Consider the following 115023-nt stretch of genomic DNA (forward strand, 5'->3'; position numbering starts at 1 on the left):
CCGCCTGACGGGCGGTGCCGGTGCCGGTTCGGCTACTTCACTCCGAGCAGCTGCTCGATCGGGTCGATGGCGAAGTACACCGCGAACAGCACCGAGGTGCCCCACAGCAGCCAGTGCACCTCTCGCGCCTTGCCAAGGCATGCCTTGATGACGACATACGCGATGAAGCCGGCGCCGATGCCATTGGTGATGGAGTACGTGAACGGCATCACGGCGATGGTCAGGAAGGCCGGGATGGCCACCTCGAAACGGTCCCAGTCGATGTGCTTGACCTGGGTCATCATCAGGAAGCCGACCGCGACAAGCGCCGGCGCCGCGGCCTGCATCGGCACCATGGTCAGGACCGGGGTGAGGAAGAGGGCGAGCGCGAACAGGCCGCCGGTGACCAGGTTGGCGAATCCGGTGCGCGCGCCCTCGCCGACGCCCGCGGCCGACTCGATGTAGGTCGTGGCGGAAGAAGCGGAGGCTGCGCCGCCCGCGACGGCGGCCGCGCCGTCGATGAGCAGCACCCGACCCAGGCCCGGGACCTGGCCACGCTCGTCGAGCAGCCCGGCCTCGGCCGTGACGCCGACGACGGTGCCCATGGTGTCGAAGAAGTCCGACAGGATCAGGGTGAAGACCAGGAGCACCACGGTCAGCACGCTCACCTGCCCGAAGGAGCCGAACAGGTCGAAGTTGCCGAGGAGCCCGAAGTCCGGCGAGGCGACGATCTCGTCAGGTATCTGGGGCACAGTCAGACCCCAGGACTTGACCTCGGCGAACTCGTTGACCGCCACGGCGACCACGGTCATCAGGACGATGCTGATGAGGATCGCACCCTTGACCTTGCGCGCGAGCAGCACGATCGTCAGAAGCAACCCGGCGCAGAAGACCAGCATGGGCCAGCCGCTCAGCGTGCCGGTGCCGAGCTGGACCGGCACGGTGGTCTGAGCGACATCCGGGATGCGTGTGACGAATCCGGCGTCGACGAAGCCGATGAAGGCGATGAACAGGCCGATGCCGACGCTGATGGCTTGCTTGAGCGGCTGCGGAATGGCGTGCATCACCGCCTCTCGCAGACCCGTCAGGACGAGAACGCAGATCAGCAGGCCCTCAAGCACGATGAGGCCCATCGCGTCGTCCCAGCTCATGAGAGGCGCGATCTGGAAGGCGACGACGGCGTTGAGTCCGAGCCCGGCCGCCAGAGCCAACGGCAGATTGCCGCCCACACCCATGATCACTGTCATCACGGCGGCCACCAGAGCCGTGGCCGTGACGAGTTGGACCGCATCGAGCTGGTCGCCGAACTTGTCCTTGGCGCTGCCCAGGATGATCGGGTTGAGGACAAGGATGTACGCCATCGTGAAGAACGTGGCGAAGCCGCCGCGTATCTCCGTTGCGTACGTCGAACCGCGCTCCGTTATGCGGAAGTAGCGGTCCACCGCCGATCCGGATCCCCCCGCGGGCGGTCCGGCAGAATCCGCCTTGCCGGTCGCGCTGGTCTGCATGGTTTCTCCTGTGGTTACGGATGAGGTGCGAGGGCCCGCACCCCTGCGCCGTCGCACGGCACGGAGGAGTCGGCACCCCTTGTGGGATACGCCGATTGCCGCACGGCGGGCGTCGGAAACGAACACACACACGACAGGCGTGTGCGGATCATACGCGCGGAGGATTCGTAAATTCCCCTACAGGCGCGGTCGGTCAGGCGACCAGAGCGTTACGGGATGCCGCATTCCAGAGCCCCGGCTTGTCATTTCCTACAGAATCAAGCGAGCGAATTCCCAATAAATCCGGAAACTGACCATACGTACAATCGCACATATGACGTTCACCCCCTAGCCTGTGGCGGTGCATCATCCCTCCTCGGCCGAACCAGCACCCCCCTTCAACTCCCGCGCTGCCCGGGTGCTGCGCGAAAGCCTGGGAATGGCTCCCGGGCACGTGGCCCACGGCATGCGTGCCTCCTACGGGATGACCCACATCACCTCGGACCACATCAGCGCCTGGGAGCGCGGCACCGCCCTTCCCTCCGCTCCTGAGCTCGCTGCGCTGGCCGGCGCGTTGTGGTGTGCGCCGAGCGAGCTCATCGGGGCTCCACGAACCTTGCGGGAGCACCGCCTGGCGCGCGGGTTCGCCATCGAGGACGTGGCCCGCGCCACGGGCCTGGATGTTCACGCCTACCAGCACATGGAGTCGACCGGGGAGTGGACCGGCACCAGCCGCCAGTCCGCGGCACTTGCGGCAGTCCTTGCACTGAGTCCTCGGGACTTCATCACCGTGACCGGACTGGACGGGGAACTGGCGCAGTTGCTGCACGACGCTGTCGGCACTCGCTGGCAGGCCCACACCCGCTCGATCGCCCGACTGTTGTCCGCGGACCGCCGCGAACTGTCGGGCCCGTTGCGCGAGATGCACCAGGAGTACCAGGAGCTGATGACGGCGACCCTGAGCAGGGCCGGCGGTTCGTCCGCCTCGGGCGAGGCGGGTCTGCGCTACCTGGAAGAGATCCTGGACCACTTCTGGTCGAAATTCCCGCCCGCCCGTTGAGCGCAGCGGGTGCGGGTAGTTGACCTTGGTCCCCGGGGTTCATGTTTTCGCGGCGATACGCCTTACTGGGTAGTACGCCGGCGTCGAAGCGCTTCCGGCATGCGCTGGTACGCTCTCGCCCCGCCTGCTCCCCGCGGGGGCCGGGGAATGTACACAGGCGGACACCGGCAACGACAGGGATTCGACCGCAGAGAGAGGTACCCGTGGGCAGAGCCGTCGACGATGCCGCTGCCGCCGAGTTCCATGAGTTCTTCGAGGCCCACTACGCCGAACTGGCGCGGGTCGCCCATATGTTGACCGGTGAGGCCGATGCCGCCGATGATCTCGCGGCGGACGCGCTGATGGCGCTCTGGCACCGGTGGGACCGGGTGAGGGCCGCCGAGCATCCGGTGGCGTACGCGCGAGGCGTCGTCGCAAATCTGGCCCGTACCCGGATTCGCAGCGCGGTGCGGGAGCGTCGCAGGGTCGCACTGTTCTGGGCGCCGCGCGGGGGTGGCGACGGGTACGCCGTCGATGATCCCGATGTGTCGGCGGTCGTCGACGTCCAAGGAGCGCTGCGCAGGCTGCCGTTCCGCAAGCGGGCGTGTGTGGTGCTGCGCCACGCCTTCGATCTGTCCGAGCGGGACACCTCGCTGGTGCTCGGGATATCGGTCGGCACGGTGAAGAGCCAGACTTCGCGCGGCGTCGCGGAGCTGCAACGCCTGCTCGGGCCGCACGGGGGCGCCGCGCAGGTGCAGGTGGCCGCCGCGGCGCGGCGCAGCGAAGGAAGGCACTGATGGACGACGAGCTGCGACAGAGGCTTCAGGACGCGGCGCGGGCCCACCACCCGGACAGGGAGCGGATGCTGGCCCGGGTGGAGCGCGGGATGTCCCAGGGAGGCCCGGCGCGTGCCGGACGGGTCTTGCGGCCGTTGCGTGCCCCGATGCCGTGGCTGCGGGTCGTGGGCGCGACGGTGGCGGTGTGCGGGGTGCTGGCGGTGGGCACGCTCGCGGTCACCTCGGCGCTCCACGACGACGGGGGCGGGCAGCGGGTGGCGGGGGCGGCTTCTCCGTCCACGGCGGCTCCCGAGCAGGGCTCCGCACTGCCCACCGAGGACGGACCGTTGTGGTCGGACGGTTCGGTGAACTCGAACAGCAACCGGTACTGGGCGCAGAGCGAGGTCACGGTGAAGACCGGAAAGGCCCTCTCGGCGCTCACCGTCGAGCTGCGGATCGCATTGACGGGCGGGGTGAACACCACCGGGTCCTGGCGTTCCCTCCCGGTGGAGGACTTCACCGCATCGGCGCGGGAGGAGGGGGGCTTCCTCGTCTACCGCTGGACGCTGAAGCCGGGGCGGACCGTCCCCGTCGGTACGCACACGTTCGCGGGCCAGTACAACCACGCCGAGGGCGCCCGGGACGCCAAGGGCGACGATTACACGGCCCGCGCCCGCGCTTTTGGTCAACAGGCGGCGGTGGGCGGGGACTTCGGCCCCGCCCACTGACCTTGAAGTGTTACGCCGAGGGGGCGGCCCACCGCTTGACGGTGGCCGTCGCCTCGTCCCGCTCCTCGGGCGTCAGTTTGGAGATCAGCGCGCCGTGGTTGGAGTTGGGCGCCACGTAGAGGTGCGAGTCGTGCTTGCTCGGCTTGAACCGTTCGGCGCTCCACGGGTCGTTCTGGCCGTAGACGAACATCATCCGCTCGCCGCGCGTGGCCACCCAGCTGTCGACGTCGCGTATGGTCCGGCCGTCGTAGGAGGTCTCCATGTCCGAGGGCAGGACCGAGTTCGGCTGGTAGATGTCCGGGTAGTTGCGCACGTCCTTCAGATGCTTGAACTTCAGGTCGGCCCAGCCGAGTTGGGCGGCGGCCTGCCGGTAGTACGGTCCGCTCCCCTCTGCGCCCTGCCCCTGGTCGGAGTAGATCGACAGACCGTTGGCGAGCGACCAGGTGTACAGCTCGTCGTCGCCGGCCGTCTTCGCGTCGGGGATGGCCGGGCAGTTGGTGTAGCTGCCGCTCTGCCAGAAGTTCCACACCTGGTCGAGCACGGAGAATTCGAAGGCCCGGTCGGCACCGCCGAGGTAGTCGAAGGTGTACCCCTCCTCGCGGCTGGTGGCCTCGAACCTCGGCAGCATCGCCTCGCGCCGCACCAGCATCTCGCGCTGTACGGCGTTGAGCGCGGCCCGGCATTCCGGGGTGCCGACGGTGGCGAAGAAGTTCTCGTATCCGCTGTCGTCACGGTTGTTCGCGTCGTTGGGTGCGACGTACGCGACGACGGCATCCAGGTCCTGCGGGTAGTAACGCTCGTGGTACGTCTGGGTCATGCCGCCCTTGCTGGCGCCCGTGCCCAGCCACTTGGCCGGGTAGATCGGCTTCAGTGCCTCGACGATGGCGTGCTCGTCGCTGGCCTCCTGCCAGACGGTGACGTCGTCCCAGTCGTAGGTGGCCGGTCGCGAGACGTTGAAGTAGCGGTGCTCGACGCTGACCTGGTTGGCGTCGAGGATATTCGTGATCTCCCGCGTGCCGGAGGAGAGCCCGTAGCCGCCCGTGTAGTGGACCATCGGTCTGGCCGTGTCCTTGTGCCAGAGCGTGAAGCGCTGCTCGAAGGTGCCGCGGGCCAGGTCGGTGTGGTCGACGGGCTGCGTGATGGTGAGCGAGTAGAGGGGGTAACCGCCCTTGTCGGCGACCGAGGTGACGGTCAGCCCGGGGGTCCGCTCCAGCTGCTCCCGGATGTCGGTGCTCTGCACGGCGGAGGTGGCGGCGGCAGGCGCCGATGGGGAGTCGGTGCCGGGTGCGGCGGTGGCGGGCACGGCGGTGGCCGCGGATACGACACCGGCGAAGACAAGCGCGGTGGTAGCGATCTTGCGCACGAAGAGTCCCCCTCGTAACGGGTGTTGAGGTGACGGATGAGTCGCGCAGCACAGTACGCGGCCGGCGTTTCCCTGTGATCACCCGTAGCGAGGGGAACTCTTGGACTTTCGCGTGCGGTCCGGACCTCAGAGCTGCGGGTGCCAGTCGCCCAGGTACGCGGCACTGGTGTGCAACCTCGCTTGTTCCCGGGTGAGTTGGGGGCGGTTCTCGGGGACGAGGATGCGTGCTCCGGGTCCGGTGTTGGCGTACTCGGCGAAGCGCTGGTCCTGCCACGGGTAGCCGGACGCCATGTTGGTGTACGGAGCGGTGGCGTCCGTTCCGGGTCCGATGACCGAGTCGCGTACGACGAGGGACGGCCGGGCGGTGGTGTCGGAGCTCGGCACCCACGGCCTGGCCAGCTTGTAGGCCGCGTCCTCCGCGCCGCTGGTGAAGCGGGACCTCACCGCCAGGTAGCCGTACGGGGTGGCACGGGCGGTGGAGGGGGCGAAGACCATCCCCTTCGGTGTGAAGTCGACGTCCCGGGCCAGGGTGTGGAAGCGGCAGTGCTCGAAGACGCTGGTCGCGCGGCCGAAGACGAAGTCGACGTCGCCCTCGGCGTAGCAGTGCGAGAAGTAGTGCCGGGCGACCACGGACAGCGCGAGGGTGTCGGAGTACAGGGTGTCCTGGTGGCCGAGGAAGCGGCAGTGGTGGAAGGCCGAGCGGTCGCCCATGACCTTGATGGCCACGGCCTGGGTGCCGGTCGTCTCCGGGTGGTCGGCGCGCAGCCAGTCGTTGGCGAAGGTGACGCGGTGCGCGGTGAAGTCCGCGGCCCTGACGGTCGTGGTGGCCGATCCGCTGGTCCCGTAGGTGCCGGAGCCGTCGGGCTTGGGGGTGCCGGCAGCGTTGTCGTACACGATGACCGTGGCGCGCGGGTCCTCGCTCGCGCCGATCAGGGTCAGGCCGGTGCGGGCCTCGGTGACCGAGACGGTCTCGCGGTAGACGGCGGGGGCCAGGACGAGGATGTGGCCGGTGCCGGAGGCCGCGTCGACCGCGGCCTGGACGGTGGTGTGGTCGCCACGGCCGAGCGGATCGATGTACAGGGTCCGCTCGGTGAGCCGCCTGGACGGCGATCCGTACCGGCCGAAGGGGGCCGACCCCGTGGCGTACGCCCGGGGGGCGAGGGCGAGTCCGGCGGTGGCGAGTGCGCCCGCGAGGAGGGAGCGGCGGGCGAGGGGAACGTACGAGGTCATGCGGGAGGTACCTCCGTTGCGGCGCGGGAACAGGAGAGGCCGGGGCGAGAACGGGAGGGGCCGGGGCGGGCGTCGCGCGCACAATGGCGGGTCCGCCCCGGCGTGGAGGGGGCGGTCAGCAGACCTTGCCCGCGCCGGCCTTCCTGGTGACGAGGCCGGGCAGCGCGCGCGGGTCGTTGACCTTGGTGCGGAGCTCGGGGGTCCAGCCCGCCCCGGACGCCAGCTGCTCGGCCGGGTACTGCGCGTTGTGGACGGTGATCAGGTCGGTGGCGGCGCCGTTGACGTAGTTGCCGGAGGCCGTCAGGGGGGCCTCCTTCCACTTCTTGAGGACCGTGCCCGCCTGCACCGACGACGGCAGGGAGAAGGAGTTCTTCTCCGCCACGAGCTGGGACTCGATGCCGATACCGAAGGAGTAGCCGTACTTCTGGCCCTCGGTGACCGTGAAGTGGTTGTTGTACGCGTCGACCTTGCCGAAGCGGACGCGCGGGGCGCGCTCGACGACTCCGTCGAAGTGGTTGTGGTGAAGGGTGACGCGCAGTCTGCCCCGGTCGTCGGCGCCCGCGCTGTCGCTGTTGCCGATCATGAGGGTCTTGTCGTGGTCGGTGAGGACGTTCCAGGAGGCGGTGACCAGGTCGGCGCCGCGGACGATGTCCAGGAGACCGTCGTGCTGCTGGTAGATCTCGCCGAAGTACGAGGGGAGGGTGGAGTCCGGGTAGCGGCCGTCGGTCAGGGTGTTGTGGTCGACCCAGACGTGCTGGGAGCCGTAGACCACGACCGCGTCGTACTCGGAGTTCCAGGCGCCGGTGGCGCCGTCGGTCGGGTCCCACGCGGGGAAGCAGTCCAGCGGGGCCTCGATGGTGAGGTTACGGAGGATGACGTTCTGCACGCCCTTGATCTGGAGGCTGCCGCCCCTGATCCCGGCGTCCTCGCCCACGCCCACGATGGTCGTGTTCGCGGGGACGAACGCCATGATGCCCAGCTTCTGGCTGTCCGCCGAGGCGGCCCGCAGCTCCTCCTGCTCGCCGGTCAGCGGGTCGTCGAGACCCCAGACCGCCGGGTCGTAGTCGGCGAGGTACTGGTCGAAGTCGTAGCCGGGCGCCTCGAAGGACGCGCAGCCCTGGGAGGTGGCGTCGAGGGTGCCCTTGACCTTGATGATCGACGGGGCGTCCGCGGCGGCGGTGAGCGCGGCCTTGAACTCTGCCCAGGTGGTGACGGTGAAGACGTGGCCGTCGTCGGCGGCCGAACCGCCGGTGGTGCCGGCGCCCTCGGAGGCCCAGCCGTCCTGCGCGGCGAGGGTCTGGCGGGCGGGGTCGGGGTGACCCGCGGCCTGGGCGGTTCCGGTGGCGGCCAGGACGAGGGCGGTGCAGCCGACCAGCACAGTCATGACGCGCCCATGACATGTTGGGGTTCTCATTGTGCGGCTCTCCTTCGTGCGGTTCAGGCTTGGGGCCAGGTGATCCAGGACTCGGGGATCTCGTCGTCGAGACGGCGTACCTCGCGCGGGGCGAGCGCACGGTGGTCCAGCAGCCCGGTCGCGACGAGGCGGGCCACGGCGATCGCGCCCGGCGGATTGAAGTGGGTGTTGTCCTGCTCGGTCGCGGTCCAGTTGAAGTACGTCTTGGTCTCCTCGACGCCGAGCTTCTGCCACAGGGTGATCGACAGGGCCTGGATGTCGACCAGTGCCACGTCCTCCTCCTCGGCCAGCGCCCGCATCGCCGCCGGGTAATCGCCGTGGGTGGGCAGGGCCGTGCCGCTCGCGTCGAACTTCCTGCGTTCCACGGACGTCGCGAGGACGGGCAGCGCACCATGGGCCCGCGCACCGTCGATGTACTGCCGCAGATACTCCTGGTACGTCGACCAGGCCTCCGTATAACGGGTCGGGTCGGCGATCTTCGCGTCGTTGTGCCCGAACTGGATGAGCACGAGGTCGCCCTCGCGGACGCCCTCCAGAAGCACGGCGAGGCGGCCCTCGTCGATGAAACTCTTCGAACTGCGGCCGTTTACCGCATGGTTGGCGATGTCGACGCCATGGCCGAGGAAGAACGGCAGGGCCATGCCCCAGCCGGTCTCGGGTGCCGCGTCGGCGTACTTCTGGGCGGCGGTGGAGTCGCCCGCGACGTGCAGGGTCCGGGGCCTCGGCCGGCCGCCTCCGCTCTCGGCGAAGGCGGGGGTGGCGGCGAAGGCGATGGGCAGCGCGAGCAGCGCGGCTGCCGTCCTTCTGCGGGTGAGGGACACGGTGGGACTGCCTCTCTCTGGGGGGGTGATGGTCCTGCGTGGAGCGGGACCGGCGGCGGGGCGCGACCCGTACCGCCGCCGGTCCCGGTCAGGGGGAGGCGGAGCCGGCCGGATCAGCCGTTGCCCAGCTCCTTCCACTCCTTCTGCGCGGCGTTCAGCTCATCGGCGATCTTGTCGAGGAACTCCTTGGCCGTGACCTTGCCGAGGAGCAGCTTCTGGAACTCCGGCTCGTTGTCGGCCTTGCTGATGTTGTTCCAGTCGGGCAGGTAGTACGGCAGCTGCACGATCGAGGTGGAGCCGTCGGTCAGGGCCTTCGCGCCGAGCGCGGTCGGCTCGGAAGCGGCGATCCAGGGGTCCTTCGCCGCCTCGGTGTTGGCGGGGATGGCACCGGCCGACTCGTTCCACTTGCTGTTGGCCTCGTGCGAGGCCGCGAACTCGATGAACTTCCAGGCCGCCGTCTTGTTCTTGCTCGCCCGGAACAGGCCGAGCCCGTCGACGGGGTTGGAGACCTGGACCCGCCGGCCGCTGTCGCCCACCGGGTTGGGGATGCCGGCGAACTTGTCGGGACCCAGCGCCTTCAGGTGGTCCTGGTAGGAGCCGAGGTTGTGGCTGAGCATTCCGATGGTGCCGGTGTCCCACTGGGCGACCATCTTGGTGAAGTCGTTGTTGACGTCGGCGGACGGCGTCGTCTTCTTGAAGAGGGCGGCGTACTTCTCCAGCGCGGCGACGTTCTTCGGGTCGTTGAGCGTCGTCTTGTCGCCGTTCCAGAACTCCGTGATGCCGGACTGGCCGTACGAGGCGTCGATGGCCTGGGCGATGGAGCCCGCGCCGCCGCGGATGGTGTAGCCGAACTTGTTGTTCTTGGAGTCGGTCAGCGCCTCGGCTGCCTCGTAGAACTTCGCCCAGGTGGTGGGCGCTTCCAGGTTGGCGGCCTTGAACAGGTCGGTGCGGTACCAGAGCGCGCCGTTGTTCGCGGAGGTCGGCACGGTGTACATGTCCTCGCCCCGGCCGCCCGCGACCTTGACGCTGGCGACCATGGACTCGACGAGCTTGCCGTTCAGGGCGGATTCCTTGATCCGGTCCTGGACCGGCTCCAGCGCCTCCTGCGAGACGATGTTGGAGAGGTACGCGGTGCCGACGCCGCCGACGTCCGGCAGCCCGCCGCCCGCTATCGCCGTGTCGTACTTGGACTGCACGTCCGCGATCGGGATCGGGACGTACTTGACGTCGATGTCCGGGTTCTTCTTCTCGAAGTCCTTGATGATCTCGGTCCAGATGGCCGTGCGCGGACCGCCGTTGTTGTCCCAGAAGGTGATCTCGCCCTTGCCGCTGCCCTCGTTGCCCGAGCCGCTGCCGTCGTCACCGCAGGCGGTGGCCGTCAGCGCGAGCACTGCCGTGAGGGAGACCGCTGCCGCGGCACGCCCCCGGTACGTCTTCGAGATGTTCATGGTCGGCTCTTCTCTCTCGGTTCGGTCGCTGTGCTGTAGTGCGGGGGGATTTCGGGGAGGGAGTGTCAGTGCTGCATGCGGTGGGGGGTCCAACCGTCCTCGCCCGCGAGGTAGTCGGCCACGTCGTGGTGTGCGGCGTCCTGTGCCGGAAGCTGCGGCCGGTCCGCGGTGACGGCGGCGCCGGGGCCGTACGTCCGGTACTCGCTGAACCGCGCCTCCTGCCAGGGGAAGCCGCTCATATCGGTCCAGGGGCTCGCCTTGATCGCGGCCGGCAGCAGCGTCTCGCGGACGAGAACCTGGCCGATCGCGTCGGGGTTGCCGCCCGGGTGCCAGGGCCGGCCCAGGTGGAAGGAGTCCGCGGGGGCGTCGCTGATGATCCGGCTGCGGGTGATCAGGAAGCCGTACGGGTTGTCCTTCCAGGTCGAAGCGGCCGTGATGTACCCGTTGTTGGTTTCCGAGCCACGGCTGAGCGCCTTGATCACGGAGCGTTCGACGACGGTGGTGGCGCGTCCGTAGATGAAGTCGACGTCGCCCTCGATGTAGGAGTCCCGGATGTAGACACGGGACTTCTGGGTGAGGGTCGGGGTGTCGGTCATCAGGGTGTCCTGGTTGCCCAGGAAGCCGGTGTCCGTGAAGGTCAGCCGGTCGCCCGTGGTCTTCACGGCGAGGGCCTGCTCGCCGTTCAGCTCGACGGCCGCTTCGTCGAAGTCGTTGGAGAACGTCAGGTTGCGGGCACTGAAGTCGTGCCCTTCGACGACCAGGGTCGCGCTCCCCCAGGAGCCCTGGGTGGTGCCGTCGGGCTTGAGCTCACCGGCCGGGGTGCCGAAGACGACGAGGGTGTCGTCGCGGTGCGTGCCGGTGCCGACGAGGGAGACGTACGGCTGGTTCTTCCCGATCCTGACGTGCTCGCGGTAGGTGCCGGGGGCGAGGCGTACCGTGATCCGCCCGTCGTTGCCCGCGGGCACCGCGTCGACGGCCGCCTGCACGGTCGGGTAGTGGGCCGGGACCCGCAGGACGGTGTCGGTGCCGATGTTCATCTGCGGCCCGGAGTAGCGGGTGACCAGTTCCGGGACGTCTGCGGCGCGGTCCAGGGTGTACGGATAGAAGTCGCGCGGGGCGAAGGCGGCACCCCAGGCGTCGGTGCGGCCGGTGGTGTCCTTCAGAATCGAGCCGCGCTGGACCAGTTCGGCGGTGGCGTCGGCCTGGTAGGGGTGCTGTACGCCCTCGTAGTAGCTGTTCTCGATGACCATCTTCGTGGCGCCGCGTGCCCAGTTGCCGTACGTCCACAGCGGGTCCCCGTCCGCGACCTGTGCGGAGAGGTAGTTGTTGTAGAGGTGGGCGTAGGCGCAGTTGTCGGCGGACGGGTTGCGCTGCTTGGTGCCGCTGAACCAGTTGTGGTCGATCGTGATCTGCGTCTTGACGTTCGGGGTCCAGCCGATGCCGAGCGCCTTGTTGTGGTTGTCGAAGTGGTTGTAGGAGACGGTGATGTACTCGCTGTCCTTACGGATGTCGAGCAGACCGTCGCCCATGTGCGTAAGGCGGTTGTGGTCGATCCAGACGTGGTCGACGGAGTCCATCTGGATGGCGTCGAAGTCGGTCGTCTTGCCGTCCCAGTCGCCCTCGAAGATGGGGTATCCCCTGCTCGAACGCAGTTGAGAGCTTGGGGAAGAGTCGCGGATGGTCAGGTTGCGGATGATGACGTTGCTGGTGCCGGGGTTCAGATGCAGCTCGCCGTGGACGATCTCGGCCGTGTCGCCGACGCCGACGATGGTCTTGTCCGAGGTCACGTCGATGTCGCCGCCGAAGGGCTCGACGGCGATGGAGCCCGCGACCCGGATGATGTAGGGCCCCTCGGCCCCGGCGTACCTCTCCAGGTCCGACCGGGTGGAGACCGTGACGACCTTGCCGCCTAGTCCCCCGGTGGTCCCGCCGGCCAGTGAGGCGAAGCCGTGCGGGGTGTCGGACCAGGTGCGGTGGCCGGCGGAGTCCTGCGGAGCGGTACCGGCCGCGGCGGCCTGACCCGGTGCGCTCGGTACGAGGAGGGCGGCGGCCAGGGCGAAGGCCGTGGTGAGGGTTCTGGCGTGGGTGCGCTTGGTACGGAGGTGCATAGTTGCGGCTCCCATACAGGCGGTGGCGAAGGTGGGGGCGGAAGTTCAGTCCGCGGTGCGGAAAGCGGTGAAGTCGGCCGTTCCGGCGGGTCCCGGCCCGGCCGGTGCGGTGGCGAACAGTCCGAGGATGGCGCCGACCCAGCGCCAGGGCGTCGCCGCGAAGACCTGGCCCGAGGGGCGGAAGCCGTCGCCGGTGTCGGCGTAGAAGCGGCAGCGGGCGCCGGCCGTGACCTCGATACGGAGGCGGACGCGGCCCTCCTTGGCCGGGCGTGGGTGCTCGGCGTCCCGTTCGTGTTCGGCGACGGTCTCGGCGTACCGGTGCACGAGGCGCGGCACCCCGTCGTCCCCCGCTTCGAGACCGATCCAGCTGAACGCGTCGCCCAGTACGGCGAGTCCGGCCTTGGCGCCCGGCTCGTCGGTGTTCAGGGCGAGCCCCGTCTCGACGGTGAACGTCTCGGCGGGCAGTCGCTGCACCAGGATGTTGGGCAGGGCCCGCAGATCGTGGGCGTACGCGGTCCGTACGCAGCTGAGCCGCAAGCCGTCGTCCGCGTGCTCGACCGACCAGCCGGACCGGGGTGCGGCCGTCCACTGCCATTGCCGGCCGAAGCGCCCGCCGGGGAAGTCGTCGTCGAAGGCGGGCACTTCGGGGGGCTGCTCGGGGGCGAGGGGCTTGGTGTGTACGGAGACGGGTTCGCCCGCGTCACCGATGACGGGCCAGCCGTCCTCGTCCCAGCGCATCGGCTGGAGGTGGACGACGCGTCCGTACGCCCCCTTGGCCTGGAAGTGCAGGAACCAGTCCTCGCCCTGAGCCGTACGCACCCAGCCGCCCTGGTGCGGTCCGTTGACCTGCGTACGGCCCTGGGAGAGGACGACGCGTTCCTCGTACGGGCCGGAGAAGTCCCGGGACCTGAAGGCACCCTGCCAGCCGGTCTCCACCCCGCCGGCCGGGGCGAAGATCCAGAAGTGGCCGTCGTGGCGGTAGAGCTTGGGGCCTTCGAGGGTGAACCAGCCGGGTATCCGGTCGGCGTCGATCAACGTCCGGCCCTCGTCGAGCAGTTCGCGCCCGTCGGGGCTCATCCGGTGGCCGGTGAGCCGGTTCTTGATTCCGGAGCGGGATTTGGCCCAGGCGTGCACGAGGTACGCCTCGCCGGTCTCCTCGTCCCACAGCGGGCAGGCGTCGATCAGCCCCTTGCCGGCCTTGATGAGGTGCGGCGCGCTCCACGGGCCCCGGATGTCCTGGGCGTTGATCTGCTGGATGCCGTGGTCGGGGTCGCCCCAGAAGATCCAGAACCGTCCGTCGTGGTGGCGCAGCGAGGGCGCCCACACCCCGCAGTCGTGGCGGGGCACGGCGAAGTCGGCGGCCGGTTCGAGGCGGTCCAGGGCGTGCCCGATGAGGGACCAGTTGACCAGGTCCCGGGAGTGCAGCAGGGGCAGCCCGGGGGCCCTGCCGAAGCTGGACGCGGTCAGGTAGTAGTCGTCCCCGTGGCGCACGACGTCCGGGTCGGACCAGTCGGCGTCGAGCACCGGGTTGCGGTAGGTGCCGTCGCCGAGGTCGGCGGAGCGGAGGGTCGAGCGGCCGCTCATGCCGTCACGACCTTGCGGACGTATGCCTCCGCGGTGTCCCGGTCGAGTGTGCCGTCGGCGATGACGGTGACGACGCGGCGTACGACGGTGGCTCCGGCGGCGACGCTCAGCCGCCGGTCGGCGGCGAGGGAGGAGCCCACCCCGGGGTACTCGTTGCTGCGCACGAACCAGGGGTCGTGCCGGGTCTCCTCGGTCGCCCCGGCGAAGACGAGCGTCCAGCCGTCCCCGGCGAGGGCCACCCAGTCGGCGGTGCCGCCGTGCACGGCCTCTTCACCGTCCAGGTCTGCGCTGAACACGGCGGGGGCGGCAAACTCCTTGGGGGCGCGCCAGAAGAAGCCGCCGTATCCGGCGCCGGGGCGGCCGTTCGTGGCGGGACTGCCGATGGAGAGCTCGGTGGTCCCCCGGTTGGTGAGGGAGAACGAGAGGTCGAGCGCCCAGGCGGTGTCGGAGAGCCCTGTGACGGCGACCGTGCGGTGCTCGCGCAGCAGCTCGGTGCCGTCGGCCTCCCAGCTGAGCTCCTCCACGAAGCCGTCCGGGTCGCGGAGCTTCCAGCCGAGGTGGCGCTGCACCCCGTGGTTGTCGAGTTCGGTGGGGCCTTGGTCGCGGACGAAGGTGCGTCCGCCCCAGAAGTTGTATCCGGCCACGTCGGGTACGGCGACGGAGGCGCCGAGGTGGTGGATGTGGTCGGCGGGCCGTTCCTCGGTGACGGGGGTGCCGGCCAGGGTGGTGACGGGGTGGAGGAAGGGGCGGCCGTCGTGGGCGGCGGGGAGATAGCTGTAGCGGCCGACGGGGCGGCCCGCGCAGCTGAGGAGTGCGGTGGTCACGGTGTACTCACCTCGCTGGGGTGCGCCCAGGGGGCGCCGAGTTCGGAAAAGAGGCTGAGGGTGTCGGCGCCCGCGGCGACCAGGGCGTCGATGCCGCGCACGACGCGCCGTACGCCGGTGGTGGCCGTGGCCGGTTCGGTGTACCAGGCGTCGGCGGGCAGCGCGGCGGGTTCGGGGGCTGTGCGCACGGCCTCGACGACGCGCATGAACGCGCCGGTGCGATGCGGGGGTACGAGGAGTGCGGCGCCGTGCGTGAGGTGGCCGACCAGGTTCTCCAGGAGGTCGGTCCGCCCATGCACGACTTCCTCGGGACCCCGGCCCGCGCGCTGGACGAGGACGCGGTCCTGCTTGTACCAGAAGGTGATCCGGCCCCGGTCGCCGTGGACGATCACATACGGTTCGGCGGCCTGTTCGGCGCAGAGGGTGACGGCGACGGTGACCGGCGGCCCGCCCGCGGTGGTGATGCGGAGGCAGGAGGTGTCGTCGGCCTCGATGTCGTTGGCCCGGAACAGCTGCGTGTCGACGGCCACCACGTCGTCGGCCGTCCCACTGTCCGCGAGTTCGAGCGCGGTGGCGACGGCGTGGGCGAGGGGGTTGGTGAGGACCCCGTCGACGACGTCGGTCTCGCCGATCCTGCGCCGTCCGGCCCAGGGCGCCCGCCGGTAGTAGGCGTCGTCACGGACCCAGGCACCCGCGGCGCCGAAGCCCCGGACGGTGCCGATCGCTCCGGTGCGTACGAGCTCCCGGATGGCGGGGACGGCGTGCGAGCCGAAGGACTGGAAGCCGATCTGGCAGGCGACGCCCGCTTCCCGTACCCCGTCGGTCATACGTGTGTAGTCGGCGTACGTGGCGGCGGGTGGCTTCTCCAGGAGGAGGTGGACGCCACGGGCGGCGGCGGTGAGAGCCAGCTCGGTATGGGTCTGGATCGGGGTGCAGATGACGGCGACGCGGGCTCCGGTGGAGTCCAGGAGCGCCCCGAAGTCGGCGGACTGCTCCGGGAGTTCGCCGGCAAAGGCGTCGAGTTCGCCAGGACCGAGCGGTGCCAGTTCGCAGATTCCGGCGAGCCGGACGAGGCCCTGGTCCTGGAGGCGGCGGATGTTGGCGAGGTGCCAGCGGCCGTGGCCGCGGGCCCCTGCGAGGACGATCGGGAGGGGGGTGACGGAGGTGCTCATCCAGCCCTCCCCGCGCCCGCGTCGCGTGCCACGTCGGTGGCGGCACCGGCGGCACTGCCGACCGTTCCGTGCAGGGTGGGCGTCCAGCCGACGTCCGCGGTGAGATCGCGTTCGCTGCCGGAGTTGTACGCGTTGTAGATGGCGAGCAGATCGACGGGGAAGCCGTTGAACTCGTTGCCGCTCTGCGCCAGCGCGCTGCCGTTCCAGCTCTTCAGCAGGTCGGCGACCTCGATATGGCCGGGGGTGGTGAAGGAGTTGTTCTCGGCGACGATCCGGGACTCGGTGGAGACGCCGACGGAGTACCGGTAGGCGGCGTCCTCCGGGACGACGTACCGGTTGTTGTAGAGGTGGACCTGTCCGAAGCGGACGCGCGGTGCGCGCTGCACGACGGCGTCGAACTCGTTGTGGTGCAGGGTGACCCGGAGCTTGTCGCGGTCGGTGGTGACGGTGTCGCCGTTGCCGATGAGAATGGCCTTGTCGTGGTCCTGGAAGCGGCTCCAGGAGACGGTGACCAGGTCGGAGCCGTTGGTGATGTCCAGCAGACCGTCGTGGCGCAGGTAGTTGCGGCCGAAGTACGTGGGCTCCTTCTCGTCCGGGCGGCCCTTGTCGCTCGCGGTGACGTGGTCGACCCAGACATGGGTGGCGCCGCGCAGCCAGAGCGTGTCGTACGCGGTCTTCCAGTCGCCGAGGCCGCCGGTGTTGGGCTGCCAGACGGGGAAGCAGTCGTAGGCGTCGCGGAGTTCGACGTTGCGGACGATCACGTTGTCGGCGTCCCTGACCTGGAGGCTCGCGCCCTTGAGCACGGCGCTGCGGCCGAGGCCGACGAGCGTCGTGTTGGCGCCGATGCGCAGCTCGACGCGTTCGGCCTGCCGGGCGGCGGATGCCTTGCGGGCGTCCTCCTGCGGTCCGGAGGGCTTCGCGCCTCCCCAGGTGCGGGGGTCGTACGCGGCGAGGTAGGCCGGCAGGTCGTAGCCGTCGGTGGCGTAGTCGTCGCAGTCGAGCGCGCGGCCCTGGTCGTCGGTGTTGGCGTCGATGGTCCCCGCGATACGGATGATCTTCGGTACGGAGCTGCCGCCGTCCAGTGCGGCGACGAGCTGGGCCCGGTTCCGCACGGTGAAGACATGGGCGTCGTCGGCGGCCGAACCGCCCGTGGTCCCGGCGCCCTCGGCGGCCCAGCCGTCATCGGCTGCGAGGATCTCCCGGCCCAGGTCCGGAACGGCGGCCGCGGGCACGGCCTGGGTGGCGGCCGGGGTGGCGGCCTCGGCTCCGGGCTGGAGCGCCAGGCAGCCGACGAGCAGGACGAGCGCCGCGGCGGCGCGGCGGCCCGTCCGGGGCCGCGGCGTGGTCAGGGGGGAAGGTGCGGTCATGTGCGTCAGCCCTTCACTGCGCCGGCGCTGAAGCCGGTGATCAGCCACTTCTGGATGAAGGCGAAGACGATCACCACGGGCACGGCGGCGATGACGCCGCCCGCGGCGAGCGCCCCCAGGTCGACGCTGTCGGCGCCGATGAGGGTGTTCAGACCGACCGGGATCGTCTGCTTGTCCTGTTCGCTGAGGAACATCAGAGCGAACAGGAAGTGGTTCCAGCTGTGCACGAAGGCGAAGGAACCGACAGCGATCAGTCCGGGCCGCAACAGCGGGAGCACGACCGCGCAGAAGGCGCGGAAGCGCGAGCAGCCGTCCACCCAGGCGGCTTCCTCCAGCGTCATGGGCACGTTTTTGATGAAGCCGCTGATCAGGATGATCGACAGCGGCAGCTGGAAGACCGTCTCGGCGATGATGACGCTCCCGAGGGAGTTGATCATCTGGAGGTTCCTGAAGATCTCGAAGAGCGGTACGAGCATCAGCGCGCCGGGGATGAACTGCGAGCAGAGCAGCGCCAGCATGAACGCGTTCTTGATCTTGAAGTTGAAGCGGGCCAGGGCGTAGCCGCCGGCCAGGGCCACCAGGGTCGTGGTGAACAGGGTGGCGACGCCGACGATCATGCTGTTCTGGAAGAAGATCGCGAAGCTGCGCTCGTTCCAGACCTTGGAGAAGTGCTCGCCCGTCATCGGCCAGGGCACCAGCGAGGTGGAGCCCGCGGGCCGTACGGCGAAGAGGAACATCCAGTAGAACGGGATGAGGGTGAAGAGCAGATAGATGCCCAGGGGCACATAGATCTGCCAGCGCGGTACGTCGTCGAAGGCGCGCTCGCGTCCGCGGCGGCGCCGTGCGGGCGGCGGCGGGGGGTTCCGTACGGGCTCCGGGGCCGTGCCCGTGTGCTTCTCGGCGAGTGCGGCAGTCACTTGTGGTCGCCTCCGAACTTGCTCAGGCGCAGATAGACGATCGAGCAGAAGAGGAGGATCACGAAGGCGACGGTGGTGAGCGCGGAGGCGTAGCCGAAGTCGTGGCCCTCGATACCGGTGTTGGCGACGTAGAGCGGCAGGGTGGTGGTCTCGCCCGCCGGTCCGCCGCCGGTGAGGGTGTACAGCAGGTCGACGTTGTTGAACTCCCAGACCCCGCGGAGCAGGGTGGACAGGATGATCGCGTCGCGCAGGTGCGGCAGGGTGATGTGGAAGAACTGGCGCATCCGGCCGGCGCCGTCGACCGATGCCGCCTCGTACAGCTCCTTCGACACGGACTGGAGGTCGGCGAGGATGAGGATGGCGAAGAAGGGGACTCCGCGCCAGAGTTCGGCGACCGTGGCGGCCCAGAAGACGGTGCCGGTGTCCGAGAGCACCGAGGTGCCGTAGTCACCGATTCCGGCGTCCGCGAGGTAACGGCTGAAGCCGGTCGAGGAGTTGTAGAGCAGAATCCAGATGGTGCTGGTGAGGACGCCGGAGACGGCCCAGGGCGAGAAGACCATCGCGCGGGAGATGCCGCGGCCGATGAAGCTCTGGTTCACGATCAGCGCGAGGGCGAGGCCCAGCGTGAGCTGGAGCGAGACCTGGACGACGACCCACTGGGCGCTGAAGCCGAGTGTCGTCCAGAACTGGTCGTCCTCGGTGAAGATGCGGGTGAAGTTGTCGAACCCGGCGAAGCCGTTCCGCCACGGCTTGGTGACGTTGTAGTTCTGCAGGCTGTAGTAGAAGACGCTGATCACCGGGTAGGCGATGAAGCCCAGCATCAGCAGCCCGGCGGGCGCGATCAGCAGGTAGGGCAGTCGGCGCGGGCTCGCCGAGCGACGCCTGGTCACCTTGGGCGGTTTGGCCACGGCTGCGGCTTGGGCCATGACACGTCTCCGTTCTGTGCGGTCTGCGGGTGTGGTGCGTGCGGTGCATGTGGTGCGCGTGGTGCATGTTGTGCGCAAGCGCTTCCCGCATGTCGTTCGGCCTGCCGAACAACGCGGTGCGCAGGAATTCTCTGCGGCGGTTCAGCCGGCGTAGGGGTCGGGCACGTCTCCCTGCCGGGCCAGGAAGGCGAAGTCGCAGCCGGTGTCGGCCTGGGTGATCTGGTCCTGGTAGAGCGCCCCGTAACCGCGCCCGTACCGGTTGGGCGGCGGTGTCCACTCGGCGCGGCGGCGCGTCAGCTCCTCCTCTGACACATCGAGGTGGAGCAGGCGTGCCCCGACGTCCAGGGTGATCGCGTCACCGGTACGGACGAGGGCGAGTGGCCCGCCGACGTGCGACTCGGGTGCGATGTGCAGCACGCACGCCCCGTAACTGGTGCCGCTCATCCGGGCGTCGGAGATCCGCACCATGTCCCGCACACCCTGCTTCAGCAGGTAGTCGGGGATCGGCAGCATGCCGTACTCCGGCATCCCGGGACCGCCCTTGGGTCCGGCGTTGCGGAGCACCAGCACGTGGTCGGCCGTGAGGGCCAGGGCCGGGTCGTTGATGGTGCGCTGCATCTCCTTGTAGTCGTCGAAGACGACCGCCGGACCGGTGTGACGCAGCAGGTGCGGCTCGGCGGCGATGTGCTTGATGACCGCGCCGTCCGGGCAGAGGTTGCCACGCAGCACCGCCACGCCGCCCTCCTCGGCGAGCGGGTTGTCCCGCTCCCGGATGACGTCCGCGTCGTGCACGAGCGCCCCGTCGAGCTGCTCGCGCATCGAGGTGTGCGAGACGGTGGGACGGTCCAGATGCAGTACGTCGGTGAGGCGGGCCAGGAATCCGGGCAGCCCGCCGGCGAAGTGAAAGTCCTCCATCAGGTACTTCCCGCCGGGGCGGAGGTTGGCGAGCACCGGCACGGTACGGGCGATGCGGTCGAAGTCGTCCAGGGTGAGCTTCACCCCGGAGCGGCCCGCCATGGCGATCAGATGGATGACGGCGTTGGTGGAACCGCCGAGCGCGAGGACCGTGGCGACGGCGTCCTCGTACGCCTGCGCCGTGAGGATCTTCGACAAGGTCAGCTGCTGCCAGACCAGTTCGACGATCCGGATGCCCGACTGCGCCGCCATCCGGTCGTGACCGGAGTCGACGGCCGGGATGGACGAGGCACCCGGCACCGTGACGCCCAGCGCCTCGGCGGCGGCCGTCAGCGTCGACGCCGTGCCCATCGTCATGCAGTGGCCGGGCGAACGGGCCAGCCCGTTCTCCAGCTCGGCCATCTCGCAGTCACCGATGAGCCCGGCCCGCTTGTCGTCCCAGTACTTCCACATGTCCGTGCCGGAGCCCAGGACCTCGTTGCGCCAGTGGCCCGGCAGCATCGGACCCGCGGGGACGAACACGGTCGGCAGGTCGACGGACGCGGCGCCCATCAGCAGCGCGGGCGTCGACTTGTCGCAGCCCCCGAGCAGCACGGCACCGTCGACCGGATAGGAGCGCAGCAGCTCCTCGGTCTCCATCGCCAGCATGTTGCGGTAGAGCATGGGGGTCGGCTTCTGGAAGGTCTCCGAGAGGGTGGAGACCGGGAATTCGAGCGGGAAGCCGCCCGCCTGCCAGACCCCCCGCTTGACCGCCTGCGCGCGGTCGCGCAGATGGACGTGGCAGGGATTGATGTCGGACCAGGTGTTGAGGATCGCGATGACCGGCTTGCCCAGGTGCTCTTCCGGGAGGTAGCCGAGCTGACGGGTGCGGGCACGGTGGCTGAACGAGCGGAGCCCGTCCGTGCCGTACCACTGGTGGCTGCGCAGTTCCTCGGAGGTGAGGCGAGCGGTCATACGGACCACCCGGCGACCTGGTCGGCGACCTCGGCGCGCTGCGCCTCGGGCAGCACCCTGCTGGGTGCGCGGACATCGCGGCGGCAGAGCCCGAGCGAGGCCAGGGCCTCCTTGACGACCGTCACGTTGTTGGCGGACTGCCGGTCGGCGCGCAGTTCCTCGAAACGGCGGATCTGCTCCCAGACCTTCATCGCCGCCGCGTAGTCCCCGGCCCGCAGGGCCTCCAGCATCGTCAGCGAGACGCCGGGGGCGACGTTGACGAGGCCGGAGGTGAAGCCGGTGGCGCCGGTGGCGAAGTAGGAAGGGGCGTACAGCTCGGCGAGGCCCGCGACCCAGACGAAGCGTTCAAGGCCTGCGTCCCGGGCGAAGGCACCGAAGCGGGCCGCGTCCGGCACGGCGTACTTCACGCCGATGACGTTGGGGCAGCTGTCGGCGAGAGCGCTCAGCGCCTCGCCGCCGAGCAGCGGGTTGCGGATGTACGGGACGACGCCGAGTTCGGGTACGGCTTCGGCGATGGCCCGGTGGTAGTCGATCCAGCCGTCCTGCGAGACGTACGGGTGCACCGGCTGGTGCACCATCACCATCTCGGCGCCGGCGTCACTGGCGTGCCGCGCGGCGGCGACGGCGGTCGGCACGTCGTGTCCGACGCCCACCAGGACGGTGGCGCGGCCGCCCGTCTCGTCGATGGTCAGCTCGGTGACGGCCCGCCGCTCGTCGGGCGTGAGCGCATAGAACTCCCCGGTGTTGCCGTTCGGGGTGAGGATGCGGACGCCGCCGTCGAGCAGCCGTCGCAGCAGGGCGCGGTGCGCCGTCGTGTCGATGGTCCCGTCCTCGGCGAACGGGGTCACCGGGATGGCCACGACATCTGCGAGGGCCGCCTTCAGCGGAGTGAGGTCCATGCGGACACGCCTTTCGTCTGTGTGCTGGTGGTTCACGCCGCGTCACCCCCGTCTACGTCGTCGGGGAAGGCGCGGCGCACGAACGACGCGATGTGGTCGTGCAGAGCCCCGGCCGCCGCCGCGGCGTCGGCGGCGAGCGCGAGCCGCAGGATCTCCCGGTGCTCGGCCGCCTCCCGCTCCCAGGTCGGAATGGCCGACCAGGCGACGGTCGACACGAGGGCGGCCTGATCGCGGATCTCGTCGAGCATCCGCGCGAGCAGCGGGTTTCCACAGGGCAGGTAGAGCGCCCGGTGGAAGTCCCGGTTGGCCAGGGAGCGTTCGGCCTTGTCCTGCGCCGAGTCGGCCCGCTCCAGGGCCTCTTGGGCCTCGTCGAGCGAACCCTTGCGGGCGATCGAGCGGCGCAGCGCCTCGGGCTCCAGGAGGAGCCGTACGTCGTACACCTCGCGGGCCATGGTCGCGTCGACGAGCCGTACGGTGGCGCCCTTGTACTGACTCATGACGACGAGCCCGGTACCGGCCAGCGTCTTCAGGGCCTCCCGCACCGGGGTCTTGGACACCCCGAACTGTGCGGCGAGTTCGGTCTCCACCAGTGCCTGCCCTGGTCTCAGCTGCGCGGTGAGGATCGCGTGCTTGATCGCCTCCAGCACGTACTGGGTGCGGGACGGAATCGGGGTGGGCGCAAAGGTCATGGGTGAAGGGCTCTCACATCTCGCGTATCGCGTCTCATATATGACGTACGAAGTACGACGCGATGAAGCTAGAGCTGCCCCGAATGTTTCGTCAACGCTTCTGCCAAAAGAAAATCAGGCCCGTCCAGGGGCAGTTGAGGACGCAATGCGGCCGAAGGTACGCAACTAGGGCATCCGCCCGATGCCGCCGAGGCCCCTTAGAAGCCAGCGTCGGCACAGTGAAAGACGTACTGCGCGACCGCACAGCCGCCCTCTGCCTGGCCGGCGTCCTCGTCTCCGGCTTCGGGACCTCCGCGATGTGGCTCACCGCCGGCATCTGGGTCAAGTCCCTCACCGGCTCGGACAGTCTCGCGGCGCTGACGGTCTTCGCGATGTGGGCGCCGGTGCTCGTCGGACCGGCCCTCGGTGCGCTCGCCGACCGGATGCCCGGGAAACCGTTGCTGATCCGGGTCAATCTGGCCATGGCGGCATTGCTGGCCGCGCTGCCGCTGGCCGGCGCGGCGCACCGGGTCCCGCTGCTCTTCGCCGTGCTGGTCCTCTACGGAGTGAGCGGGGTGCTGCTCGACGCGGCCGAGTCCTCGCTGGTCGCGCAGACGGTCGACGCCCGGCTGCTCGGCGACTTCAACGGGCTGCGGACGACGGCGAACGAGGGCATGAAACTCCTCGCACCACTGGCGGGCGCGGGCCTGTTCGCACGTTTCGGCGGCGAGGTGGTGGTGCTGCTCGACGCGGTGACGTTCGCCCTGGCCGCGCTGCTCCTCACCCGGATCCGGGTACGGGCGTCCGCCCCGGCGGCGACAGCATGGCGGCGGGGTGATCTGGCGGCCGGCCTGCGCGTGCTGCGGGGCTCGGCCGTCCTGCGGCCCCTGGTGCTCGCCGGGGCCGTGACGATGCTGCTCGCCGGGCTCAACGGGGCAGTGATCTACGCGGTGGTGGACGAGGGACTGGGCCACTCCCCCACGTACACCGGGGTGTTGTATGCGGCCCAGGGCGCTGGTTCCGTGGCGGTCGGGCTGCTGGCGGGTCCGCTGCTGCGGCGGATGCCGGAGCGGGTGTTCGCGGCGGCCGGGATCGCCCTGTTCGCGGTGACGGTGGGGGCGAGGGCGCTGCCGTGCGACGCGGTGGCCCTGGCGGCGAGCGCGGCGATCGGGGTGGGGCTGCCGTGTGTGCTGATCGCCGCGATGACGGCGGTGCAGCGGGAGACACCCGCTCCGGTCCTGGGACGCACGGCGGCCACCGCGGGCTCCCTGATGACGGCGCCGAACGCGGTGTCGCTGGCGCTCGGCGCGGGACTGGTCGCGGTGGCCGATGTACGGGTCCTGCTGCCTCTGGCCGGAGCGGCGGGGCTACTGACCGCGGCCGTGCTGGTCACGGGTCGGTGGGGGTGGCTGACGGGCACCCCCACCGACCCGCTTCCGTCATCGCCCGACGCGTGAGAGCGCGTCGGCGACGGCTTCGAGGTCCGGGCCGGAGGCCAGCCCGGCGTGGTAGAGCCGCAGTTGGTTGGCACCGAGCGAGGCCGCGTGGGCGGCGTCCCTGGCGAGTGTGCCGGGGCTGCCGCCCATCCCGGAGACGACGCCGAAGTTGGCGGCCAGCACACCGGACCCGCCCGCGAACGGCCCGAGGACCGCCTCGCGCGCCGCGTCACCACCGGTGCAGGGCAGCACCACACCGTCGGCGACGGACAGGATGTGCCGCGCATCGACACCCACGTTGGCGCCCGTACGGTACGGGGCGGGGTCGGCATGCAGCAGCACCTGGAACCCGGCCCCTGCCGCCTCCCGCACGGCGGCGACCGCGGACTCCTGGAGCGTACGGGCGACCTGGCCGCGCCACTGGAGGGTGGCATCGGCGAGCTCGGTACCGAGAAGCTCACCGACTCCGGACCAGCCCGCTCCGGCGGTGGCGGAGCCGGCCCAGACCGGCTCCAGCGCGCTCCGCACGGATGCACTCAACTCCTCTGCGTCCAGGCCCTGTTCACCGTATCCGGCCCGGCAGTCCGGGCAGAAGCAGAGCGACATCAGATACTGCGCCGCCTCCCCCAGGCCGACACCCGCGGTCTTGTCGTGGGCGTGCAGATGGGCGAAGCCGTACCAGCCGCAGGACTCCAGCTCGGTGCCGAGCGTCCCCTCGCGGACCGCCGCCTCGGCGGCCAGGTCCACCAGGTAGGCACGGACGGCGGGCTGCGCGATGCAGGGCGCCCACGGGTAGCGGTCGCCGTAGGCGTTGACCACCGAGATGTCCGGATGTTCGGCGCCCAGCCGGGAGTTGTGCGCGAGGACGACCCAGCTGTGCACCTGGAGACCGACGTCGGTCAGCGCCCGCGCCGCCTCCGCGTACGGGTCGGCGCCCGGCACCCAGGACTGCTCGTAGGGCCGCAACGCGCGCCCCGACCAGCGCGCCGCGTCCGGCGGGTAGAGCACGGCCGCGTACTCGGCGGTGACGATCCGGCGGCCGGGATGGCGCGGGGTCAGGGCCCGGGTCGAGTGGTAGGCGGAGGCGAGGGTCACCTGCTGGACACCGAGGCCGGCGATGCGCGCAGCGGCGTCCGGGTCGCCGACGACGTCCCAGGGGTAGAGGAAGGCCGAGGTCTTCACCCGCGCGCCACCGCCTCGTGTGCCTCGGTCCCGGAGGCCTCGATCCCGGAGGCCTCGATCCCGCGCGCCTCGATCCCGCGCGCCTCGATCCCGCGCGTCTCGAGCAGGGCGCGTCCGCTCGCGATGATGCCGACGAGCTCCTCGATGTGGGCAGCAGGCGGCTCCGTGAGAGGGGTGCGTACCTCTCCGACGTCCAGTCCCCCGAGCCTGACGGCCGCCTTCACCAGCGAGACGGCGTAGCCGTGCCCCTTGCCGCGCAGTTCGACCAGCGGCCGGTAGAAGTGGTCGAGCAGGGCGTTGACCAGCTCGTCGTCGCCCGAATCGAGGGCCCTGTAGAAGGCGAGGGCGATATCGGGGGCGAAGGCGAAGACGGCCGAGGAGTAGAGCGCGACGCCGATGCCCCGGTACGCGAGGCCGGTGAGTTCGGCGGTCGGCAGCCCGTTGAAGTACAGGAAGTCCTGGCCGGGCGACTGGGTGCGTACGGCACTGACGATCCGCTGCATCAGGTCGAGGTCGCCGAAGCCGTCCTTGAGACCGATGATTCCGGGCGTCCGGGCGAGCGCGACGACGGTCTCCGGGGTGAAAACAGCGTTGTCGCGCTGGTAGACGATCGTCTCAAGACCGGTGGCCGCGGCGAGCGCCGTGTAGTGGCGCAGCAGCCCTTCCTGACCGGCGACGACGAGGTACGGGGGCAGGGCGAGGAGCCCGTCGGCACCCGCCTCCTCGGCGAGCTTCGCGTACTGGATCGCGAGCGCGGTGCCGTATCCGGCGCCCGCGACGACGGGCACCCGCCCAGCCGTCTCCTCGACCGCCGCGGCGACGAGAAGCCGGAACTCTTCCGGGGTCAGCGCATGGAACTCGCCCGTGCCGCAGCACGCGAAAACCGCAGCCGCACCGGCGTCGATGCCGTCGCGCACATGCGCGCGGAAGGCAGTCAGGTCGATGGCACCGTCCGGCCCGTACGCGGAAACGGGGAAGAAGAGCGGCCCGGCGACTCGGGTGAGCCGGGCGGCAAGGGGGGCTGAGGTCACGGGCGCTCCCTGAGCAGGTTCAGGCGTGCACAATTATGATTAGCGTCCATATTCATGAACGATGCCACGCTAAGGCAGCCACCCTGCGCCGGTCAAGACAGGAACACCGACCCGGGAGAGGGACTCGCCCCGGACTCACTCCGGACCCACTCGCTCCACGAGACACTTGACGTGATCCGTCACGCGTTCGTAGCTTGTCCATGCATGTGAATGTCATCCATGGATTTGACGTGTTGCGCGCGTCTGTCACGTCCGCGACCGCACCGAGGAGATCCCCGAATGCCCGCTCCCCGTACCGTCCTGCTCACCGGCGCCGCCGGCGGCCTCGGCACCCTGATGCGTGCCCTGCTCCCTGCGTACGGCTACGAGCTCCGGCTCCTCGACCTCGTACCGATCGAGGGCGAACCGGACGCGATCGTCGCCGACCTGGGGGACAAGGACGCGCTCCGCGAGGCCGCGCGGGGCGTCGACGCGATCATCCACCTCGCGGGCATCTCCCTGGAAGCGTCTTTCGACAAGATTCTGCGCGCGAACATCGAGGGGACGTACAACCTCTACGAGGCCGCGCGCGAAGAGGGCGTGCGCCGCATGGTGTTCGCCTCGTCCAACCACGCCATCGGCTACACCCCGCGCCCGCTCCCCGGCGACCCGCTGATCCCGGTCGGTATCACCCGCCGCCCGGACACCTTCTACGGTCTCTCCAAGTCCTTCGGCGAGGACCTCGCCCAGCTCTACTGGGACCGGCACGGCATGGAGACCGTGTCCGTGCGCATCGGCTCGTGCTTCGAGGAGCCCACCTCGGTGCGGATGCTGTCGGTCTGGATGAGCCCCGCCGACGCCGCCCGGCTCTTCCACGCCGCACTCACCGCCGAGGACGTCGGGCACACCGTCGTCTACGGCTCGTCGGACAACACGCGTCTGTGGTGGGACCTGAGCACGGCCCGGTCCCTGGGGTACGAGCCGCAGGACGATTCCGAGCCGTACGCGGACAAACTCCTCGCCGAACAGGGCGAACTGGACCCCGCCAAGCCGGAGCACGCCCACATCGGCGGCCACTTCGTCACCGACCCGCCGATCTGGCCCCACTGACCTGAAGCCCGGGCGGGCCGAAATTCCGGTGACACTCCGCCGCACGCGCGGGCATCATGCGGGCCATGCCGAAGCCTTCCGGATTCCTGTACGAGCAGCACGCCGACGCGAGCGTCACGATCACCCACCACGGCCGTCCGGCGGGCACCCTGCGCGGGGGCCGGGCGGAGAAGTTCCTGACCGAGGTGACCGCGGGAGACGCCCAACTGGTCATGGCCCGCTGGACCGGGGCGTACAAGCACGGCAACGAACGCGCCGCCCGCAACCACCCCCGCAACCAGCGGGGCGGTCGCTGAACCCGTGCGGAGCAGGCGCGGCCAAGACCGACCCCGTTGCCGGTCGGCCTAAGGTAAGGGAACGGCAAAGCGGGGTCGTTCGTTACCCCGTGCATGACCGCAATGACCCCCGGCTCGAACATCCCTCTCTCCGCCGCCCGCGTGGCGGTGGACGTCGCCGCTCCCGTGCGCCTCGACGTCTCGGGCCTGCTGCTCACCGCCGATGGCAAGGTGCGCTCCGACGACGACTTCATCTTCTACAACCAGCCCTCGGGCTCCGGCGTGACCTATCGGTCCGGCGGCGGCTCGGCGCCCGACGCGATCGTGGTGGACACCACGGCGATCCCGCCCGGCATCGAGAAGGTCGTCGTCACCGCGAGCCCCGATGCCGCAGGCCAGTCCTTCCAGGGCATCGAGCCCACCGCCACCGTGCGCAACGCGGACGACGGCACCGCGCTCGCCACCTTCACACCGCCCCGGCTGGGCGCCGAGACAGCGCTCGTGGTCATCGAGATCTATCTGCGCAACGGCGCCTGGAAGGCCCGCGCCGTCGGCCAGGGCTACGCGAACGGGCTGGCGGGCATCGCCACGGACTTCGGCGTCTCGGTGGAGGAGCCCGCCCCGGCCGCCGCCCCCGCCCCGCCGGTCCCGCAGGCCGCCCCCGCCGACCCGCGGATCGTGCCCCCGGCCCCGGCGGCTCCGCCCGCCCCGCCTGCCGCCGCACCGGCACCCGCGGGCTCCGGCAAGATCAACCTGGACAAGGGCCGCGTCAGCCTCCAGAAGAACCAGACGGTCTCCCTCGTCAAGGGCGGCAAGCCGCTGCTCTCCCAGGTCAAGATGGGCCTCGGCTGGGAGCCGGCGTTCCGCGGCAAGGACATCGACCTCGATGCCTCCGTCATCGCCTACGGCCCCAACCGAAATCACCTGGACAGCTGCTACTTCGGCAAGCTCTCCATCCTGAACGGCGCGATCAAGCACTCCGGCGACAACCTCACGGGCGAGGGCGCGGGTGACGACGAGGTGATCGTCGTGGACCTGGGCCGCATCCCCGCCGAGGCGACCGGTCTGGTCTTCACGGTCAACTCGTTCACCGGCCAGAAGTTCACCGAGGTCGCCAAGGCGTACTGCCGGCTGATCGACGCGGCGACCGGCGAGGAGCTGGTCCGCTTCGACCTGACCGACGCGGAGCCGCAGACCGGCGTGCTGATGGCCAAGCTGATCAAGCAGTTCTCCGGCGAGTGGGAGATGACGGGCATGGGCGAGTTCGTGAAGTCGCGCACGGTCCGGGGCATGGTGAAGCCCGCCGCCAAGTCCCTGTAACACGGCGACGGGCAAAGCCCGGAAACGGCTTCCGGGGCACCTGATGACTCTCAGGTGCCCCGGGTCCGGAGATTCTCCAGGCGGACGCTGTATGAGCTCGTGATCCTTCTCAGAGCTTGGTCAGCTTGGAGTACGGGCTCAGAATCCTCCCCTGTCGCCCAGAGAAGTCGATGAGGACCGCATCGTTGTCGCCCTCGACAGCGAGGATTCTGCCGAGCCCGAACTGGTCGTGCGACACCCTGTCGCCCACATCGAAACATTCGACCGGTGGGGCCGCCTGGGCCGGGCGGTTGAAGGGACTGGAAGGCAGGTGACGCCGGGAACCGGCTGACTGTTTCATTACCTTGAGTATGCGCCTTGCGAGCGTCCGACGCCATGCCCGACCACTCCTGGGGGCGCAGTAGTGCCGGATTCGTAATCAGCCGTTCCGGTGCCCAGCACGGCTTCTGCCCGCTGCCACCAGGGGCGCTATCCGGAATGCCGCCCGGGAACGCCCCCCGAAGGTGTGGCGGTTCTCGCTTCTCGACGGGGCGCGGCCGACCCCCACGTCGGCCTCCCCCACAGCGTCACCACGGGCTGTATGCGCACGCCGACTTTCCGTGACGATCAGTCCGACGTCGTGCTGCCCGACGCGGCGCCGGGCCGGTTCGGCTGACGCTTCCAGGGCCCGGTGATGGCGAGCAGGATTCCGGGCGTCTGGATGTTCGCGAAGAGCGTCTTCCCGTCGGGCGAGAAGGTGACTCCGGCGAACTCGCTGTACGAGGGGTCCTCGTCCGTTCCCACGTTGAGGTCGTTGCGCGCGATCGGGTACGTCCGGCCGTTCTCCGTCGCACCGAAGAGGTGCGAGATGCCTTCGCCGTCCTCGGCGATGACGAGACCGCCGTACGGCGAGACGGTGATGTTGTCCGGGCTGTCGAAGGCGCCGTCCTTGGACGGGTCGGGGTTGATGCCGAGGAGCACCTTCAGGGTCAGCGTGCGGCGCTTGGGGTCGTAGAACCAGACCTGTCCGTCGTGCTCGACGGGGCTCTCCTCGCGGGCGTACGAAGAGACGAGGTACGCGCCGCCGTCGGCCCACCACATGCCTTCGAGCTTGCGGGCCCGGGTGACGTCCAGCTGGCCGAACTGCTTGCGCACGGGGACGGTCTTCGCGTCGCGGTCGGGTACGTCGACCCAGTCCACGCCGTACACCGTGCCGATCTTCGTGGCACGGGACAGGTCGTCGACGAACATGCCGTTACGGTCGAAGCACTTGGTGGCCTGGAGGACACCGGCGTCGTCCGCGAGGGTGCGCAGCTTGCCGCGGCCGTGCTTGAAGCCCTGCGGCGGGACCCAGCGGTAGAACAGTCCGTTGGGGCCGGAGGCGTCCTCGGTCAGGTAGGCGTGGCCACTCCTGGGGTCGATGACGACCGCCTCGTGGTCGTACCGGCCGAACGCCTTGACGGGCCGCGGGTCACGGTTGGCGCGCCGGTCGTAGGGGTCGACCTCGAACACGTAACCGTGGTCCTTGGTCATCCCGTTCTGGCCGGCCTTGTCCGAGTTCTCCTCGCAGGTCAGCCAGGTGCCCCAGGCGGTGGAGCCGCCCGCGCAGTTGGTGGAGGTGCCGGCGATGCCGACCCACTCGGCGGTGCGGCCGTCGTTACGGGTCTCGACGACCGTGCAGCCGCCGGACGCGGCGGGGTCGTAGACCAGGCCGTCGGCGAGCGGGACGGGGTACTTCCATTTGGAGCGGGGGCCCTTGAGCTCGTGGTTGTTGACGAGCAGTGTCACTCCGCGCGGGCCCTCGAAAGCGGCCGTGCCGTCGTGGTTGGAGGGGGTGGGCTCGCCGGACTCCAGCGTGGTGACACCGCTGTGCGTGACGATCCGGTACGAGAATCCGGCGGGCAGCGCGAGGATGCCCTCGGGGTCGGGAAGCAGCGGCCCGTACCCGGGCGACTTGTCGTGACCGTGCCCGCGACCGTCCTCGGAGCCGTGGCCCCGGCCGTGCTCCGGGTCCTCGGCGGCGAGGGCGCCGGGCGCGGTGGCGAGCGCGCCGACCGCACCGGTGAGGGCGATACCCGCACCGGTGAGGGCGGACTGCCGGGTGAATTCCCTGCGAGTAAAGGACATCGCGGACTCCATGTGAGGTATCGGGCCGGGTGGATTGCGCGCCCAGACTCCCTCCCTCACACCAACGGAGGTTGAACAAAGAACGACTTCGAGCGGCATCCTTCCTGTGAGGCTGTGGCCAGAGATGCCTGTGACCTGCCGAGTCCGGAATCCGTGCGCCCGGGACTCCACCGCACCCTGAGCCGACACCCGCAGCGAGGACGCCGCGCGGGTTGCCGCGCCGTCAGCCGCTCTTCCTCGACCGCGCCTTGAACGCCGCCTTCCGCGCTTGCTTCGCCGCCTTCTTGTCGCTGTGCAGCCGCCCCATCGCCTCCAGGACCTCCGCCGTGCCGGGGTGGTCCACCCGCCACACCTCGTCGAAGAAACCGCTGTGCTGACCCGAAAGGCCCTCGACCAGACCCTGGAGTTCGTTCAGATCGCCGTCGGCGTCGAGCTGGGCGGCGATCGTGTCGACGGCCAGCCAGAAGATCATCGACTCCGGTGGCGCGGGCACGTCGGCCGCACCCCGTTCCGCGAGCCAGACCCGCGCGAGACCGCCCAGTTCGGGGTCGTCGAGCACAGCGCGCACGGCAGGCTCCGCCTCGGGACCGGCCAGGGCGAGTGCCTGCTGGCAGTGGAGCCGACGCAGCGGCGCGCCCGCGTCGGAACCGCGCGAGGCGCTCAGCAGCTCGCGCGCGGCCGTCACCGCACCGGCGCTCCCGTGCCGGCCGAGCCACAGCTCGGTCTCGGCGCGGACGGCGGCCTCGGGGTAGTACGCGATGCCCGCGAGGAGCTCCTCGGCCCCCTTCTCCGCGAGGTCGCCGATCGCGGGAGCGTCCACGCCCGCCTCCAGCATCCGGGCCCGGATGCCGTACAGGCCGAGGGGGGTGAGCTTCACCAGCCCGTAGCGGGTGACGTCCTCCTCGTCGGCGGGCAGCGCGCCGTCGTCGCCCTCCTCGGTCAGCAGCGTCTCGTCCAGCGGCCGGTACTCGACGATGCCGATGGGTTCGAGCACCCGGAACTGGTCGTCGAGGCGCATCATCGCCTCCGACACCTGCTCCAGGACGTCGTCGGTGGGCTCTCCCATGTCGTCGGGCACGATCATCGAAGCGGCGAGGGCGGGCAGCGGCAGCGGTCCCTCACCGGGACCGGCGTCCGAGACGGTGAGCAGGTACAGATTGCCGAGCACCCCGTCGAGGAACTCCGCCTCCGCCTCCGGGTCCCAGTCCAGGGCGTCGAAGTCGATCGAACCGTCCTCGTTGACGAGGTCGGCGAAGTCGTCGAAGGCCGGCGCGGTGGCATCGGCGTACACGGCCTCCAGGCCGTCGAGCCAGATCGCCAGCACGTCCTGCGGGGAGCCGCCGGTCAGCAGGGCCAGGCTCTCGCCGACGGTGACGGTGCCCTCCGCCTCTCCGCCTTCCGGGCCCGCGTCCCCGTCCCCTTCCCCGTCCTCGGAGTCCGCGGGGTCCTCGACGTCGAGGAGCCCGGTGTCGACCGCGAGGCGCCACGCCTCACTGGCGTACGCGGCACCGTCCTCGTCGTCGTCGAGGCCCAGGTGCGCGGCCGCCGCCGGCAGCTGCGCCTCGACCAGCTCACCACCGGCACCGACCCGCGTCCCGGGTCCGGCCCAGCGAGCGAGCCTGACGGCACGGGCGAGCAGCGGAGCGGCGAGCGCGTCCCGTGCCAGCTCGGCCTCGGAGTGCAGCCGCACCGGCGGCAGGGAGGGGCGCTCTGCGGACATCAGGTGGTTCTCCTCGGGAGGGCGACTCGGGCGTACCTGACGGGTACGGAGTTCAGGCCGCCCAAGCCTAGACGCACTTCACTCCTCGCCACCCGGGACCATGCTCAAAGCGGGCGTGTATCGGTTCACCCGCCGCCTGTCACTCCGGGGAACGTCCGCACCTTCTGCCATTGGGGGGTCGGGGACCCGACCCCGTCACCGGGCCCGGCGAGTGCGTCGATGTGCGCCTGCGCGCTTTCCCACTCCGCGTAGTTGAGTACGCGGGTCCCGTCCGTCCCGACGTGGAAGTGGCCGGAGATACCGCCCGGAGCAGGGGCCGGATCGGTGCCCAGCGCCTCGAACACCGCGTCCACCCACTCCCGTTGGCGGGCCGGGTCGGGCCCTTCGAACTCGACGTCCACGATCACGACGGCCCCCGGCTCGCGTACCTCGCCCTCCCCCGGCGCCGTGGAGCGGTACAGCTCGAACGCATGCAACCCGAGCCGCTCGATGCCGGGCACGGCGGCGTCGATGTCGGCGTTCCGGTCGTCCCTGCCGTTCGCGACGAAGGCCCGGTAGCTCTCCTCGCCGGACCACTGCGAGTAGTGCAGCAGCGTCCTGCCGTCCTCCCCGGTATGGACGGTGTACGAGAGCAGCCCGGGGTGCGGCCAGTCGCGGCCGCCCCATGCCTTGCGGATGGCGTCGACCGTCTGCCGCTGCCGCTCGGGGGTGCCGACGTCCCAGGTGCTCGCTTTGACGATCCCGGCGTCGGAACGGGTGAGTTCGGGCCGGGAGATGAACTGCACGGACATGGCGGTGATCCCTTCTCGGCCCGCCCCTGCGGCACGCCTGTGTTCACCACCCTCGTAGGTCAAGTGCGCTTGAGGTCAAGGGAGGATCCGCACGGGGGTCAGCGCGGGGCGCTTCGCCGTGCGGCCGTCGCCGGAGGAGTGTCCCCTGATCCGGCGGACCGCCCACAGCCCCAGGAAGTTCGCCGCCCAGCCCGCCTCCACGGCCGCCCTGCGGATGACGGAGCGGGCGGGAAGGGGCGGCAGCGGTGCGGCCCAGTCGTCGTGTCCGGGCACACCGAGCGCGTCGGCCATACCGGAGGCGATACGGGAGTGACCCAGCGGCGCGGCGTGCAAACGGTCCTGGCTCCAGAGGCGGGGGTCCACCGTGGCGGCCTGCGGGAAGGTGTCGAGGACGAGGGCGCCGTGCCGGGCCGCGGCCTCCCTGATCCGGGCGTCGAGGTCGAGGACCCGGGGCACGGCTCGCCGGGCCAGGGGTGAGATGCGGCCGATGTCGGGGAAGGTCACGGTGACCACCGTGGCGCCGGACGCGGTCAGCGCGGCGAACATCTCCTCCAGGTCGGCGGCGATCCGTGCAGCGTCGAAGCCGGGGCGCAGGAGGTCGTTCATCCCCGCCACGACGGTGACGAGATCGGGCCGCAGCGCGAGGGCGGGCTCCAGCTGTTCCGCCTTCACCCGGGCGGCGAGCCTGCCCCGTACCGCGAGGTTGGCGTAGAGCAGTTCGGGGTCGCCGTCGGCCAGGATGTCCGCGAGGCGGTCGGCGAAGCCGCGATGACCACGGAGGTCGTCGCCGTCTCCGAGCCCTTCCGTCTGACTGTCGCCGACGGCCACGTACCGGGTGAAGGTGCGTCTGTTCGTCACGCCCGGACCCTCCTTGGGGTCAGTTGGATTCCTGCACGCGCCAGGCAGTCATGTTCAGCTCGTCCATCAGCCGGATGTCGTGCCCCACCAGGGGGAAGACCCGGGCGCCCGTGTCCGGGGCGGCGGCGATCTCCAGCGCGTCGCCCTCGATGAGGTCGCCGCCCTCCTGCGTGGACACCCAGGCGAGGGTCGAGTGCACGGTGCCGCCCGGCTTCAGCGTGACCGCCGCGGTGCCCGGGTCGCCGCCGAAGTACGAGCCGCCCGGATTGACCTTCACCGGGAGCCGCTCGCCTTCCTCGCCCAGGGCCTGGACCGACGGGTAACCGCTGACGGGGTACGGCTTCTCGCCGCAGTTGGTGAGGGTGAGAACGACGGCCCGGTGGAACATCGCCGTCTGCACCTCCCCCATGTCCACGAGCACACCGGATGCGGGGCAGTCGCCCTGCACGGTGGGGGTGGGTGAGGGACCCTGCCCCTGCGCGGGGACGTCGGCCGCGGGCGGCGCGGAGGGCAGCTCGATGCTCGCGGGCGGGGCCGTGGTGCTCGCCGGGATCGGCGTCGGCCCGGGCTCACCCTCGCCCGCCGGGACGAGGAACCCGGCACAGCCCGAGAGGACCAGCGCGCCTGCGGTGAACAGGACCGCCGAGACCGGTCCGCGTACCCGCTTGCATGCTGCCATACGTCCGCCCCGCGTCGGCCTGCCGTTCGTGCGTTCGATCATGCCAGACACGGCAGCGCGCTACAGGAACTCTTCAGCACATCTACACCGTCACCCGAAGCAGAACTAAGTAGACCTTCACGGTCCGACCACCGACAATGCGGACATGACAGCCGACACCACCACTCCCCCACCCTTCGGCCGCGCCCTCTGCGCCATGATCACGCCTTTCACCGCCACCGGTGACCTGGACCTGGACACCGCCCGGCAGCATGCCTCCCGGCTGGTCGCCGAGGGGTGCGACGGGCTCGTACTCAGTGGCACGACGGGCGAGTCACCGACCACGACCGACGCCGAGAAGACCGCACTGCTGCGGGCGGTACGGGAAACGGTCGGCAAGGCGGTCCCGCTCGTCGCGGGCGTCGGCAGCCCGGACACCCGGCATACGCTGCGGCTGGCACGGGAGGCCGAAGAGGCGGGCGCCGACGGCCTGTTGGTGGTGACGCCGTACTACAGCCGGCCGCCGCAGGCCGCCGTGGAGACGTACTTCTCCCGCGTCGCGGACGCCGTCGGCATCCCACTGATGGTGTACGACATCCCCGGCCGCACGGGCACCAGGATCGAACCGGAAACCCTGCTGCGGCTCGCGGAGCACCCCCGCATCGTGGCGGTCAAGGACTGCAGCTACGACCTGCTCGCCGCCACGAAGGTGATGTCGAGGACCTCGCTCGCCTACTACTCGGGATGCGAGGAACTGAACCTACCGCTGTACGCGCTGGGCGGCGCGGGCTATGTGAGCACGGTCGCCAATGTGGCACCGCGCCAGATGCGGGCCGTACTGGACGCCTTCGACACGGGGGACACCGCCGGGGCCGCCCACCTCAACGAACTCACCATCGAACTGGTCGAGTTGATGATGGCATCCGGACTCCCCGGCACCGTAACGGCAAAGACCCTGCTGCCCACGGGCCCGGTCCGCGAACCCTTGCAGCCCGCCGGCGATGAGGCGGCCGACGCCCTGCGAGGGGCCCACGAAAGGCTGCTCGCCGCTACGCTCGCCGAGAGGCCCTGAGCCCCCGGAACGTCACGAACGTCACCGGGTGTGCTCCGGCACGGAGGGGAACGTCATGCTGGGGGTCGTCGCCACCCTGGTGCCCCGGTGGCGCAGGGCGCCTACCCTCAAATCGCCGGACCAGCTCGGCATTTCAAGCCCGTCCGGCGATTGAGGACAAACGACTGCCGGCCGCGACCGGTGCCAGATACCGCTCGTCGCCTTAGTTGTGGTGGTGCAGGATCTCGTTGAGGCCGCCCCACACCGCGTTGTTCGGGCGGGCCTCGACGGTGCCCGTGACCGAGTTGCGGCGGAAGAGGATGTTCGAGGCGCCGGAGAGCTCGCGGGCCTTGACGACCTGGCCGTCGGGCATCGTGACGCGCGTACCCGCCGTGACGTACAGCCCGGCCTCGACGACGCACTCGTCGCCCAGCGCGATGCCGACGCCTGCCTCCGCGCCGACCAGGCAGCGCTCGCCGATCGTGATGCGGACGTTGCCGCCACCGGAGAGGGTGCCCATCGTGGACGCGCCGCCACCGATGTCGGAGCCGTCGCCGACGACGACGCCCGCGGAGATGCGGCCCTCGACCATCGAGGTGCCGAGCGTGCCCGCGTTGAAGTTGACGAAGCCCTCGTGCATGACGGTCGTACCGGACGCGAGGTGCGCACCGAGCCGGACACGGTCGGCGTCGGCGATCCGTACGCCCTTGGGCGCGACGTAGTCCGTCATCCGCGGGAACTTGTCCACCGAGGTCACCTGGAGGTGCAGACCGTCGGCGCGGGCGTTCAGCCGGACCTTCTCCAGCTCGTCGACGGCGACCGGACCGAGCGAGGTCCAGGCGACGTTGGCGAGGAGGCCGAAGACCCCGTCGAGGTTCTGCCCGTGCGGCTGGACGAGCCGGTGGGAAAGCAGGTGCAGACGCAGGTACGCGTCGTGCGCGTCGAGCGGCTTGTCGTCCAGCGAGGAGATGACCGTGGCGACGGCCACGACCTCCACACCGCGGCGGGCGTCCACGCCGATGGCCCTGGCCGCGGCCTCGCCGAGCCGGTTCACGGCCTCGTCCGCCGTCAGGCGCTGCGTACCGGCCGGGCCGGGCTCGGCCGCCAGCTCGGGGGCGGGGAACCAGGTGTCGAGGACGGTGCCGTCACCGGCGATGGTGGCGAGGCCGGCGGCGACGGCGCCGGTGGTGCGGGGGGAACCCTGGGAAGTCGTGTCGGTCATGACCAAAACCTAACCGGCCGGGGGCCGCGCGGGCGAACCGGTCTCAGCGTCCGGCCGCCGGACGGGCCCGCCCGGCGGCCCGCCCGGCGCACCGGTCTGTACGGGCTTTCCGGGTTCGCGCAGCCGCCTCGCTGCCAGTACGGCCGCCCCCGCCCCGCCCGCAAGCACCGCGCAGACCGGCCAGAGCAGTGCGGGCGCGGCCGCGTACAGCGCGCCTCCGAGCGGCGGCGCGAGCACCTGGCCGCTGATCGAGACACCCGCGTACAGGCTCTGGAAGCTGCCCTGCGCGTGGGCGGGCGCCTGGTCGGCGACGTACGCGGTGGCGGTGGTCTTGTAGAGGATCTCCCCCGCGGTGAGCGACACCATCATGGTGACGGCGAACAGCGCGCCGGCGCCGGGGATCAGCACGGCGTAGCCGGCGCCCACGAGCAGCAGGCCGGTTCCCACGATGCTCAGCGGCGCCCGATTGCGCAGCGCGTGGGCCGCGGGCAGTTCGAGGCAGAGGATGACGCCGCCGTTGATGGCGAGCAGCCAGCCGTAGAACTGGGTGCTCCGGCCCTGGTCGGCGAGAAAGACGGGCAGCGTTGAATACAGCTGCCGGTAGACGAGGTCGACACAGACGATCGCGGCCAGCAGAACCAGCACGGCCGGCCTGGCCAGCAGTTCGCGCCGCAGCGCGGGGGCTGCCGGGTCGTGCGAGGGCCGGCTGTGGGCGGTCCCGCGGGCCGGGAGGACCTTGGCCGTATACGCGGCGAAGAGCAGCGTACCGAGACCGTCGGCGAGGAAGAGCCAGTCGTACGAGAAACGGGCGGCGACCAGCGCTCCGAGCGGCGGCCCGACGGTGAAGCCGCCGTTCGACGCGAACCGCGTGAGGGCGAAGCTCTGCCCGCGGCTCCCTTCGGGGACGGAGACCGCGACGAGTGCGGCGTTCGCGGCGCGTACGACCCCGGAGGCGTACTGGGTGAGCGGCAGGACCGCGTACAGGCCGGCGACCGGCAGGACGGGGAGCGTGACGAGCGCGGCGCCGCTGACACAGGCCCCCAGGAGGAGCATCCGGCGGTGGCCGTACCGGTCGCCGAACCAGCCGCCGGTGAAGTTCCCCGCGACCAGCCCGATTCCGCCGATGCCGCTGATCACCCCGGCCTGGGTGACGGACAGGCCGCGCGGTCCGGTGAGATACACGAACAGATAGACGAACGTGAAGCTGACGACCGTGTTGAGGAACGCACCGAACGCCAGGAACCGCACCGTCCTCGGCACATCCCGCAGCATCCCCATCCGAACCGCCCTCCCCCGAGGCCCTCCAAGTGAGTTCCTCTTAGGAACGGACTATGGCAGCATGCTTTTCGCAGGTCAACCGAGTACACATACAGACGACCCCAGGAAATGAAGCAGGAAGCAGGACGGAAGAAGGGACGCCATGCCCCAGCGAACCAGCCTGGCCGACGCCGACTGCGCGATCGCCCAGGCCCTCGACGTCGTCGGCGACTGGTGGACCCTGCTGATCGTGCGCGACACCGCACGTGGGGTGCACCGCTTCGACGCGCTCCAGCAGGAACTCGGCGTCTCCCGCAAGGTGCTGACCGAGCGGCTGCGGCTCCTGGTCGACGCGGACGTACTGTCCCGCGACCCCTACCAGGACCGGCCGGTGCGGTACGAGTACCGGCTCACCCCACGCGGCCGCGCCCTGCTGCCTGTTCTCATCGCGCTCCAGGACTGGGGCGACGCCTGGGTGTCGGGAGACGGAGAGACGATGGCGACAGCGAGCGAGGCGTCCAAGGAGGCCGCACGGGTCCACGCCCTGGTGGGCACGCGCCTGCCCGAACTGCAACTCCTCGACCACGAGGGCGAGTTGCGAGATCCGGTCGCCGACACCCCGTACACCGTCCTGTACTGCTTCCCGGGTGCGTACGCCCGCGCGGACGCCTACCCTCCGGGATGGGGCGAGATCCCGGGCGCGCGCGGCTGCACGCTCGAATCGTGTACGTACCGGGACCAGCTGGCCGAATTCGCCGCGGCCGGCGCGACCGTGCATGGAGTCTCCACCCAACGCCCGGACGAACAGCGGGCGTTCGCGGACCTGGAGGGGCTGCGCTTCCCGCTGCTCTCCGACGCCGGACTCACCCTGACGGCGGCGCTGCGCCTGCCCACGTTCCGCGCGGCGGGCGTCAGCAGGCTCAAGCGGCTGACCCTGGTCGTGGACCGGGACCGGAGGGTCCGCGAGGCGCTGTACCCGATCGCGGACATCGAGGCGAGCGTGCGAACAGCGCTTGCGGTGGTCCGCGACAGCGCGAGCCGGTCAGCGGCGGAGGGGGACGCTACGGTGTCCCGACCGGTACATCGGACGACTGTACGAACAACAACATGACGGAGAAGCAGTGTCGCAGGATGCAGGGTGGGGCGGCGCATACGGAGGCGCGCATCTCGGGGGCTCGCCGTACGGCGGGGGCGTGTACGGCGGACCTCCCGGGCCGCCGGGATGGGGCGGCTGGGTTCCGCCGCCCAAGCCCGGGGTGATACCCCTCGCACCGCTGAAGCTGGGGGACCTGCTGGGCGGTGCCTTCGCCACGATGGGCCGGTACTGGAAGCAGCTGTTCGGCATGGGCCTCGCGCTGTACGGCGGAGCCGCACTCGTGATGGCGGCGGCGCTGGCCATCGCCTACTCAGCCGTCGGCGACCATCTGGAGCGCCTCGTGTCGCTCTCCGTGGACGAGGAGCCCGCGTCCTCCGACGTCGTGCCGCTGCTGACCGCCTTCGGTGTCGTCGCGCTGCTCGGCATCGTCCTCATGGTGCTGGCGTCCGCCCTGATGTACGGGGCCGTCCCGGCGATCCTCCAGGACGCGGTACTGGGCCGACAGGTCACCTTCGCCACCGTGTGGCGGCGCTCCCGGGCGCGCGTGCCTGCCATGATCGGCGCCGTGTTCCTCACGGGTCTGATCGCGGCCGTCCCGTCCGTGCTCGTCATTGTCGCCTTCATCGCCATGATGACCGCCTTCATCACCCTGGACAGCGGTTCCGGCGCCCTCACCGTCATGTCGCTCGGCGCACTGTTCGCCCTGCTCACGGCGCCGGTGTCGATCTGGCTCTGGGTGAGGTTCTCGCTGGCCCCGGCGGCCGTGGTCTTCGAGGGACAGGGTCCCGTCGAGGCGATGCGCCGCTCGTCCCAGCTGGTGCGCGGCGACTGGTGGCGGGTGTTGGGGATCTCGCTGCTGGCGTCCGGCATGACGGCCGTCGCCGCCTACATCATCCAGATGCCGTTCTCGTTCCTCGGCATGTTCCCGACCATGATCACCACCGCGGACCTCGACTCCGACCCGAGCCCCACCGCCGTGATCATCGCGATGAGCGGTTATCTGGTGGCGACGCTGATCGGGCAGATGGTCGCCCAGATCATCTCGGCGACCTTCCCGCAACTGATGAACGGCCTGCTCTACGTCGACCGCCGGATGCGCACGGAGAACCTGGGCCCCGTCCTCGCCGAGGCCGCCGCCGTACCCCCGCAGGACGGCACCCCGCAGTACGGCGGATAACGGGCCCCGCGCCACTCGGCCCATGGCTTGGCCTCTCAGTCCAGGAGCGACCGCTTCGGCCTGAGCACGCAGAACTCGTTGCCCTCCGGGTCCGCCAGCACCACCCAGCTCACGTCCGCCCCCTGTCCGACGTCCACCCGCCGTGCGCCGAGCCCGATGATGCGCTCCACCTCGGTGGCCTGGTCGTCGGGGGTGAGGTCGATATGCAACCGGTTCTTGACGGTCTTCGGCTCCGCCACCGGGACGAAGCACATGCCCGGCAACGCGAACTCGTCGGCGCCGATGACGATCTCGTCCTCGGCCTCGAAGAGGACCCGCCAGTCCAGCACCGCGCACCAGAACCGGGCGAGGGCGGGCAGATCGTGAGTGTCGACGACGTGGTGGTACAAGCGAACGGCCATGCCCGCCAGTCTGCCCGGCGGGCACGGCCGTTCGCCACTCCGAATCGGGGTCGGCCGGAATGCGGTCACCCTCCGCCGAGAAGTCCGCGAGCCGGGAACAGTCGTCGGGCCGGCAGCGGGTCCTCGGGGGGCGACGGCACGTCGGCGGACGACCGCAGCACGGCCAGATGCCGTTCCCTGGGGACCGGGGTGAATCCGATGTCCCGGATCTGCGGGCTGTCCCACTGCGCGTCGAGCAATCGTACGCCGACGGCCCCGAGCCGGTCCGCAAGATCGGCGATCGCCACCTTCGAGGCGTCGGAGCGCCGGTGGAACATCGAGTCCAGGCTGAAGACCGCCCCGGTCTGCATGCCGTACGCCCCACCGATGAGTTCGTCGCCCTCCCAGACCTCCACGCTGTGTGCCGACTGCCGTGCGTTGAGCAGGATCAGACTCTGCCGCAGTTCCTCCGTCAGCCACTGCGGGCTGCGCCCGCGCCGGCACTCGTCGAGCACCCGGGAGAACGCCCGGTCGACCGTGGTGATCCAGCCCAGCCGGTTGCGGAGCCTGCGCGTCAGACTGTGCCCGAGGTGGATGTCACGGGGAGACGCGACGGGCCGAGGGTCGGGTGACCACCAGGCGACTTCGTAGGGATTGCGCTCCCCGTCCCCCACGACCGCGATCGCCCCGGCGTCGACCTCCGCTTCGAACAGCGCCTCGTTCATCTCGCACGCGTAGGCGTCCGGTGCGGGGAAGGGGTACAGGCCCGCGCGGTACGCCTCCAGCACCGTCCCCGGACTCAGATCTCCGCAGAACGCGACAGGTCCGCTCCCGGGCGCGTGCGCGAGGTCGAGCGATGCCCAGGAGCCGCAGCGGTTCACCATGCACGTGGTCCTCTCCTCAGCCACCCTGCGGCGGGGCGAGATAGCCGTCGTCCAGCAACGAGCCGATGTACCGGTCGAGCAGTGCGGCGTCCACGGGGGGAATGCCGATGCCGGTGCCACGCAGGGCCCGTTCGGCGTTCGACCGCGTCGTGGAGGGGAAGTTCCGTTGGAAGTACATCTCCGCGACCGTGATGTCTGCGTGTTCGCACCGGTCGACGAACAACGGGACGAACGGGGTGACGGGGTGGGTCGGGTGGCCCGCGGCGTACCCCACCAGTTCGTGGACCCACGCGTCGTAGGGCAGCTTGCGTACCGGATAGCCGCGTGCGCCGAGCCGGTACGCCAGGTCGCCGATCATCGCGACCCGGGGATTGGTGAGGTGGTAGACGTTCCCGGTGGCGGGCAGCCGGGTGGAGACATGGGTGACCACGCGGGCGAAGCAGTCCGCCGGAATGAAGTCCAGCGGCAGGTCGACGTCCGGGAAGAAGGACGAGTCGGCGATGAACCTGATGAGCGCGCACATCTCCGTGCCGGTGTTCATCACTCCAGTGGCCTGGTCCCCCGTGACGTCGTTGGGACGGTAGATGGAGACCGGCAGTCCCCGGGCCGCGGCGCTGTGGAGCAGCTTCTCGGCGGTCCACTTGGATTCCACGTACCCCACCCCCAGATACCCGGCGTGCGAGAGCGGGGTCTCCTCCGTGGCGTGCCGTATGCCCGCCACCCCGAGGCCGGCGAGCACCGCCATGCTGGATATGTAGTGGACGGGAATGGAGCGCAGCGCCCCCGCGAGCCGGATGATCTCCCGGGTGCCGCTGACGTTCGCCTCTCTCAACTCGGCGTACGGGTAGATGAAGTTGACCTGGCCACCGCAGTGGTACACCAGGTCCATCGCCGCCGCGAGGTGCTCGAACCGGTCCTCCGGCAGCCCCAGGAGCGGCTTCGCCAGATCGCCGACGACCGGGAGGACCCGGTCGGGGGGAAGGTCCCGCAGAAGGTAGCGCTGGTGCGCGCCGCGGATACGTTCCAGGGCGTGATCCTCGTCCGGCGCACGCACCAGGCAGTGGATCCTCGCCCGCGTCGACGCCAGCAGCGTGCCGAGCAGGTGTGTTCCGCAGAACCCCGTCGCGCCGGTGAGGAGGATCTCCGTCGGGCGCTCCGGCTGCGGGACGCGGGTGGCCGCCCGGCGGACCGGCATCCTCAGCAGGTCGGCCTCGGCGTCGAAGTCCGGGGGCGGCGCGGGCGCGCCGTCCGCGGTGCCTGCCCTCGCCGACTGTACGACCTCGGCGAAGGCGTGCAGATGGGCGTCGTGGAGGAGCGAGCGGGTCAGGTTGCGGATCTCCGTCACGCCGATACCGAACATGATGCGGGCGCGCGCCAGCATCTCCATGGCGAGCAGGGAATTACCGCCCAGCTCGAAGAAGTCGTCGTCCGGGCCCACGTCGCCGACGTCCAGGATCTGCGCCCACAACTGCGCCATTGCGGTCAGCACGGACGGGTGTTCCGCCCGGTCGCCCCCGGCCGGTGCCGTCCTGCGGCTCGCGAGCGCCCGGTGGTCGATCTTCCCGTTGTGGGTGACGGGGAGTTCCCCAACGGCGGTGAGGGTCGCCGGGACCATGTGTCCCGGGACGGTCCCCGCGACGAACGACCTGATCTGCGCCGAGGTCCCTCCTCCGGCGGGCGGTGGCAGCACCGGTGTGTAGTACGCGGCGAGTGCTCTGTCGCCGTCGCCCCGGTCCCGTACCACCACGGCCGCCCGGTCGACCGCCGGATGGGCGGCGACCGCGGACTCGACTTCGGCGAGGTCGACCCGGAAACCGGAGACCTTCGCCTGGCGGTCCGTCCGTCCCAGGAACTCCAGGTTCCCGTCCGGACGCCACCGCCCGAGATCGCCCGTGCGGTACATCCGTTCGCCGGGGACCGGGCCGTAGGGATCCGGCAGGAAGTGCTCGGCGGTCAGGCCCGGCTGTCGCCAGTAGCCGCGGGCGAGTGCGCTGCCGCCGATGTAGATCTCGCCCCTGCGTCCCGGCGGCACCGGCCGCAGATGCCGGTCCAGGACATGGATACGGGTGTCCGCCAGGGCCCGGCCGATCGGTGTCGGTCCGCGGGCGTGCGGGGGCAGGAGCTCCTCGGTCAGGACACACAGCGCCGAGGTGATGGTGGCCTCCGTCAGCCCGTAGGCGTTGACCAGGCGCGCGGCGGGCATTCTGCGGAACGAGGTGCGGCAGTCGTCCGGGAGCACCGCGTCGCCGCCCACGATCATCAGCCTCACGGAGCGCAGCGCCTCGCTGTCGTCCTCCGCGACCTTGAGCAGCTGGTGCCAGTAGGCGGGCGTCAGGTCCGCCACGGTGATCCCGTGCTCCGGCAGCCGGTGCAGCAGCTCGGTCGGCGCCCAGGTGCGCCGTCCGCCGAGGACCAGCGTCGCCCCGCTGATGAGCGTCGCGAAGATCTGCTCGATCGAGGTGTCGAAGCCCGGCGCGGCCAGTTGCAGTACGCGGTCGCCCGGGGACAGTCCGTACGCGGCAGCCACTCCTGACAGGACGCCGCGCAGTGAGCCGTGGCTGACCATGACCCCTTTGGGCAGGCCCGCCGATCCCGAGGTGTGGATCACGTAGGCGAGGTCGTCGGCCCTGGGGCCGGCCCTCGGCGGCTCGGTGGACCAGGCCGCGGCGTCCGCGAGGAAGTCCTCCATGAGGAGGACCCGGCCCGGACCGCTTGCGAAGGTCCCGGCGTGCTCCCGGGTGGTGAGCACCACCCGGGAACCGGCCTCCTCGGCCAGCAGTGCCGAGCGGCGGGCCGGAAAGCCCGGGTCGACCGGCAGGAAGGCCCCGCCGCTCCTGAGCACCGCCAGCATCCCGGTCACCAGGTCCGCGCTGCGCTCCATGCAGAGGGTGACCACCCCTTCGCTCGTCACCCCGAGGGCGTTCAGCCGGTGGGCGAGCTGGCTGGCACGGCGGTCCAGCAGGCCGTAGGAGAGCTCGTCCCCGTCGGCCATCACCGCGATCGCGCCCGGGTGCCGGGACGCGTGCCCGCGCAGGGATTCGGAGACGGCGGGGGCGTCTTCGCCCCGCCGGCCGGCGGACCATGTCCCCTCGGCTCCGCGTGGACGGGAACCGCGCGGGCGCATGTCCGTCCACAGGGTCTCCACGGCGGCCAGGCACTCGGCCCGGGAGCCGGGCCCGCCCACCGGATACCAGCCGGCCGGGATCCGGAGTTCGGCGGGCCAGATCGCGTACTGCTCCGCCTCGTTGACGAGGACCCGGCATGCGGCGTCCTGCGGCAGGAGGCTACGGGGGTTGCTCACTATCCGGACCTCCTGAACAGTGATGGTCACGCACTTCCGATGATGCACGATGCGGTGACAATGAGCACGCCGCGCGGGATTTGGCGGTTGCGAGGTTCCGGAAGAACGACAATTGGCCCGTTCGGCAATCCTGTGGAACGCTTGAAATAATGCTTGCGTAAAGCGACTACGGACGCCGATCAGGAGGTGGCTGGGTTGTTGACCAGCGAATTGCCCCCCAGGGGACGCCAGCGTCTCATGATCGGCTATTTCGCGTGGATGGCTCTCCTCACCTCCCTCTATTACGTCATTCCCGGCCACCGGCTGATCTGGTGGGGGGTGATGGGACTCAGCGGAGTCCTCGCCATTCTGGTGGGCGTCGTTCTCAACCGGCCCTCGCATTACGTTTCCTGGCTGTTGCTGGCCGCCGCGAATCTCAGCTTCCTCACGGGCGAGCTGATGAACGTCGTCTACACCCAGTATCTGCACCAGGTGAATCCGTTCCCGTCCATTGCCGACGGCTTCTATTTGGCGCAGTACCCGCTCTACGCGGCGGGGGTGCTGGGCTTCATCCGATGGCGGACGGCGAGCCGCGACCGGGGCAGTCTGATCGATGGTCTGATCCTGACGGCCGGTCTGGCGCTGCTCTCATGGATCTTCCTGATCGTCCCGTATGTGCGCAGCCCCGAACTGACCTGGGTCCAGAAGGCGTTCTCCATCGCGTATCCGCTCGGGGACCTCCTCGTACTGGCGATGCTGGCGCGCCTGCTCGCACCCCGCACCGGAGGAAGCCGCTCCCTTCAGCTGCTGACTGTCGGCACCCTTGGGATTCTCACCTCCGACGTCCTGTTCGGACTGATCCAGCTCAACGGCACCTGGCGCATCGGCACCGCTGTCGACCTGGGCTGGGCGGTCCTCTACACCTGCTGGGGCGCCGCCGCGCTGCATCCGTCCATGGTGACGCTGACCCGGCCCGCCCCCGTTCAGCCGCCGACGCTCGCGCCCGCGCGCCTGGGACTGCTGACTCTCGCGTCTCTGATCGCCCCCCTGATGCTGCTGCTCGACCCGGGGAACGGAGGCGGAGCCGATGCCCGGGTCGTCGGCGCGTTCTCCGCCGTCCTCTTCCTCCTTGTGCTCGCGCGGCTGGCAGGCGTGGTGACGAACCATCGCAAGGCGGTCGCCAGGGAACGTGTCCTGCGGGCGGGCATCGAGTCGCTGGCCTGGGCACGCACCGTCGAAGAGGTCGCGGAGGCAGTCGAGAGCACGGCCACGACCCTGATGCGCAGCCCGCGCCGCAATGCCGTTCTCGCCGTCCGTGACGTCGAGGAGGAGCTGCGGATCGTCCGCGAGGACGGCGGCGGGGACGCGTCGGCACCGCTCCGTAGCCTCGACGAGGTGCTCGCGCTGCCCGCGGTCCGCGAACAGCGCCCCCTGCCCTTCTCCGATCTGGGTCCGGGCATGACCGCGGGACTCCCGGCCGCCCCCAGCGCACTGCTGTGCCCCCTGGTCCTCGACCGTCCCTCCGGCGACATGCCGATCGGCGCCCTGGCGGTGTCGGGTGTCGAGAGTGAACTCCTCGACACACGGACCACACTGGCGACCCTCGCCGCCCAGGCAGTGCTGGCCGTCGAGCGCATCAGTCTCGGCGAGGAGATCAACCGCCGGGACAGCGAGGCGTACTTCCGAACACTCGTGCACAACGCATCGGACGTCATTCTGATCCTGGACGCCGACGGACGGATCCGTTACGCCAGCGCCTCGGCGCTGCCGGTGCTCGGCTACCCGGCCCTGGAGGGGCACCGGCTGACCGATCTCGTCACGCCCGGGGACACCCCGGCCATGGTCCGGATGCTGGCCGACATGCGCACCCGCGACTGGTCGGACCGGCGTGAGGACTGGCGCGTACGGCGGAGCGACGGGGCCTCGATCGAGGTCGAGGTGCGGTGCAGCGACCTGCGGGACGAGCCCACCGTCGGCGGGCTCGTCCTGACCCTGCAGGACGTCACCGAGCGCCGCCGGCTCGAACGCGAGCTCACGCACCGTGCCTTCCACGACTCCCTGACGGGTCTGGCGAACCGGGTGCTCTTCCAGGACCGGACCAGTCACGCCCTGACACGAGGTCAGCGCGAGGGCGCCGTGATCGGGGTGCTGTTCGTCGATGTGGACGACTTCAAAGTCATCAACGACACGCTGGGGCACGGCGTGGGCGACGAACTCCTCGTCGCCGTGTCGCTGCGGCTGGCCACCACGATCCGGGCGTCCGACACCGTGGCGCGCATCGGCGGTGACGAATTCGCCATGCTCACGGGGGACTCGATGGCCCCGAGCGACGTCGAGACGTTCAGCGACCACGTCATCGAGGCGTTCAGGGAACCGTTCAGGCTGTCCTCGGGCATGGTCAACGTGTCCATCAGCGTGGGGGTCGCGACCACGGAGGACAGCGTCGACGCGGACGAACTGTTCGCCCACGCCGACCTGGCACTGTACTCGGCCAAGACCGCGGGGAAGGGCCAGTGGCGCAGGTACCGGCCGAGGCTGCAGAGCGACCTGCTGGAGCGTCACGAGCTCCAGGAGTCCCTGGACGCCACCGTCGTCGAGACGTCGTTCGCCGTGCGCTACCAGCCGATCGTCGATCTGGCCAGCAGCGAACTCGTGGGCTTCGAAGCGCTGGTGCGCTGGCCGCACAAGACCCGGGGTGTCGTGCTCCCCGAGCAGTTCATCGCGCTTGCCGAGGAGAGCGGCCAGATCGTCCCGCTCGGCGCCTGGGTGCTGCGCCAGGCGGCGGCCGACGCCGCCCGGTGGCGCAGCGCCCACCCGGCGGACGACACCCGTCGTCCGAACAGACCGGCCATGCCGCTCTATGTCAGCGTGAACGTCTCCGCCCGGCAGTTCCGCGACGCCGGGTTCGTGGACATGGCCCGGCAGGCGCTCGAAACCTCGGGGATCGGTCCTGAGTCACTTGTCCTGGAGCTGACCGAGAGCGTGCTGATGGCCCGCGGTGACAACGTCCTGGACGACATGAAGGAACTGACCGACCTCGGCATCCGCATCGCCATCGACGACTTCGGAACGGGCTACTCCTCGCTCAGTTACCTCCGCGAGTTCCCCATCAAGATCCTCAAGATCGACAAGTCCTTCATCGACGGCCTGGGGGTGTCCACTCAGCAGTACGCTCTCATCGAAGGCATCGCCAACATCGCCGAGACGCTGGGCATCGTGGTGATCGCCGAAGGGATCGAGAACAGGACGCAGCGCGATCTGCTGGCATCCCTGGGCTGCCCGCTCGGGCAGGGCTACCTCTTCGCGCAGCCCATGGAGGCCGCCGATGCCGAGCGCCTCGTCCGCTCCTCGCATCGGCTGGGCGTGTAAGCGGCTGGGCGTGTAGCGGACAGCACTGCGGGGCGTCTCTCCCTTCGACAAGGGAGAGACGCCCCGCAGCGGACCCACGTCCGAACAGGTCAGACGTTGAATCCGAGCGCGCGCAGCTGCTCGCGTCCGTCGTCCGTGATCTTGTCCGGGCCCCACGGCGGCATCCAGACCCAGTTGATCCGCAACTCGCTGACGATGCCGTCGGTCGCGGACTTCGCCTGGTCCTCGATGACATCGGTCAACGGACAGGCCGCGGACGTCAGCGTCATGTCGAGGGTGGCGATATTGGCGTCATCGACGTGGATGCCGTAGATGAGGCCCAGGTTGACGACGTCGATGCCCAGCTCGGGGTCGACTACGTCGTACAGCGCCTCGCGGACCTCCTCCTCGGAGGCCGGCTTCAGTGCGACTGTCTCTTCACTCATGCGGTCTTCCCTTCGGACAGCGCCTGCGCCGTCGCGTCCTTCCACGCCATCCAGCTCAGCAGCGCGCACTTGACCCGGGCCGGGTACTTGGAGACACCGGCGAACGCGACCGCGTCCTCCAGCACCTCCTCCATCGCGTCGTCCGGCTCCAGCTGGCCCTTCGACTGCATCAGTTCCAGGAACGCGCCCTGGATCTTCTGCGCCTCGCCGAGCTGCTTGCCGACGAGCAGCTCGTTCAGCACGGAGGCACTGGCCTGGCTGATGGAGCAGCCCTGGCCGTCGTAGCTGATGTCGGCGATCGTCTCGCCGTCGTACTTCACCCGGAGCGTGATCTCGTCGCCACACGTCGGGTTGACGTGATGCACCTCGGCGTCGCCGTCCCGCAGGCCGCGCCCGTGGGGGTGCTTGTAGTGGTCCAGGATCACTTCCTGGTACATGGAATCAAGCTTCACCAGTCAACCCTCAGCAGTTGTGGCATTTAACCGAAAAAGTTCCGGACGTGTTCGAGACCGTCCACCAGGGCGTCGACCTCGGCGGGCGTGGAGTACAGATAGAACGACGCTCGCGTCGTCGCAGGAATTCCGTACCGCAGGCATACCGGCCGCGCGCAGTGGTGACCGACCCGGACGGCGATGCCCTGCTCGTCCAGGACCTGACCCACGTCGTGCGGGTGGATGTCACCCAGCGTGAAGGAGATCGTCGCGCCACGGTCCACGGCCGTCGACGGGCCGATGATCCTGAGATCCGGGACCTCCAGGAGCCGCTTCACCGCGTACTCGGTGATCGCCTGCTCGTGGCGGTGGATGTTCTCCATGCCGATTGCCGAGAGGTAGTCCACGGCCGCACCGAGGCCGACGGCCTGGGCGATCGGGGGCGTACCCGCCTCGAACTTGTACGGCGCGGGGGCGTACGTCGACGAGTGCATCGACACGGTCTCGATCATCTCGCCGCCGCCGAGGAACGGGGGAAGGTCCTCCAGGAGTTCCTGCCGTCCCCACAGCACGCCGATTCCGGTCGGGCCGACCATCTTGTGACCGGTGAAGGCCACGAAGTCCGCCTGCAGCGCCTGCACGTCGAGCACCATGTGCGGGGCCGCCTGCGAGGCGTCGATGCAGACCAGCGCGCCGACCTGCTGGGCACGGCGGATGATCTTCTCGACCGGGTTGATCGTGCCCATGATGTTCGAGACCAGGGTGAAGGAGACGATCTTCGTCTTCTCAGTGATGATCTCGTCGATGTTGGACAGGTCGAGGCGGCCGTCGTCGGTGATGCCGAACCACTTCAGCTTCGCGCCGGTGCGCTGCGAGAGCAGCTGCCACGGCACGATGTTGGAGTGGTGCTCCATCTCCGTGGTGACGATCTCGGTGTCGCGGTCCACCCGATAGGGCTCGTCGGCCCAGCCGAGCATGTTGGCCACGAGGTTGAGCGACTCGGAGGCGTTCTTCGTGAAGATCACCTCGTTGCGGCTCGGCGCGTTGATGAAGGCCGCGACCTTGTCGCGAGCACCCTCGTACAGCGCGGTGGCCTCCTCCGCGATGGTGTACACACCGCGGTGGACGTTGGCGTTGTGCCGCTCGTAGTACTCGTTGAGCGCGTCGAGGACCTGGCGCGGCTTCTGCGACGTCGCCGCGCTGTCCAGGTAAACGATCTTCTTGCCGTCGTGGACCGTGCGGTCCAGGATCGGGAAGTCCTTGCGGATCGCCTCGGTGTCGAGGAGGCCGGAGAGCCCCTGTCGGGCATCAGTCACGCGGAAGCGCCACCCTTCACATATGCCTCGTAGCCCTCGTTCTCCAGCTTGTCGGCGAGCTCGGCGCCGCCGGACTCGGCGATACGGCCGTTGGCGAAGACGTGCACGAAGTCGGGCTTGATGTAACGGAGGATCCGCGTGTAGTGCGTGATCAGCAGGGTGCCGACCTCGCCGGTCTCGCGGACCCTGTTGACGCCCTCGGAGACGACGCGCAGGGCGTCGACGTCGAGGCCGGAGTCGGTCTCGTCGAGGATGGCGATCTTCGGCTTGAGGAGCTCCAGCTGAAGGATCTCGTGGCGCTTCTTCTCACCGCCGGAGAAGCCCTCGTTGACGTTGCGCTCGGCGAAGGCCGGGTCCATCTGGAGGCCGGCCATCGTCTCCCTGACCTCCTTCACCCACGTACGCAGCTTGGGCGCCTCGCCGCGGACGGCGGTGGCGGAGGTACGCAGGAAGTTGGAGACCGAGACACCGGGGATCTCGACCGGGTACTGCATGGCGAGGAAGAGACCGGCGCGGGCGCGCTCGTCGACGGTCATGTCCAGGACGTTCTCGCCGTCCAGGGTCACCGTGCCACTGGTGATCGTGTACTTGGGGTGACCGGCGAGCGAGTACGCGAGGGTGGACTTGCCGGACCCGTTGGGGCCCATGATGGCGTGGGTCTCGCCCTGCTTCACGATCAGGTCGACGCCCTTGAGGATCTCCTTCGTGGCGTTGTCGGCCTCGACGGTGACGTGCAGGTCGCGGATTTCAAGCGTTGCCATGGGTGACTCAGGTCTCCTGGGTGACGGAGACGAGCACATCGTCCCCTTCGATCTTTACGGGGTAAACGGGAACGGGGCGCGTCGCGGGAAGGCCGGACGGCTTGCCGGTACGCAGATCGAAACTCGATCCGTGCAACCAACACTCGATCATGCAGTCCTCGACCTCGCCCTCCGACAGCGAGACGTTCGCGTGCGAGCAGATGTCGTTGATCGCGAACACCTCGCCCTCGGTGCGCACCACGGACACCGGCGTGCCGTCGAGCTCCACCCGCTTGGGGGTGTCGTCCTCCAGCTCACTCAGCGCACAGGCTTTGACGAAGGCCATCAGACGGACGCCTTCAGCTCGGTCTCGATCTTGTCGAGGAGACGCGCTTCGACGTCCGGCAGGCCGATCTGCTGGACGAGCTCGGCGAAGAAGCCACGCACGACGAGGCGGCGGGCCTCCTCGGCGGGGATTCCGCGCGACTGGAGGTAGAAGAGCTGCTCGTCGTCGAAACGGCCGGTCGCGGAGGCGTGGCCGGCGCCGACGATCTCGCCGGTCTCGATCTCCAGGTTCGGCACGGAGTCGACCCGGGCGCCGTCCGTGAGGACGAGGTTGCGGTTCATCTCGTACGTGTCGGTGCCCTCGGCCTTGGCCTGGATGAGCACGTCACCGATCCATACGGCGTGCGCACCGTCGCCCTGCAGCGCGCCCTTGTAGGCCACGTTGGACTTGCAGTGCGGGGTGTTGTGGTCGACGAGGAGGCGGTGCTCCTGGTGCTGGCCCTTGTCGGTGAAGTACAGGCCGAAGAGCTCGGCCTCGCCGCCGGGGGCCGCGTAGCTGATGCGCGGGTGGAGGCGGACGACGTCGCCGCCGAAGGTGACGACGATCGACTTGAACGAGGCATCCCGGCCGATCAGCGCGTTGTGCTGGCCGACGTGGACGGCCGTCCCGTCCCAGTCCTGGACCGAGACGACGGTGAGCTTGGCGCCGTCGCCCAGGACGTAGTCGACGTTGGCGGCGAGCACCGCGTCGCCCGTGTGGTCGATGACGACGACGGCCTCGGCGAAGGCTCCCAGCTCGATGAGCTGGTGGCCGTAGGCGACGCCGCCCTCGCCGTGCACGGCGATCCGGATCGGCTCGGTGAGCACGGCCTCCTTGGCGACCGTGACGACCGACGCCTGCGCGAAGGACGTGTACGCCTGGGCGGCGACACGGTCCACCGGGGTGCCGGCCTTGCCGAGCCGCGAGTCCTCGCGGCCGACGGTCTCGACGGTGACCCCTTCCGGGGCCTCGATCGCGACCTTCACGGCGCCATCGGTGGCGACGGCGGTGCCGTCGTGCAGCCCGCGAAGGCGCTCCAGCGGAGTGAACCGCCACTCCTCCTCACGGCCGTGCGGGACGGGGAAGTCCGCGACGTCGAAGGAGGGGGGCGCGCTCATGCGCGTGGCGACGGTCGACTCGGCGGCCACCGCGATGGACCCGGCGGTGGTGGACCCCGCCGGAATGTTCTGAGCCTCAGCCATGGCTGTCGTAGTGCTCGCTTTCTCAGTCAAGAAGTCGGGGGACGCGGTCGGGCAGGCGTACTAGCCGACCGAACCCTCCATCTGCAGCTCGATCAGCCGGTTGAGCTCCAGGGCGTACTCCATGGGCAGCTCCTTGGCGATCGGCTCGACGAAGCCGCGCACGATCATCGCCATGGCCTCGAACTCGGTGAGTCCGCGGCTCATGAGGTAGAAGAGCTGGTCCTCGGAGACCTTGGAGACGGTCGCCTCGTGACCCATCGACACGTCGTCCTCGCGGACGTCGACGTACGGGTAGGTGTCGGAGCGCGAGATCGTGTCGACGAGCAGCGCGTCACAGAGCACATTGGACTTCGCGCCCGGCGCGCCCTCGCCGATCTCGATGAGACCGCGGTAGGACGTACGGCCGCCGCCTCGTGCCACCGACTTGGAGACGATGTTGGACGAGGTGTTCGGGGCCATGTGGACCATCTTGGCGCCGGCGTCCTGGTGCTGGCCCTCGCCCGCGAAGGCGATGGACAGGGTCTCGCCCTTGGCGTGCTCGCCCATCAGGTAGACGGCCGGGTACTTCATGGTGACCTTGGAGCCGATGTTGCCGTCGACCCACTCCATGGTCGCGCCCTCGTACGCCACGGCGCGCTTGGTGACGAGGTTGTAGACGTTGTTCGACCAGTTCTGGATGGTCGTGTAGCGGCAGCGGCCGCCCTTCTTCACGATGATCTCGACGACCGCGGAGTGCAGCGAGTCCGAGGAGTAGATCGGCGCGGTGCAGCCCTCGACGTAGTGGACGTAGGCGTCCTCGTCGACGATGATCAGCGTCCGCTCGAACTGGCCCATGTTCTCCGTGTTGATACGGAAGTAGGCCTGGAGCGGAATCTCCACGTGCACGCCCTTCGGCACGTAGATGAACGAGCCTCCGGACCACACGGCCGAGTTCAGCGAGGCGAACTTGTTGTCACCGACCGGGATGATGGTGCCGAAGTACTCCTTGAAGAGCTCCGGGTGCTCCTTCAGCGCGGTGTCGGTGTCCATGAAGATGACACCCTGCGCCTCCAGCTCCTCGTTGATCTGGTGGTAGACGACCTCGGACTCGTACTGCGCGGCGACGCCGGCGACGAGGCGCTGCTTCTCCGCCTCGGGGATGCCGAGCTTGTCGTACGTGTTCTTGATGTCCTCGGGCAGGTCCTCCCAGGACTCCGCCTGCTTCTCCGTGGACCGCACGAAGTACTTGATGTTGTCGAAGTCGATACCCGAGAGGTCCGAGCCCCAGTTCGGCATGGGCTTCTTGCCGAAGAGCTTCAGGCCCTTGAGCCGCAGCTTCAGCATCCACTCGGGTTCGTTCTTCTTCTCCGAGATGTCGCGGACGACAGCCTCGGAGAGGCCGCGCTTGGCCGCAGCGCCTGCCGCGTCGGAGTCGGCCCAACCGAATTCGTACGTGCCCAGACCCTCGAGCTCAGGGTGGGCAGTCTCCGTGGGGAGCGTCATGCGGGGTTCCTCCCGGCAGTGCTTGCAGATACTGATGTGGTCTGTGGTGTTGCGTGGCCGCTGCGCGGCACATACGTCGTACACACACCGTCGCCGTGGGCGAGGGTGGCCAGACGCTGCACATGGGTCCCGAGCAGACTGGAGAAGAGCTCCGTCTCCGCCTCGCACAGCTGCGGGAACTGCTCGGCGACATGCGCGACCGGGCAGTGGTGCTGGCACAACTGCTCGCCCTGCTGCGGGCCGGGCGCGCTTCGCGCCGTAGCAGCGTACCCGTCGGCCGACAAGGCCCTGGCCAGCGCCTCGGTGCGGTCCTCGGGGTCCGCGGCCGCGACCGCGGCGCGGTACACCTCGGCCTGGGCGGCCATGCGGGCACGGGCGAACGCGATGACCCCTTCGTCGCCCGATGTCTCGGCGATCCAGCGCAGGGCGTCCGCTGCGAGCGTGTCGTAGGACTGGTCGAATGCGTCCCGGCCGCAGTCCGTCAGGGCGAACACCTTGGCGGGACGCCCCCGGGTCCGTGCTCCGTACACCCGCTGTTCGCGGGCCTCGACGACACCGTCGGAGACGAGGGCGTCGAGATGGCGGCGGACGGCGGCCTGGGTAAGGCTCACGCGCTTCGCCAGATCGGCGGCGGTGGACGGGCCATGGTCCAGGATGGAGCGCGCGACCCGGTTGCGCGTAGAACGCTCACCGGTCGCGAGTTCCTCCTGCGGAGCCTCGCCAACGTATTTCACAACGCCATTGTTGCGTAATTCACCGGAGCCTGGCAACCGGCCCCCTGATCATGGCCCGATGGGGTTCGTCACTTAGGCATACCTAAGTTGACCTGCGGAAATGATCATTCCCCCGTGCCCCGACCGGTCCGACGGAACCGCCGCGGCGACGCACGGCAGCCCGCCCGGCAGGTGCCGGACGGGCCGTGATCTCCGGCGTGTCAGCCGCCGGTCGTGGTTCAGCCGGTCAGGTCAGGCCGCTGCGAGACCCGGACCGAGTTCACCAGGGATTTGCCGTGGATCGCCGACAGCCGGACGTTCAGCTGGCCGTCGGTGACCTCCACCGTGATCGTCTTGTCCAGTGCGGTGTACGTGCCCTTCTCCAGCGCGATGTCGAGGTTCGAGACGTACTCCTTGCCCTCGGCGAGCACATCGAAGACCCTCGCCCCCGGCTTGGTGCCGCTGACCTCGGCAAAGCCCAGCTCGACGCGGTAGACCCCGTTGGGGACGTTGTCGAAGCGGTACTCCAGCGCGCCGCTGCGGGCCGTGCGGTACAGCGCCTGCTCGCTCGTGCCGGAGATGGTCCTCGTCGTGCCGGTCTTGCTCGTGGTCCCGATGTAGCCGTACGAACCGGCCGCGTACTCCCGGTCCGGTCCCCAGCTGTCACCGAGCAGGTCCGTCACCGAACCGGCGACGCCCGCGTCGAGGGCCGCCTGGTAGGCCGGGACGACGATCTTGAGCGGAACCTCGACGACGGGCGCCCTGCCGCTCTCCGAGGAGACGAGCAGGGTGCCGGTGAGAACCGTCCCCGGGGCGACGCCCGTGGTGTCGAAGGTGAGCTCCACCTTCTGTTCGGCGCCCTTGGCCAGTTCGCCGGAGGCCGGTGCGACCGTGATCCAGGCGGCGTCGCTCTGTTCCTTCACCGTGTACGGGGTGGCGGTGCCCGAGTTGCTCACGGTCAGGGTGCGGGTGCGGCCCTGCTCCGCCGGGACGACCAGGGCGTAGTCCGCAGCCGAGGCCGTGACCAGACCGGTCTTGAGCACGGCGTCGGCCACGGCGATGTCCTTGGCCTTCAGTCCGCGCTCCGCGGTGACGCCGGCGTAGTGGTCCGCGCCGACCGTGATGTCGTAGCCGGCCTCGGTGGTGCCCGCCGGGACCTGGACGAGGTAGCTGCCGTCGGCGCCTGTGGTGCCGGTGGCGATGGCGGTGCCGCCCTGGCCGACCTTCACGGTGGCGCCGGCCACCGGCTTGCCGTCGTTGTCGTCGGTGACCGTGCCGGCCAGCACGGCGCTCTTGCCGGTGCTGAAGGAGAGGGCCATGCCGTCGGTGACAGCCGCCTGGTTGTACGAGTACAGCAGGGCGTCCGTACCGGTGTCGCTCTCGATGCCGACGGTGGCGCTCGAACCGTTCTCGTAGGTGCCCTCGCCGATGTCCTTGTAGTGGTAGGAGACGCTGCCGTCCTCACCGATGACCGCGGCGAAGCTGATCCGCTGGGTGGTGGAGGCGGTGATCTGCACGTCCCGCCACTCGACGACCACCGAGCGGTGCGGCGCCGTGCCGCGGGCCGCCCAGTAGACGCCCGAGACCCCGGAGGTGCTGTCGATCTGCAGGTTGTCCCAGAAGGGGTAGAGCGCTCCGTTGGGAGTACCCGTGGTCGGCAGGCTGCCGTTCACCGACGAGGTGCTGACGGAGCCGAGCCCGAGAACGCCCTCGGTGGTGGCGGTGGCGGCGCGGTACGTCTTTCCGTACAGCCCGACCGGGAACGGCAGGTCGAAGCGGGCCGAACCGCTGGTCGCGCTGGACATGGCCAGCTTGGTGTCACCGGTCGGGAAGGCACCCGTGCCTGCCCGGCAGGTCGTGCCGAAGGTGTCCGCGCGGCTGGCCAGGTCGAGGTCCTTGGTGACCGACGCGGTCAGCTCCACGCTCACGCTCGCTGCCGTGGCACAGCGGCTGACGGGGGTGACGGCCACGTTGTACGTACCTACGGGCAGGGTGACCGAGTACGTACCGTCGGCCGCCGAGACCGTCTTCACCGGAGTGCCCTGAACCACGACGTTCGCGCCGGCTTCGACGCCCGCCTCGGTCCTCACGGTGCCGCCGAGCGTCGCGCTGGGCGCCTGTTCCAGGGTGAAGTCCTTGGTCGCCGTCTCGTTCTCGACGACGGTGACGGTGGACTCGGTGGGGTGGAACCCGAACTTGGAGACAGTGACCCGGTAGTCGCCGACCATCACCTTGGGCAGGGCGTAGGAGCCGTCCGCGCCGGTGGTGACGGTGGACTTCATCGGTCCGTCCAGGGTCACGGTGGCGTCCGCGACGGCCGCGTCACCGGAGCCGACCGTGCCGCCGAGTGCGCCGAGCGGGCCGCGCGGGGTGGCGCTGACCGCGGCGTACGCGTCGAGGCGCCCTTCGCCCCAGACGTTGTTCTTGGCCGCCGTGCCGCCGCAGGTCGTGTTGTCGGTGTCGATCGCGGTCTGGTCGAGGAGCTTCTCCGTCTCCGCGATGTTGCCGCGGATCGCGGGCGAGGCCGACCACATCAGCGCCACGGTGGCGGCGGTGTGCGGGGAGGCCATCGACGTACCGGAAATGGTGTTGTAGCCGCCGCCCATCCACGAGGAGCGGACGTTGACACCGGGCGCCGAGAGGTTCGGCTTGAGCGTGCCGGCCTCGCCGGTACCGCGCGAGGAGAAGCTCGCGATGGCGTTGTTGATGTCGAAGGCACCCGATGAGTAGCTGTTGGAGTAAGCGCCGGGCGACCCCGAGGTGTTGCAGCCGGAGCCGTTGTTTCCGTTGGAGAAGGCGGGGAAGATGCCCGCGTCACGCCATGACTGGACGGTCGCCTTGTACCAGGTGTCGATGACGTTCGAGCCCCAGGAGTTGTTCACCACGTCCGGTGCCAGGTCCGGCCGGGGGTTGGCGCCGGAGGCGTCCGTGGGCGCGACCATCCACTGGCCGGAGGCGAGCAGCGTCGCCTGGGCGCAGGAGCTGGTCCCGCAGCCCTTGGCGGCGATCCACCGGGCGCCTGGGGCGACACCCACCTGATTGCCGGCACCGTCGTCGCCGACCATGGTGCCCATGGTGTGGGTGCCGTGGCCGTTGTTGTCGCAGGGCACGGTGCCCGTGCAGACCTTGGTGGGGTCGAACCAGTTGTACGCGTGGTCGTACGTGCCGTCCGCCTTCAGGCCGCGGTAGGCGGCCGCGACCGCCGGGTGGTCGAACTGGACCCCGCTGTCGATGCTGGCCACGACGATGCCGTCACCGCGTACGCCCAGGTCGTTCCAGACCTTCGGGGCGTTGATCCGGTCGAGGTTCCACTCGACGGCGTCGACCTCGGGCTCGCTGGTGCCGGGCAGTGGGTCGGGAATCGTGACCGGGTCGTCGGCCTCTATGGCGGCCACGTCCGGACGGGCCGCGATCTTCTCGGCGAGTGCCTTGTCACCGGTGATCTGCACGGTGTTGGCGATCCAGAACGAGGTGTACGCCGCTCCGGCGTCCTCGGCCAGCTTGATGACCCCGGCCTGGGACTTCTTGGCGAACGCGGTCTTCGTCTCGTAGACGGCACGGGCCTTGGCGGTCTTGCCCTTCGCCGCGCGGGCGGACGGGACATCCGCTTCCTCCACGAGGCTCACCCAGAAGGTCACCTTCTCCCGGCCGGCGAACTGTTTGAGCAGCTTGCCCTCGGACTTGGTCTCGTAGGCGGACCGCGGCGCGGGGTCGTCCGTCCGTGCCTGGGCCGGCGAGGCGCTGATCACGAGTGGTATCGCGGTCGCTGCCGCAGTGAGAAGTGCGGCGGCGGACCGCCGTCTGAGACGCATGGAACGTCGGATCACGAGCTCTCCTTCAGAAGTCGGCGGGGGTCTCCCGCCGTAGGGGATGAAGGAACAGGCGCGGGTGCCACTCACAGCTGCCGCTGCCCGCTGACACGTGTGGGGGGCACAGCAACCGCTTGAGCTCAGGGAGGAGCATGGGGGACCTGGGGCGGCGGGGGTAGGGCGCCCACCGGAGCCCGGTACGGGGATTGGCCGGACTTCGGGGTGTACCGAGGCGTCCTGCGGGCACCTACCCACGGGTTCCGCAGCGGGGCCGCGCCCCGGCCTGCCGCCACATTGGCGAAATCCGGTTCGCAGGACCCGCGCCCCGGGGCCCTTCGGTCACTGCCTAGACTTACCGGCCATGAACAGCGAGCCTCTCGTCCAGGTCACCGGCCTGGTGAAGCGGTACGGCACCAAGACCGCAGTGGACGGCCTCGACCTCGACGTCCGGGCCGGCGCGGTCACCGCGGTCCTCGGCCCCAACGGCGCCGGCAAGACCACCACCATCGAGACCTGCGAGGGCTACCGGCGGCCGGACGCCGGGACCGTACGCGTCCTCGGCCTCGACCCGGTCGCCGACGCCGGGGCGCTGCGCCCCCGGGTCGGCGTGATGCTCCAGTCCGGCGGCGTCTACTCCGGCGCGCGGGCCGACGAGATGCTGCGCCACATGGCCAAGCTGTACGCCCACCCGCTGGACGTCGACGCCCTGATCGAACGGCTCGGCGTCGGCAGCTGCGGGCGCACCACCTACCGCCGGCTCTCCGGCGGCCAGCAGCAGCGGCTCGCCCTGGCGATGGCCGTCGTGGGCCGCCCCGAGCTGGTCTTTCTCGACGAGCCGACCGCGGGCCTGGACCCGCAGGCGCGCCGGTCCACCTGGGATCTCGTACGGGAACTGCGCGCCGACGGCGTCTCGGTCGTCCTGACCACCCACTTCATGGACGAGGCCGAGGAGCTCGCCGACGACGTGGCCATCATCGACGCGGGCCGGGTCATCGCCCAGGGCAGCCCGGAGTCGCTGTGCCGCGGCGGCGCCGAGAACACCCTGCGCTTCACCGGCCGCCCCGGTCTCGACATCGGCTCGCTGCTCAAGGCGCTGCCCGACGGCTCGGCGGCGGCCGAGCTGACCTCGGGCGCGTACCGCATCACGGGAGAGGTCGACCCTCAGTTGCTGGCCACCGTGACCTCCTGGTGCGCCCAGCACGGAGTGATGCCGTCCGGTATCGCCGTGGAGCGGCACACACTCGAGGACGTCTTCCTGGAACTGACCGGCAAGGAGCTGCGCGCATGAGCGCCGGTACGTACACCCCCCGTCCCGGCGCGGCCCCGCTGCCCCGCATGATCGCCGCGCAGACGGCGCTGGAGACGCGGATGCTCCTGCGCAACGGCGAGCAGCTGCTCCTCACGGTGATCATCCCGACGTTGCTCCTGGTGCTGTTCAGCGCGGTCGACGTCGTCGACACGGGCGCCGGCAAGTCGGTCGACTTCCTGGCTCCGGGCGTTCTCGCCCTGGCCGTGATGTCCACGGCCTTCACCGGCCAGGCCATCGCCACCGGCTTCGAACGGCGCTACGGGGTGCTCAAACGGCTCGGTGCCTCACCGCTGCCGCGCTGGGCGCTGATGACGGCGAAGACCCTGTCGGTGCTGGTCACCGAGGTGTTGCAGATCGTGCTGCTGACGGGGATCGCGTTCGCGCTCGGCTGGTCCCCCGAGGGCAACCCCTTCGCCGTACTGCTGCTTCTGGTGCTGGGCACCGCGGCGTTCTCCGGCCTCGGACTCCTGATGGCCGGGACGCTGAAGGCGGAGGCGACGCTCGCCGCCGCCAACCTGGTCTTTCTGCTGCTCCTGGTGGGCGGCGGCGTGATCGTGCCGCTCGACAAGTTCCCGGACGCGGTCCAGTCGGTCCTGGGGCTGCTGCCGGTCTCTGCCCTTTCGGAGGGGCTGCGGGACGTCCTCCAGCACGGCGCCCCGATGCCGTGGGGCGAGGCCGGAATCCTCGCGGTGTGGGCGGTGCTGGGGCTGGGCGCTGCGGCCAGGTTCTTCCGCTGGGAGTAGGCGCCCGGGCTGCTGACGGGGGCATTCGGGCGTAACGCACCCCTCGTGAAAACATGCACAAGCCCCCGCCTACGATGGTTCGCGTGGAAACCCCCCTCTCCTACATCGCCAAGCGCTGGACTCCGTCCAACGAGGTGGTCCGGCGCGCCGCTCTCTCCGCAGTCGTGATGACCGTGTTCGTCATCATCACGGGCGGTGCCGTCCGGCTGACCGGTTCCGGTCTGGGCTGCGACACCTGGCCCAAGTGCACGGACGACAGCCTCTTCGCCACGCCCGAGCAGGGCCTGCACGGGGCGATCGAGTTCGGCAACCGGATGCTCACCTACGTCCTGTCGGCCGCCGTCGGCTGGGCGATCGTCGCGGTACGTTCCGCCAAGCCCCGCCGGCGCACGCTGACCCGGCTCGCCTGGTCACAGTTCTGGCTCGTGATGGGGAACGCCGTGCTCGGCGGTATCACGGTCTGGGCGGGCCTCAACCCGTGGACGGTGGCCGGTCACTTCCTGCTCGCCAACGGCCTGCTCGCGGTCGCCGTCATCACCTGGGTGCGGATCGGCGAGGGCGACGGTGCACCCCGCCCGCGCGCCCCGCGGCCGGTGCGCGGCCTGTCCTGGGCGATCGTCGTCACCACGGTGGTCCTGATCGCCCTCGGCACGACGGTGACCGGTTCCGGCAAGCACGCCGGTGACAGCAGCGACGTACCGCGCATGCCGTGGGACTGGACCGCCGCAGCGCATGTGCACGCCATCTCCGCGTGGGTGGTCTGCGCCCTGGCCATCGCCATGTGGCTGGCGCTGCGGGTGGTCGACGCCCCCGTCGACACCCGGGCGCGCGCCCGTGACCTGCTGATCGTGCTGCTGGCGCAGGGCGCGATCGGTTACGTGCAGTACTTCAGCGATGTCCCCGAGGTCCTGGTGTCCGTCCACATGCTCGGCTCCTCGCTGATGTGGATCGCCGTGCTGCGACTGTTCCTGAGCATGCGGGAGCGTCCGCAGGTCACGGCCGGCATCCCCGCGCGGGAGACCCCGGCCGTCACCGTCGCGAGCTGACCCCGGCCGGCTCCGCTCCGGCGGGTCGGCCGTCCAGCCCGTAGACCCGCCGCGCGTTGCCCGAGCCGATCAGTCCGGCGACCGTGCCGCGTCGGCACGTGACCACGCGCCGTCCGTCACCCAGCCGCCCAGCACCCGGCCGAGCGCCGCATGGAACTGCCGTGCCGCGACCAGATGGAGCTCGGGCAGTGCCTGCGCCCCGCTGGAGTACAGCAGCTTGCCGAACGGGGCGAGCTCCAGGATCTCCGCCAGTACGGCCCCGGCGCGCGCCCCCGTACGGGCGAGGGCGGGGCCCAGATCCGCGTAGACATGCGGGTGCGCGCCCGCCAGCCGGGCGGCGCTGCGGTGGTTCGGGTAGCTGTGCAGCAGCACCAGGTCGGTGCCGAGACCGCTGGTGCCCGCCCCCTGCTGGACCTGGAGGCGCACTGCGCGCCGGCGCACTATCTCGCGAGGGCGTAGGGAACTGGGCGTCGCGGAGACCACCCGCCGCCTCTTGCGCGCCGGGCAGGTCGCCGACACCTCCGGCACCGTCGAACCGTGTGCTGTCCCGAACGGCTCAGCGGTTGTTTGAGGGCCCGCCGAGCTGGATACCGGCCATCCGGGTCCACTCGTACGGTCCTGTGCGGATCTTGGCGGCGAAGTCGCCGTCGAAGCTCTCGTGCATCGTGATCCCGGACTTCCGCGTCGCGCTGTCGGCCACCGCGTACGAGGGTGCGACGAGGTCGCCCCAGCCGCCGTCCTGCCCGACGAGGACGATGCGGGTGCCCGTCTGTCCCGTGTGGGCGAGGTGGCCCTCGGCACCGCCGTGCTCCTTGGCGAACGCGCCGATCTGCCTGGCCAGCTTCGCCGCCCTGCGCTCCGCGCGGGCCGCCTGCCTGCTGTCCACCTGCTGGGTCTCTGCCGTCTCTGCCATGCATCGATGCTACCGAGCAGTAGATCAACTGGCGACGGGCGGGCCACGTGGTCTGTGCCACGTGACCCGCCCGTCGGCGGAAGCGCATGCGCCGGGTTACCGCAGGAAGGGGTCCACCGCGACGGCGACGAAGAGCAGCGAGACGTAGGTGATGGACCAGTGGAACAGCCGCATCTCCTTGAGCTTGGCGCCGGTCACTCCGGAGTTGGCCCGGGTCTGCAGGCCGTGCGCCTCCCAGAGCCAGAAGGCGCCGGTCAGGAGGGCCACCGCCGTGTAGAACCAGCCCGTGTAGCCGAGCGGGGTCAGCAGCAGCGACACCGCCACCATCACCCAGCTGTAGATGACGATCTGGCGGGCGACCACCTGATTGGTGGCGATGACCGGAAGCATCGGGACGCCGACCCGGGCGTAGTCCGCCTTCACCTTCATCGAAAGCGGCCAGTAATGCGGCGGCGTCCAGAAGAAGATGACGGCGAAGAGAATGACCGCGGCCCACGAGAGGGAATTGGTGACGGCGGACCAGCCGATGAGAACCGGCATGCAGCCGGCGATTCCGCCCCAGACGATGTTCTGCGAGGTCCGGCGCTTCAGGAGCATCGTGTAGACGACGACGTAGAAGAGCAGCGCCCCGAGTGCGAGGGCCGCCGAGAGCCAGTTGACGAGCAGACCGAACCAGACGGTGGAAATCACGGCGAGGGAGATACCGAATACGAGGCACTCGACGGGGCTCACCATGCCGGTGACCAGCGGACGTTGCGATGTGCGGTCCATCAGCGCGTCGATGTCGCGGTCGATGTACATGTTCAGCGCGTTGGCACCACCCGCGGAGAGATATCCGCCGATGGTGGTGGTGAGTACGAGCCACAGGTCTGGAACACCTTGAGCGGCGAGGAACATCACCGGAACGGTGGTGATGAGCAACAGCTCGATGATTCGCGGCTTGGTAAGCGCCACGAATGCCTTGATGCGGGCCCCGAACGGGCGATGGCCCCCTGGGCTCGGAGTCAAGGCGACCCCTGCGGGTCGGGACTCGACGGCCGTCACGCACACCCCTGACAGAGAAATCCCAGCAAGCTCCGGGAGTGAAGGCCCGGTAAAGACTTGCGCGAACCAGACCACTGTAGACGCTGCGGATACACCGCCCTTCGCGGGGGGTGGGCTCGTGTTGAGTTGGCGCCGTAGTGAACGGACACCTTCCGTCAGCAGGCGAACTCCGCAGGTCGCCGTCACCCTGGTAACTACTCGAAAGCAGCGCGTTGTGTCGGGGGTAGGCTCGACATCGCCCGGTGCGGTATCAGCCACCGGTTTACGACAGTGGAGAGGAGCCCTGACTCAGGGTGAGCACCAAGCCGACCACCACAGACCTCCAGTGGACCGAATTGGACCAGCGGGCCGTGGACACTGTCCGCGTCCTCGCCGCGGACGCCGTACAGAAGGTCGGAAACGGCCACCCGGGTACGGCGATGAGCCTGGCTCCCGCCGCGTACACCCTCTTCCAGAAGGTGATGCGGCACGACCCCGCGGACGCGGAGTGGGCCGGACGTGACCGGTTCGTGCTCTCTGCGGGCCACTCCAGCCTGACGCTCTACATCCAGCTCTACCTGGCCGGATACGGCCTGGAGCTCGATGACCTCAAGGCGTTCCGCACCTGGGGTTCCAAGACCCCGGGTCACCCGGAGTACGGCCACACCACGGGCGTGGAGACGACGACCGGGCCGCTCGGCCAGGGTGTCGCCAACGCCGTCGGTATGGCCATGGCCGCCCGTTACGAGCGCGGTCTGTTCGACCCGGAGGCGGCCCCCGGCACCTCCCCGTTCGACCACAACGTCTACGTCATCGCCGGTGACGGCTGCCTCCAGGAGGGCATCTCCGCGGAGGCGTCCTCGCTGGCCGGGCACCAGAAGCTCGGCAGCCTCGTCATGCTGTGGGACGACAACCACATCTCGATCGAGGGCGACACGGAGGCCGCGGTCTCCGAGGACACCCTCAAGCGTTACGAGGCGTACGGCTGGCACGTCCAGCGCGTCGAGCAGCTGCCCAGCGGCGACCTCGACCCCGCGGGTCTCTACACGGCGCTCCAGGCCGCCAAGGCCGAGACGGAGCGCCCGTCCTTCATCGCGGCCCGCTCGATCATCGCCTGGCCCGCCCCGAACGCCCAGGACACCGAGGCCGCGCACGGCTCGGCTCTCGGCGACGACGAGGTCGCGGCCACCAAGCGGGTGCTCGGCTTCGACCCCGAGAAGAGCTTCGAGGTCTCCGACGAGGTCATCGGGCACACCCGTGAGGCGCTGGACCGCGGCCGTGAGGTCAAGGCCGAGTGGGAGAAGTCCCTCGCCGCGTGGCGTACCGCCAACCCGGAGCGCGCCGCCGAGTTCGACCGGATCTCCGCGGGCGAGCTCCCCGACGGCTGGGAGCAGAAGCTTCCGGTGTTCGAGGCGGGCAAGTCCGTCGCGACCCGCGCGGCCTCCGGCAAGGTGCTCCAGGCCCTGGGCGACGTCATCCCCGAGCTGTGGGGCGGCTCCGCCGACCTGGCGGGCTCGAACAACACGACGATCGACAAGACGTCGTCGTTCCTCCCGGCCGGCAACCCGCTGCCCGAGGCGGACCCGTACGGCCGGACGATCCACTTCGGCATCCGCGAGCACTCCATGGCCGCCGCCATGAACGGCATCGCGCTGCACGGCCACACGCGTATCTACGGCGGCACCTTCCTGGTGTTCTCCGACTACATGCGCAACGCCGTGCGCCTGTCCGCGCTGATGCACCTCCCGGTGACGTACGTGTGGACGCACGACTCGATCGGCCTCGGCGAGGACGGCCCGACCCACCAGCCGGTGGAGCACCTGGCCTCGCTGCGCGCGATCCCGGGCCTGAACATCGTGCGCCCGGCCGACGCGAACGAGACCACCATCGCCTGGCGCGAGATCCTGCGCCGCTACACCAAGGTGTTCGGCAAGGGCGCCCCGCACGGTCTGGCGCTGACCCGGCAGGGTGTGCCGACGTACGAGGCGAACGAGGACGCCGCCAAGGGCGGTTACGTGCTCTTCGACGCCGAGGGCGGCGAGCCCCAGGTCGTACTGATCGGCACCGGCTCCGAGGTGCACCTCGCAGTCGAGGCCCGCGAGCAGCTCCAGGCCGCCGGTGTGCCGACGCGTGTCGTGTCGATGCCGTGCGTCGAGTGGTTCGAGGAGCAGGACCAGGCATACAAGGACAGCGTTCTGCCGCCGTCCCTGAAGGCCCGTGTCGCCGTCGAGGCGGGCATCGGCCTGACCTGGCACCGGTACGTCGGTGACGCCGGCCGGATCGTCTCGCTGGAGCACTTCGGTGCCTCCGCCGACGCCAAGGTCCTCTTCCGCGAGTTCGGCTTCACCGCCGAGCACGTCGCGGCCGCCGCCCGGGAATCTCTGGCCGCCTGCGCGCGCTGACGCCGGTATACGACTAGTAGGAGATGCATTTCCCATGACAGACGCACTCAAGCGCCTCTCCGACGAGGGCGTGGCGATCTGGCTCGACGACCTGTCGCGCAAGCGGATCACTTCGGGCAACCTCGCCGAGCTGATCGACCAGCAGCACGTCGTCGGTGTCACCACCAACCCGTCGATCTTCCAGAAGGCGATCTCGCACGGTGACGGTTACGAGCAGCAGCTCACCGACCTCGCCGCCCGGAAGGTCACCGTCGACGAGGCCATCCGCATGATCACGACGGTGGACGTCCGCGACGCCGCCGACATCCTGCGTCCGGTCTTCGACGCGACGGACGGCCAGGACGGCCGGGTCTCCATCGAGGTCGACCCGCGCCTGGCGCACAACACCGTGGCCACCATCGCCGAGGCCAAGCAGCTCGCCTGGCTGGTGGACCGGCCGAACACGCTCATCAAGATCCCGGCGACGAAGGCCGGTCTGCCGGCGATCACCGAGGTCATCGGCCGGGGCATCAGCGTCAACGTGACGCTGATCTTCTCGCTGGAGCGCTACCGCGAGGTGATGGAGGCCTACCTGGCGGGCCTGGAGAAGGCGAAGGCCGCCGGCCTGGACCTCTCGAAGATCCACTCGGTCGCCTCGTTCTTCGTGTCCCGCGTGGACACCGAGATCGACAAGCGTCTCGACGCGATCGGCGGCGACGAGGCCAAGGCCGCGAAGGGCAAGTCCGCCCTCGCCAACGCGCGCCTGGCCTACGAGGCGTACGAGGAGGTCTTCGCGGGCGACCGCTGGGCCGCCCTTGACAAGGCGCAGGCCAATAAGCAGCGCCCGCTGTGGGCCTCCACCGGCGTGAAGGACCCGTCCCTCAAGGACACCCTGTACGTCGACGAGCTCGTCGCCCCGAACACGGTCAACACCATGCCGGAGGCCACGCTCGACGCGGTCGCCGACCACGGCGAGATCACCGGCAACACCATCGCGGGCAGCTACGACCAGGGCCGCGCCGACCTCGAAGCGATCGAGAAGCTCGGGGTCAGCTACGACGACGTCGTCCAGCTCCTCGAGGACGAGGGCGTCGAGAAGTTCGAGGCGTCCTGGATCGACCTGCTCAACTCCACCGAGGCGGAACTCAAGCGCCTCGCCCCTTCGGAGGGCTGACCACCTTGTCTGGTGTTCCCGGAGCCAACCCGCTTCGTGACGCCCAGGACCGACGGCTCCCGCGTATCGCGGGGCCGTCGGGCCTGGTCATCTTTGGCGTCACGGGCGATTTGTCCCGTAAAAAGCTGATGCCCGCTGTCTATGACCTGGCCAACCGCGGCCTGCTGCCGCCGGGCTTCTCGCTCATCGGCTTCGCCCGCCGCGAGTGGCAGAACGAGGACTTCGCACAGGAGGTCCACGACGCCGTAAAGCAGCACGCCCGTACACCGTTCCGTGAAGAGGTCTGGCAGCAGCTCATCCAGGGGATGCGCTTCGTCCAGGGCAACTTCGACGACGACGAGGCCTTCGAGACCCTTAAGGCCACCATCCAGGAGCTCGACAAGGGACAGGGCACGGGCGGCAACTTCGCCTTCTACCTGTCCGTGCCGCCGAAGTTCTTCCCCCAGGTCGTCCAGCAGCTCAAGAAGCACGGGCTCGCCGACCAGAAGGAAGGCTCCTGGCGGCGTGCCGTCATCGAGAAGCCGTTCGGTCACGACCTCGCCAGCGCGCAGGAGCTCAACCAGCTCGTGCACGATGTGTTCCCGCCCCACGAGGTCTTCCGTATCGACCACTACCTGGGCAAGGAGACGGTCCAGAACATCCTGGCGCTGCGCTTCGCCAACACGATGTTCGAGCCGATCTGGAACCGGTCCTACGTCGACCACGTCCAGATCACGATGGCCGAGGACATCGGCATCGGCGGCCGGGCCGGTTACTACGACGGCATCGGCGCGGCCCGTGACGTCATCCAGAACCACCTGCTCCAACTGCTGGCGCTGACGGCGATGGAGGAGCCCGGCTCCTTCCACCCCAAGGCCCTGGTCGCCGAGAAGCTCAAGGTGCTCACGGCGGTGGAGCTGCCGGACGACCTGGGCAAGCACACCGTGCGCGGCCAGTACGCCCACGCCTGGCAGGGCGGCGAAGAGAACCTCGGCTATCTGGAGGAGGAAGGCATCGACCCCAAGTCGACGACCGACACCTTCGCCGCGATCAAGCTGACGATCAACAACCGCCGCTGGGCGGGCGTGCCGTTCTACCTCCGTACCGGAAAGCGGCTCGGCCGCCGGGTCACGGAGATCGCGGTCGTCTTCAAGCGCGCCCCGTATCTGCCCTTCGAGTCCGGCGCGACCGAGGAGCTGGGCGGCAACGCCCTGGTCATCCGGGTCCAGCCGGACGAGGGCGTGACCGTGCGGTTCGGTTCGAAGGTGCCCGGCACCTCGATGGAGGTCCGGGACGTCACGATGGACTTCGCGTACGGCGAGTCCTTCACGGAGTCCAGCCCGGAGGCGTACGAGCGGCTCATCCTCGATGTGCTGCTCGGCGACGCCAACCTCTTCCCCCGCCACCAGGAGGTCGAACTCTCCTGGAACATCCTCGACCCGATCGAGGAGTACTGGGACAAGCACGGCAAGCCCGCTCAGTACGGGGCCGGTACCTGGGGTCCGGCCGAGGCTGACGAGATGCTCGCACGCGACGGACGGAGCTGGCGCCGGCCATGAAGATCGATCTCACGGAAACCACGTCCAGCAAGATCAATCAGGCGCTCGTGTCGGCCCGTCGTGCCATCGGCACACCGGCCATCGGCATGGTGCTGACCCTCGTCATCGTCACCGACGAGGAGAACGCGTACGACGCCCTCAAGGCGGCGAGCGACTCCTCCCGCGAGCACCCCTCGCGGATCATCGCGGTGATCAAGCGGGTCAGCCGTTCACCGCGCAGCCGGCGTGACGCACGGCTCGACGCCGAGGTGCGGGTCGGTTCCGACTCGGGCACCGGCGAGACCGTCGTCCTGCGGCTGCACGGCGAACTGGCCAACCACGCCCAGTCGGTGGTCCTGCCGCTGCTGCTGCCGGACGCACCCGTCGTGGTGTGGTGGCCGCAGGACGCGCCCGCCGACCCGGCGAAGGACCCGCTGGGCGCGCTGGCCCAGCGCCGTATCACGGACAGCTACTCGGCGGCCCGGCCGCTCGACGAACTGGCCGTGCGCGGGGCGACGTACAACCCCGGCGACACCGACCTGGCGTGGACCCGCATCACGCCGTGGCGTTCGATGCTGGCCGCCGCGCTCGACCAGCAGGTGGCCGAGGTCGTGGCAGCCACGGTCGAGGGCGAATCGGACAACCCGAGCTGCGAGCTGCTCGCCATGTGGCTCGCGGACCGGCTCGGTGTCCCGGTGGAGCGGACGCACTCCTCCGGCCCCGGTCTGACGGCCGTCCGCATGGAGACCAAGAACGGCACCGTCACGCTGCACCGGCCCGACGGTTCGCTGGCCACGCTCTCCATGCAGGGGCAGCCGGACCGCGGAGTGGCGCTCAAGCGGCGGGAGACCGCCGAACTCCTCGCGGAGGAGCTGCGGCGCCTCGACCCGGACAACACCTACGCCTCGGCGGTGAAGTTCGGCCTGGACAAGCTGGGCAGCGCCGAGGCGAAGCCGGCCGGGTCCGAGGAGAAGCCCCCGGCCGTCACCCCGGCGGCCACGGCAACGGCCGCCAAGAAGGCCGCTGCCAAGAAGGCGGCGTCGAAGTGACCGCTCCCCAACTGGTCGTGCACCGCGACAAGGAGCTGATGGCGCAGGCCGCGGCGGCCCGGCTGATCACGAAGGTCGTGGACGCCCAGGCCGCACGCGGATACGCCTCGGTGGTGCTGACCGGCGGGCGCAACGGCAACGGTCTGCTGGCCGCGCTCGCCGCCACGCCCGCGCGGGACGCGATCGACTGGTCGCGGCTCGACCTGTGGTGGGGCGACGAGCGTTTCCTGCCCGAGGGCGATCCGGAGCGCAATGTCACGCAGGCCCGCAAGGCCCTGCTGGACTCGGTGGCGCTGGACCCGTCCCGGGTGCACGCGATGCCCGCTTCGGACGGCCCGTACGGCGACGACGCGGACGCGGCCGCCGCCGGTTACGCGGCCGAGCTCGCCGCGGCTTCGGGGCCGGAGAACCACGGCCCCGTACCGACGTTCGACGTGCTGATGCTGGGCGTCGGACCGGACACGCATGTCGCTTCGCTCTTCCCGGAGCTGCCCGCGGTACGGGAGACCGAGCGCACCGTCGTCGGTGTGCACGGTGCGCCCAAGCCGCCGCCGACCCGTGTCTCGCTCACGCTGCCCGCCATCCGGGCGGCGCGCGAGGTGTGGCTGCTGGCGGCGGGCGAGGACAAGGCGGAGGCCGCGGCCATCGCCCTGTCCGGCGCCGGGGAGATCCAGGCTCCGGCGGCGGGTGCGTACGGACGCAGCCGCACCCTGTGGCTGCTGGACGCGGCGGCGGCCTCGCAGCTGCCGCGCGCGCTCTACCCGCCGGCCTCTCCCTGAGAGGTCGTCAGCAAGACTGTACGGAGGCCCGGTTCGCTCTCAGGAGCGGGCCGGGCCTCCGTCGTGAAAGGCTTCGGCCCATGGTGCGTATCGGAACTGTGGTGATGGGTGCGTCGGACGTACGGCGTGCGGCGTCGTTCTGGAAGGCGGCACTGGAGTACGTCGAGCGCGAACCGCTGACGGACGACTGGGTGGTGCTGGTCCCGGCCGAGGGGCACGGCGTCGGGCTGTCTCTGGGGCGGAGCGAGTCGCCCGTGCAGGAGGTTCCCCGGGTCCATCTCGACCTGTACACCGACGAGCAGGACGCCGAGGTGGACCGGCTGCTCGCGCTCGGGGCGGTCCGGGTGGTCTGGGAGCTCTATCCGCCGGACCCGGACTTCGTGGTGCTCGCCGACACGGAGGGCAACCGCTTCTGCGTCATCGACACGACGCACGGTCAGGTCTAGGGCGTGGTCCCGGTGCGCTCCAGGAACGGTTCCAGGAGCCCAGGGACGGCCGCGGACGCGAAGTCGAGGCCCTCGGACGCGTCGGTGTCGTACGCCGTGTAAGCGCCCGATCCGGCGGCCGTCGTGGCGGTGACGCTCAGGAGCCCGGACCGCCGCTGGAAGTAGGACTGCCGCACCGTCCAGCCGATCACCCCGGCCCGATCCAGCGCGGCCGTGGAGCGCCGGACCGTGCCGGAGCGGGTCACCAGATAGTCGCCGCCGACGGCGTGTCCCAGGGCGCGGTACGCGTCGAGGGCGAGGAGCACCGCGAGCGGCAGGAACACCACCGCGCAGGCCAGGGCGATCCAGAGCAGGACCGGCGTCAGCAGGGCCCCGAGGACGGCCAGGACCGCTACGGGCACCAGCACGGCCCAGAGGGCCCAGCCGAGCCGTCGGCGGCGGGCGGCGCGCGGGTGGCCGGTCAGTACGGCGCCCGTGGGGGTCGACCGCTCGCGCAGGACGTCGGCGGCGACCGTGTCGGCGAGCTCGCGGGGCACGGCCGGCAGCAGGGTGTTGTGGGCGCCGTGCTGTTCCTCGTCGTCCTTGGCCAGGCCCGTCGTGATCGCGTCCAGCCGGGCGGCGCCCATCAGCCGGACGCCTAGCGGCTCGACGAGGTCGACCCCGCGCAGCCGCCGTTCCTCGATGGAGACCGACCGGGAGGTGAAGAGCCCGCGGCGGACCCGCAGGGTGCCGCCCGGTTCACGCTCCAGCCGGTAGCTCCACCACATCTCGACCCAGAGTCCGAGCGCGCCGATGACGCCCGCGACCGCCGCGGCGACGACCAGGACGAGGACCGTCCAGAGCAGCGGGGTGTCGCGGAACAGGTCGCGGATCCAGGCGATCACCTGGCCCTGCGCCCCGACCCACTCGCTGACCTGCAGCACGGCCCCGACCGCGGCGCCGCCCAGCATGGGGGCGACGAAGGACACCGGCGCGTATCCGATCCACCGGAGGTTCAGCGCGATCAGTTCGCCCTCGCGGTGGCTGCCCGCCGGACCGGTGGCCGCGCGTTCCAGGAGCAGGCGGCGCAGCCGCTCGCCCTCGGCACGGGTCACCGGGTCGAGCTCCAGCGTCGAGTCGCTGCCCGCGTGTTCGCCCGTGCCGATCCGGACCGTGACGAGTCCGAGGAGGCGCAGCAGCGGACGGGCCGTGAGGTCGACGCTGCGGATACGTTCCCGGGCCAGCGAGCGCTCCTTCACCAGCAGGAGGCCGGTGTGCAGTGCGACGCGCTCGGTGCCGACGCGGTAGCGGGTGCGGCGCCAGCGGACGTAGTCGATCCCCGCCGAGCAGCCGGTGAGTACGACGACGGCGGCCGGTACCCAGACCAGGGCCCTGCCGGTCCCGAAGCGTCCGGCGAGCGCGAGGGCGACCGTTACGGCCGCGCCCAGCAGTACCCCCGTCGTGACGAGTGCGGTGACCAGGACCGTACGCCGGTCGAGGCGCCGCCAGTCGTCCGCGGGGGTGCTCATGTGGCGTCCCCGGGGGTGTCCTGGGTGATCCGGGTCAGCCGCCCGGCCAGCTCCGCCGCCACCTCGTGGTCGAGGCCCTCGATCCGTACGGCGCCCTTGGCGGACGCGGTGGTGACGGTGACCGTGGCGAGCTTCCAGAGCTGTTCCAGGGGGCCGCGCACGGTGTCCACGGTCTGAATCCGGGACATCGGCGCGATCCGCCACTCCTGCCGGAAGACGCCCGTCCGGACGTAGACCGCTTCGTCGGTGACTTCCCAGCGGTGCGTGCGGAACCACCAGAGGGGGAAGAGGACGGCGCAGACCAGACCGGTGACCGCCAGGACCGCGGCGGCCGTCAGCAGCCAGAACCGGGCGGGCCCGATGAACGCGCCGAGCACACCCAGCACCAGCACGGGCACCGCGGTCAGCAGCAGCCACTGGGCCCGCCACCAGCCGACGGCCCGGCGGTCCAGGGTGTTGCGCGGTGGCCGCAGCCGTACCGTCCCCTCCCCCGTCACCACGCCGCTCAGCGTCCCCGCAGCGTGCGGTAGGCGGCGACGAGCGCGGCGGTGGAGCTGTCGAGCTGCTCTCCGCCGGTGCCCTCGATCAGGACCGGCTCGATCTTCTTGGCGAGGACCTTGCCGAGCTCGACGCCCCACTGGTCGAAGGAGTCGATGTTCCAGATGGCGCCCTGGACGAAGACCTTGTGCTCGTACAGCGCGATGAGCTGGCCGAGCACCGACGGGGTCAGCCTGTCGGCGAGGATCGTGGTCGTCGGGTGGTTGCCGCGGAACGTCTTGTGCGGCACCAGTTCCTCGGGCACGCCCTCCGCACGGACCTCGTCCGGCGTCTTACCGAAGGCCAGCGCCTGGGTCTGGGCGAAGAAGTTGGCCATCAGCAGATCGTGCTGGGCGACCAGTCCGGGCAGCAGATCCTCGACCGGCTCGGCGAAACCGATGAAGTCGGCGGGGATGACCTTGGTGCCCTGGTGGATCAACTGGTAATAGGCGTGCTGCCCGTTGGTCCCGGGCGTGCCCCAGACGACCGGGCCGGTCTGCCACTCCACCGGATTGCCGTCCCGGTCCACGGACTTGCCGTTGGACTCCATGTCCAGCTGCTGCAAGTACGCCGTGAACTTGGAGAGATAGTGGCTGTAGGGCAGCACGGCATGCGACTGGGCGTCGAAGAACCCGCCGTACCAGACGCCCAACAGGCCGAGCAGCAGCGGGGCGTTCTCCTCGGCCGGGGCGTTACGGAAGTGCTCGTCGACGAGGTGGAAGCCGTCGAGCATCTCGCGGAAGCGGTCCGGACCGACGGCGATCATCAGCGAGAGACCGATCGCCGAGTCGTACGAGTAACGGCCGCCGACCCAGTCCCAGAACTCGAACATGTTGGCCGTGTCGATGCCGAAGTCGGCGACCTTCTCGGCGTTGGTCGACAGCGCCACGAAATGCTTGGCGACGGCTTCCTGACCGGCCCTCAGGCCCGTGAGCAGCCAGTCGCGGGCGGAGGTGGCGTTGGTGATGGTCTCGATCGTGGTGAACGTCTTCGAGGCGATGACGAACAGCGTCTCGGCCGGGTCCAGGCCCTGCAGGGCCTCGTGGAGGTCGGCTCCGTCGACGTTCGACACGAAGCGGAGGGTGAGCGAACGGTCCGTGAAGGAGCGCAGCACCTCGTACGCCATGGCGGGACCGAGGTCGGAGCCGCCGATGCCGATGTTCACGACGTTCTTGATGCGCTTGCCCGTGTGGCCGGTCCACTCCCCCGACCTGACGCGGTCGGAGAAGGCCGCCATCTTGTCCAGGACGGCGTGCACGGCGGGCACCACGTTCTCGCCGTCGACCTCGATCACGGCGTCGCGCGGAGCGCGGAGCGCGGTGTGCAGGACGGCCCGGTCCTCGGTGGTGTTGATCTTCTCGCCGTGGAACATCGCGTCCCGCAGCTCCGGGACACCGGTGGCGGCGGCGAGCTCGCGCAGTAGGCGGAGCGTCTCGTCGGTGACCAGGTTCTTGGAGTAGTCGACCAGGAGGTCGCCGACCCGGAGGGTGTAGTCGGTTCCGCGGTCCGGTGCCTCGGCGAACAGCTGTCGCAGCTGGGTCCCGCCGAGTTCCTCACGGTGCTTGCCGAGAGCCGCCCACTCGGGCGTCTGATTGAGCTTCGTTCGGCTTTGTGCGTTCATCCCGGGTATCAGCCCACTTCTTCTCGTACCTGCACATGCCCCGCTGCCCCTCCAACTTAATTGATCCGAGGGGTGTGCGGCGCGAGGGCGGGATGCGGCACGGGAAAAGCGGTCCGGCCGGGCACCCTTGGGGTGACCGGCCGGTGAACAACTTCTAGATTTCGCCGCGGAGTTTCGCGAGTGCTTCGGCAAGAATGGCCTCGCCGTCCTCGTCGCTGCGCCGCTCACGTACGTACGCCAGATGCGTCTTGTACGGCTCGGTGCGCGGCGGGTCGGGCGGGCTGTCCCGGTCCTGGCCGGCCGGGAAGCCGCAGCGCGGGCAGTCCCAATTCTCCGGTACCTGCGCGTCATGGGCGAAGCTCGGCTGCGTCTCGTGCCCGTTCGAGCACCAGAAGGAGATGCGGAGGCGCGGCGCGGACTCGCCCCGCTCGGCCTCTCCCATCGGCCCCGCTCCGACCCGGCTTCCCCGGATCGCGTTGCCACTTGCCACGGTCGTAACTCCCTGCGTGATGGTGCTCGAAGATGCCCCAGTCTACGTAAGGCCCAACGCGCGTCCAGTGATTGGAGTTACACCCTCACCGGGAATCGCGGACGCCGGGTCAGTTGTCCAGCTTCATCAGCAGACCAAGTACAACAATGCATGCGAACCACGACAGACCGACCACCACGGTGATGCGGTCGAGGTTGCGCTCGGCGACCGAGGAGCCGCCGACGGACGACTGCATACCGCCACCGAACATGTCGGAGAGGCCGCCGCCCTTTCCCTTGTGCATCAGCACCAGCAGCATCAGCAGCAGGCTGAAGACGATCAGGGCGATCGAGAACCCCATAATCACGGCTGGTCCCTACTTTCCGGAATTCCCTTGGACTGCACATACGGACAACGGGGGCCGGAGGGGTACCCCCCTCGGCCCCCGCTAGGGTACGACGGATCCGCGCTACCGCATACTCACTGGTCGCGGAAGCGGACGATCTTGACGAACTCCTCGGAGTCCAGCGCCGCGCCTCCGACCAGTGCGCCGTCCACGTCGGGCTGCGCCATGATGGCCGCGACGTTGCCGGACTTCACGGAGCCGCCGTACTGGATACGGACGGCGTCGGCCAGCTCCTGCGAGTACAGCTCGGCCAGCCGGCGCCGGATCGCTCCGCACACCTCCTGGGCGTCCTCGGGAGTGGCGACCTCGCCGGTCCCGATGGCCCAGACCGGCTCGTACGCGATCACGATGGACTCGGCCTGCTCGGCGGGGATGTCCTTGAGGGCGCCGTCGAGCTGCGCGAGGGTGTAGGAGACCTGGTCACCGGCCTTGCGGATGTCCAGGCCCTCGCCGACGCAGAGGATCGGGGTCAGGCCGTGCTTGTACGCGGCCTTCACCTTGGCGTTGCAGATCTCGTCGTTCTCGCCGTGGTACTGGCGGCGCTCGCTGTGGCCGACGGCCACGTACGTGCACTTCAGCTTCGCGAGCATGGAGCCGGAGATCTCACCGGTGTACGCACCGGATTCGTGTGCCGAGATGTCCTGGGCGCCGTACTTGATCTTCAGCTTGTCGCCGTCCACCAGCGTCTGCACGGAGCGCAGGTCGGTGAAGGGCGGCAGGACGGCGACCTCTACGGCGTCGTAGTCCTTGTCGGCCAGGGCGAAAGCGAGCTTCTGGGTGTGGGCGATGGCCTCGAGGTGGTTGAGGTTCATCTTCCAGTTGCCCGCCATCAGCGGGGTGCGGGTAGTCATTGAGTGTCAGTCCTCCAGTGCGGCGAGGCCGGGAAGCGTCTTGCCCTCGAGGTATTCGAGGCTGGCGCCGCCACCGGTCGAGATATGGCCGAATGCATTCTCGTCGAAGCCCAGGATGCGCACGGCGGCGGCACTGTCTCCGCCGCCGACGACGGTGAAGGCCGAGGAGTCGACGAGGGCCTGGGCGACCGCCTTGGTGCCCTCGGCGTAGTCGGGGTGCTCGAAGACACCCATGGGGCCGTTCCAGAAGACCGTGGCCGCGTCGGCGAGCTTCGCGGCGTACAGCTCGTTGGTCTCGGGTCCGTTGTCCAGGCCCATCGCCCCGGCCGGGATGGCGTCCGCGGCAACCGTGGTGGGGTGGCTCGGGGCCTTGGTCTTCAGGTCCGGGAACTGCTCGGAGACGACGACGTCGACGGGGAGCACGAACTCCACGCCCTTCTCCTCGGCCCGCTTCAGGTACTGCAGCACGGCCGGAATCTGGTCCTCCTGCAGGAGCGAGCTGCCGACCTCGTGGCCCTGGGCCTTGAGGAAGGTGTACGCCATGCCGCCGCCGATGAGGATGCGGTCGGCCTTCTCCAGCAGGTGGTCGATGACGCCGAGCTTGTCGGAGACCTTGGAGCCGCCGAGCACGACGGCGTACGGGCGCTCGACGTTCTCGGTGAGCTTCTTCAGGACGCCGACCTCGGTGGCGATCAGATCGCCGGCCGCGTGCGGCAGCCGGGCCGGGAGGTCGAAGACCGAGGCGTGCTTGCGGTGGACGGCGCCGAAGCCGTCGCCCACGTACATGTCGGCGAGCTCCGCCAGCTGGTCGGCGAAGGCGCCGCGTTCGGCGTCGTCCTTCGCGGTCTCACCGGGGTTGAAGCGGAGGTTCTCGATGACAGCGACCTGGCCGTCGGTGAGAGCGGCGACCGTGGCCCGGGCGGAATCGCCGACCGTGTCGGTCGCGAAGGCGACATCGGTGCCGAGCAGCTCGCCGAGGCGCGCCGCCGCGGGTGCCAGCGAGAACGCCGGGTCGGGCGCGCCCTTGGGGCGGCCGAGGTGCGAGGCGACGATGACCCGCGCGCCCGCTGCGGCAAGTTTGGCGACCGTGGGCGCCACGGCGCGGATGCGGCCGTCGTCCGTGATCGTGGTGCCGTCGAGCGGCACATTGAGGTCGGCGCGGACGAATACCCGCTTGCCCGCGACCCCTTCGGTGAGAAGTTCGTCGATCGTCTTCATCTGTTTCCGGTACTCCTTGGAAGGGCGAGAGAGAGCATGCAACGGGGCTCGAACGGCGCCACGTTGCGCCATCCGAGCCCCATGCTCACATCGAGTTGCCTGCCGATCCGAAGATCAGAGCTGGCCGCCGACGAAGACGGTCAGGTCGACGAGACGGTTGGAGTAACCCCACTCGTTGTCGTACCAGCCGAGGATCTTCACCGTCTTGCCTTCCTGAACCATCGTCATGGACGAGTCGAAGGTGCAGGACGCCGGGTCACCGACGATGTCCGAGGATACGATCGGGTCCTCGGTGTACGCGAGGTACCCCTTCAGGTCGCCGTCGTCGGACGCCTTCTTGAACGCGGCGTTGACCTCGTCCTTGGTGACCTCGCGGGTCAGCTCGACAACGAGGTCGGTGGCCGAACCGGTCGGGACCGGGACGCGCATCGCGATGCCGTCGAGCTTGCCCTTGAGCTGCGGCAGGACCAGAGCGGTGGCCTTGGCGGCACCGGTCGTGGTCGGGATGATGTTCTCGGCGGCGGCGCGGGCGCGACGCAGGTCCGAGTGCGGGAAGTCCAGGATGCGCTGGTCGTTCGTGTACGCGTGGACCGTCGTCATCAGGCCCTTGACGATGCCGAAGTTCTCGTCGAGAACCTTGGCCATCGGCGCCACACAGTTGGTGGTGCAGGAGGCGTTGGAGATGACGTTGTGCTTGGCCGGGTCGTACTTCTCCTGGTTGACGCCCATCACGATCGTGATGTCCTCGTCCTTGGCCGGAGCCGAGATGAGGACCTTCTTGGCGCCACCGGCGATGTGCTTCTCGGCGTCGGCCTTCTTGGTGAAGATGCCGGTCGACTCGATCACGATGTCGACACCCAGCTCGCCCCAGGGCAGGTCGGCGGGGTTGCGCTCGGAGAGCACCTTGATGGTGTGACCGTCGACGGTGATGGTGTCGGCGGTGTGGCTGACCTCTGCCTTGAGACGACCCAGAATGGTGTCGTACTTCAGCAGGTGGGCCGTGGTCGCAGTGTCACCCAGGTCGTTGACAGCCACGATCTCGATGTCCGCACCCTGCTCCAGCAGCGCGCGGAAGTAGTTACGTCCGATGCGGCCAAAGCCGTTGATGCCTACGCGGATCGTCACGAACCGATCTCCTCGTTAGGTACGCCGGTTTTCGACGCCGGCGAGTTGTATAGGGATGTCCCCGACCGCCTCCGACCCTACCTCTCCGAGGGCCCCGGAGTGACATCGAGCGGGGCCGGGCGAGGCCGGGAAGTCTGTACTCCCGAGTAGGAGTCCGCGCCTCCGCTTCCGGGGTGCACGGCGGGCGACGAGCCGGCTCCGGGGCCTGTGGAGCCGGCTACGGAGTGTCAACGGCCCTGTGTTCTCAGCCTCTTTCCCTCAGGAAATGCTTGCGCCCGAGCGCGCCGGTGAGGTATTTGAGTCCGCATCGGGGCAGGCGATGTCCCGAATCCCGGCTCCGGCGCCCGGCGAAGAGAAGTCCGAAAAGCGTCCGCACCCCGGACATGCCGCTGCCGGCGCACCCTTGCGGGGCGCCGGCAGCGGGATGTCCGGGCGGTCTGTCCGGGCGGGGCGTCGGATCGGGGCGTCGGATCGGGGCGTCGGTCAGCCGACGAGTCCGTCGGCCAGCTCCTCGCTGAGGGTGGACTCCGTCCCCGGGATACCCAGGTCCTGGGCCCGCTTGTCGGCCATGGCCAGCAGGCGGCGGATACGGCCGGCAACGGCGTCCTTGGTCAGCGGCGGCTCGGCCAGCGCACCCAGCTCCTCCAGGGACGCCTGCTTGTGCTCCATGCGGAGCCGTCCGGCCGCCGCGAGGTGCTCCGGGACCTCTTCGCCGAGGATCTCCAGCGCGCGCCCCACACGGGCGCCCGCAGCCACCGCCGCCCGTGCCGAGCGGCGCAGGTTGGCGTCGTCGAAATTGGCGAGGCGGTTCGCCGTGGCACGGACCTCGCGCCGCATCCGGCGCTCCTCCCAGGCCAGCACCGACTCGTGCGCGCCGAGGCGGGTCAGGAGCGCACCGATGGCGTCGCCGTCACGGACGACGACGCGGTCCACGCCGCGCACCTCGCGGGCCTTCGCCGCAATGGAGAGCCTGCGGGCCGCACCGACCAGGGCGAGCGCCGCCTCCGGACCCGGGCAGGTCACCTCCAGCGAGGAGGAACGGCCCGGCTCGGTGAGCGAACCGTGCGCCAGGAAGGCCCCGCGCCAGGCGGCCTCGGCATCACAGGTGGCCCCCGAGACCACCTGTGGGGGCAGCCCGCGGATGGGGCGGCCGCGGCCGTCCACCAGCCCGGTCTGGCGTGCGAGCTGGTCGCCGCCCGCCACCACCCGTACGACATAGCGGGAGCCGCGCCGCAGCCCGCCGGGGGCCATCACGATCAGCTCCGAGCTGTGCCCGAAAATCTCTAGAATGTCCCGCTTCAGTCGGCGCGCCGCCATCGCGGTGTCCAGCTCCGCCTCGATCACAATCCGGCCGCTCACCAGGTGCAGCCCACCCGCGAACCGAAGAATCGCCGAGACTTCTGCCTTCCTGCAGCAGGTCCGGGTTACGGGAAGCCGAGAGATTTCGTCCTTCACCGCTGGCGTCATCGCCATGGGCCGATCCTTCCATGCATCCGAAAAATACGGTCGTACGCGGCGGCCAACAGCTCCGGATCATGGATCGGAACGCCATCGGGTGAAGCCACCGGCGCCAGCTCGACCGCGGCGCCGAGCCGTTCTGCGGCGTCGGCGAGGGACTCGCGGTCGGGCACGGCGGCCTCGTCGGCCAACACCACGTCCAAGGCGAGTTTAGGGGCGTGTCGTCCCAAAACCTCCAAATGACGCTGCGGTGAGAAGCCATCTGTTTCACCGGGTTGCGGCGCGAGGTTCAGCGAAAGGACCTTCCGGGCCTTCGTGGCGACCAGCGCGTCGAGCAGTTCCGGGACGAGCAGGTGCGGAATCACCGAGGAGAACCAGGACCCCGGGCCGAGCACCACCCAGTCCGCGTCGAGGACGGCGGCGACCGCTTCCGGGACGGCGGGCGGGTCGGCCGGGACGACGTGCACGGACTGCACCTCGCCCGGGGTGAGCGCCACCGTCGCCTGCCCGCGCACGGTGACGATGTCGTCGGGGTGCTCCGGGTCGTGTCCCCGTACGAGCGCCTGGAGCTCCAGGGGCACGGCCGACATCGGCAGCACCCGGCCGTGGGCGCCGAGGAGCTTGCCGACGAGGTCGAGCGCCTGCACGTGGTCGCCGAGCTGCTCCCAGAGGGCGACGATCAGCAGATTGCCGACCGCGTGCCCGTGCAGATCGCCCTTGGACTCGAAGCGGTGCTGGATGACCTGGGCCCAGGTCTGGCCCCACTCGTCGTCCCCGCAGAGCGCGGCCAGCGCCTTGCGGAGGTCGCCCGGAGGCAGCACGCCCAGCTCCTCGCGGAGCCGGCCGCTGGAGCCCCCGTCGTCGGCGACGGTGACCACGGCCGTGAGATCGCCGGTGATCCGGCGCAGCGCCGTGAGCGAGGCCGACAGCCCCATGCCGCCGCCCAGGGCGACGACCTTGGGCTGGGCGCCCCGCTTGCGTCCGGACATCGCCGACGTCGCTCTGCTCAACCGCCGCAGACGCAGATTGCGGTTGGTCACTCGCGCCCCATGTCCCTGTGGACGAGGACGGTCTCGATGCCTTCCGTGGCCAGCCGGGCGGCCAGCTTCTCGGACATCGCCACGGAGCGGTGCTTGCCGCCCGTGCACCCGACGGCGACGGTCACATAGCGCTTGCCCTCACGGCGGTACCCGGCGGCGATGAGCTGGAGCAGTTCCGTGTACTGGTTGAGGAACTCCTTGGCGCCCGGCTGGTCGAAGACATACGCGGACACCTCCTCGTTGAGCCCGGTGAACGGCCGCAGCTCCGGCACCCAGTGCGGGTTCGGCAGGAAGCGGCAGTCCACGACCAGGTCGGCGTCGACCGGGAGGCCGTACTTGTAGCCGAACGACATCACCGTGGCCCGCAGCTCCGGCTTCTCGTCGCCGGCGAACTGGGCGTCCATCTTGGCGCGCAGTTCGTGCACGTTGAGGCTGGAGGTGTCGATGACCAGGTCGGCGTCGCCGCGCAGCTCACGCAGCAGATCGCGCTCGGCCTCGATGCCGTCGACGATCCGGCCGTCGCCCTGGAGGGGGTGCGGGCGGCGGACCGACTCGAAGCGGCGCACGAGGGCGTCGTCCGAGGACTCCAGGAACACGATCCGCCGGGTGACGTGCTTGGCCTCCAGGTCCGCGAGGGACTCCCGGAGGTTGTCGAAGAAGCGGCGGCCCCGGACATCGACGACAACGGCGATACGGGCCACGTTGCCCTGGGACCGGGCGCCGAGCTCCACCATCGTGGGGATCAGCGCGGGCGGGAGGTTGTCGACGACGAACCAGCCGAGGTCCTCCAGGCACTTGGCGGCTGTGCTGCGCCCGGCGCCGGACATGCCGGAGATGATCACCAGTTCGGGGATGGCCGGCGCGGTGGCCTCATCCGTCTCGTTCGTGGTGCCCGTACTCACGTGTGCTGCTCCGTCTGCTCGGTCGGTGCTGTGGTGCTCGGGTTCGGTTTCGTGCGCGCGTTCGTTCTTGTGTTCAGTCATGACGTGCCCCCGTCGTCGTCTTCAATGATCTCTCCTGTGGCCGTGTTCACGGCGGGCGCGGCCGGGGCCGTCGAGGCGAGAGCGGCGGCCAGTGATTCCGCCGTCCTGCGTCCTATCCCCGGGACCTCGCAGATCTCGTCGATTGTCGCCTGCCGCAGCTTCTTCACGGAGCCGAAATGCTTGATCAGAGCCTGTTTCCGGGTCTCGCCGAGGCCCGCGACGTCATCCAGGGGGCTGCTGCGGATGCGCTTGGCGCGTTTGGCGCGCTGGTAGGTGATGGCGAAGCGGTGGGCCTCGTCACGAATCCGCTGAAGGAGATAGAGCCCTTCGCTGGAGCGGGGCATGACCACGGGGTCGTCGTCATCGGGCAGCCAGACCTCCTCGAGGCGCTTGGCGAGGCCGCAGACGGCGATGTCGTCGATGCCGAGCTCGTCCAGGGCGCGCTTCGCCGCGGCCACCTGGGGCTGCCCGCCGTCGACTACGACGAGCTGCGGCGGATACGCGAACCGCTTGGGCCGTCCGTCGTCCTCGCGGGGCTCGCTCCCGGTGTCGTCCACGGCGGGTACGGCTCCGGTGGGGGCGGGATCTGTGGGAGCGAGGCCGGTCGGGGCGGGGCCTGCCGGGGCGGGGGTCTCCTCCCACTCGCCCGTCCGCTCCTTGTCCTGGAGGTACCGCTTGAAGCGGCGGCCGATCACCTCGTGCATCGACCGCACGTCGTCCTGGCCCTCGAAGCCCTTGATCTGGAAGCGGCGGTATTCGCTCTTGCGTGCGAGGCCGTCCTCGAAGACCACCATGGACGCCACCACGTCGTCGCCCTGGAGATGCGAGATGTCGTAGCACTCGATGCGCAGCGGGGCCGTGTCGAGACCGAGCGCCTCGGAGATCTCCTCCAGGGCACGGGAGCGGGTCGTCAGGTCGGAGGCACGCTTGGTCTTGTGCAGCCCGAGCGCCTGAAGGGCGTTGCGCTGGACCGTGGCCATCAGGTCCTTCTTGTCGCCCCGCTGCGGAATGCGCAGGCTGACCTGCGAGCCCCGGCGCCCGGCGAGCCACTGGGCGACGGCCTCGGAGTCCTCGGGGAGGGCGGGGACCAGGACCTCCTTGGGTACGGAGTCCCCCGTCTCCTCCCCGTACAACTGCTGGAGCGCGTGCTCGACGAGGCCCGCGGTGTCGACCGCCTCGACCTTGTCGGTCACCCAGCCGCGCTGGCCGCGGACCCGGCCGCCGCGGACGTGGAAGATCTGGACGGCCGCTTCGAGCTCGTCCTCGGCGACGGCGATCAGGTCCGCGTCGGTGGCGTCGGCGAGGACCACGGCGCTCTTCTCCATGGCCCGCCTGAGGGCCTCCACGTCGTCCCGGAGCCGGGCCGCCCGCTCGTACTCCATCTCCTCGGCCGCCTGCATCATGTCCTTCTCCAGGCGGCGGATGTACGTACCGGTCCGGCCTGCCATGAAGTCGCAGAAGTCCTCGGCGAGCTCGCGGTGTTCCTCGGGGGTGACCCGGCCGACGCAGGGCGCGGAGCACTTGCCGATATAGCCGAGGAGGCAGGGGCGGCCGGTCCTCGCAGCGTTCTTGAAGACGCCCGCGGAGCACGTACGCACGGGGAAGACGCGGAGCATCAGGTCGACGGTCTCGCGGATCGCCCACGCGTGCCCGTACGGCCCGAAGTAGCGCACGCCCTTCTTCTTGGCTCCTCGCATCACCTGGACGCGCGGAAAGTCCTCGTTGAGGGTGACCGCGAGATACGGATAGCTCTTGTCGTCCCGGTACTTGACGTTGAACCGGGGGTCGAACTCCTTGATCCAGGAGTACTCGAGCTGGAGCGCCTCGACCTCCGTGGAGACGACGGTCCATTCGACGGAGGCGGCCGTGGTGACCATCGTGCGCGTGCGCGGGTGGAGATTGGCCAGGTCCTGGAAGTAGTTGGCCACGCGCTGGCGCAGGTTCTTGGCCTTCCCGACGTAGATCACCCTGCGGTGCTCGTCGCGGAATTTGTAGACCCCCGGGGAGTCGGGGATCTGTCCCGGCTTGGGGCGGTAGCTGGAGGGGTCTGCCATGTCTCACACCCTACTTGTGGGCAGTGACAGCGCGGCCTTGTCAGCGGACCCGTGGAGCGGGTCAGGGGCCGTGGCGATGGTCACCCTGCGGGTCCGTCAGGCGTCCGGGCCCGCGACGAGCTGTCCGCCCTCGACCGTGACCGGGACGGAGGGCAGCGGCACGGTGGCCGGGCCGTGCAGCGCCTTGCCGGTCGTGGTGTCGAAGCGGCTGCCGTGGCAGGGGCAGTGCCCCTCGGTGCCCTCGACCTTGTCCAGGACGCAGCCCCCATGGGTGCACTGGGCGCTGAACGCCTTGTACTGACCCTTGGCGGGGCAGCTCACGACGAGCCGCTGTTCGCGGTAGAGCTTGGCTCCGCCGACCGGGACCTCGTCCGCGGCGCCGAGCGCGACGGGTGCGGTGGGCGTGGGCGTCTCCGCGTGGCCCAGCTTCGATTCGGTCGAGCAGGCGGCCACTCCCAGCCCGGCGGCACCGGCGAGAGCGGCGCCCTTCAGCACGGTACGGCGGGCGGCGGGCAGGCCGGGCATGCGGTCTCCACGGGGTGAGGGGGCAGGAGCCGCCAAGGGCACCCGAGGGGCGGGAACCGTAGGCAGCAGCGACAGAACCGACGATACCGGCGGAGATCGGCGCCCCTTCGGCCGGGCCGGTTCCAGCAGGTGGCAGGGAGGGGACGGGCCGAGGGCGAAGGCGTCCGAGGGAGTGGCCGCCCTACGGCAAGGTGGCGGCCCCCGGGCCGGGGACCGCCACCTCTGCGGGCGTTCCGGGACGGCAGTCGCTGTCCCGGTCAGCCGGTGCTCACGCCTTCGGGGCGCGGGCCGTCTTCTTCGCGGCGGGCTTCTTCACGGCGGCCTTCTTCGCGACGGGCTGCGCCGCCGTCTTGGCCGTGGCCGTCTTACGGGCCGGAGCGGCCTTGGCCGCCACCGTCTGCCTGGCAGCCGTCTTCCGGACGGGCTTGCGGGCCGTCGGCACGGCGGCTTCGCTGATCCGGTCCGCTCCCAGGATGCTCTGGAGGAACTTCCCGGTGTGGCTGGCGGGCACCGACGCGATCTGCTCGGGGGTGCCTTCGGCGACGACCAGACCGCCTCCATTGCCCCCTTCGGGACCCATGTCGATGACCCAGTCCGCGGTCTTGACGACATCGAGGTTGTGCTCGATGACGACCACCGTGTTGCCCTTGTCGACCAGACCCGAGAGCACCGTGATCAGCTTGCTGATGTCCTCGAAGTGCAGACCGGTGGTCGGCTCGTCCAGGACGTAGACCGTGCGGCCCGTGGAGCGCTTCTGGAGCTCGCTCGCCAGCTTCACGCGCTGTGCCTCACCACCGGAGAGCGTCGGCGCGGACTGCCCGAGCCTGACGTATCCGAGGCCCACCTCGTTGAGCGTACGCAGATGGCGGGCGATCGTCGGGACGGCCTCGAAGAACTCGAGCCCCTCCTCGATCGGCATGTCCAGCACCTCGGCGATGGACTTGCCCTTGTAGTGGACCTCCAGGGTCTCCCGGTTGTAGCGCGCTCCGTGGCAGACCTCGCACGGGACGTACACGTCCGGCAGGAAGTTCATCTCGATCTTGATGGTGCCGTCACCGGAGCAGTTCTCGCAGCGGCCCCCCTTGACGTTGAAGGAGAAGCGGCCCGGCAGATAGCCGCGCACCTTCGCCTCCATCGTCTCGGCGAAGAGCCGGCGGACATGGTCGAAGACTCCGGTGTACGTGGCCGGGTTGGACCGCGGCGTACGGCCGATCGGCGACTGGTCGACGTGCACCACCTTGTCGACGAGGTCGTCGCCGTCGACGCGGGTGTGCCGGCCGGGCACCGACTTGGCGCCGTTCAGCTCGCGTGCCAGGTGCGTGTAGAGGATGTCGTTGACCAGAGTCGACTTTCCCGATCCGGAGACACCGGTGATCGCGGTGAGCACACCGAGGGGGAAGGAGACGTCGATGTCCTGGAGGTTGTTCTCCCGGGCACCGTGCACCGTGAGCTGCCGCGTCGGGTCGACCGGGCGCCGGATGCCGGGCATCGGGATGGCGCGCTTGCCGGCCAGATACTGGCCGGTGATCGACTCCTTGTTGGTCAGCAGGTCCTTGAGCGAGCCGGAGTGGACGACCTTGCCTCCGTGCTCACCGGCGCCGGGGCCGATGTCGACGACCCAGTCGGCGACCTTGATGGTGTCCTCGTCGTGCTCGACGACGATGAGCGTGTTGCCCATGTCGCGGAGCCTGACGAGGGTCTCGATCAGCCGGTGGTTGTCCCGCTGGTGCAGTCCGATGGACGGCTCGTCCAGTACGTACAGGACGCCCACCAGGCCGGAGCCGATCTGGGTGGCCAGCCGGATGCGCTGGGCCTCGCCACCGGACAGGGTGCCCGCGGCGCGGTTGAGCGAGAGGTAGTCCAGGCCGACGTCCACGAGGAACTTCAGCCGCTCGTTGACCTCCTTGAGCACCCGCTCGGCGATCTTCTTGTCGCGGGCGTTCAGCTTGAGGCGGCCGAGGAAGTCGGCGCACTCGCTGATCGACATCGCGGCGACCTGGGCGATGGACTTCTCCATCACCGTCACCGCGAGGACGAGCGGCTTGAGCCGTGTGCCCTCACAGGTCGGGCAGGGCACCTCGCGCATATAGCCCTCGAAGCGCTCCCTGCTGGAGTCGCTCTCGGCCTCGGAGTGACGGCGCTTCACGAACTGCACCGCCCCTTCGAAGGAGGGGGTGGTGTACGCGCGCTCGCGTCCGTACCGGTTGCGGTAACGCACCTCGGTCTGGATCTTGTGGCCGAAGAGCAGGGCCTTCTTGGCGCGCTGGGGCAGTCCGGCCCAGGGGATGTCCGTACGGAATCCGAGGGCTTCGGCGAGTGCGCCGATCTGCCGCCCGAAGTACTCCTTGGTGTGTCCGTGCGACCAGGGGTGGATCGCGCCCTCGTCGAGGGACTTGTCCTCGTCCGGGACGATCAGCTCCGGGTCGACCTCCATGCGCGTACCGATACCCGTGCAGTCGGGGCAGGCGCCGAAGGGCGAGTTGAAGGAGAAGGAGCGGGGCTCCAGCTCCTCGAAGGAGAGGTCGTCGTACGGGCAGTAGAGGTGCTCGGAATACATCCGCTCACGCTCGGGGTCGTCCTCGGGGAGGTCGACGAAGTCGAGCACGACCATGCCGCCGGAGAGACCGAGCGCAGTCTCCACGGAGTCGGTCAGCCTGCGCTTGGCGCTGTCCTTGACCGTGAGGCGGTCGATGACCACCTCGATGGTGTGCTTCTCCTGCTTCTTCAGCGTGGGCGGCTCGGAGAGCTGGATGGTCTCCCCGTCGACCCTGGCCCGGCTGTAGCCCTTGGTCTGCAGATCGGAGAAGAGGTCGACGAACTCGCCCTTCCGCTCACGCACCAGCGGCGACAGCACCTGGAAGCGGCTGCCCTCGGGCAGGCCCAGCACCTTGTCGACAATGGCCTGCGGCGACTGACGCGCGATGGGGCGCCCGCACTCCGGGCAGTGCGGCTTACCGATCCGGGCGAACAGCAGCCGGAGGTAGTCGTAGACCTCGGTGATGGTGCCGACCGTCGAGCGCGGGTTGCGCGAGGTCGACTTCTGATCGATGGAAACGGCGGGCGAGAGACCCTCGATGAAGTCGACGTCCGGCTTGTCCATCTGGCCGAGGAACTGCCGGGCGTACGAGGAGAGCGACTCGACGTAGCGTCGCTGGCCCTCGGCGAAGATCGTGTCGAACGCGAGGGACGACTTGCCCGACCCGGAGAGCCCGGTGAAGACGATGAGGGAATCGCGGGGGAGGTCGAGCGAGACGTTCTTGAGGTTGTGCTCGCGCGCGCCACGGACGATGAGACGGTCGGCCACGCCGGTCCGCACCTTTCTTGAGAGAAGCGGGGGAACTGAGCCCCTGTCCCAGGGTATGGGGGGCGCCACAGCGATGTAGAAGGCTTTCGACTCCGAGCGTATAGCACGCACATTCGATTTACGGCCGCGCTCCGACTCCTTCACCCGATTGAGTGGCGGAGCTAGGCTCGACCTCATGATTGATCATGTGTGCGACCTGGGCGCTGTACGCGAAGCAACCGATCGACTGCTCAACGCAACGGGCAAATTGGACAACGTTTCGCTCGCCGAGCCGTCACGACTTCCGGGGTGGAGCCGGGGCCATGTACTGGCCCACCTCTCACGTAACGCGGACGCGCTCGCAAATGTTCTCCAGGGGCGTCCGATGTACGCGAGCAGCGAAACCCGGGACCAGGACATCGCCCGTGATGCTCCCCGGCCGCTCGACGAGCAGCTGGCCGACCTGCGCGAGAGCGCGGCCGGATTCCTGCAGGCAGCGGCCGGCACCGCCGACTGGGCCCGTACCGTCACCCTGCGCAACGGCGTGACGGACACGGCCTCCCGCATCCCCTTCCGCCGCCTGATCGAGGTCGAACTGCACCACGTCGACCTGGGGATCGGCTACGAGCTGGAGGAGCTGGCGGAGGACTTGGTGACGCGGGAGAACGACTTCCTGGCGAAGCGGTTCTCCGGCCATCCCGATGTCGTCGCGACGACGGTGCTCGCCGACGGGCATACGTGGACCACGGGCGGCGGCGCCGACGGCGGGCCCGTCACGGTCCGGGGGACGGCTCCCGAGGTCCTGGGCTGGCTCTCCGGGCGCCGTGACGGCTCCGCACTGACCACGGAAGGAGGCCCTCTTCCCGCACTGCCCCCGCTATAGGCTGAGTCGTATGACGTACAGCGGAGCAGTCAAGGTCGGCGGACCTGCGGATGTGCACGAGTTGACCGACCTGATGATCTCCAAGGTCGCGGTCGGGCCGATGAACAACAACGCCTATCTGCTGCGCTGCCGGGCCACCGGCGAGCAGCTCCTGATCGACGCGCCCGCCGAGGCCGGAATCCTGCTGCAGTTGATCGGTGACGACGGCATCGCGTCCGTCGTCACCACGCACCGGCACGGCGACCACTGGCAGGCGCTGGCCGAGGTCGTGGCGGCCACCGGAGCGCGTACCTACGCGGGGCGGTACGACGCCGAGGGCATCCCGGTCCCGACCGATGTGCTCGTCGAGGACAACGACACGATCCGGGTGGGCCGCGTCGCGCTGACCGCCCGCCATCTGGTCGGCCACACTCCGGGCTCCATCGCCCTGGTCTACGACGACCCGCACGGGGCCCCGCACCTGTTCACCGGCGACTGCCTCTTCCCCGGCGGGGTCGGTAATACGCGCAAGGACCCCGAAGCCTTCGCGAGCCTGCTCCACGACGTGGAGACGAAGCTCTTCGAGCCGCTGCCGGACGAGACCTGGGTCTACCCGGGACACGGGCACGACACCACGCTGGGCGACGAGCGGTCTCACCTGCCCGAGTGGCGCGAGCGCGGCTGGTGAGCGTTCTCACCCCCTGAACACCACACCGGCCGGGGTGGGCGGAACGATCCGCTCACCCCGGCCGGTGCCGGTTGTTCTGCTTCTACGCCACGGGAGTCACCCGGTTCAGGCGTCGATGCTCTTGGTCTCCTCGTCGGCGGGCCCGGCCGTCTTGGGCGTTGCCCCGGCCTCCTCCGCCGCCGCCTGCTTCTTGTTGGCGATCAGGCTGGTGATCGTAGTGATCACCAGGACGCCGCAGATGAAGGCCAGCGAGAACGGGATGGAGATCTCGGGGACATGCACCCCGGACTCGTGGAGCGCGTGCAGCACCAGCTTGACGCCGATGAAGCCGAGGATCACCGACAGGCCGTAGCTGAGGTGCACCAGCTTCTTCAGCAGACCACCGATGAGGAAGTACAGCTGACGCAGGCCCATCAGGGCGAAGGCGTTGGCGGTGAAGACGATGTACGGGTCCTGGGTCAGACCGAAGATCGCGGGGATGGAGTCCAGCGCGAACAGCACGTCGGTGGTGCCGATGGCGAGCATGACCACCATCAGCGGGGTCAGGACGCGCTTGCCGTTCTTCTGGATGAAGAGCTTGGTGCCGTGGTACCTGTCGGCCACGCCGAAGCGTCGCTCGACGGACTTGAGCAGCCGGTTCTCCTCGAACTCCTCTTCCTCCTCACCGGCCCGCGCTTCCTGGATGAGCTTCCAGGCGGTGTAGATGAGGAACGCGCCGAAGATGTAGAAGATCCACGCGAAGTTGGCGATGACCGCGGCACCGGCGGCGATGAAGATCGCTCGCAGGACCAGGGCGATCAGCACACCGATGAGGAGCACGCGCTGCTGGAGATGCGAGGGCACCGAGAACTTCGCCATGATCAGGACGAAGACGAAGAGGTTGTCGACACTCAGCGACTTCTCGGTGATGAATCCGGCGAAGAACTCGCCCGATGCCTGGCTCTCGCCGAACACGAGCAGGCCGAGCCCGAAGAGGGCGGCCAGCACGATCCAGACGATCGTCCAGATTCCGGCTTCCTTGGTCGACACGTCATGGGGCTTGCGCCCGATGAAGAAGTCGACGGCGATCAAAGCACTCAGACCAAGAATGGTCAGTGCCCAAAGGGTCCATGAAACGTCCACTGCGCCTCCGGCAGTTCGCTACGGCTACTGATCAGCGTCGTCGCTGCCGGAGGTCTCTTCCACCGGGCCGCGCGGGATGCGCGGCCGGCCGACGCCCCGGGACCGGTCACAGTCCGTACTGACGGGAACGTCGCGTATGGGAGTACTCCCCTCCGTTCGAAGAACAGTACAGGAAACCCCAAGAGAAGGTAAAGAAAAGGGTAATGGCGTCTCTAAAGAGCCAGGTCAGGGGCGGTGGAGGGAGGCTGCTCCCCCCGTCCGGTCAGCGGCCCCCGGTGCGGCGCGCCTCGGTGACCCTGGCAAGCACCTGCTCCAGCACCCGGCTGCCCGCAGGCAGTGCCAGCGGTTCGTACGTCCACGCGTGACCGACCCAGGGATCGGCGAGATGGTCGTCTGCGACGGGGGTGATCCGCAGAAGCGAACGCCACAGAGGGTCGAGCACCGGGCCGTACGCGGAGGCGTCCTCCCGGTCGGCCACCATCAGCAGATGGACGCCCACCGAGGGCCCCTCGTCCGCCAGGTAGCGCAGCTGGGTGACGGCCCGGTCGTCGAAGCCGTGCGGGAAGTCGTTGACGATCAGCAGCTGCTCCCCGGTGTCCAGGTCCGGAGGGAGCGAGTCGGCCGCGCCGGCCCGGACGGCCATCTGTACGAGATCGACGCGCCGCGTGAGGTGGGCGAGGACCGAGGTCACTCCCCCGGGCCCGGCAGCGGGCGGCCCGGCGAGGACACCGGACCGGACCAGGGGCGCGAGCGCCGCTGCGCCGGAGCCCGCCGGGTCGATGACGTGCACGGAGAACTCACCGGCGGGATAGACGGCGAGCATCCGGGCCGCGTGCATGACGGCTGTCTCCATGGCGAGCCGGCGCAGCTGGTCCGATTCCATAAGCGTCGCCGCTTCGGAGGCCGTACGGCCGCTGTCGACCCAGATGCCGCGCTCCAGCGGCAACCGTACGAGCAGAGGGATGCGCAGTTCGGTCGCCTCGGGCAGGTGGAGGTCGCCGATGCGCAGGGCCATCGGCATCTCCATGGGCACCTGGTAGGCGTGCCAGACGGGGTTGGCCCAGCCCGCGTACGCGGCGGGGAGTGCGGGTTCGACGACGGCGGCCTCGGCGGCGAGCTGGGCGAGGTCCCGGTCCAGGGCTTCGCGGGCCCGGGACGTCAGTTCGTCGCGCTTGGCTCGGGCCGCCTCACGGGCCCGGTCGCCGGCTCCGCCGATCCGGTTGCGCGGGTCGGAAAGGGCGCGGTCGAGCTCCTGGTCCATTCGGGACTCCGCGAAGTCGACCGCGCTGCGGTACGCCGCGGTGGCGCGGGCCAGGTCCTCGAACATGCCCCAGATCTGGTTGTAGAGGCGCTCGTCCATGGACCAGCCGGTGGCGTCGCCCGCGACCGGCGTGGCCGGCGATCCCGGCGCCGTGGGCGGCGCGGTGGGAGGGGGCGGCGGGGGTGCGGTGGCCCGGCGCGGGTGAGCGTAGTTGATGGGGCCGCCCGTGGGGGGCGCTGCGGCGGGGCCCGCGGTGGCCGGGTCGGGCAGCGGTTCCGGGGGCACGGGGGCGACGGGAGGCGCGGCCGGGGGCCGCCGGTCGCCCGAGGACGGTGCGGGGCTCGCTCCGTGGCGGACGCGATCGCCGTCGGGCGTGCGGGGCGGCGGCGGGGCCACCGAGCGGGCCAGGCCCCGGGCGACCGCCTCCTGTATCGAAGCGGCCAGCTCCGCCGCCCGGGCCACTCCCTGGTCGGCGAGCATCTCGGCAAGCCCTGCCGCGTACCCCTGGCCTACGGCGCGGACCTTCCAGACGCCCCGGCGGCGGTAGAGCTCAAGGGCGGTGACGGCGGATTCGGCGTCAAGGCCGGTGAGGGTGAACGTGGCGATCTCGGTGCCGTCGAGGCCGGTGACGGCGACGAAGGGGGCGGCGACCGCGCCGAACCTCGCCGGGCCGCCCGCTCCGACGGGGAGGGCCAGCAGCACGGTGACACGGTGCACCGAGCCGGGCAGTGCGTCGAGGTCGACGGCGAGCCGGTGATCGGCGGCGGCCTGCTTGGACACTTCGAGGCCGGGCAGCTGAGGCGATCCGGGGTGGGCGATCCACTCGATTCCGTGCACCGTGCCCTGTTCGTCTCCGAGGGTGGCACCGGCCACGACGGGTGAGCCCGCCGATACCCGGATCTCCAGACGGGTCTGGGGCAAGGTGTGGTTCTGCCCCCGGACCAGCTCGGCCGTCATTGCCCTGTCCCCTCGACGATGCGTCGTTGCCGTGCGTGCGGTGCTGCCGTTGTGCGTGTGGCGCTGCTGTGCGGTGCAGTCCGGTATGCGGTGCAGCTCCCGGCGGCGGATGCCTCCGGGAGCTGCTCGTACCGATGCGTGCCAGGTCCTGCGGTGCCTACAGGTGCGGCAGGATCGAGGGCATCAGGTCCTGGAAGGTACGGCCGTTGGCCGGGTTTCCGAGGGCGGTCATCTGCCACCCGTTGCCCGCGCGGTGCACCTTCGCCATGATCTGGGCGGTGTACTGCCCCCCGCCGTCGAGCGTGTAGCGCGCGAGCTCCTGGCCGTTGGTCTCGTCGACGATGCGGCAGAAGGCGTTCTGCACCTCCTGGAACGTCTGGCCGGTGAACGAGTTCACCGTGAAGACGATCTGGTCGATGTGGACCGGGACCCGCTGGAGGTCGACGAGGATGGCCTCGTCGTCCCCGCCCGAGCCGGCGCCGCCGACGAGGTTGTCACCGGTGTGCTTGACCGAACCGTCGTCGCTGACCAGGTGGCGGAAGAACACGACGTCGACAGGCTGCTTGTCCGCGAACAGCACCGCCGAGGCATCCAGGTCGATCTCCCGGGTCCGTGAGCCGAACAGGCCGCGGCGCGGAGCCGCCTGCCAGCCGAGCCCCATCCGCACCGCGGTGAGGGCTCCCCCGCCCCGCTTCTCCAGGCTGATGGCCTGCCCCTTGGTCAGATTGACGCCAGGGCCCCCGGGCGCATTGCCCTTGGATACGTCCACCACGCGCTGTCCCCTCTCAGAGTGTCCCCGCAACCACCTGTGTGTGCGGTTGCCCCGCACCCTACGCAGTCGCACTGACAGCGCAGGAGGGCCTGGCGGCTTTTGTGTCGGTCCTGCAACACAGCGGGTTCCCTGCCGTCAGGCGAGCCCCGCCTCCCTCATCTGCCGCAGTTCCTTCTTCAGTTCGCCCACCTCGTCGCGCAGCCGTGCGGCCACCTCGAACTGGAGATCCGCGGCGGCGGCCCTCATCCGGTCCGTCATCTCCTCGATGATCCCTGCGAGTTCCGTCGCGGGCCGGTCCGTGACGACCGTGCCGTCCGGCTTCCCCCTGCCCGCCGCGGCGCCCTTGGCCGCCTTGCCGCCGAGCGCGGGGACGGGCGCCTTGGCACCCTTCGCCTGGCGGTAGCCGGAGCCGAGGAGCTGTTCGGTGTCGACCTCCTCGCGGGCGATGGTCGCGACGATGTCGTTGATCTTCTTGCGCAGCGGCTGCGGGTCGATACCGCGCTCGGTGTTGTAGGCGATCTGCTTCTCGCGGCGGCGGTTGGTCTCGTCGATGGCCTGCGCCATGGCCGGGGTGATCTTGTCCGCGTACATATGGACCTGGCCCGACACGTTGCGCGCCGCGCGCCCGATGGTCTGGATCAGCGAGGTGCCGGAGCGCAGGAAGCCCTGCTTGTCGGCGTCGAGGATGGCCACGAGTGACACCTCGGGCAGGTCGAGCCCCTCGCGCAGGAGGTTGATGCCGACCAGGACGTCGTATTCACCGGAGCGCAGTTCGCGCAGCAGCTCGATCCGGCGCAGGGTGTCGACGTCGCTGTGCAGATAGCGGACCTGGATGCCGAGCTCCAGGAAGTAGTCGGTGAGGTCCTCGGACATCTTCTTGGTGAGGGTGGTGACCAGGACCCGCTCGTCCCGCTCGGTGCGCTTGCGGATCTCGTGCACCAGGTCGTCGATCTGACCCTCGGTGGGCTTGACGACGATCTCCGGGTCGACGAGTCCTGTCGGGCGGATGATCTGCTCCACGAAGCCGTCGCCGCGCGAGAGCTCGTACTTCCCGGGGGTGGCGGAGAGGTAGACCGTCTGATCGATCCGGCCGAGGAACTCCTCCCACTTCAGCGGGCGGTTGTCGAGGGCGGAGGGCAGCCGGAAGCCATGGTCGACGAGGGTCCGCTTACGGGAGGCATCGCCCTCGTACATCGCGCCGATCTGGGGCACGGTGACATGTGATTCGTCGAGGACCAGGAGGAAGTCCTCGGGGAAGTAGTCGAGGAGGGTGTTGGGGGCGGTGCCGGGTGCGCGGTCGTCGAAGTGCATCGAGTAGTTCTCGACGCCGGAGCAGGTGCCGATCTGGCGGAGCATCTCGATGTCGTACGTGGTGCGCATGCGGAGCCGCTGGGCCTCCAGCATCTTGCCCTGCTTCTCCAGCTCGGGGAGGCGCTGTTCCAGCTCCTTCTCGATGCCCCTGACCGCCTTCTCCATGCGCTCGGGGCCCGCGACGTAGTGGCTGGCGGGGAAGACGTGGAGGGACTGGTCCTCGCTGATGACCTCGCCGGTCAGCGGGTGGAGGGTGGAGAGCGCCTCGATCTCGTCACCGAACATCTCGATGCGGACGGCGAGCTCCTCGTACACCGGGAAGATCTCGATGGTGTCGCCCCGCACCCGGAAGGTGCCCCGGGTGAACGCCAGGTCGTTGCGGGTGTACTGGATCTCGACGAAACGGCGCAGCAGCTGGTCGCGGTCGATCTCGTCGCCGACCTCGAGCTGGACCATCCGGTCCACGTACTCCTGGGGCGTACCGAGGCCGTAGATGCAGGAGACGGACGCCACGACGATGACGTCACGCCGGGTGAGCAGCGAATTCGTCGCGGAGTGGCGCAGCCGCTCGACCTCCTCGTTGATCGAGGAGTCCTTCTCGATGTAGGTGTCCGACTGCGGTACGTACGCCTCGGGCTGGTAGTAGTCGTAGTACGAGACGAAGTACTCGACGGCGTTGTTGGGCAGGAGCTCGCGGAACTCGTTGGCGAGCTGGGCCGCGAGCGTCTTGTTCGGCGCCATCACCAGCGTGGGGCGCTGCAGCTTCTCGATCATCCAGGCGGTGGTCGCCGACTTGCCTGTGCCGGTCGCGCCGAGCAGGACGACGTCCTTCTCATCTGCGCGGATGCGCCGCTCCAGCTCCGCGATGGCCGCGGGCTGGTCTCCGCTGGGCTGGTAGGGACTGACGACCTCGAAAGGCGCCACCGAACGTTCGATCTTCGAAACGGGCCGCATGCAACCACCGTACGACCCGGCACTGACAACGGGGTCGGATCACCGGTTCCGTGGCGGCCGGGAGCCTCGTCCCGCGGGTGTCCGGTGCAGTGTGTGTCTGCGCTGGGCGGGGATGCCGGGCCGCCGGCCCGTCCCGCGGAGCCCCGGCCGGTACTCGTTCCGGTCCGGGGTGCCCATGACCACCAGGGGGTCGAACATCACGATCGCCCCGGCGAGCACCAGGAAGCAGAACGGGCCGACCAGCATCGGGATGAGCAGAGTGGCGGGGTCGTCGCCGCCCGCGGTCACGCCGGATCCGACTGCGGGGTGGAGATGCACGCTGAGCGCGGCCATGCCGGTGTAGTGCATGCCGCTCACCGCGACGCCCATCACCACGCTCGCGCCGAGGCTGGGCAGGAAACCGTGGATGGACACGGCCGCCCAGAGCGCCGTCGTCGCCGCCACCCCGGCGATGACGACGGAGAGGGCCACGGTGACCGTGTCGTACTCGAACTGCCCCTGGAGCCGCATTCCGGCCATTCCGAGGTAGTGCATGGACGCGACGCCGAGGCCCATGATGATGCCGCCGGTGATCAGTGCCATGCGGGTCGCTCCGCGGTAACCGACAATGAAGATGCCGATTCCGACCATCACGATCGCCAGAGCCAGGCTGGCGAACGTAGTGGGCTTGTCGTAGCCGACCGGTGCTTCCCGAACGGTGAAACCCATCATCGCGACGAAATGCATCGTCCAGATGCCGGAGCCTATGGAGGTGGCACCCAGCGCCAGCCAGCCGGCCTTGAAGGAACGCTCGGTCCGCAGCGACCGGGTCGTGCAGCGCAGCCCCAGGGCCGCGCCGAGGCAGGCCATGAGGAAAGCCACGACCGGGGTCACGAGGCCGTAGCTGAATCCGTCAATTGTGCCCTGCATGCTGGTAAGCCCTTCGCGGAAGCCCGGGTTCGGGGGGGTGCCCCAAAGGGCGAGGCCCGACAGGCAAACATAGGAATCGCATGGTATCGGCATGGAATCCCGCCTGTGATCCGGTACCGCAGGTTCCGTTCACGTAGTGGCCATCGCTGCCCTGTTCTCCGTTGGTGATCGGCTGCCACGCTCGATGGGCCCGCACCTCCGACCGCGAGGAGAACCCGTGTCCGTACGCACCGTAACCGTCTCGACGACTGTCGCCGCTCTGCTCGGCGGCAGTGGTCTGCTGCTGACCGCTTCCCAGACACAGGCTGCCGGCTCGCACGACGCCCCGGTCGTCTTCGCGCACCGAGGTGCTTCGGCGTACGCCCCGGAGAACACCCTGGCCGCCGTCGACGCGGCGGACGACCTGGACATCGACTGGGTCGAGAACGATGTACAGCGCACCCGGGACGGTGTCCTGGTCGTCATGCACGACACGAACCTCAAGCGGACCACCGACGTCGAGGAGCTCTTCCCCGACCGCGCGCCCTGGGCGGTCAAGGACTTCACGGCCGCCGAGATCGCGAAGCTCGACGCGGGCGGCTGGTTCGGAGCGCGGTACGCGGGAGCCCGGGTCCCGACGCTGGAGCAGTATCTGCACCGGGTCGAGCGCAACGACCAGAAGCTGCTCCTGGAGATCAAGGCCCCGGAGACCTACCCCGGCATCGAGAAGGACACCCTTCAGGTCCTGCGCAACGAGGGCTGGCTCAACCGCCACCACGTCGAGCACAAGCTGATCATCCAGAGCTTCGGCGCGGACAGCGTGAAGCGGGTCCACACGCAGCGCCCCGATGTCATCACCGGATTCCTCGGCACCCCGGCCGTGGGCGATCTGCCGTCGTACGCGGCGTTCACCGACCAGATCAACCCGTCCCACAGCACGCTCAGCCTCGGCTACGTGGCAGCCGTTCAGGCGCTGAAGGGTGCGCACGGCAAGCCGCTCCAGGTGAACACCTGGACGGTCAACGACGCGGCGACCGCGGCCAAGGTCGCCGGCTTCGGCGTCGACGGCATCATCACCAACAACCCCGACGTGGTGCGGGACGCCACCCGCTGACGAGCCGGGGCGGCGGGCTGACCGGCGGACGGACCGGGCGTTGTCAGTGCCCGGTCGTACCGTGGTCGGCATGAAGAGCACCGAGCAGGATGTGCAGTGGTCCGCAGTCGCGAGCGACATCGGACCACTGCTGCTTGTCGCGACCGGCACCGGGCTGGTGAGCGTGATCTTCCATGCCCGTCCCGCGGTGCGGGAGAAGGCACTCGGGCAGCTGGGGGCGCGGTTCGGCTCGGCGCCGGTGGAGGCGCCGCCCGGTTCCGCGAGGCTGGCCGAGCCGATACGCCAGTTCGCGGCGTACTTCGCGGGTGAGCTGCGCGCATTCACGCTGGACCTGGACTGGTCGCTGACGTCCGGCTTCAACCGCGAAGTGCTCCGGGAGCTCGCGTCCGGCGTGCCGTACGGGACCGTCGTCGGGTACGGGGAACTGGCGAGACGGGTGGGGCAGCCGGGGGCCGCTCAGGCCGTGGGGGCCGCCATGGGATCCAATCCGCTGCCGGTGGTGGTGCCGTGCCATCGGGTCGTGGAGAGCGACGGCGGGCTCGGGGGCTTCGGCGGCGGGCTGGAGACCAAGCGGCAGCTGCTCGCGCTCGAAGGCGTCCTGCCGCAGCCCCTGTTCTAGGCCTTGCGCGTGGCCCGATGCTGTTCCGGGCCCTCGCGCGCCGGCGCCACGGGGTGCGGAAACCGCTTTCGTACCCGCGTACGAGCTGGCACACTGCGCCAGTGAAGAAGGCTCTCTCCGCACCTACGGTCACGGTTTCCGACCTGCCTGCCCTGCAGCGCCGGACGTCCGCCGTTCTCATCGCCAGTCAGATACTCGGCGGCCTCGGCGTGCCCATCGGTATCGCCCTGGCCCCGGTCCTCGCGACGGAGGTGAGTGGTTCCGAGGCCCTGTCCGGTCTCGCCCCCACCGCCTCGGTGGCCGGCACGGCGCTGCTGTCGCTGCCGCTCGCCGCGCTGATGACCTCCCGGGGCCGCCGCCCCGGCCTCGTACTCGCCTACCTGATCGGCGCGGTCGGCGCGAGTCTGGTGGTCCTCGCGACCGTCGTGGACAGTTTTCCGCTGCTGCTGCTCGGCATGGCCGGTTTCGGGGCCGGCTCGTCGGCCAATCTTCAGGCCAGATTCGCCGCCGCCGACCTGGCGGAACCGGACCGGCGCGGCCGGGCGATCTCCACCGTCATCTGGGCCACCACGATCGGCTCCGTCCTCGGCCCCAATATCGCGGCGCCCGCGGGCCGGGCCTTCCGGGACACCGCCATCCCCGAGACGGCGGGCCCGTTCGTGTGGGCGGCAGCCATCTTCCTGCTCACGGGTCTCGTCGTCGCGGTGCTGCTGCGCCCCGACCCCCTGCTCACCGCGCGGGCGCTGGCTCCTGCCGGCACCCAGACCGCGGCGAACCGCTCGCTCCGCGCGGGCGTCGCCGCGGTGCGCGCCTCGCCGATGGCCCGGCTGGCGCTGGTGACCGTGGCCGTGTCCCACACCGCCATGGTCTCGATCATGGTGATGACCCCGGTCCACCTCGGCCATCACGGGGCGGGCATCCAGCTGATCGGCCTGGTGATCAGTGGACACATCGCGGGCATGTACGCGTTCTCGCCCGTGATGGGCTGGCTGGCCGACCGTTTCGGCCGGCTCTCCGTCATTGGTCTCGCCGTCGGCCTGCTGTCGTGTGCCGCGTTGCTGGCCGGCACCGCCGGTTCCAGCCACGGCCGGACGGCGGCCGGTCTGTTCGTGCTCGGGCTCGGCTGGTCGGCCGGGCTGGTGGCCGGTTCCGCGCTGCTCACCGACTCCGTACCGCAGCCCGCCCGCGCCGCCGTGCAGGGTCTGTCGGACCTGACCATGAACACGGCGGCGGGCATCGGCGGCGCGGTCGCCGGAGTGATCGTCTCCCAGTGGAGTTACAGCTGGCTGAACGTGGTCGGCGCCTGTCTGCTGCTGCCGATGGCCGCGCTCGCCCTGCGGCGGGTGCTCACCAAGCCGACCGCCGTAGCGGACGGGGCGTCGGACGAGGCGTCGGACGGGCCCGCCGAGGTGTCCCTATCCACCGGAGCCTCGGACAAACCCTGACGCTCCTGAGGCTTCAGCGGCTCCTGAGGCTTCAGAGGCTTCAGAGGCTTCAGAGGCTGATGTGGTACGCCTTGCGCAGCGTCTCGTGGACGGTCCAGGTCGTACGGTCACCCTCCCGCAGCACACAGGCGTCCCCGGGCCCGATCTCCAGCGTCTCGCCGCCCTCGACCGCGACCGTCGCCCGCCCGCTCACCACCACGAACAGTTCGTTGGCCTCGGTGTCGGTGACCACGCCGGGCGTGATCTGCCAGATTCCGCGCACCTGCTTCCCGTCGGGGGACTCCCACAGCACCTTGCCGCTCACCACCGGGTCGCCCGAGACCACCTGCGCCGGGTCGAGGGGGTCGGGTTCGAGTTCGGCGTCCGGGATGTGCACGGCGAAGGAGGCGGGAGCTTGATCAAGTGTCGTCATGGCCGGTCACCCTAGCGAGCGGCCCGCGACGGGCTGCCCTCAGGGGACGCCAACGCCCTTCCTGTGGTTTGCGGCCACCCCGCACGCGACAGGGATGGGGCATGCCACACAACACACCGGAGCACACTCCCGAGGACGGCGCCCGACGTTACGAACCGGCGCTCTCCGTCGAGGTCCGAGACGCTCTCGCCGCCCACCGCCCCGTCGTCGCCCTCGAGTCGACGATCATCGCGCACGGCCTGCCGCGCCCCCGCAACCTCCAGGTCGCCCTGGAACTGGAGGAGCTCGTACGCTCCGCCGGGGCCGTCCCCGCCACGATCGCCGTACTGGACGGCCGGGCCCATGTCGGCCTGGACAAGACGCAGTTGGAACAGGTCGCCGGTGACCCGGCGATGCGGAAGCTGGGCCACCGGGACCTCGCACCCGCGCTGGCAACGGGTGCGAGCGGGGCTACGACGGTGTCCGCCACGGCGTTCCTGGCGGCCCGGGCGGGACTGCGGGTGTTCGCGACCGGTGGGCTCGGCGGCGTACACCGGGAGTGGACCGAGACCCAGGACGAATCGGCGGATCTACGGCTGCTCGCACGCATCGGCATCACCGTGGTCTGCGCCGGGGTGAAGTCGATCCTGGACGTTCCGGCCACGCTCCAGCGCCTGGAGACACTCGGGGTCGGCGTGCTCGGCTTCGGCACCACGCACTTTCCCGGCTTCTATCTCAGCAGTTCGGGCGAGCCCGTCGACTGGACGGTGCACACCCCCGAGGAGGTGGCGGAGGTGATGCGGGCCCGGGAAGCGCTCGGCGGGCCGGAGGCGGCGCTGATCGTCGCCAACCCCGTACCGGAGGAAGACCAGCTGGATCCTGCGGTCCACGACCGGGTGCTGGCCGACGCACTCGCCGCATGCCGGGAGCGCGGCGTCGTGGGGCAGGCCGTCACGCCGTTCCTGCTCGACCACCTGATGCGGCACACCGAAGGGGCCTCCCTGGAGGCCAACTTGGCCGCGGTACGCGGAAATGTGGCCCTGGCCGCCCGTATCGCGGCAGCGTCGGCACGGTGAGCGGCGGCGGCACTGCGAGCGAGGGCGGCACGGTGCGCGAGGGCGGCCTGCTCGTCGTCGGGGACGTGGTCACGGATGTGGTGGTGCGGCACGGTCCGGCGCCGGTTCGGGGTACGGACACGGCGGCGCGGATCAGCACGCTGCCGGGCGGGGCCGGGGCCAACGTGGCGTGCTGGGCGGTGCGTTCGGGGTGCCATGACGTGCGTCTGCTGGCGCGGGCCGGCGCCGATTCCGCGGCCTGGCACCGGGAGATCCTGCACCGCGCCGGGGTACGGGCCGAGCTGGCCGTGGACGAGGAGGTGCCGACCGCCACCGTGGTCGCGCTCGTCGACGGCAGCGCCGAGCGCACCTTCCTCACCGACAGCTGCGCGGTGCTGCGCCTCGCCCCCGCCGACTGGTCGCCGTCACTGCTCGACGGCATCGGCCATCTCCACCTCTCCGGCTACCTCCTCTTCGCCCCGACGAGCCGGGCCACCGCCCTGCTCGCCCTGCGGGAGGCGCGGCAGCGGGGCATCCCGGTCAGCGTGGACCCGGCCTCCGCCGGATTCCTCACCGGACTCGGCGTCGACCGGTTCCTGGCCGCCGTCGAGGGGGTGGACCTGCTGCTGCCGAACGCGGACGAGGCGTGCCTGCTCACCGGTCTGCCGGAACCGGCCGACGCGGCAGCGAAGTTGAGCCGCCACGCCCCCCTGGTCGCGGTCACACTCGGCGACCGCGGCGCCCTGCTGGCCGCCGGGGGAACGGTGACCGCTCGCGTCGCCGCCGTGCCGGTCCGGGAGCCGGTCGACTCGACGGGGGCGGGCGACGCCTTCACCGGCGGCTTCCTCGCCGCGCGCCTCGCCGGGGCGGACGATACGGAGGCTGCCGCGGCGGCCTGCCGGGCGGGAGCCGAAGCGGTCACGACAGTCGGCGGGCGCCCGGCGCAGCACGAGAGACCCTAGGGGGTGTCCAGCCCGGACCAAGCCGGGTGGAGCGGGTCATCGGCCCGTACCACCGCGTCCGCGCGATCGGCGGGCGTCACCTCGTCCTCGTATCGCGCGAACGCGGGCAGGGTCCACCGCTCGCTCTCCTCGGTGCGGCGGCGCAGTGCGCCGGGCGAGAGCCGCACATGGACGCTCAGGTCGAACGGGAACCAGTGCCCGAGCAGGAACGGGCCGTGCACGACGACCACCCCGCCCTCCGGCAGGAGTTGGTACGGGCTCCTGGTGGCCCGGTCCTTCACCGGGTCCCAGAGGTCGGGCAGCACCCGCCCGCTGCCGCCCGCCTCCAGCGGCCCGAACACCTCGCGCCACAGCGCTCCCGTGTCGAACCAGCCGTCGAAGTACGAGTCGGGGTCCTCCTTGCCGTACTCGTACCGAAGACTGGCCGGGCGCAGGAAGCCGCTGGTGGAGACGGCGAGTACTGAAAGGCCCCGGCTCCTCAGCGCCGCCGCGACCTGTTCGGCGAGCTCACCGGTGCGGGCGGCCGGGGCACCGTCAACGGCGATCTTGAGCCAGGGCCCGCCGTCGGACGGCTTCAGCGTGTCGGCGTGTACGGCGAGGGCTTCGGCCAGCCGGTCCCAGGTGATCGGTTCGAGTCGCACCGCTCCATCATCCCCCGGCCGCCGCACGGCCGGCCGGTCTCACCCGCAGTCCACCGCCTCGGCGTCGTCGGAGAGCGCGCGGCCCTCGGGAAGCAGGTAGGTCACCCACAGGACGACCGGTTCCGGGCCGGTGTTGCGCCCGATGTGCCGGTGTCCGGACCCGGACGGCTCGATGAACGAGGTGCCCGCGGGCGTCACCTCGACCGAGCAGTCGCTGAGCGTACGGGTCAGCGTCCCCGACTTCACCACGGCGATCAGCTGACCGGCGTGGGTGTGCCAGCCGGTGGAGCCGCCCGGCTCAATGGTGATCGTCCGGAAGGTCACATCGGCGCGGCCCTTCGGGCTCGCCACCTTCAGCTTGCCCGCCGACGTTCCCTTGGCGACGACCGTGCCGCTCACCCCGCTGCCCGGTGTCGCGGTCGCGGCCGTCGGCACGAAGCCGAGCGCCACCACGCACACACCGACGAGCACAGCCCTGCGTACGCCTCCACGCTGTCCCATGGATGACCCCTCATTCTCCACTTGTGGCCGAAATGGCTACGCTACGCGGGAGTTGGCTGGCGGGATCCCTTCGGTGCGGGGTCATTCACCGCGGATCTCGGCGGCGAGCGGACTGTCGCCGGACACCGCGATCCGTCCGTCCTTGACCGCCTCGGCAAGAGTCACTTCGCCTCGCCCCAGCTCCAGACACAGTTCGGCGTCGAGCGCGAGACGGGCGTCGGGGCGCTCCGCGGGGCCGTAGCCGTACACCTCGGCCGCCGGCTCGCCCCCACTGGTGCGTACATGGAACTCGCCCTCGTCGAGGGTCACTTCGACCACACCCGCATGGGTCAGGCCGTCCATGGCGCGCAACAGCGGCAGGGCGAACCAGTGCGCACGCACCGCGTCCGTCGGGCGGCGCTCGTCCAGGGCGTGCGCCCCCCACGCCGAGAGGGCCGTCAGGACCGGCAGCAGGCCGTGGCCGCGTTCGGTCAGCTCGTACACCGAAGCGGGGGCCGGTGGCGGCAGCCGGCGGCGCACGGCCAGGCCGTTCTGCTCCATGTCCTTGAGCCGGGAGGCCAGGACATCCGTACTGACGCCCGGCAGATCGGCGTGCAGATCCGTGTACCGACGTGGGCCGCCCAGGAGTTCACGGACGATCAGCAGCGTCCACCGGTCGCCGACGGAGTCGAGGGCGCGGGCGGAGGCGCAGAACTGGTCATAACTCCGGCGGCGGACCGGTCGTGCTGCCGGCTGTGGCTGACGTGGCATGCGACGCAGTCTAGACATGTTGTTGGACTTTCCAAGCCCGAACTTGGTAAAACCAAGTATCGCAATCGTGTCGGGGAGGCACCGCATGGAGTTCCGGCAGTCCAGCAAGCTCAACGAGGTCTGTTACGAGATCCGGGGCCCGGTCATCGAACACGCCAACGCCCTGGAGGAGGCGGGACACAGCGTGCTCCGGCTGAACACGGGCAACCCTGCGCTCTTCGGCTTCGAGGCTCCCGAGGAGATCGTCCAGGACATGATCCGGATGCTCCCGCAGGCACACGGCTACACCGATTCGCGCGGCATCCTGTCGGCGCGACGTGCTGTGGCGCAGCGCTATCAGGCGATGGGGCTGACCGACGTCGGCGTCGACGACATCTTCCTCGGCAACGGCGTGTCCGAGCTCATCTCCATGGCCATGCAGGCGCTCCTGGAGGACGGGGACGAGGTCCTGATCCCGAGCCCCGACTATCCGCTGTGGACGGCGGTGACCACACTCGCGGGCGGCAAGGCCGTGCACTACACCTGCGACGAGGGCTCGGACTGGAACCCGGATCTCGCCGATATGGCGGCGAAGATCACGGACCGCACCAGGGCCGTCGTGATCATCAACCCGAACAACCCGACCGGAGCCGTCTACCCGCGCGAGATCCTCGAAGGCATCCTCGACCTGGCCCGCAGGCACGGACTGATGGTGTTCGCCGACGAGATCTACGACCAGATCCTCTACGACGACGCCGAGCACCACAGCGTGGCGGTCCTCGCCCCCGACCTGGTCTGCCTCACGTTCAGCGGACTGTCGAAGACGTACCGGGTCGCGGGATTCCGCTCGGGCTGGATGGTGGTGTCGGGCCCGCAGCAGCACGCCCGCAACTATCTGGAGGGGCTGACCACGCTCGCGTCGATGCGGCTGTGCCCCAACGCGCCCGCGCAGTACGCCATTCAGGCCGCGCTCGGCGGCCGGCAGTCGATCAGGGAACTCGTCGTACCGGGAGGCCGGCTGTACGAGCAGCGCAACCGGGCCTGGGAGAAGCTGAACGAGATTCCCGGGGTGTCGTGCGTCAAGCCGAAGGGCGCGCTCTACGCGTTCCCCCGCATCGACCCGAAGGTGCACAACATCGTCGACGACGAGAGGTTCGTCCTCGATCTGCTGCTGCGGGAGAAGATCCAGGTGGTGCAGGGCACCGGCTTCAACTGGCCGCGCCCGGACCACTTCCGCATCCTGACCCTCCCGCACGCCGACGACCTCGACGCGGCGATCAGCCGCATCGGCCGTTTCCTGAGCGGCTATCGCCAGTGAGGGCGGTCAGCCGCCGAGCAGTGCGGTGAGCGCGCCCACCGGGTCGTTGTCCGGGACGGCTCGGGGCCACCAGTCGTCCTCGCCCGGGTCCGATTCGTAGCCGTACCAACGGCCGTCGCGACCGAAGCGGAGCTGGAGGGTGCCCTGCGGGTGCGTGAGGTGGTTGCGCCAGGGCTGGAAGCGCGGGAAGTCGGCCGCCGCGAGGGCGGGGCGTGCCCGGTCGAAGGGGCCGGCCGGCGGGTCCCAGGGGGTCTCCAGGACCGCAAGGCCCTCGGCGCCGCCCTGCCGCCAGGCGGCCACGGCGCGTGCCAGGTCGGTGGTGGTGCGGCTGGTCGCGTAGGCCAGCTCGCGGTAGAGGGCGCGGGTGGTGGCGGTGAGTCCGGCGGTGGGGCGGGCCGCGGCGAGCCGGACGGCGTCCTGCCAGGTGGTGAGTCCCGCGAGGGGGTCGGCGCCGGTGGTGAGCAGCGTGTGGGCACGGGCCGCCGCGTCCGTGGCGAGGTGGTCCAGCGAGAGCGGGTCGCGCGCGCCGGGCAGGTCGGGGTACGAGGGGGGCTGACCGGGATACGGCGGGACCGGGAGGGGCGCCGGCAGCGGGGGCAGGAAGCGGTCGGCCACGGCCTCACGGGCCAGGACCGAGGGGGTCCGGGGCGCGGTGGGCCGTTCGCGGGCGGAGTGCTCCGCGTTACGGCGGCCCAGCTCGTCGAGGAGTTCCCGCTCGCCCCTGCCACGCATCAGCAGGAGGACGAACGGGTCGGTGTCGAGGAGCCGTGCCGTCTGGAAACAGAGGGCTGCCACGTGCTTGCAGGGCCAGCCGTGGTCGGGGCAGGAGCAGTCCGGGTCGAGATCGCCCGCGGTCGGCAGCAGCCGGATACCGGTCTCTCCCGCCGTCTCGACCAGGGAGTGCGGCATCTCCTTGTCGAGCAGCGCGGAGAGGTGTCCGGGCCGGGCGGCGACGGCGTCGAGGAAGGTGTCCCAGTCGGTGTCGGAGAAGGTGCGCAGGCGCAGCTCCGCACGGTACGGGCGGGGGCGGCTGCCGTGGACGTAGGCGATGACCCGGCCGGGGGTGACGGTGATCGCGGCGACATGACCGCCGTCCGCGTACGCACGGCCGCGGGCGAGCCGTCCCTCGTCCATCGACAGGGACTCCAGGGCGTCCACCCAGGCACGGCCCCACCAGCTGTCCGCGAACGGTCCCTCGTCGTCGCGGGTGCGGGCCGGAACCGCTTCGAAGGTGCGCCGCAGATCGTCGGGGCCCGGACGGGAACGGGGCGCCGTCCCGGAGCGGGGTGCGGAGCGGTCGCCGGGCGAGAGGCCGGGGCGGGCGGCCGGGCGGGGGCTCATGCGGGCTTCCGGAGGGAGACGAGGTCGGCCAGGTCACGGTCGCTGAGCTCCGTCAGGGCCGTCTCCCCGGTGCCGAGGACCGCGTCCGCCAGGGCCCTCTTGGACTCCAGCAGTTCACCGATCCGGTCCTCGACCGTGCCCTCCGCGATCAGCCGGTGCACCTGCACCGGCTGGGTCTGGCCGATGCGGTACGCCCGGTCGGTGGCCTGTTCCTCGACGGCCGGGTTCCACCAGCGGTCGTAGTGGATGACATGGGCGGCGCGGGTGAGATTCAGTCCGGTGCCGGCGGCTTTGAGGGAGAGCAGGAAGACGGGCACCTCGGCGGACTGGAAGCGGTCCACCATCCGCTCCCGCTCGGCCACCGGCGTACCCCCGTGCAGCAGTTGGGAGGGGATGGCCCGGGAGGCGAGGTGTGCGGAGAGGAGCCGGGCCATCGTCACGTACTGGGTGAAGATCAGGACGGAGCCGTCCTCGGACAGGATCGTGTCGAGGAGTTCGTCGAGCAGGGCGAGCTTGCCCGAGCGGCCGGTGAGCCTGGTGGGCTCCTCCTTGAGGTACTGCGCGGGGTGATTGCAGATCTGCTTGAGCGAGGACAGCAGTTTCATGATCAGTCCGCGGCGGGCGATGCCTTCCGCCGCCTCGATCGAGGCCATGGTCTCGCGTACCGCGGCCTCGTAGAGCGTGACCTGTTCCCGGGTGAGGAAGACGGGGTGGTCGGTCTCCGTCTTGGGCGGCAGTTCGGGCGCGATGCCCGGGTCGGACTTCTTGCGGCGCAGGAGGAAGGGGCGGACCAGCCGGGAGAGCCGCTCGACCGCTTCCTCGTTACCCAGTCCCGCCGCCGTGCCGGTGTTCTCGACGATCCGGGCGTGCCGGGCGCGGAACGCCTTGAGCGGGCCGAGCAGTCCGGGGGTCGTCCAGTCGAGCAGTGCCCACAGTTCCGAGAGGTTGTTCTCCACGGGGGTGCCGGTGAGGGCGACGCGGGCGGGGGCGGGGATGGTGCGCAGTGCCTTGGCGGTGGTGGAGTGCGGGTTCTTCACGTGCTGGGCCTCGTCGGCGACGACCAGCCCCCAGGTGTGCGCGGCGAGCTGGGTCGCGCTGGAGCGCATCGTGCCGTACGTCGTGAGGACGAAGCCGCCGTCGGGGTCCGCGAGGGTCCTGTCGGTGCCGTGGAAACGGCGGACGGGGACACCGGGCGCGAAGCGGTTGATCTCGCGGTGCCAGTTGCCCAGGAGTGAGGCCGGGCAGATGACCAGCGTGGGCGCGGGGTGGGCGCGGTGCAGGTGGAGCGCGATGACGGTGATCGTCTTGCCCAGGCCCATGTCGTCGGCGAGGCAGCCGCCCAGACCGAGTGAGGTCATCCGGTCCAGCCAGGCCAGGCCGCGCAGTTGGTAATCGCGCAGGGTCGCGTCGAGACCGGGCGGCGGCGGCACGGTGGCGTCGTCGGAGACGATACGCGCGCGGAGCGCGGCGAGGGCGCCGACCGGCACCGCCTCGACCTGCTCGCCGTCGACCTCGGCACTGCCGGTGAGTGCGACGGCCAGGGCGTCCACCGGGTCCAGCAGGCCCAACTCGCGTTTGCGTGCCTTGCGTACGAGCGCGGGGTCGACCACGACCCACTGGTCGCGCAGCCGCACCACGGGCCGGTGGGCCTCGGCCAGCGTGTCCATCTCGGCCTCGGTGAGCGCTTCGTCGCCCAGTGACAGCTGCCAGTTGAAGGAGAACAACTGCTCGGCGTCGAAGAACGAGGTGCCGTCGGTGGCCGAGCCCGGAGCGGTCCGGACGACGGCGGCAGCGGTGAGCGAGCGGGCCAGTTCCCGTGGCCAGTGGACGGCGACGCCCGCACCCGCCAGCCGTGCCCCCGCGTCGCTCAGCAGCTCGTAGAGCTCGTCCTCGGTGAGGGCGAGCACATCGGGGACCGGCTGGTCGAGAAACCGTTCCAGCGGCGACCAGACGCGGGCGGCGCGGCGCAGTGCCAGCACCGCGTCGATCCTGGCCCGGGGGCCGAACGCGTCTCCTCCCCCGCCGTGCCACAGGGCCGCCGCGTCGATGACGTACGTCGGGTCGGCCAGGCTGTGGACCTGGGTGATGGCCGCGGCGGCATGGCGGGCGGCGGGCGCGCTATCGCTCTCCCCGTCGCTGTCGGTGCCGTAGGTCTCGGCGGTGTCGAACAGCTCGTACGCCGACAGGTCCAGGCGGAGCGAGACCCTGACCCCCGCGTCCAGCCCCGCCGCCACCTCGACGGCCCAGGCGCGCGCGCCGGGCAGGTGCTGTGCCTCGCGGGCGGCGAAGGGCGCCCCCATCGCGTACGCGGCGGCCGGCGTACGCGGCAGGGTGTCGGCGACCGCGTCGAGGAAGGAGCCCAGCAGGGACGCCGGCTCGGCCACCTGGAGCGGCGTACGGTCCGGCAGCGGGACCGCGTGGCCTTCGGGCGGCATGGCTGCGGCGACGGCTCTGAGGTGCGCCACGTCCTCGGCGTCCCTCGGTCCGGCACGCCATGCGTCGTGGTCGTCGGCTGTCAGTCCGGGCAGAAGCCTGCCGCGCGCCACCAGGTTGAGGGCGTGCAGCGCGGCCGCTCCCCAGCACCGGGTGGCGGGGTGGGCGGAGGCGAGGTGCCGGGCCCGGACGAGCAGCGGGACGGCGTCGGCCAGGGGCAGCAGCACCGCCTGCACCGTGTGCCTGCGGACGCCGTCCGCCCCCTGTCGCCGTACGACGGTGAGCTCGGCGGTCGTACCGGGCAGGCCGTCGACGGCCGCGGAATCGCTCGGTCCTTCCGGGTCCCAGAAGGCGATCCGGCCGTCTCTCGGCAGGGCAGCGGGCAGGAACACGGCTGCGCGGCGGAGCAGACGGTCGGCGGCAAGGCTCTGCTCGTCCTGCCCGCCCCGCACGCTCCACCGGTTCTGTTGATCCCGTTGGCTCCGCACCCTGATGCCGCCCCCCTTCTGCCTCGATTCGCGGCCGACTGCTTATGACTGGCGAGTCTAGGCGGGTGGTCTGACAACGAGCCCCGCCCCACGGTCATCGCAGGTCAGGGCGGAGCGAAAGGGGTCAGTGCGGGGTGAGCTGCTCGGCGTCGGACGGCGTCGGCACCGGTGCGGCGGCGTCCGGCGGCTGCTGGGGCCACACGGGCGGCGTCGGCTTCTCGGCCAGCCGCTCGGGGGCGGGTTCCTGCTGCGGCGGCGTGGCCCGCTCCAGGAAGCGGAGGAGCTCGACGGGGAACGGCAGAACGAGGGTGGAGTTCTTCTCCGCCGCGACCGCGACCACGGTCTGCAGCAGACGCAATTGCAGCGCCGCCGGCTGTCCCGACATCTCCTTGGCCGCCTCTGCGAGCTTCTTGGACGCCTGGAGCTCCGCGTCGGCGTTGATGACCCGCGCGCGCCGCTCCCGGTCGGCCTCGGCCTGCCGTGCCATGGAGCGCTTCATCGTCTCCGGCAGGGACACGTCCTTGATCTCGACCCGGTCGATCTGCACGCCCCAGCCCACCGCAGGGCTGTCGATCATCAGCTCCAGGCCCTGGTTGAGCTTCTCCCGGTTGGACAGCAGATCGTCCAGGTCGCTCTTGCCGATGATCGACCGCAACGACGTCTGTGCCATCTGTGAGACCGCGAACCGGTAGTCCTCAACCTGCACGACGGCGCTCGCCGCGTCGACCACCTTGAAGTAGATGACCGCGTCGACCCTGACCGTGACGTTGTCCCTGGTGATGCCGTCCTGTGCGGGCACGGGCATCGTCACGATCTGCATGTTGACCTTGCGCAGCCGGTCCACGACCGGAACGATCATCGTGAAGCCCGGCTCCCGAACATCGCGGCGGAGCCGGCCGAGCCGCAGCACGACCCCCCGCTCGTACTGCTTGACGACCCGGGCCGCTGCCGTCGCGTACACCACGCCCACCGACACCGCCCCCACTGCTGCGATCAATAGCTCCTGGACCATCTCGGCCCCCTGACAGCCGACCTGGAAATTGCCCCTATTACCACGGTATGCCCCATTCGGGCACCGCTCGAACCTCCGTCCGCACAGCTGTCGCCCGGCCGGCCGCACACCGGATGCCGGAGCGGCGGGCAGCGGGCAAGGTGGCCAGCGCCAGCATGTCTCCGTGACGTAAAGATGCGCCGGACGAGCAGACGAGGACCCGCCCATGTCCGTGACCGTGCCCGATCGCCACCGTCGACGCCGTCTCCGCATCGCAGCCGGAGCAGCGCTCCTCACCCTGACCGTCTCGGGTTGTTCCGGTCTGGGACGCACCGCCGTCGGACCGGTCACGTACACCACCGAGCGGCACGCCGTGATCTCCGTGCACAGCCCGAGCGTGAGGGGCTGTCACCGGCTGCCGCTGGGGGCCCACGAGGTCCACAACGGCACCCTGGTCGACGTCGTGCTCTACCGGACCCGCAACTGCAGCGGTGGCGACACGACGTACCTCGCGACCACCCTCACCGATTTCACCGAGCCCCGTACGGGACCTTGGCGCAGCTACACCGTCATCCACTGAGCGAGCGCGCTACCTCAGCAGGAACTCCTGGGCCGCCTTCGCTCCCCCGTCGGATCTGCTCTGGGTGGAGTGCCCCGCCCCGCCGATGACCGTCAGCCGTGCGCGGGGCTGTTCGGCGGCCACCTGCCGGGCCCAGGCGGGCGGTGTCGACAGGTCGCGGTCGCCTGACAGGAGCAGGACCGGCATGGACAGCTTCCGGTCCGGTACGGAGGCGCCGGGGCGGGATGCGGGCCAGGGCAGGCAGGTCTGCGGCATTCCCTGTTCGCCCGCGGTCCTGGGCTCGAAGGGCCAGACGGTGCCCGGCTCGATCCGCCGCACCGCGCGGTCCAGCGCGGTTTCCCGGCCGGCGAGCGGGGCGGACGCCCCCGCGGTGGGGGCGACGGTGTCGCTGCTGCCGGCCTCGCTCTGGAGCGCGGGGCAGTCGATGGCCGCAGCGCCGGTGCCGCGCTGGTCGATCATCACCAGGCGGTACTCGGCGAGTGCCTTCGGGAGCCGCTTGCGGATGGTGGGGGCGATGGACACCCCTGGCCGGCCGGGGCCGCCGGTGAGGAAGAGCAGGGTGCCGCGCGGTGCGTCGGGGCGGCCCGCGGTGAGCACCTGGAGCTTCAGGGTGCCGCCGACCTTGCCCGTACGGTCCAGTGGCACCGTCAGATCGGCGCAGGTCGCGCCCTCCTGGCCGGGACACGGCCGGGGGTCACTGAGAGCGGGCGCGAACCGGAGGGAGCGGAGGGCGCGGCGGAACCCTCCGGAGCCGCGCCCGCGCAGGAGACCACGGTGAGGGCTGTCGCCAGTGCTGTGCAGGCGCGGGAAAGGCGGTGGGCCATGGATGGTTCCCCCGGGAGTCGGTCGCGCGCGAGGAGCGGAAGGGCATCCGCTCCACCGTACTTAGACCGACCGGCACATGGGGAGCGGCGTCGCGGGGCTGGGCACGCACATCTGCCGCGTTGTCGTCAATCACCAACTTCCCCAAGCTCTCGGCTCCGCTCGAGCAAGGGAGACCCCATCGCGTTGCCTCAATCCTCCGCCTTGCAGCTGCACCCAGCCCCGCTCCTTCTTCCACCCCCCCATGTGCCGGTCGGTCTTATGCGCGCCGGCCCAGAAGCGCAAGCAGCCGTGCCGTCCGGTCGTGCCGGTCGCGGGCGATCAGCACGAACACGACGACGAGCAGGGCGGGCATGACCGCGAGCGGCGGGTCGAGGAGCGTCAGCTGCACGATCGAGGCGCCCGCCGACAGCGCGGCCAGCGCGATCGCCGCCACTCCGGACAGCAGCGGGATCAGCAGGGCGACGGCACCCGCCATCTCCAGGCCGCCGATCACATACATCGCGCCGCCGCCCCAGCCCATCCGGTCGAAGGACTCCACCGCCGACTCGTGCGCGACGAGCTTGGCGAACGCGCTGAACGCGAAGAAGAACGCCAGGAGGTAGCGGGCTCCGGTCAGTACGACGGCGCCCCGGCCGCGCTTCGGCTCAGCGGCGGACGGGCTCGTGGCGGACGTGGCTGCGGCGGACGTGGCTGCGGCGGCGCGGGTGGTTGCAGACATGACAGAGGTCTCCTCAGGGGTGCATGGTGCGCGGAAGCCGGATGCCGGGTGCGAGACCGGTGCCGGGGCTTTGACTGCTTCGCTTCCGTAGCGCTTACAAAGAGGTAGACCGGGCCGGGGTCCGGAACTCATCGCCTTCCGGACCACCGATCCCCCTTGATTTCGGGGCTACTTGGGACGTGCGCGCACCCACACGCCGTCCTCGGTGAGATAGCGGTCCACCGTCAGACCGGCCGCGTCGAGATGGCCCTCGAACTCCTCCACGGAGAGCTCGCGCGACTGGAACGTCCGAGTCCACCGCGCGTCGTCGAAGTGGTACTCGGCGCGCACCGCGCGCACCCAGCCCCCGACCGGTTCGGCCGAGACGATCCGAATAGTGCAGCCCGCTTCCGCGTCCACGCGCTCGCGCGGAAGATTCGTGCCGTAATCGGCGCCTTCCCGCTGGATGAGGACGACCCCGCCGTCCTTGACGTGTCTACGGCAGGTCCGCAGCAGCCCCTCGCGGACCCGGTGATCGCTCGTATGCACCAGGAACGACGCGAGCATCACCAGTCGAAGGTCTCCCCCTCAAGATCCAGCGACTCGATGGGGCTCTGTACGGTGCGGGCCCCCCGCACACGCTCCAGCATCTGTGGCAATTTCGTCGACGGCGGTCACCCGGAACCCGCGTGCGACCAGTGGGTGCGTCACCCGGCCCGCCCCGCAGCCCAGTTCCAGGATGCTCGCGTCCGGAGTAATGGTGCCCGGCCCGATCCCTGAGTGCCCCTCACGTATCAGTTGTCCGCTCATGTCCAGCCGAACGTACGGGCGGTGGCGGCCATTCCCCGCCGATTGGTCCAGCGGTACGCGGCGGGCCCGGCCGGTCACACTCCGTCGCCGCGCTTTTCTGCACCGGCCGGGAGGTCCATGCTGGGAGGTGAGGCGATCAGTATGCGTACCGGCAGCGAACCCGCGACTGCGCGCAGCCCCCTGCGGATGCGGCTGGCTCTGGCCCTGTTCGGCCTGAGCTGGGCGGTCTTCGGCCTGGTGGCCTTCATCCTGACCGACCGACCCGTCTGGGCCGCGGCCTGCGGTGTCCTGCTGGTGCTGACGCTCACGGACATCGGCGTCGTCGTCCACCACATCCGGCAGGGGCCGCACTACCAGCCCGGACGCGACATCCCACCGTACGAACCCGATCACGGCGGGCGCGGCAGGCTCGGCCGCTGACCCCACGCACCGGAGCCGCTGACCCCACGTACCGGATCAGGACGTACCGGATCAGGCCCGTTCGTCGAAGCGTGCGGCCTTCAGATACTCCGGCTTCGGGTCGAGCGCGGCGGCGAGCCGGAAGTGCCGGGTGGCCTGACCGGGGC

The 115023-nt window shown here is 70.1% G+C and carries 98 protein-coding genes and 3 pseudogenes (1 of these 101 only partly in view); 30 read left to right on the top strand and 71 right to left on the bottom strand.

Features of this window, described 5'->3' with window-relative positions:
* Positions 1–32 precede the first annotated feature (32 nt).
* Complete coding sequence (locus ACFT7S_RS14825; protein ID WP_382731393.1) at positions 33–1487, bottom strand: NCS2 family permease; 1455 nt, start codon at positions 1485–1487, stop codon at positions 33–35.
* Positions 1488–1905: 418 nt separating this feature from the next.
* On the opposite strand from ACFT7S_RS14825, the gene ACFT7S_RS14830 reads away from it, so the two are divergent.
* From ACFT7S_RS14830 to ACFT7S_RS14840, 3 genes are all read left to right on the top strand, one after another.
* Positions 1906–2526, top strand: coding sequence for a helix-turn-helix domain-containing protein (locus ACFT7S_RS14830; protein WP_382731880.1), 621 nt, complete (start codon positions 1906–1908; stop codon positions 2524–2526).
* A gap of 203 nt (positions 2527–2729) precedes the next feature.
* Positions 2730–3302, top strand: a complete 573-nt coding sequence (locus tag ACFT7S_RS14835; protein WP_382731394.1) for a SigE family RNA polymerase sigma factor — start codon at positions 2730–2732, stop codon at positions 3300–3302.
* On the top strand, positions 3302–4009 hold the full coding sequence (locus ACFT7S_RS14840) for a hypothetical protein (protein WP_382731397.1): 708 nt from the start codon (positions 3302–3304) through the stop codon (positions 4007–4009). Before ACFT7S_RS14835 ends, ACFT7S_RS14840 begins: the two co-directional genes overlap by 1 nt.
* Positions 4010–4019: 10 nt before the next feature.
* Here ACFT7S_RS14840 and ACFT7S_RS14845 read toward each other — a convergent pair whose 3' ends face one another.
* From ACFT7S_RS14845 to ACFT7S_RS14915, 15 genes are all read right to left on the bottom strand, one after another.
* On the bottom strand, positions 4020–5372 hold the full coding sequence (locus ACFT7S_RS14845) for an aminopeptidase (protein WP_382731400.1): 1353 nt from the start codon (positions 5370–5372) through the stop codon (positions 4020–4022).
* A 126-nt stretch (positions 5373–5498) separates the two neighbouring features.
* Positions 5499–6602, bottom strand: coding sequence for a pectinesterase family protein (locus ACFT7S_RS14850; protein WP_382731402.1), 1104 nt, complete (start codon positions 6600–6602; stop codon positions 5499–5501).
* Between the two features lie 115 nt (positions 6603–6717).
* Entirely contained in the window at positions 6718–7986 is a 1269-nt protein-coding gene (locus tag ACFT7S_RS14855; RefSeq protein ID WP_382731404.1) for a polysaccharide lyase family 1 protein, read from the bottom strand.
* Between the two features lie 53 nt (positions 7987–8039).
* A complete protein-coding gene (locus ACFT7S_RS14860; protein ID WP_382731407.1) occupies positions 8040–8837 on the bottom strand; it encodes a rhamnogalacturonan acetylesterase in 798 nt (265 codons plus the stop codon).
* Between the two features lie 113 nt (positions 8838–8950).
* The gene (locus tag ACFT7S_RS14865) at positions 8951–10285 is read right to left on the bottom strand and encodes an ABC transporter substrate-binding protein (protein ID WP_382731408.1); all 1335 of its coding nucleotides are present in this window, start codon (positions 10283–10285) and stop codon (positions 8951–8953) included.
* 65 nt (positions 10286–10350) lie between these two features.
* Entirely contained in the window at positions 10351–12393 is a 2043-nt protein-coding gene (locus tag ACFT7S_RS14870; RefSeq protein ID WP_382731410.1) for a pectinesterase family protein, read from the bottom strand.
* A 45-nt stretch (positions 12394–12438) separates the two neighbouring features.
* Entirely contained in the window at positions 12439–13977 is a 1539-nt protein-coding gene (locus ACFT7S_RS14875) for a glycoside hydrolase 43 family protein (protein WP_382731413.1), read from the bottom strand.
* Positions 13974–14801: a PmoA family protein gene (locus tag ACFT7S_RS14880; RefSeq protein ID WP_382731416.1), complete on the bottom strand. Its 828-nt coding sequence runs from the start codon at positions 14799–14801 to the stop codon at positions 13974–13976. The genes ACFT7S_RS14875 and ACFT7S_RS14880 overlap by 4 nt, the downstream gene beginning before the upstream one ends.
* Positions 14798–15973 (bottom strand): Gfo/Idh/MocA family protein, encoded by a 1176-nt coding sequence (locus tag ACFT7S_RS14885; protein WP_382731419.1) that lies wholly within the window; start codon positions 15971–15973, stop codon positions 14798–14800. The genes ACFT7S_RS14880 and ACFT7S_RS14885 overlap by 4 nt, the downstream gene beginning before the upstream one ends.
* The gene (locus ACFT7S_RS14890) at positions 15970–17340 is read right to left on the bottom strand and encodes a polysaccharide lyase family 1 protein (RefSeq protein WP_382731421.1); all 1371 of its coding nucleotides are present in this window, start codon (positions 17338–17340) and stop codon (positions 15970–15972) included. Before ACFT7S_RS14890 ends, ACFT7S_RS14885 begins: the two co-directional genes overlap by 4 nt.
* A 5-nt stretch (positions 17341–17345) precedes the next feature.
* A complete protein-coding gene (locus ACFT7S_RS14895) occupies positions 17346–18257 on the bottom strand; it encodes a carbohydrate ABC transporter permease (RefSeq protein ID WP_382731424.1) in 912 nt (303 codons plus the stop codon).
* The gene (locus tag ACFT7S_RS14900) at positions 18254–19183 is read right to left on the bottom strand and encodes a carbohydrate ABC transporter permease (protein WP_382731427.1); all 930 of its coding nucleotides are present in this window, start codon (positions 19181–19183) and stop codon (positions 18254–18256) included. Before ACFT7S_RS14900 ends, ACFT7S_RS14895 begins: the two co-directional genes overlap by 4 nt.
* A 141-nt stretch (positions 19184–19324) precedes the next feature.
* Positions 19325–21052 (bottom strand): L-arabinonate dehydratase, encoded by a 1728-nt coding sequence (gene araD, locus ACFT7S_RS14905; protein WP_382731429.1) that lies wholly within the window; start codon positions 21050–21052, stop codon positions 19325–19327.
* On the bottom strand, positions 21049–21951 hold the full coding sequence (locus tag ACFT7S_RS14910) for a dihydrodipicolinate synthase family protein (protein ID WP_382731432.1): 903 nt from the start codon (positions 21949–21951) through the stop codon (positions 21049–21051). The genes araD and ACFT7S_RS14910 overlap by 4 nt, the downstream gene beginning before the upstream one ends.
* Before the next feature lie 32 nt (positions 21952–21983).
* Complete coding sequence (locus ACFT7S_RS14915; protein WP_382731434.1) at positions 21984–22640, bottom strand: GntR family transcriptional regulator; 657 nt, start codon at positions 22638–22640, stop codon at positions 21984–21986.
* 218 nt (positions 22641–22858) lie between these two features.
* Between ACFT7S_RS14915 and ACFT7S_RS14920 the strand changes: the two genes are divergently transcribed.
* Positions 22859–24076 carry an MFS transporter gene (locus tag ACFT7S_RS14920; protein WP_382731436.1) on the top strand — a complete coding sequence of 406 codons (1218 nt, stop codon included), beginning with the start codon at positions 22859–22861 and terminating at the stop codon, positions 24074–24076.
* Here ACFT7S_RS14920 and ACFT7S_RS14925 read toward each other — a convergent pair.
* On the bottom strand, positions 24059–25237 hold the full coding sequence (locus ACFT7S_RS14925; protein ID WP_382731438.1) for a hypothetical protein: 1179 nt from the start codon (positions 25235–25237) through the stop codon (positions 24059–24061). The two genes, ACFT7S_RS14920 and ACFT7S_RS14925, sit on opposite strands and share 18 nt — an antisense overlap.
* Positions 25234–26268 carry a 5-dehydro-4-deoxyglucarate dehydratase gene (locus ACFT7S_RS14930; protein ID WP_382731440.1) on the bottom strand — a complete coding sequence of 345 codons (1035 nt, stop codon included), beginning with the start codon at positions 26266–26268 and terminating at the stop codon, positions 25234–25236. Before ACFT7S_RS14930 ends, ACFT7S_RS14925 begins: the two co-directional genes overlap by 4 nt.
* 279 nt (positions 26269–26547) lie before the next feature.
* Here ACFT7S_RS14930 and ACFT7S_RS14935 point away from each other — a divergent pair, with 279 nt between their 5' ends.
* The 3 genes from ACFT7S_RS14935 to ACFT7S_RS14945 all read left to right on the top strand — a co-directional run bounded on the left by ACFT7S_RS14935 (position 26548) and on the right by ACFT7S_RS14945 (position 28952).
* Positions 26548–27357 carry an NAD-dependent epimerase/dehydratase family protein gene (locus tag ACFT7S_RS14935; RefSeq protein WP_382731442.1) on the top strand — a complete coding sequence of 270 codons (810 nt, stop codon included), beginning with the start codon at positions 26548–26550 and terminating at the stop codon, positions 27355–27357.
* A gap of 65 nt (positions 27358–27422) precedes the next feature.
* Complete coding sequence (locus ACFT7S_RS14940) at positions 27423–27653, top strand: hypothetical protein (protein WP_382731444.1); 231 nt, start codon at positions 27423–27425, stop codon at positions 27651–27653.
* 93 nt (positions 27654–27746) lie between these two features.
* Positions 27747–28952, top strand: coding sequence for a TerD family protein (locus ACFT7S_RS14945; protein WP_382731447.1), 1206 nt, complete (start codon positions 27747–27749; stop codon positions 28950–28952).
* Positions 28953–29061: 109 nt separating this feature from the next.
* On the opposite strand, the gene ACFT7S_RS14950 is transcribed toward ACFT7S_RS14945, so the two are convergent.
* The 6 genes and pseudogenes from ACFT7S_RS14950 to ACFT7S_RS14975 form a co-directional block, all read right to left on the bottom strand.
* Positions 29062–29292: a hypothetical protein gene (locus ACFT7S_RS14950; RefSeq protein ID WP_073720249.1), complete on the bottom strand. Its 231-nt coding sequence runs from the start codon at positions 29290–29292 to the stop codon at positions 29062–29064.
* A gap of 266 nt (positions 29293–29558) precedes the next feature.
* On the bottom strand, positions 29559–31058 hold the full coding sequence (locus ACFT7S_RS14955; protein ID WP_382731450.1) for an alkaline phosphatase PhoX: 1500 nt from the start codon (positions 31056–31058) through the stop codon (positions 29559–29561).
* Between the two features lie 223 nt (positions 31059–31281).
* Positions 31282–32778, bottom strand: coding sequence for a hypothetical protein (locus tag ACFT7S_RS14960; protein ID WP_382731453.1), 1497 nt, complete (start codon positions 32776–32778; stop codon positions 31282–31284).
* A gap of 78 nt (positions 32779–32856) precedes the next feature.
* Positions 32857–33569, bottom strand: a pseudogene (locus tag ACFT7S_RS14965) (antibiotic biosynthesis monooxygenase).
* Positions 33570–33644: 75 nt separating this feature from the next.
* Entirely contained in the window at positions 33645–34427 is a 783-nt protein-coding gene (locus tag ACFT7S_RS14970) for an SGNH/GDSL hydrolase family protein (protein WP_382731455.1), read from the bottom strand.
* A 19-nt stretch (positions 34428–34446) separates the two neighbouring features.
* Entirely contained in the window at positions 34447–35106 is a 660-nt protein-coding gene (locus ACFT7S_RS14975; RefSeq protein ID WP_382731458.1) for a DUF4232 domain-containing protein, read from the bottom strand.
* Between the two features lie 145 nt (positions 35107–35251).
* Between ACFT7S_RS14975 and dapA the strand changes: the two genes are divergently transcribed.
* Positions 35252–36157, top strand: a complete 906-nt coding sequence (dapA, locus tag ACFT7S_RS14980; protein WP_382731461.1) for a 4-hydroxy-tetrahydrodipicolinate synthase — start codon at positions 35252–35254, stop codon at positions 36155–36157.
* Between the two features lie 202 nt (positions 36158–36359).
* Here the strand turns inward: dapA and dapD are convergent, their stop codons facing one another.
* Complete coding sequence (gene dapD, locus ACFT7S_RS14985) at positions 36360–37358, bottom strand: 2,3,4,5-tetrahydropyridine-2,6-dicarboxylate N-succinyltransferase (protein ID WP_382731464.1); 999 nt, start codon at positions 37356–37358, stop codon at positions 36360–36362.
* 9 nt (positions 37359–37367) lie between these two features.
* Positions 37368–38636 carry an MFS transporter gene (locus tag ACFT7S_RS14990; RefSeq protein ID WP_382731467.1) on the bottom strand — a complete coding sequence of 423 codons (1269 nt, stop codon included), beginning with the start codon at positions 38634–38636 and terminating at the stop codon, positions 37368–37370.
* Positions 38637–38778: 142 nt separating this feature from the next.
* On the opposite strand from ACFT7S_RS14990, the gene ACFT7S_RS14995 reads away from it, so the two are divergent.
* Both ACFT7S_RS14995 and ACFT7S_RS15000 read left to right on the top strand, forming a co-directional pair.
* Entirely contained in the window at positions 38779–39726 is a 948-nt protein-coding gene (locus ACFT7S_RS14995) for a winged helix-turn-helix transcriptional regulator (protein WP_382731469.1), read from the top strand.
* A 10-nt stretch (positions 39727–39736) separates the two neighbouring features.
* Entirely contained in the window at positions 39737–40888 is a 1152-nt protein-coding gene (locus ACFT7S_RS15000; protein WP_382731472.1) for a hypothetical protein, read from the top strand.
* 35 nt (positions 40889–40923) lie between these two features.
* On the opposite strand, the gene ACFT7S_RS15005 is transcribed toward ACFT7S_RS15000, so the two are convergent.
* The 3 genes from ACFT7S_RS15005 to ACFT7S_RS15015 all read right to left on the bottom strand — a co-directional run bounded on the left by ACFT7S_RS15005 (position 40924) and on the right by ACFT7S_RS15015 (position 45453).
* Positions 40924–41289, bottom strand: a complete 366-nt coding sequence (locus tag ACFT7S_RS15005; protein WP_382731475.1) for a VOC family protein — start codon at positions 41287–41289, stop codon at positions 40924–40926.
* A gap of 65 nt (positions 41290–41354) precedes the next feature.
* A complete protein-coding gene (locus ACFT7S_RS15010) occupies positions 41355–42152 on the bottom strand; it encodes a leucyl/phenylalanyl-tRNA--protein transferase (protein ID WP_382731477.1) in 798 nt (265 codons plus the stop codon).
* Positions 42153–42168: 16 nt separating this feature from the next.
* Positions 42169–45453, bottom strand: coding sequence for an amino acid adenylation domain-containing protein (locus ACFT7S_RS15015; RefSeq protein ID WP_382731480.1), 3285 nt, complete (start codon positions 45451–45453; stop codon positions 42169–42171).
* A 237-nt stretch (positions 45454–45690) separates the two neighbouring features.
* Here ACFT7S_RS15015 and ACFT7S_RS15020 point away from each other — a divergent pair, with 237 nt between their 5' ends.
* Positions 45691–48801: an EAL domain-containing protein gene (locus ACFT7S_RS15020; protein ID WP_382731483.1), complete on the top strand. Its 3111-nt coding sequence runs from the start codon at positions 45691–45693 to the stop codon at positions 48799–48801.
* A gap of 89 nt (positions 48802–48890) precedes the next feature.
* On the opposite strand, the gene ACFT7S_RS15025 is transcribed toward ACFT7S_RS15020, so the two are convergent.
* The 9 genes from ACFT7S_RS15025 to ACFT7S_RS15065 form a co-directional block, all read right to left on the bottom strand.
* Positions 48891–49226, bottom strand: coding sequence for a metal-sulfur cluster assembly factor (locus ACFT7S_RS15025; protein ID WP_173312305.1), 336 nt, complete (start codon positions 49224–49226; stop codon positions 48891–48893).
* Positions 49223–49678: a Fe-S cluster assembly sulfur transfer protein SufU gene (gene sufU / locus ACFT7S_RS15030; RefSeq protein WP_382731485.1), complete on the bottom strand. Its 456-nt coding sequence runs from the start codon at positions 49676–49678 to the stop codon at positions 49223–49225. Before sufU ends, ACFT7S_RS15025 begins: the two co-directional genes overlap by 4 nt.
* 26 nt (positions 49679–49704) lie before the next feature.
* Positions 49705–50973, bottom strand: coding sequence for a cysteine desulfurase (locus ACFT7S_RS15035; protein ID WP_382731488.1), 1269 nt, complete (start codon positions 50971–50973; stop codon positions 49705–49707).
* Positions 50970–51734, bottom strand: coding sequence for a Fe-S cluster assembly ATPase SufC (sufC, locus tag ACFT7S_RS15040; RefSeq protein WP_382731491.1), 765 nt, complete (start codon positions 51732–51734; stop codon positions 50970–50972). Before sufC ends, ACFT7S_RS15035 begins: the two co-directional genes overlap by 4 nt.
* Positions 51735–51741: 7 nt before the next feature.
* Complete coding sequence (locus tag ACFT7S_RS15045) at positions 51742–52059, bottom strand: bifunctional 3-phenylpropionate/cinnamic acid dioxygenase ferredoxin subunit (protein ID WP_185301523.1); 318 nt, start codon at positions 52057–52059, stop codon at positions 51742–51744.
* Positions 52059–53240: a Fe-S cluster assembly protein SufD gene (gene sufD / locus ACFT7S_RS15050; RefSeq protein WP_382731493.1), complete on the bottom strand. Its 1182-nt coding sequence runs from the start codon at positions 53238–53240 to the stop codon at positions 52059–52061. Before sufD ends, ACFT7S_RS15045 begins: the two co-directional genes overlap by 1 nt.
* A gap of 60 nt (positions 53241–53300) precedes the next feature.
* Entirely contained in the window at positions 53301–54722 is a 1422-nt protein-coding gene (gene sufB, locus ACFT7S_RS15055; RefSeq protein WP_382731495.1) for a Fe-S cluster assembly protein SufB, read from the bottom strand.
* The gene (locus ACFT7S_RS15060) at positions 54719–55456 is read right to left on the bottom strand and encodes a helix-turn-helix transcriptional regulator (RefSeq protein WP_382731498.1); all 738 of its coding nucleotides are present in this window, start codon (positions 55454–55456) and stop codon (positions 54719–54721) included. Before ACFT7S_RS15060 ends, sufB begins: the two co-directional genes overlap by 4 nt.
* A gap of 218 nt (positions 55457–55674) precedes the next feature.
* Positions 55675–59262 carry a S8 family serine peptidase gene (locus ACFT7S_RS15065; RefSeq protein ID WP_382731501.1) on the bottom strand — a complete coding sequence of 1196 codons (3588 nt, stop codon included), beginning with the start codon at positions 59260–59262 and terminating at the stop codon, positions 55675–55677.
* Between the two features lie 343 nt (positions 59263–59605).
* On the opposite strand from ACFT7S_RS15065, the gene ACFT7S_RS15070 reads away from it, so the two are divergent.
* The 3 genes from ACFT7S_RS15070 (at position 59606) to ACFT7S_RS15080 (ending at position 62342) form a co-directional block, all read left to right on the top strand.
* A complete protein-coding gene (locus tag ACFT7S_RS15070) occupies positions 59606–60532 on the top strand; it encodes an ABC transporter ATP-binding protein (RefSeq protein ID WP_382731503.1) in 927 nt (308 codons plus the stop codon).
* Complete coding sequence (locus ACFT7S_RS15075) at positions 60529–61296, top strand: ABC transporter permease (protein ID WP_382731505.1); 768 nt, start codon at positions 60529–60531, stop codon at positions 61294–61296. Before ACFT7S_RS15070 ends, ACFT7S_RS15075 begins: the two co-directional genes overlap by 4 nt.
* A 74-nt stretch (positions 61297–61370) precedes the next feature.
* Complete coding sequence (locus ACFT7S_RS15080) at positions 61371–62342, top strand: heme A synthase (protein WP_382731507.1); 972 nt, start codon at positions 61371–61373, stop codon at positions 62340–62342.
* Here the strand turns inward: ACFT7S_RS15080 and ACFT7S_RS15085 are convergent.
* The 3 genes and pseudogenes from ACFT7S_RS15085 to ACFT7S_RS15095 all read right to left on the bottom strand — a co-directional run.
* Positions 62326–62738: pseudogene (locus ACFT7S_RS15085) on the bottom strand (amidohydrolase); the annotation flags it as partial. The gene ACFT7S_RS15080 and the pseudogene ACFT7S_RS15085 overlap by 17 nt on opposite strands.
* Positions 62739–62898: 160 nt before the next feature.
* Positions 62899–63255, bottom strand: a complete 357-nt coding sequence (locus ACFT7S_RS15090; RefSeq protein WP_382731510.1) for a hypothetical protein — start codon at positions 63253–63255, stop codon at positions 62899–62901.
* Positions 63256–63351: 96 nt separating this feature from the next.
* Positions 63352–64305, bottom strand: coding sequence for a heme o synthase (locus ACFT7S_RS15095; RefSeq protein ID WP_382731512.1), 954 nt, complete (start codon positions 64303–64305; stop codon positions 63352–63354).
* A gap of 287 nt (positions 64306–64592) precedes the next feature.
* On the opposite strand from ACFT7S_RS15095, the gene tkt reads away from it, so the two are divergent.
* The 6 genes from tkt to ACFT7S_RS15125 all read left to right on the top strand — a co-directional run bounded on the left by tkt (position 64593) and on the right by ACFT7S_RS15125 (position 71624).
* Positions 64593–66680 (top strand): transketolase, encoded by a 2088-nt coding sequence (gene tkt / locus ACFT7S_RS15100; RefSeq protein WP_382731513.1) that lies wholly within the window; start codon positions 64593–64595, stop codon positions 66678–66680.
* A 34-nt stretch (positions 66681–66714) separates the two neighbouring features.
* Positions 66715–67833: a transaldolase gene (gene tal, locus ACFT7S_RS15105; RefSeq protein WP_382731516.1), complete on the top strand. Its 1119-nt coding sequence runs from the start codon at positions 66715–66717 to the stop codon at positions 67831–67833.
* A gap of 5 nt (positions 67834–67838) precedes the next feature.
* Complete coding sequence (zwf, locus tag ACFT7S_RS15110) at positions 67839–69371, top strand: glucose-6-phosphate dehydrogenase (RefSeq protein ID WP_382731519.1); 1533 nt, start codon at positions 67839–67841, stop codon at positions 69369–69371.
* A complete protein-coding gene (gene opcA / locus ACFT7S_RS15115; protein WP_382731521.1) occupies positions 69368–70399 on the top strand; it encodes a glucose-6-phosphate dehydrogenase assembly protein OpcA in 1032 nt (343 codons plus the stop codon). The genes zwf and opcA overlap by 4 nt, the downstream gene beginning before the upstream one ends.
* Positions 70396–71178: a 6-phosphogluconolactonase gene (gene pgl, locus ACFT7S_RS15120; protein ID WP_382731524.1), complete on the top strand. Its 783-nt coding sequence runs from the start codon at positions 70396–70398 to the stop codon at positions 71176–71178. Before opcA ends, pgl begins: the two co-directional genes overlap by 4 nt.
* 80 nt (positions 71179–71258) lie before the next feature.
* Entirely contained in the window at positions 71259–71624 is a 366-nt protein-coding gene (locus ACFT7S_RS15125) for a VOC family protein (RefSeq protein WP_382731527.1), read from the top strand.
* Here ACFT7S_RS15125 and ACFT7S_RS15130 read toward each other — a convergent pair.
* The 14 genes from ACFT7S_RS15130 to uvrA form a co-directional block, all read right to left on the bottom strand.
* On the bottom strand, positions 71621–73132 hold the full coding sequence (locus tag ACFT7S_RS15130) for a PH domain-containing protein (RefSeq protein ID WP_382731530.1): 1512 nt from the start codon (positions 73130–73132) through the stop codon (positions 71621–71623). The genes ACFT7S_RS15125 and ACFT7S_RS15130 overlap by 4 nt on opposite strands.
* Positions 73129–73632: a PH domain-containing protein gene (locus ACFT7S_RS15135; protein WP_382731533.1), complete on the bottom strand. Its 504-nt coding sequence runs from the start codon at positions 73630–73632 to the stop codon at positions 73129–73131. The genes ACFT7S_RS15130 and ACFT7S_RS15135 overlap by 4 nt, the downstream gene beginning before the upstream one ends.
* 5 nt (positions 73633–73637) lie before the next feature.
* Positions 73638–75290, bottom strand: coding sequence for a glucose-6-phosphate isomerase (gene pgi, locus ACFT7S_RS15140; RefSeq protein WP_382731536.1), 1653 nt, complete (start codon positions 75288–75290; stop codon positions 73638–73640).
* A 154-nt stretch (positions 75291–75444) separates the two neighbouring features.
* Complete coding sequence (locus tag ACFT7S_RS15145; RefSeq protein WP_382731538.1) at positions 75445–75780, bottom strand: RNA polymerase-binding protein RbpA; 336 nt, start codon at positions 75778–75780, stop codon at positions 75445–75447.
* A 109-nt stretch (positions 75781–75889) separates the two neighbouring features.
* Positions 75890–76120 carry a preprotein translocase subunit SecG gene (gene secG / locus ACFT7S_RS15150; RefSeq protein ID WP_328909535.1) on the bottom strand — a complete coding sequence of 77 codons (231 nt, stop codon included), beginning with the start codon at positions 76118–76120 and terminating at the stop codon, positions 75890–75892.
* 119 nt (positions 76121–76239) lie between these two features.
* Positions 76240–77016 carry a triose-phosphate isomerase gene (gene tpiA, locus ACFT7S_RS15155; RefSeq protein WP_382731542.1) on the bottom strand — a complete coding sequence of 259 codons (777 nt, stop codon included), beginning with the start codon at positions 77014–77016 and terminating at the stop codon, positions 76240–76242.
* A 6-nt stretch (positions 77017–77022) separates the two neighbouring features.
* Positions 77023–78234, bottom strand: a complete 1212-nt coding sequence (locus ACFT7S_RS15160; protein WP_382731545.1) for a phosphoglycerate kinase — start codon at positions 78232–78234, stop codon at positions 77023–77025.
* 114 nt (positions 78235–78348) lie between these two features.
* Positions 78349–79359, bottom strand: a complete 1011-nt coding sequence (gene gap, locus ACFT7S_RS15165; RefSeq protein ID WP_382731548.1) for a type I glyceraldehyde-3-phosphate dehydrogenase — start codon at positions 79357–79359, stop codon at positions 78349–78351.
* Between the two features lie 483 nt (positions 79360–79842).
* Positions 79843–80832 carry a DNA-binding protein WhiA gene (gene whiA, locus ACFT7S_RS15170; RefSeq protein ID WP_266745531.1) on the bottom strand — a complete coding sequence of 330 codons (990 nt, stop codon included), beginning with the start codon at positions 80830–80832 and terminating at the stop codon, positions 79843–79845.
* Complete coding sequence (yvcK, locus tag ACFT7S_RS15175; RefSeq protein WP_382731551.1) at positions 80823–81857, bottom strand: uridine diphosphate-N-acetylglucosamine-binding protein YvcK; 1035 nt, start codon at positions 81855–81857, stop codon at positions 80823–80825. The genes whiA and yvcK overlap by 10 nt, the downstream gene beginning before the upstream one ends.
* Positions 81854–82840: an RNase adapter RapZ gene (gene rapZ, locus ACFT7S_RS15180; RefSeq protein WP_382731555.1), complete on the bottom strand. Its 987-nt coding sequence runs from the start codon at positions 82838–82840 to the stop codon at positions 81854–81856. Before rapZ ends, yvcK begins: the two co-directional genes overlap by 4 nt.
* A complete protein-coding gene (uvrC, locus tag ACFT7S_RS15185; protein WP_382731557.1) occupies positions 82837–84894 on the bottom strand; it encodes an excinuclease ABC subunit UvrC in 2058 nt (685 codons plus the stop codon). Before uvrC ends, rapZ begins: the two co-directional genes overlap by 4 nt.
* A 96-nt stretch (positions 84895–84990) precedes the next feature.
* Positions 84991–85419: a Rieske (2Fe-2S) protein gene (locus ACFT7S_RS15190; RefSeq protein ID WP_382731559.1), complete on the bottom strand. Its 429-nt coding sequence runs from the start codon at positions 85417–85419 to the stop codon at positions 84991–84993.
* Positions 85420–85687: 268 nt separating this feature from the next.
* Positions 85688–88723 carry an excinuclease ABC subunit UvrA gene (uvrA, locus tag ACFT7S_RS15195; RefSeq protein ID WP_382731561.1) on the bottom strand — a complete coding sequence of 1012 codons (3036 nt, stop codon included), beginning with the start codon at positions 88721–88723 and terminating at the stop codon, positions 85688–85690.
* Between the two features lie 175 nt (positions 88724–88898).
* On the opposite strand from uvrA, the gene ACFT7S_RS15200 reads away from it, so the two are divergent.
* Positions 88899–89585, top strand: coding sequence for a maleylpyruvate isomerase family mycothiol-dependent enzyme (locus ACFT7S_RS15200; RefSeq protein ID WP_382731564.1), 687 nt, complete (start codon positions 88899–88901; stop codon positions 89583–89585).
* A 10-nt stretch (positions 89586–89595) separates the two neighbouring features.
* Positions 89596–90252: an MBL fold metallo-hydrolase gene (locus ACFT7S_RS15205; protein WP_382731567.1), complete on the top strand. Its 657-nt coding sequence runs from the start codon at positions 89596–89598 to the stop codon at positions 90250–90252.
* A 105-nt stretch (positions 90253–90357) separates the two neighbouring features.
* Here the strand turns inward: ACFT7S_RS15205 and ACFT7S_RS15210 are convergent, their stop codons facing one another.
* From ACFT7S_RS15210 to ACFT7S_RS15230, 5 genes are all read right to left on the bottom strand, one after another.
* Positions 90358–91374: a TerC family protein gene (locus ACFT7S_RS15210; protein ID WP_382731570.1), complete on the bottom strand. Its 1017-nt coding sequence runs from the start codon at positions 91372–91374 to the stop codon at positions 90358–90360.
* 262 nt (positions 91375–91636) lie between these two features.
* A complete protein-coding gene (locus ACFT7S_RS15215; protein ID WP_382731572.1) occupies positions 91637–93592 on the bottom strand; it encodes a TerD family protein in 1956 nt (651 codons plus the stop codon).
* 157 nt (positions 93593–93749) lie between these two features.
* Positions 93750–94364 carry a TerD family protein gene (locus tag ACFT7S_RS15220; protein WP_362842502.1) on the bottom strand — a complete coding sequence of 205 codons (615 nt, stop codon included), beginning with the start codon at positions 94362–94364 and terminating at the stop codon, positions 93750–93752.
* A 135-nt stretch (positions 94365–94499) separates the two neighbouring features.
* Positions 94500–96629 (bottom strand): excinuclease ABC subunit UvrB, encoded by a 2130-nt coding sequence (gene uvrB, locus ACFT7S_RS15225; RefSeq protein ID WP_382731579.1) that lies wholly within the window; start codon positions 96627–96629, stop codon positions 94500–94502.
* Between the two features lie 39 nt (positions 96630–96668).
* Complete coding sequence (locus ACFT7S_RS15230; protein ID WP_382731581.1) at positions 96669–97538, bottom strand: MHYT domain-containing protein; 870 nt, start codon at positions 97536–97538, stop codon at positions 96669–96671.
* A 217-nt stretch (positions 97539–97755) separates the two neighbouring features.
* Here ACFT7S_RS15230 and ACFT7S_RS15235 point away from each other — a divergent pair, with 217 nt between their 5' ends.
* The 3 genes from ACFT7S_RS15235 to ACFT7S_RS15245 all read left to right on the top strand — a co-directional run bounded on the left by ACFT7S_RS15235 (position 97756) and on the right by ACFT7S_RS15245 (position 100695).
* Positions 97756–98631 (top strand): glycerophosphodiester phosphodiesterase, encoded by an 876-nt coding sequence (locus ACFT7S_RS15235; RefSeq protein WP_382731583.1) that lies wholly within the window; start codon positions 97756–97758, stop codon positions 98629–98631.
* Between the two features lie 70 nt (positions 98632–98701).
* Positions 98702–99250 (top strand): methylated-DNA--[protein]-cysteine S-methyltransferase, encoded by a 549-nt coding sequence (locus ACFT7S_RS15240; protein ID WP_382731586.1) that lies wholly within the window; start codon positions 98702–98704, stop codon positions 99248–99250.
* A gap of 101 nt (positions 99251–99351) precedes the next feature.
* Entirely contained in the window at positions 99352–100695 is a 1344-nt protein-coding gene (locus tag ACFT7S_RS15245; RefSeq protein ID WP_382731588.1) for an MFS transporter, read from the top strand.
* Between the two features lie 49 nt (positions 100696–100744).
* Here the strand turns inward: ACFT7S_RS15245 and ACFT7S_RS15250 are convergent, their stop codons facing one another.
* Entirely contained in the window at positions 100745–101107 is a 363-nt protein-coding gene (locus ACFT7S_RS15250) for a cupin domain-containing protein (protein ID WP_382731591.1), read from the bottom strand.
* Positions 101108–101208: 101 nt separating this feature from the next.
* Between ACFT7S_RS15250 and ACFT7S_RS15255 the strand changes: the two genes are divergently transcribed.
* Both ACFT7S_RS15255 and ACFT7S_RS15260 read left to right on the top strand, forming a co-directional pair.
* Positions 101209–102162, top strand: coding sequence for a pseudouridine-5'-phosphate glycosidase (locus ACFT7S_RS15255; protein ID WP_382731593.1), 954 nt, complete (start codon positions 101209–101211; stop codon positions 102160–102162).
* On the top strand, positions 102159–103103 hold the full coding sequence (locus ACFT7S_RS15260; RefSeq protein WP_382731595.1) for a carbohydrate kinase family protein: 945 nt from the start codon (positions 102159–102161) through the stop codon (positions 103101–103103). Before ACFT7S_RS15255 ends, ACFT7S_RS15260 begins: the two co-directional genes overlap by 4 nt.
* Here ACFT7S_RS15260 and ACFT7S_RS15265 read toward each other — a convergent pair.
* The 3 genes from ACFT7S_RS15265 to ACFT7S_RS15275 all read right to left on the bottom strand — a co-directional run bounded on the left by ACFT7S_RS15265 (position 103100) and on the right by ACFT7S_RS15275 (position 104995).
* A complete protein-coding gene (locus ACFT7S_RS15265; RefSeq protein ID WP_382731598.1) occupies positions 103100–103744 on the bottom strand; it encodes a uridine kinase in 645 nt (214 codons plus the stop codon). The two genes, ACFT7S_RS15260 and ACFT7S_RS15265, sit on opposite strands and share 4 nt — an antisense overlap.
* A 39-nt stretch (positions 103745–103783) precedes the next feature.
* On the bottom strand, positions 103784–104245 hold the full coding sequence (locus tag ACFT7S_RS15270; RefSeq protein WP_382731600.1) for a cupin domain-containing protein: 462 nt from the start codon (positions 104243–104245) through the stop codon (positions 103784–103786).
* Between the two features lie 81 nt (positions 104246–104326).
* Positions 104327–104995: a winged helix-turn-helix transcriptional regulator gene (locus ACFT7S_RS15275; protein WP_382731603.1), complete on the bottom strand. Its 669-nt coding sequence runs from the start codon at positions 104993–104995 to the stop codon at positions 104327–104329.
* Positions 104996–105080: 85 nt separating this feature from the next.
* Here ACFT7S_RS15275 and ACFT7S_RS15280 point away from each other — a divergent pair, with 85 nt between their 5' ends.
* Positions 105081–106292, top strand: coding sequence for a pyridoxal phosphate-dependent aminotransferase (locus ACFT7S_RS15280; protein ID WP_382731606.1), 1212 nt, complete (start codon positions 105081–105083; stop codon positions 106290–106292).
* A 6-nt stretch (positions 106293–106298) separates the two neighbouring features.
* On the opposite strand, the gene ACFT7S_RS15285 is transcribed toward ACFT7S_RS15280, so the two are convergent.
* The 3 genes from ACFT7S_RS15285 to ACFT7S_RS15295 all read right to left on the bottom strand — a co-directional run bounded on the left by ACFT7S_RS15285 (position 106299) and on the right by ACFT7S_RS15295 (position 111566).
* The gene (locus ACFT7S_RS15285; protein WP_382731608.1) at positions 106299–107633 is read right to left on the bottom strand and encodes an SWIM zinc finger family protein; all 1335 of its coding nucleotides are present in this window, start codon (positions 107631–107633) and stop codon (positions 106299–106301) included.
* Entirely contained in the window at positions 107630–110518 is a 2889-nt protein-coding gene (locus tag ACFT7S_RS15290; protein WP_382731611.1) for an SNF2-related protein, read from the bottom strand. Before ACFT7S_RS15290 ends, ACFT7S_RS15285 begins: the two co-directional genes overlap by 4 nt.
* Before the next feature lie 160 nt (positions 110519–110678).
* Complete coding sequence (locus ACFT7S_RS15295) at positions 110679–111566, bottom strand: slipin family protein (protein ID WP_382731614.1); 888 nt, start codon at positions 111564–111566, stop codon at positions 110679–110681.
* Positions 111567–111771: 205 nt separating this feature from the next.
* Here ACFT7S_RS15295 and ACFT7S_RS15300 point away from each other — a divergent pair, with 205 nt between their 5' ends.
* Positions 111772–112125, top strand: coding sequence for a hypothetical protein (locus ACFT7S_RS15300; RefSeq protein WP_382731617.1), 354 nt, complete (start codon positions 111772–111774; stop codon positions 112123–112125).
* 9 nt (positions 112126–112134) lie between these two features.
* Here the strand turns inward: ACFT7S_RS15300 and ACFT7S_RS15305 are convergent, their stop codons facing one another.
* The 3 genes and pseudogenes from ACFT7S_RS15305 to ACFT7S_RS15315 all read right to left on the bottom strand — a co-directional run bounded on the left by ACFT7S_RS15305 (position 112135) and on the right by ACFT7S_RS15315 (position 114457).
* Positions 112135–112770: an alpha/beta fold hydrolase gene (locus ACFT7S_RS15305; protein WP_382731620.1), complete on the bottom strand. Its 636-nt coding sequence runs from the start codon at positions 112768–112770 to the stop codon at positions 112135–112137.
* 436 nt (positions 112771–113206) lie between these two features.
* Complete coding sequence (locus ACFT7S_RS15310) at positions 113207–113668, bottom strand: DoxX family protein (protein WP_382731622.1); 462 nt, start codon at positions 113666–113668, stop codon at positions 113207–113209.
* 168 nt (positions 113669–113836) lie between these two features.
* Positions 113837–114457 (bottom strand): annotated as a pseudogene (locus tag ACFT7S_RS15315) (class I SAM-dependent methyltransferase).
* A gap of 141 nt (positions 114458–114598) precedes the next feature.
* Between ACFT7S_RS15315 and ACFT7S_RS15320 the strand changes: the two are divergent.
* Positions 114599–114877 carry a DUF6343 family protein gene (locus ACFT7S_RS15320; RefSeq protein ID WP_382731623.1) on the top strand — a complete coding sequence of 93 codons (279 nt, stop codon included), beginning with the start codon at positions 114599–114601 and terminating at the stop codon, positions 114875–114877.
* Positions 114878–114928: 51 nt separating this feature from the next.
* Here the strand turns inward: ACFT7S_RS15320 and ACFT7S_RS15325 are convergent, their stop codons facing one another.
* Positions 114929–115023, bottom strand: partial view of a tetratricopeptide repeat protein gene (locus ACFT7S_RS15325; RefSeq protein ID WP_382731626.1) — the 3' portion only. The gene runs 274 nt beyond the window's last position; the window shows 95 of its 369 coding nt (coding positions 275–369); its start codon lies off the right edge, out of view — the gene reads right to left on this strand; it ends in the stop codon at positions 114929–114931.

It is taken from the genome of Streptomyces sp. NPDC057136 (assembly GCF_042670885.1).
In the GTDB taxonomy this organism is placed as follows: Bacteria; Actinomycetota; Actinomycetes; order Streptomycetales; family Streptomycetaceae; genus Streptomyces.

Bases quoted from the DNA above. Each gene is read 5' to 3' on its own strand.
- ACFT7S_RS15190 (WP_382731559.1), bottom strand. From the start codon at position 85,419: ATGCCCGGCCTGCCCGCCGCCCGCCGTACCGTGCTGAAGGGCGCCGCT.
- secG (WP_328909535.1), bottom strand. From the start codon at position 76,120: ATGGGGTTCTCGATCGCCCTGATCGTCTTCAGCCTGCTGCTGATGCTG.
- ACFT7S_RS15275 (WP_382731603.1), bottom strand. From the start codon at position 104,995: ATGCCACGTCAGCCACAGCCGGCAGCACGACCGGTCCGCCGCCGGAGT.
- ACFT7S_RS14945 (WP_382731447.1), top strand. From the start codon at position 27,747: ATGACCGCAATGACCCCCGGCTCGAACATCCCTCTCTCCGCCGCCCGC.
- ACFT7S_RS14940 (WP_382731444.1), top strand. From the start codon at position 27,423: ATGCCGAAGCCTTCCGGATTCCTGTACGAGCAGCACGCCGACGCGAGC.
- whiA (WP_266745531.1), bottom strand. From the start codon at position 80,832: ATGGCGATGACGCCAGCGGTGAAGGACGAAATCTCTCGGCTTCCCGTA.
- ACFT7S_RS15215 (WP_382731572.1), bottom strand. From the start codon at position 93,592: ATGACGGCCGAGCTGGTCCGGGGGCAGAACCACACCTTGCCCCAGACC.
- ACFT7S_RS14890 (WP_382731421.1), bottom strand. From the start codon at position 17,340: ATGACCGCACCTTCCCCCCTGACCACGCCGCGGCCCCGGACGGGCCGC.
- ACFT7S_RS14915 (WP_382731434.1), bottom strand. From the start codon at position 22,640: ATGACCTTTGCGCCCACCCCGATTCCGTCCCGCACCCAGTACGTGCTG.
- ACFT7S_RS15250 (WP_382731591.1), bottom strand. From the start codon at position 101,107: ATGACGACACTTGATCAAGCTCCCGCCTCCTTCGCCGTGCACATCCCG.
- ACFT7S_RS14875 (WP_382731413.1), bottom strand. From the start codon at position 13,977: ATGAGCGGCCGCTCGACCCTCCGCTCCGCCGACCTCGGCGACGGCACC.
- ACFT7S_RS15255 (WP_382731593.1), top strand. From the start codon at position 101,209: ATGCCACACAACACACCGGAGCACACTCCCGAGGACGGCGCCCGACGT.
- ACFT7S_RS15280 (WP_382731606.1), top strand. From the start codon at position 105,081: ATGGAGTTCCGGCAGTCCAGCAAGCTCAACGAGGTCTGTTACGAGATC.
- ACFT7S_RS14865 (WP_382731408.1), bottom strand. From the start codon at position 10,285: ATGAACATCTCGAAGACGTACCGGGGGCGTGCCGCGGCAGCGGTCTCC.
- araD (WP_382731429.1), bottom strand. From the start codon at position 21,052: ATGACCGCTCGCCTCACCTCCGAGGAACTGCGCAGCCACCAGTGGTAC.
- ACFT7S_RS14935 (WP_382731442.1), top strand. From the start codon at position 26,548: ATGCCCGCTCCCCGTACCGTCCTGCTCACCGGCGCCGCCGGCGGCCTC.
- ACFT7S_RS15005 (WP_382731475.1), bottom strand. From the start codon at position 41,289: ATGGCCGTTCGCTTGTACCACCACGTCGTCGACACTCACGATCTGCCC.
- ACFT7S_RS14955 (WP_382731450.1), bottom strand. From the start codon at position 31,058: ATGTCCTTTACTCGCAGGGAATTCACCCGGCAGTCCGCCCTCACCGGT.
- sufB (WP_382731495.1), bottom strand. From the start codon at position 54,722: ATGACGCTCCCCACGGAGACTGCCCACCCTGAGCTCGAGGGTCTGGGC.
- ACFT7S_RS15230 (WP_382731581.1), bottom strand. From the start codon at position 97,538: ATGCAGGGCACAATTGACGGATTCAGCTACGGCCTCGTGACCCCGGTC.
- ACFT7S_RS14995 (WP_382731469.1), top strand. From the start codon at position 38,779: ATGCCCCAGCGAACCAGCCTGGCCGACGCCGACTGCGCGATCGCCCAG.
- ACFT7S_RS15310 (WP_382731622.1), bottom strand. From the start codon at position 113,668: ATGTCTGCAACCACCCGCGCCGCCGCAGCCACGTCCGCCGCAGCCACG.
- ACFT7S_RS14900 (WP_382731427.1), bottom strand. From the start codon at position 19,183: ATGGCCCAAGCCGCAGCCGTGGCCAAACCGCCCAAGGTGACCAGGCGT.
- ACFT7S_RS15160 (WP_382731545.1), bottom strand. From the start codon at position 78,234: ATGAAGACGATCGACGAACTTCTCACCGAAGGGGTCGCGGGCAAGCGG.
- sufC (WP_382731491.1), bottom strand. From the start codon at position 51,734: ATGGCAACGCTTGAAATCCGCGACCTGCACGTCACCGTCGAGGCCGAC.
- ACFT7S_RS15270 (WP_382731600.1), bottom strand. From the start codon at position 104,245: ATGGGACAGCGTGGAGGCGTACGCAGGGCTGTGCTCGTCGGTGTGTGC.
- ACFT7S_RS15090 (WP_382731510.1), bottom strand. From the start codon at position 63,255: ATGGCAGAGACGGCAGAGACCCAGCAGGTGGACAGCAGGCAGGCGGCC.
- ACFT7S_RS14825 (WP_382731393.1), bottom strand. From the start codon at position 1,487: ATGCAGACCAGCGCGACCGGCAAGGCGGATTCTGCCGGACCGCCCGCG.
- ACFT7S_RS15295 (WP_382731614.1), bottom strand. From the start codon at position 111,566: ATGGTCCAGGAGCTATTGATCGCAGCAGTGGGGGCGGTGTCGGTGGGC.
- ACFT7S_RS14870 (WP_382731410.1), bottom strand. From the start codon at position 12,393: ATGCACCTCCGTACCAAGCGCACCCACGCCAGAACCCTCACCACGGCC.
- ACFT7S_RS15025 (WP_173312305.1), bottom strand. From the start codon at position 49,226: ATGAGTGAAGAGACAGTCGCACTGAAGCCGGCCTCCGAGGAGGAGGTC.
- sufD (WP_382731493.1), bottom strand. From the start codon at position 53,240: ATGGCTGAGGCTCAGAACATTCCGGCGGGGTCCACCACCGCCGGGTCC.
- tpiA (WP_382731542.1), bottom strand. From the start codon at position 77,016: ATGACTACCCGCACCCCGCTGATGGCGGGCAACTGGAAGATGAACCTC.
- dapA (WP_382731461.1), top strand. From the start codon at position 35,252: ATGACAGCCGACACCACCACTCCCCCACCCTTCGGCCGCGCCCTCTGC.
- ACFT7S_RS14840 (WP_382731397.1), top strand. From the start codon at position 3,302: ATGGACGACGAGCTGCGACAGAGGCTTCAGGACGCGGCGCGGGCCCAC.
- ACFT7S_RS14830 (WP_382731880.1), top strand. From the start codon at position 1,906: ATGGCTCCCGGGCACGTGGCCCACGGCATGCGTGCCTCCTACGGGATG.
- ACFT7S_RS14850 (WP_382731402.1), bottom strand. From the start codon at position 6,602: ATGACCTCGTACGTTCCCCTCGCCCGCCGCTCCCTCCTCGCGGGCGCA.
- rapZ (WP_382731555.1), bottom strand. From the start codon at position 82,840: ATGACTGAACACAAGAACGAACGCGCGCACGAAACCGAACCCGAGCAC.
- ACFT7S_RS15080 (WP_382731507.1), top strand. From the start codon at position 61,371: ATGGTTCGCGTGGAAACCCCCCTCTCCTACATCGCCAAGCGCTGGACT.
- ACFT7S_RS14975 (WP_382731458.1), bottom strand. From the start codon at position 35,106: ATGGCAGCATGCAAGCGGGTACGCGGACCGGTCTCGGCGGTCCTGTTC.
- ACFT7S_RS15240 (WP_382731586.1), top strand. From the start codon at position 98,702: ATGAAGAGCACCGAGCAGGATGTGCAGTGGTCCGCAGTCGCGAGCGAC.
- ACFT7S_RS14950 (WP_073720249.1), bottom strand. From the start codon at position 29,292: ATGAAACAGTCAGCCGGTTCCCGGCGTCACCTGCCTTCCAGTCCCTTC.
- ACFT7S_RS14990 (WP_382731467.1), bottom strand. From the start codon at position 38,636: ATGGGGATGCTGCGGGATGTGCCGAGGACGGTGCGGTTCCTGGCGTTC.
- opcA (WP_382731521.1), top strand. From the start codon at position 69,368: ATGAAGATCGATCTCACGGAAACCACGTCCAGCAAGATCAATCAGGCG.
- ACFT7S_RS15075 (WP_382731505.1), top strand. From the start codon at position 60,529: ATGAGCGCCGGTACGTACACCCCCCGTCCCGGCGCGGCCCCGCTGCCC.
- ACFT7S_RS15300 (WP_382731617.1), top strand. From the start codon at position 111,772: ATGTCCGTGACCGTGCCCGATCGCCACCGTCGACGCCGTCTCCGCATC.
- ACFT7S_RS15020 (WP_382731483.1), top strand. From the start codon at position 45,691: ATGATCGGCTATTTCGCGTGGATGGCTCTCCTCACCTCCCTCTATTAC.
- ACFT7S_RS15130 (WP_382731530.1), bottom strand. From the start codon at position 73,132: ATGAGCACCCCCGCGGACGACTGGCGGCGCCTCGACCGGCGTACGGTC.
- ACFT7S_RS15070 (WP_382731503.1), top strand. From the start codon at position 59,606: ATGAACAGCGAGCCTCTCGTCCAGGTCACCGGCCTGGTGAAGCGGTAC.
- ACFT7S_RS15010 (WP_382731477.1), bottom strand. From the start codon at position 42,152: ATGGTGAACCGCTGCGGCTCCTGGGCATCGCTCGACCTCGCGCACGCG.
- ACFT7S_RS14960 (WP_382731453.1), bottom strand. From the start codon at position 32,778: ATGTCCGCAGAGCGCCCCTCCCTGCCGCCGGTGCGGCTGCACTCCGAG.
- ACFT7S_RS15285 (WP_382731608.1), bottom strand. From the start codon at position 107,633: ATGAGCCCCCGCCCGGCCGCCCGCCCCGGCCTCTCGCCCGGCGACCGC.
- ACFT7S_RS15205 (WP_382731567.1), top strand. From the start codon at position 89,596: ATGACGTACAGCGGAGCAGTCAAGGTCGGCGGACCTGCGGATGTGCAC.
- uvrC (WP_382731557.1), bottom strand. From the start codon at position 84,894: ATGGCAGACCCCTCCAGCTACCGCCCCAAGCCGGGACAGATCCCCGAC.
- dapD (WP_382731464.1), bottom strand. From the start codon at position 37,358: ATGACCGACACGACTTCCCAGGGTTCCCCCCGCACCACCGGCGCCGTC.
- uvrB (WP_382731579.1), bottom strand. From the start codon at position 96,629: ATGCGGCCCGTTTCGAAGATCGAACGTTCGGTGGCGCCTTTCGAGGTC.
- ACFT7S_RS14855 (WP_382731404.1), bottom strand. From the start codon at position 7,986: ATGACTGTGCTGGTCGGCTGCACCGCCCTCGTCCTGGCCGCCACCGGA.
- ACFT7S_RS15320 (WP_382731623.1), top strand. From the start codon at position 114,599: ATGCGTACCGGCAGCGAACCCGCGACTGCGCGCAGCCCCCTGCGGATG.
- tal (WP_382731516.1), top strand. From the start codon at position 66,715: ATGACAGACGCACTCAAGCGCCTCTCCGACGAGGGCGTGGCGATCTGG.
- ACFT7S_RS15045 (WP_185301523.1), bottom strand. From the start codon at position 52,059: ATGGCCTTCGTCAAAGCCTGTGCGCTGAGTGAGCTGGAGGACGACACC.
- ACFT7S_RS15200 (WP_382731564.1), top strand. From the start codon at position 88,899: ATGATTGATCATGTGTGCGACCTGGGCGCTGTACGCGAAGCAACCGAT.
- ACFT7S_RS14885 (WP_382731419.1), bottom strand. From the start codon at position 15,973: ATGAGCACCTCCGTCACCCCCCTCCCGATCGTCCTCGCAGGGGCCCGC.
- ACFT7S_RS15125 (WP_382731527.1), top strand. From the start codon at position 71,259: ATGGTGCGTATCGGAACTGTGGTGATGGGTGCGTCGGACGTACGGCGT.
- ACFT7S_RS14910 (WP_382731432.1), bottom strand. From the start codon at position 21,951: ATGGACCTCACTCCGCTGAAGGCGGCCCTCGCAGATGTCGTGGCCATC.
- pgi (WP_382731536.1), bottom strand. From the start codon at position 75,290: ATGAACGCACAAAGCCGAACGAAGCTCAATCAGACGCCCGAGTGGGCG.